The following is a 112925-nucleotide window of genomic DNA, read 5'->3' on the forward strand; positions in this document are numbered from 1 at the left end:
TTCTTGTAACCACCGAACGCGGCATGCGCTGGGTACAGGTGGTAGCAGTTGGTCCACACGCGGCCCGCCTTGATCGCCCGGCCCATGCGATAGGCACGGTTGATATCACGGGTCCATACGCCGGCACCCAGGCCGAACTCGGTGTCGTTGGCAATCGCCAGGGCTTCAGCTTCGTCCTTGAAGGTGGTGATGCTCACTACCGGGCCGAAGATTTCTTCTTGGAACACGCGCATTTCGTTGGTGCCCTTGAGCAGGGTCGGCTGGATGTAATAACCGCCAGCCATATCGCCTTCGAGCTTTTCGACCTTGCCGCCGGTGAGCAGTTGCGCGCCTTCGCCTTTGGCGATTTCCAGGTAGGACAGGATCTTATCGAACTGTTGCTCGGACGCCTGGGCGCCGACCATGGTGTCGGTGTCCAGCGGGTCGCCGCGTTTGATCGACTCGATCTTCTTCATCACCACTTTCATGAAGTCGTCGTAGATCGACTCTTCCACCAGGGCACGGGAAGGGCAGGTGCACACTTCGCCCTGGTTGAAGAACGCCAGCACCAGGCCTTCGGCAGCTTTCTCGATAAAGGTCGGTTCGGCCTTCATGATGTCGGCGAAGAAGATGTTCGGCGACTTGCCGCCCAACTCCACGGTGGACGGAATAATGTTCTCCGCCGCCGCGTGCATGATGTGCGAGCCCACTGGCGTCGAGCCGGTAAAGGCGATCTTGGCGATACGCTTGCTGGTGGCCAGCGCTTCGCCGGCTTCTTTGCCGAAACCTTGCACCACGTTCAGCACGCCCGGTGGCAACAGGTCGCCGATGACTTCCAGCAGCACGGTGATGCCCAGCGGCGTTTGTTCGGCGGGCTTCAGCACCACGCAGTTACCGGCGGCCAGGGCCGGTGCGAGTTTCCACGCAGCCATCAGAATCGGGAAGTTCCACGGAATGATCTGGCCGACCACACCCAGGGGTTCGTGGAAGTGATAGGACGCGGTGTGTTCGTTGATTTCGGCGCTGGTGCCTTCCTGGGCACGGATGCAGCCGGCGAAGTAGCGGAAGTGGTCGGCGGCCAGTGGGATGTCGGCGTTCAGGGTTTCACGCACGGCCTTGCCGTTGTCCCAGGTCTCGGTGATGGCCAGCAGTTCGAGGTTCTGTTCGATACGGTCGGCGATTTTCAGCAGGACCAGCGAGCGGTCCTGCGCCGAGGTCTTGCCCCAGGCGTCTGCGGCGGCGTGGGCGGCGTCCAGCGCCTTGTCGATGTCTTTGGCAGTGGAGCGCGGGAATTCGGCGATAGCCTTGCCGTTGACCGGCGAGGTGTTGGTGAAATAGTTGCCATCGACCGGCGCAACGAATTCGCCACCGATGTAGTTGCCGTATTTGGCCTTGAACGAAACGATGGCGCCTTCAGTACCGGGGTGTGCGTAACGCATGGTGGGTATCTCCTGGCTCTTATGTTTATTGGGAGTGCAGCGCGGCAAGCGCATATAAAGCGTAGAGCAAAGGTTGGGCCACTGCTTTGGGGCCCAGTGAAATCAAGGGGTTGGGCTTTGTTGCAAAGCGTTGCTGTGGCAGGTCTGACACAGGCGGTGTGACAGTTTGTGCCATAAACGAGACAGCCTGTGACCGGTGGGTCTGGCCGGGATTGCATCTGTCGGATGCCTGGGGGATGCTGGGGGTTCTCACGCAGGGAGAATAATAAGAAATGCACAACGATCATTTCAGTCGCCATGCCCAGCAGGTCCTCACTGTGGCTCATGGCCGCGACCCATCGAGTGACCCATCTATCGCCCGCTCCTGGCTGCGTTGCCTGGAGGACTACCACCTAGATCCTGCGCAAACCATTGCCCCCACCGTGCTCGAGCATGGTCGTCTGTTAGAAAGCCGCGAGCGCCTGCAACAAGTGCTGCACATCGCCGGCAGCGAAATGAACAGCCTGCACCAACAACTGTCCGGCGCAGGCCACGCGGTACTGCTCACCGATGCCCGTGGCGTGATCCTCAACTGTGTTACCGCGCCTTCCGAGCGCAAGATCTTCGAGCGCGCCGGGTTGTGGCTGGGCGCCGATTGGAGTGAGGCATGCGAGGGCACCAACGGCATCGGCACCTGCCTGGTGGAGCGCCAGTCCCTGACCATTCATCGCGATGAGCATTTTCGCGGGCGCCATACCGGGCTGACGTGTTCGGCGAGCCCGGTGTTCGACCCTCATGGCGACTTGCTGGCAGTGTTGGACGTGTCTTCGGCGCGCGAAGCGGTGTCGCGCCAGAGCCAGTTCCACACCATGGCGCTGGTGAACCTGTCGGCGAAGATGATAGAGAGTTGCTACTTCTTGCGTCACTTTGAAAACCACTGGCTGCTGCGTTTTCACCTGCAGGCAGAGTCGGTGGGCCTGTTCAGCGAAGGCCTGCTGGCGTTCGATGGCGAAGGGCGTATTTGTGCGGTGAACCAGAGCGCGCTGAACCTGTTGGGGCAAATGCGCGGCGGTTTGCTCGGGCAGCCGGTGGAGGCGTTTTTCGAATGCTCGCTGGACCAATTGCTCGGCCGCGCCAGCGCCAATGCCACTGCCAGTTGGCCGCTGCGCACCCGTGATGGCCGCCAGCTGTTCGCCGCCTTGCGGGGCCAGGCGCGTAGCGTTCCCGCCGCCATCGCCAAACCGGTTGCGGTGGAACGGCCGCGCCTGCCCGGCATCTGCTTGGGCGACCCGGCGCTGCAACAGGGGTTCAGCAAGGCGCTACGGGTATTCGAGCGCGATGTGCCGTTGCTGATCAACGGCGAAACCGGCTCCGGCAAAGAGGCGTTCGCCAAAGCCGTGCACCTGGCCAGCCAGCGCGCCGACAAGGCGTTCGTCGCGCTCAACTGCGCGGCCATCCCAGAGAGCTTGATTGAGAGTGAACTGTTCGGCTATCGCGGCGGCAGCTTCACCGGCGCCCGCAAGGAAGGCATGCAAGGCAAATTGCAGCAGGCCGACGGTGGCACCTTGTTCCTCGATGAAATCGGCGATATGCCCCTGGCCCTGCAAACCCGTCTATTAAGGGTGTTGGAGGATCGCTTGGTAGTGCCCATCGGCGGTGAGCCCCAGGCGGTCAACGTCAGAATTATCAGCGCTACCCACCGCAATTTGCTGGAACGCGTGCAGGACGGCAGCTTTCGCGAGGACCTGTACTACCGACTCAATGGCTTGGAAGTCGGGTTGCCGCCCTTGCGCGAGCGCAGTGATAAATCCCAATTGCTGGACTTTCTGCTGGCACAGGAGGCCAACGGCGAGACCGTCTCCCTTGATCCGGCGGCGCGTGGCGCACTGCTGGCATTTGCCTGGCCTGGGAATGTGCGCCAACTGCGCACGGTACTGCGCACGCTGGTGGCGTTGTGCGATGAAGGGCGTATAGCGTTGCACGATTTGCCCGCGCTGATCCGCCAGTCTCGGCCGGCAGCCAACAGTGACGCCAAACCGCCGGAGTCGCCGCTGGACGATGCCGAGCGTTTGGCTCTGCTTGCGGTGCTGGAGCAACAACGCTGGCATATGAGCCACACGGCGGAGCAGTTGGGCGTGAGCCGCAACACGCTGTATCGCAAGCTGCGCAGACACGGCATCGCACGTCACGCCTTCAGCTAAAGGGTGCGATTTTCGCCCCCCTGCGCTAACCTGCCTCGATGTTTTACGAGGTCGACTATGCACATTCATATTCTCGGTATTTGCGGCACGTTCATGGGCTCGATGGCGGTTTTGGCCAAAGAACTCGGTCACCATGTGACGGGCTCGGACGCCAACGTTTACCCGCCGATGAGCACGCAGCTCCAGGCTCAGGGCATTGAACTGACCCAGGGCTACGACCCGTCGCAGTTCGACCCGGTCCCGGACCTGGTGGTGATCGGCAATGCCATGGTGCGTGGTAACCCCGCGGTCGAATACGTACTCAACAAAGGTTTGCCTTATGTGTCTGGCCCGCAATGGCTGGCGGACCATGTGCTGCAAGGCCGCTGGGTGCTGGCGGTTGCTGGCACCCACGGCAAGACCACCACCAGCAGCATGCTGGCCTGGGTGCTGGAACATGCCGGCATGAGCCCGGGTTTCCTGATCGGCGGTGTGCCGCAGAACTTCTCGGTCTCAGCGCGTCTGGGCGATACGCCGTTCTTTGTGATCGAGGCGGATGAATACGACAGCGCCTTCTTCGACAAGCGTTCCAAGTTCGTTCACTACCGTCCGCGCACCGCGATCCTGAACAACCTTGAGTTCGATCACGCTGACATCTTCCCCGACTTGCCTGCCATTGAACGCCAGTTCCACCATTTGGTGCGCACCATTCCGAGCGAAGGCCTGGTCATTCACCCGACCACTGAGCCCGCCTTGCAACGCGTGATCGAGATGGGCTGCTGGACCCCGGTGCAAACCACCGGCACGGGTGGGCAGTGGCAGATCAAGTTGCTCAGCGAAGACGGTTCCAAATTTGAAGTGCTGTTTGAGGGCGAAGCCCAAGGCATCGTCGATTGGGACATGACCGGCCAGCACAACGTTGCCAATGCCTTGGTCACTCTGGCCGCCGCACGGCATGTGGGCGTGGTGCCGTCGATGGGCATTGCCGCGTTGAGCGCGTTCAAGAGTGTGAAGCGGCGCATGGAAAAGGTCGCCGATGTGAACGGGATTACCATCTACGACGACTTTGCCCACCACCCAACCGCGATTGCTACTACGTTGGATGGGTTGCGCAAGCGCGTGGGCGATGCGCCGATCATTGCGATTGTCGAGCCGCGTTCCAACTCCATGAAGCTCGGTGCCCATCGCGATGGCCTGCCGGAAAGTGTCAACGATGCCGATCAGGTGGTCTGGTATGCGCCGGCCAACCTGGGCTGGGACCTGCCTGGGATTGCGGCGTTGTGCACCATTCCGTCCAAGGTCTGCGACTCTATCGACGGCATCATCGAACACGTCAAGCAACAGGCCAAGCCTGGCACCCACGTAGTCGTGATGAGCAACGGCGGCTTCGGCGGCCTGCACGGCAAACTGGCCGAGGCGCTGAAATGAGCGGCCCGGAGCGCGTCACCCTGGCGATGACCGGCGCATCGGGCGCGCCTTATGGCCTGCGCCTGCTGGATTGCCTGGTGCGCGAAGAGCGCGAAGTGCACTTCCTGATTTCCAAGGCCGCGCAGTTGGTGATGGCCACCGAGACCGACGTGGCGCTGCCGGCCAAGGTGCAGATGATGCAGGCGTTCCTCACCGAGTACACCGGTGCGGCGGCGGGGCAGATCAAGGTTTACGGCAAAGAGGATTGGATGTCACCGGTCGCCTCGGGCTCGGGCGCGCCGGCGGCGATGGTGGTGGTGCCGTGTTCTACCGGCACGTTGTCGGCGATTGCTACCGGCGCCTGCAATAACCTGATCGAGCGTGCGGCCGACGTGACCTTGAAGGAGCGCCGCCAACTGATCCTGGTGCCGCGCGAAGCGCCGTATTCGAGCATTCACCTGGAGCACATGCTCAAGTTGTCGAACATGGGCGTGACGATCCTGCCGGCTTCGCCGGGGTTCTATCACCAGCCGCAGACCATCGATGACCTGGTGGACTTTGTGGTGGCGCGCATTCTCAACCTGCTCAATATCCCCCAGGACATGCTGCCGCGCTGGGGCGAGCACCATTTGAGCAGTGATGAATAAAGTCCTGTTGATGCTGCTGGCGCTGCAACTGGCAGGTTGTGCCACTGCGCGTACGCTGGATGCGGCGCAGCCGGGCGCGCCGGTGGTGTACGCGGGTACGCGGCTGGATTTGTATGCGATAAATGGTGGCTGCTGCGCCAAGGACCGTTTTGGCGCCGAGGCCCCGAGTTATCCCCATGTGGACCTGCCGGCCAGTGCATTGCTCGACACGCTGCTGTTGCCGTTGTCGGTGTTGACGGTGCTTGGGGTCGGGTTTAACGCGACGGGTGGGCTGTAGCGACGGTGTTGTCTGGGCTGGCCTCATCGCAGGCAAGCCAGCTCCCACATTTGATCGGGTTCACACAGGTCAAATGTGGGAGCCGGGCTTGCCCGCGATGGGGCCCTCTCGATCACTGAAAATCTATTTGCCGAGCTTACGCAACTCGTCCGATTCCACCACCCGCACCCCATCTTGCTCTTCCAGCGCCAGGCGCCACATGGCTCGGGCCAGTTCGCACACTTCAATGCCACGGTACTTGCCGGGAATCAGTTTCGACAGTGGCCCGGCCAGTTGTTCGGCGAGGCGCGGTTCAAGCCGTTCGCCGAGCAGCAGGGAAGGTCGAACGATGGTCAGTTGCGGCCAGTCCTGAGCCTTGAGCGCCTGTTCCATTTCGCCTTTGACGCGGTTGTAGAAGATCGAGGATTTCGGGTCGGCGCCAATCGCGCTGATCACGATCAGGTGGCGTGCGCCCATTTCCCGCGCGCGCTTGGCGAAGGCCACGACCATGTCCAGGTCGACGGCACGGAACGCCGCTTCCGAGCCCGCTTGTTTGATGGTGGTCCCGAGGCAGCAGAAGGCAATATCCACTCGCCCACTCAGTTGCGGCAGGAACACTGCCGGGTCCCCCACCGGGTTTTCCAGGTGCGGGTGTTCGGCCAATGGCTTGCGGCTAGGCGCCAGTACGCGAGTCACCGTTGGTTCGTTGAGCAGGCGGTCGAGCAGGTGTTCGCCGGTCAGGCCGGAGGCGCCAGCGAGCAGGATGTGCTGCGGTGTCAGGTACATGGTGTTTCCCCCTTGTTACACGTTACAGCTTAGTTGCCTTTGGCTTCCTTGCTATTCATTGAGACGCTTTCGAGCGCCTTTCGTGCCTGCTGCTTGCGTAATAATTGCCAATGGGCGATCACACCCTTAGGGGCCCAGATTTGCGGCTCGGAGGCTTCGAAGTTGTCCGCCTGTTCGCGTTCGGCCACGTGCAGTTGCGCCAGTTTGAAGGCTTGCTGCAGGTCGTCGGTCTGGTTGAAGGCTTGGGCGAAGAGGGCGTCGCCGAAGTAGGTAAAGTCAGCTTCCTCGGAGCAACCGAAGGACACACGGTCAGCGCGGGAAGCGGTCATGATCAGGGTGTGTTCGTCCTTGAGCGCCGGGATAAAACCGCCAGAGTAGCAGGCGGAAATCACGATGATCTTGTCGCGGTTTTTCAGCGGCGCTAGCACGGCAGCCAGTTCGTCGGCGGGCAGGTCGGCCAGCTCCATGCGCGGCTGGTCCAGCACCAGTTCGTGTTCGTGGGTGCCGTGGCTGGTCATATAAATGAACACCAGGTCTTGCGGCCCGGTGCGCTCGGCGAGGGTTTGCACGGCGCGGCGCAGGCTTTCGCGAGTGGCCAGGGGGCGGTCGGCGATATGGTCGCGATGGTTGACCAGGCGAATCTGTCCACGTGCGCCGAAGCGGGTGGCGAGCATGTTGCTGACGTAATCGGCTTCGCGCAGGAACACGCTTTGTTTGCCGTCGCCGGCCAATACCAGGGTGTACAGCTCCACGCCGGAAGTGGAGGGCGGCACTGCGGCGAGGGCGGCATCCAGCAAGCGGCCCTGTGCCAGTATCCCGATTTCCAGTGGGTCTGGCAGCAGCTTGCCATCGGCGTCACGCACGCGCATGCCATTGACCCAGGTGCCGGCCTGCACGGTGCCGTCGGTGAGCACCAACGTGCCACGGCCCTGATAGCTGTCGCTGTCGAACCCGCCTATATAGAAGCTGCCGTCGGTAAGGTTCAGGCGGCCTTCGCCGGTAAAGCGCCAGTCGCTGAACTGGCCGACGTAATGGCTGCCGTCCACACCGATCAACTCGCCTTTGCCGCTAAGGGCACCTTCCTTGAACTGGCCGATCCACACGTCGCCGTCGGCGTTTTCATAACGGCCTTTGCCGTTGAGTTGGTTCTGTTTGAACTGGCCGACATAGATGTCGCCGTCGGCACTGTTAAACGTGCCGTTGCCTTCCAGTTGCCCATCGACGAAATGGCCGCTGAACTGGTTGCCACTGTCGTCGTTGCGTTGGCCCTCGCCATTCGGCTTGCCGTGGGCGAATTGGCCCTGGTATTGACTACCATCGGCCAGTTCCAGGCGACCGAGGCCGGAATACTGGTCGTCCTTGAACTCTCCGCGATAGGTCATCTGCCCCTCTTTGAGGGTGCCTTCGCCGTTGCGCCGACCGTTCTTGAAACCGCCCACATAGTGGCTGCCCGCCGTGGTCAGGCTGCCTTGGCCATCGAACAGGCCCTGCTGGAACTGGCCTTTATAGACTTCGCCGTTGCTGCCATGCCATTCGCCCTGGCCGTGCCATTGGCCTTTGTCGAACTGGCCGGCGTACCAGCTGCCGTTGGGGTAGTCCACGCGACCCTGGCCTTGCAGCAAGCCATTGACCACATCGCCCCGGTAACGGCCACCGTCGGGCAGGCGCGCATCGGGCGGCAACAGCGATTCGCCGTCTCCGCAAGCGGTGAGCAACAGGGCAAGGGCAAGGGGAGCGAGTGGGCGCATAGCGGGATCCGGATAATTGAGCGCCGAGTATGCCGCAGCTGCGAGATTCATACATAAATTTACATACACTGTGGTGAGGTTTTAGCCCTCACCACAGGGAAGGCTTACACGAAGCAGAGTGACAACGACTCGGCAATGTAGGCGGGTTTTTCCTGACCGTCGATTTCCAGGGTACACACGGCTTTGAGCAGCCACTGCCCGGGTTTCTTCTCGGTGGCCTCGGTCAGGCTGACGTTCAGGCGTACCCTGGAGTCGACCTTCACCGGCTGGATAAAACGCACGCTGTCCAGGCCGTAGTTGACGGCCATCTTCAAGCCCTCGGGCATGATCAGGATGTCTTCAATCAGCTTGGGAATCAGTGACAGCGACAGAAACCCATGGGCGATGGTGCCGCCAAACGGGGTTTGCGCGGCCTTCACCGGGTCGACGTGGATGAACTGATGATCGCCAGTGGCTTCCGCGAACAGGTTGATGCGCGCCTGGTCGATGGTGAGCCAATCGGAACGTCCCAGTTCCTTGCCGACATAATCTTTGAGCTGCGCTACAGGTACATAGGGCATTGCGTCTCTCCTTGGTTCATCGGTTTGTCCCCTCTCTTGAAGGAGCGGTATTTTTGTGGGCTACAGAGAACCAATGTAGATCATCATGGGCAACGGGCTCGGTCAACCCACCATGCTTTTGGCGAATGCCGGTGCATAGGGCGGGCATGCTTATAATGCCGACACGCTTAAAGGGGGAGAGAACGGATGCTGTTACGCGGTCTGACATGGCTGGTGCTGTTCCAATTGATCGGCACGGCGATCAACCATTTGCTGCTGCCGATATTGCCGGGGCCGATTATCGGGCTGCTGCTGATGCTCGGTTTCTTGATATGGAATGGCGAAGTCGGCGAGCCTCTGAGCCTGGCGGCTAGCAGCCTGTTGCGTTACTTGCCTTTGCTGCTGGTACCGCCTGCGGTGGGCGTAATGGTGTACGCCAAGGACATCGCTGCAGACTTCTGGGCCATCGTCGGCGCGCTGGTGTTGTCGTTGGTGATTGCCATGGGCTTTGTCGGCGTGCTGATGCAGCAGATGGTCAAGCGCCAGGAGAAGGGTCAATGATCTTCGACTGGCACGGCGCGTGGACGGCAGTCATTCATCACCCATTGTTCGGTATCGGCATCACCCTCGGCGCTTATCAATTGGTGCTGGCGGGGTTCGAGAAAACCCGCTGGATTTTCCTGCAGCCGGTGCTGGTCTCCATGCTGCTGGTGATCGGCATTTTGCTCACCTGCGGCCTCAGTTACGCTGAGTACCGCAAGAGCACTGAAATCATGAGCATCCTGCTGGGGCCTGCGACGGTTGCTCTGGCGGTGCCGCTTTATCTGAACCTGCGCCGAATTCGCCAATTGTTTTGGCCGATTTTTACTACGCTGGTGATAGGCGGTGTATTGGCTACCGGCCTGTGCGTGCTGCTGGGCTGGTGGTTCGGCGCCGAACACATGATGCTGATGACCATGGCGCCCAAGTCGGTGACCTCGCCGATTGCCATGTTGGTGGCCGAGCAGATTGGTGGTGTTGCCGCGTTGGCGGCCGTGTTTGTACTGATCACCGGGGTGATCGGCGCGATGATCGGCCCGGCGTACTTGTCGCGTCTGGGCGTGCACAGCCCCGAGGCGCGCGGCATGGCGCTGGGCATGACGGCCCACGCCGTCGGCACTTCGGTGGCGCTGCAGGAAAGTGAAGAGTGCGGCGCCTTTGCGGCGCTGGCCATGAGTTTGATGGGCGTGGCCACGGCGGTGTTCCTGCCGCTGGCTGTGTCGGTGATCGTTTAAACCGGGTTTAAGGAAACCTCTATGAGTCTGGCGCTGTTCCCGCTCAACACCGTGCTGTTCCCAGGCTGCACCCTCGACTTGCAACTGTTTGAGGCGCGCTACCTGGACATGGTCGCCCGTTGCATGAAGAAAGGTGAAAGCTTCGGTGTCGTGTGCATCTTCGAAGGCCAGGAGGCGGGCACTGCGCCGGAAGGCTACGCATTGATCGGCTGTGAAGCGTTGATCCGCGACTTCAAGCAACAGGACAACGGCCTGCTGGGGATCCGCGTCGAAGGCGGGCGCAGATTCCGCGTGCGCGATGCGGGTGTGCAGAAGGACCAATTGCTGGTGGCGCAAGTGCAATGGCTCGAAGAAATGCCGGATCAGCCGCTCGAAGAAGAGGACGCCGACCTGCTGGCGCTGCTCCAGGCGCTGGCCGAACACCCCATGGTTGCGTCGTTGGACATGAACGCCCACGCCGACGGGCAGCAAGCCCTGGGCAATCAGCTGGCGTATCTGTTGCCCTTCACTGAGGCCGACAAGGTCGACCTGCTGCAACTCGACGATCCCCAACAGCGCCTGGATGCGATCCAGATGTTGCTCGATGAGCTGCAGGGCGAGTTGTTCACTTAATAGGCATACCGCAACAGGGCATGGGCGCTGCCGGTCAGCGCGATGAAACTGAGTACTGCCACCACAACGGGCAGCAACAGCCACCAGGTTTTTCGTGGCAGCGGTGGCAGTGGGCTGCGATGTTGGAAGGCTGTCAGGCTGAATGCGCATACCGTCATTGCCAGTAGCGTGCCGGCCAGGATGTCAGTGGGCCAGTGCGCGCCGAGGTACACCCGCGACAATGCAATAAACGCGGCGGGAATGCAGCCCAGCAGCAGCCAGGTCATGCGCAGGCGCGTGGGCTGACCGCAACCAGCCAGCACCGCCAGCGCCAGGAAGAATGCAAAAGAGCCTGAGGCATGACCACTGGGCATGCTGAAACTGGTCAGCGGGTCCGTAAGAATTTCCGGGCGGCCACGGGCGAAAAACAGCTTGGTCCCGGTGTTGATCACCGCCGCACCTGCCAGCGTGGCGCCGACAAACAGCGCGTGGCGCCATTGCCGCGCCAGCAACAGCAGGCCCGTGAATACGGCACTGGCAACGAACATTTTCTTGAACTCGCCCAGTTGGGTAATCCGCACCATCACTTCGTCCAGCCAAGGGCTGCGGTGCTCTTGCACCAGGGCGCTCAAGCCCTGATCAAAGTCATTGAGGTGCGGGTAGCCAATAAACAGTGCGATCAATAGCGTCAGGCTGGCGCAGCCTACCCATAACGTCGCACGACGATGGCCACGCAGGCTGCTGTTCAAACTCAGCCCCAGCAGCACGGCAATTGAGGCCGCGACAATCCCCGCCTCCGGCCAGAAACCTTCCGGCAGCGGCAGGCGGAACGCAGCGCCGGTCGCCCAGCCCGGTAGCAGATAAGCCACCGACCAACCGGCGGCAGCCAGGATGCTCACGGCGGCGAAGCGCGGGAAGGGCATGTCGCACATCCCGGCCACCATGGGCAGCATGGGGCGCAAAGGGCCGATGAAGCGTCCTACCAAAAGGCTGGCGATGCCGTACTTATGGAAGTAGGTTTCTGCGCCGTTCATCCATTCCGGGTGATGGCGCAGGCCTGGCAGGCGCCGGATGTTCTGGTGGAAGTGTCGGCCAAGGTAGTAGGAAACGCCGTCACCCAGTAGGCCGCCGAGAAAACCCAGCAGCAGGGTTTCGCTCAAGGACAGCGCGCCGCTGCCGGCCAGCGCGGCAATGGCAAACAGCAACACCGTGCCGGGCACGATCAACCCGGCAATGGCCAGGCATTCCACGCAGGCGACGATAAACACCGCTACCGCGAGCCATTGTGGGTTCAGGGTCAGCCAGCCGGTAATGCTATCGAGCCATTGGCCCATACACTCAACTCCATCTATAAAACATCTCCCTCCTACAGGGCAGGGAGCTGTTTCAAATCAAAAAATAGTCCCGGCCTTCGACTTGGCCCCGACGCAGCGGGTTCCGTGTGCAGTAAGGCGCGTAGCCGGCATCTACAAAGCGATACATCAAATGCCCGTCACGCCCGCTCGGGATGCCCAGGCGGGTGGTCTGGATAATCTGTGTGGGTGTCTGGCCGACATCCTCGACATAGAGCAATTCCTGATCAAAGCGTTTGGCATCCCACATCGGCACTTTCAAACCCAAGGCTTTGCACAGCAACGTCTGGCCTGCACACAGCTTTTGCGACGGGCGAGGGTGGCCATTGGCATCCGGGTTGTTCAGCAGCATCTGCGCCAGGCTGGCCGGGCCGGACAAATCATCGACCCAGGGATAGGCCGATTTGATCAGCACGGCGTTGCCCGGCCCCTGAGCACTGAAGTTCAGTGAGTCACCGCCACGGGCGTAGTACATGTAGATGTGGCCGCCATCCAGAAACAAAGCCTTACGCTTTTCTGTGTAGCCGAGTGAGGCGTGGCTGCCTTTTTCGGCCACGTAATAGGCTTCGGTTTCAATAATTCGCGCCGAAAGCCAGATTTCGCCGACACGATGGCGTATGACTTTTCCGAGTAATTCTCGCGCAAGAATTTGCGCATCGCGGTCGAAGAAGCTGTCGGGCAGGGCACTTGCGGGAGGTTGTGGCGCTGAACTTGGCATGGCGGTCAGGGGTTGATACGGCTAAATGTGACGGAATAATAACAACTCCCACCTTAATTACCGCTGAACCCCATGTTTTTACAGTTCATTTCGACCATCCGCCCCTCACCGCTGTCAGTCGAGCGGCGTCACAGCTATAATCTGCCGCTTTCCTCCCTGCCAAGACTCCCTGACCATGACTGAGTCCGTTCTTGACTACATGACCCGCCTGGGTCGCGCTGCCCGTCAGGCCTCGCGTTTGATCGCCCGTGCGAGCACCGCGCAGAAGAACCGTGCCCTGCTGGCGGCCGCCGACGCTCTGGATGCTTCGCGCTCCGAGCTCACCGCCGCCAACGAACTGGACCTGGCCAACGGCCGCGCCAATGGCCTGGAGCCGGCCCTGCTGGACCGCCTGGCGCTGACCCCGGCACGTATCGACGACATGATCGAAGGCCTGCGTCAGGTAGCCAAGCTGCCTGACCCCATCGGTGAAATCCGCGATATGCGCTACCTGCCGTCGGGCATCCAAGTCGGCAAGATGCGCGTGCCCCTGGGCGTGATCGGCATCATCTATGAGTCGCGCCCGAACGTGACCATCGACGCCGCGAGCCTGTGCCTCAAGTCCGGCAACGCCACCATCCTGCGTGGCGGTTCCGAGGCAATCAATTCCAACCGTGCCATTGCAGCCTGCATCCAGCAGGGCCTGGCCGTGGCCGAGTTGCCTGCCGAAGTGGTGCAAGTGGTGGAAACCACTGACCGCGCCGCCGTTGGCGCGCTGATCACCATGCCGGAGTTCGTCGACGTGATCGTGCCGCGCGGTGGCAAGAGCTTGATTGAACGCGTGAGCCGTGATGCCAAGGTGCCGGTGATCAAGCACCTGGACGGCGTTTGCCACGTGTACATCGACATCGCCGCCGACATCGACAAGGCGATCCGCATCGCCGACAACGCCAAGACCCACCGCTATGCCCCGTGCAACACCATGGAAACCCTGCTGGTGCACGCAGGCATTGCCGAGCGCGTGTTGCCGCCGCTGGCTGCCATCTACCGTGACAAAGGTGTGGAATTGCGTGGTTGCGAGCGTACCCGTGCGTTGCTGGGCGCGGACGTGATCGAAGCGACCGAGCTGGATTGGTACACCGAATACACGGCGCCGATCCTGTCGATCAAGATTGTCGACGACCTGGACGAGGCCATCGAGCACATCAACACCTACGGCTCCAAGCACACCGACGCCATTGTCTCCGAGCATTTCAGCGATGCACGGCGTTTCCTCAACGAAGTGGATTCCGCTTCGGTGATGATCAACGCCTCGACGCGCTTTGCCGATGGCTTCGAGTACGGCCTGGGGGCGGAGATCGGTATCTCCACCGACAAGCTGCACGCACGCGGCCCGGTTGGCCTGGAAGGCCTGACCAGCGAGAAGTACGTAGTGTTCGGCGACGGTCATGTGCGCACTTGATGGCTAAACGCATCGGGCTGCTCGGCGGTACCTTCGACCCCGTGCACATTGGCCATTTGCGCAGTGCCCTGGAAGTCGCGGATGCCCTCGCGCTGGATGAACTGCGCGTGATGCCCAACGCGCGGCCGCCTCATCGCGATACACCGCAGGTATCGGCGCAACAACGCCTGGAAATGGTGCGCTTGGCGGTGGAAGGCATAGCGCCGCTGGTGGTGGACGACCACGAACTCAAGCGTGATAAACCGTCCTACACTGTCGATACCCTGGAAGTGATGCGCGCTGAAATGGCCGCAGACGACCAGTTGTTTCTGCTTTTGGGCTGGGACGCATTTTGCGGCCTGCCCTCTTGGCATCGCTGGGAGGAACTCCTCCAGCATTGCCACATCCTGGTTTTGCAACGCCCGGATGCCGACAGCGAACCGCCGGATGCCTTGCGCAACCTGCTGGCCGCGCGGTCGGTAAGTGACCCCTTGGCCCTGACCGGACCGAGCGGGAATATTGCATTCGTCTGGCAGACCCCGCTTGCGGTGTCCGCCACCCAGATCCGTCAACTGCTGGCCAGCGGTAAGTCGGTACGTTTCCTGGTGCCTGACGCGGTCCTGGCCTACATCGATGCGCACGGACTTTACCGTGCGTCGAACTGAAAAGGCGCGCTTGAACGCACGAACAGTCGTGCAGCGAGCGCCCGAACATACGAGCAAAACGAGTTTTATATGACGAACAAAGACGTAAGCAAAGTTAAGCGCAAAGGCACCTTCAAAAGCGCCCCGCTGCCGGTAGAAGCACACGTTGGCCCTGAGCTGGCTGGCGAAGAGCTGGTAAAAGTCGCCGTGGCTGCCCTGGAAGACGTTAAAGCCCAGGACATCCAGGTGCTGGACGTGCGCGACAAGCAGAGCATCACCGACTACATGATCATCGCCACCGGTACTTCGAACCGCCAGATCGGCGCGATGCTGGACAAGGTCCGTGAAGCCGTCAAAGCCCAAGGCGTGAAGCCGCTGGGTGAAGAAGGCAAGGGCGACAGCGACTGGGTGCTGCTGGACATGGACGACGTGATCGTTCACATGATGACCTCCAACGCTCGCCAGTTCTACGACCTGGAGCGTCTGTGGAAAGGCGCCGAGCAGAGCCGTGCCGCTGACGGCAAGCACCACAGCCCGGAAGTGGGCCACGCGCACTTCGACAAGCTCAATAAAGACCAGGAATAAGGAACGGCTGTGCGCCTGCGTCTTATTGCTGTCGGTTCACGCATGCCTAAGTGGGTGGAAGAAGGCTGGCACGAGTATGCCAAGCGTCTGCCCGCTGAGTTGTCGCTGGAACTGGTAGAGATACCGCTCAACACCCGGGGCAAGAATGCCGATGTGGCGCGCTTTATCCGTCAGGAAGGCGAAGCCATGTTGGCCAAGGTCGGCCCCAACGAGCGCATCGTCACCCTTGAAGTGCACGGCAAACCCTGGAGCACCGAGCAATTGGCGGTGGAACTGGATCGCTGGCGCCTGGATTCGCGTACGGTCAACTTCATGGTTGGCGGCCCTGAAGGGCTGGCGCCGGAAGTCTGCGCGCGAGCCGATCAGCGCTGGTCGCTGTCGGCGCTGACGTTGCCGCACCCGTTGGTAAGGATCCTGATCGGTGAACAGCTGTATCGCGCCTGGACAGTTCTGTCCGGGCACCCTTACCACAAATAATCTGCGCCCCTCCCGATGACCCAGCCGATCCGCATCAAGGACCACGAGAAAGACGCACGTCTGGTACGCGCTCGTGTCGTGTTTGGTGCCGTTCTGGTGGTGGTCCTGCTCGGAGTGCTGATTGCCCGCCTGTATTTCCTGCAGGTGATCCAGTACGACTATCACTCCACATTGTCGGAAAACAACCGGGTGCACGTGCAGCCGATTCCACCGACCCGTGGGCTGATTTTCGACCGCAATGGCGTGGTGGTCGCGGACAACCGGCCCAGCTTCAGCCTGAGCATGACCCGCGAACGCTCTGGTGACTGGCAGCAGATCCTCGATGTGATCGTCGAGGTGCTGCAACTGACACCGGAAGATCGAGTGGTCTTCGAGAAACGCATGAAACAGGGGCGTCGGCCATTTGAGCCGGTGCCGATCCTGTTTGAGTTGACCGAAGAGCAGATCGCACGGATCGCAGTGAACCAGTTCCGGTTGCCGGGTGTGGAAGTGGTGGCGCAGCTGGTGCGGCACTACCCGCAAGGCCCGCACTTTGCCCACTCTGTCGGCTACATGGGGCGGATCAACGAGAAAGAGCTGAAAAGCCTCGACCCGGTGAACTACAGTGGCACGCACCACATCGGCAAGACCGGCGTGGAGCGTTTCTACGAGCCCGAACTGCATGGCCAGGTGGGTTACGAGGAGGTCGAGACCAACGCGCGCGGTCGTGTGTTGCGGGTGCTCAAGCGGACTGATCCGGTGCCGGGCAAGGACATCGTGCTGAGCCTGGACATCAAGTTGCAGGAAGCAGCCGAAATGGCCCTGGGTGGTCGGCGGGGCGCAGTGGTTGCGCTGGACCCGAACACCGGTGAAGTACTGGCCATGGTCAGCCAGCCAAGCTTCGACCCCAACCTGTTCGTCACCGGTATCAGCTTCAAGGCTTACGCCGAATTGCGCGATTCGATCGATCGGCCGCTGTTCAACCGCGTATTGCGCGGGCTGTATCCACCGGGCTCGACCATCAAGCCAGCGGTGGCAATTGCCGGCCTGGACGCGGGCGTGGTCACGGCCTCCAGCCGAGTGTTCGACCCGGGCTACTACATGCTGCCCAACTACGATCACAAATACCGTAACTGGAACCGCACCGGTGACGGCTATGTCGACTTGGACACCGCGATCATGCGCTCCAACGACACCTATTTTTACGACCTGGCGCACAAGCTGGGCATCGACCGGCTGTCTGCCTATATGGGCAAGTTCGGCCTTGGCCAGAAAGTCTCCCTGGACATGTTCGAGGAGTCTCCTGGCCTGATGCCATCGCGGGAATGGAAGCGTGCAACTCGCCGCCAGGCCTGGTTCCCGGGCGAAACCCTGATCCTCGGGATCGGCCAGGGCTATATGCAGGCCACTCCGTTGCAACTGGCCCAGGCCACCGCGTTGGTGGCCAATAAAGGCATCTGGAACCGTCCGCACCTGGCCAAGACCATCGAGGGCGAGAAGCCTTTGGATGAAAACCCGATCCCCGACATCGTGCTGCGCGACCCGTCCGACTGGACCAAGGTCAACCACGGCATGCAGCAAGTGATGCACGGTGCCCGGGGCACCGCACGCAAAGCGGCCATCGGCGCGCAATACCGGATTGCCGGCAAGAGCGGTACCGCCCAGGTCGTCGCGATCAAGCAGGGCGAAAAATACGACCGCACCAAGGTCCAGGAGCGCCACCGCGACCACGCCTTGTTTGTCGGCTTCGCGCCGGCGGATGACCCGAAAATCGTGGTGGCGGTAATGGTCGAGAACGGTGAGTCCGGTTCCGGCGTTGCTGCCCCTGTGGTGCGCCAGGTGATGGACGCCTGGTTGTTGGCCGACGACGGCAGGCTCAAGCCCGAATATGGCGGCCCCCCTTCAAGCACCGAGGTTACGGCCAGTGAAGAGTAATTTTGACCGCATCCTCTCCAGCGAGGATGTGATGCGTCGCCGTGCGACGTTGCTGCAGCGCATGCACATCGATGGCCCGCTGTTGATCCTGCTGCTGACCCTGGCAGCCGGCAGCCTGTTCGTCCTTTATTCCGCCAGCGGCAAGAACTGGGACCTGCTGATCAAGCAAGCTTCGTCGTTCGGCCTGGGCCTGTTGTCGATGGTGGTGATTGCCCAGTTGGAACCGCGCTTCATGGCGCGCTGGGTGCCGCTGGGGTATGTCGCCGGTGTGTTGCTGCTGGTGGTGGTGGACGTCATGGGCCACAACGCCATGGGCGCGACCCGTTGGATCAACATTCCGGGGGTGATTCGCTTCCAGCCGTCGGAATTCATGAAGATCCTGATGCCGGCGACGATTGCCTGGTACCTGTCCAAGCGCACTTTGCCGCCGCAGCTCAAGCACGTGGGGATCAGCCTGATCCTGATCGGCATACCGTTCATCCTTATCGTGCGCCAGCCGGACCTTGGCACCTCGTTGTTGATTCTCGCCGGCGGTGCGTTCGTGCTGTTCATGGGTGGCTTGCGCTGGCGCTGGATCCTCAGCGTGCTGGCCGCCGCCGTACCCGTGGCCGTGGCCATGTGGTTCTTCTTTATGCATGACTATCAGAAGCAGCGGATCCTCACGTTCCTTGACCCGGAAAGCGACCCGCTGGGCACCGGTTGGAACATTATCCAGTCCAAGGCGGCCATCGGTTCCGGCGGCGTATTTGGCAAGGGCTGGCTGCTGGGTACCCAGTCGCACCTGGACTTCCTGCCGGAAAGCCACACCGACTTCATTATTGCGGTGATGGGCGAAGAGTTCGGCCTGGTGGGCATTTGCGCGCTGCTGCTGATCTACCTGCTGTTGATTGGTCGGGGCCTGGTGATTACCGCCCAGGCGCAGACGCTGTTCGGCAAACTGCTGGCCGGCGCCTTGACCATGACTTTTTTTGTTTACGTTTTCGTCAACATCGGTATGGTCAGTGGCCTGCTGCCGGTGGTTGGGGTGCCGTTGCCATTCATTAGCTACGGCGGAACTTCGCTGGTGACATTGCTGTCAGCGTTTGGGGTTTTGATGTCGATTCATACGCATCGCAAATGGATCGCACAGGTTTGAATAAGGTGAAGATGTCAATGCAAGTAATGCGCGGCTGGGCGACTCGGCATGCGTCCTGGATGGGCCTGATTGGCCTGCTGGGCGCGACGCAAGAGGCGCAGGCCGGTGACTACGATGGTTCACCCCAGGTCGCCGAATTTGTCGGTGAAATGACCCGCGACTACGGTTTCGCCGGTGAACAACTGATGGGCGTGTTCCGCGAGGCCCAGCGCAAGCAGGCGATCCTCGATGCGATTTCCCGTCCGGCCGAGCGCGTGAAGCAGTGGAAGGAATATCGCCCGATGTTCCTCACCGACGCCCGCGTGGCGCGGGGTGTGGATTTCTGGCGCCAGCATGAGGCAGTGCTGGCCCGCGCCGAGCAGGAATACGGCGTACCGGCCCAGGTGATTGTCGCGATCATTGGCATCGAAACCTTCTACGGGCGCAATACCGGCAGCTATCGGGTGATCGACGCATTGTCGACCCTGGGCTTCGATTACCCGCCGCGCGCCGAATTCTTCCGCAAGGAGCTGCGCGAGTTCCTGTTGCTGGCCCGCGAAGAACAGGTCGATCCGCTGACCCTCAAGGGCTCCTACGCCGGTGCGATGGGCTTGCCGCAGTTCATGCCAAGCAGCTTTCGCGCCTACGCGGTGGACTTTGACGGTGACGGCCACATCAACATCTGGAGCAACCCGGATGATGCCATCGGCAGTGTGGCGAGTTACTTCAAGCGCCATGGCTGGGTCGCCGGCGAACCGGTGGTGGTTCGCGCCGATGTCAGCGGGGAGCGTGCCGATGAAGGCCTGACCCAGGGCATCGAGCCGGTCAAGACGGTCGGGGAGTTGCGGGCGCTGGGCTGGTCGGGTCAGAATGCGCCACGCGACGACATGCCGGTGACGGCGTTCCGTCTCGAAGGCGAAAACGGCCCGGAATACTGGATGGGCCTGAAGAATTTCTACGCAATCACGCGTTATAACCGCAGTGTGATGTACGCCATGGCCGTGCATCAGCTGTCAGACATGCTGGTCCAAGCACGGGGCACCAAGTAATGCGGGTATCGTCGATCAAAAATCCGCTCAAGCTGGTGGCGTTTGCCGCGTTGTCCCTGCTGGTCGTCAGTTGTTCCACCAGCCGTGGTCCGGCGCAGAAGGGCGGGACCGCTGTGCGTTCCCAACCGGGCCTGGACATCAACCGCGCCCACAAAGACGGCGCGCCGTGGTGGGATGTGGACGTCTCGAAAATTCCGGATGCCACCCCGACCCTGCACACCGGAGCCTACAAGGCCAACCCGTATACCGTGCTGGGCAAGACCTACTTCCCGCTGCAGGAATCCAAGACCTATGTCCAGTCGGGCACGGCGTCCTGGTACGGCACCAAGTTCCATGGCCAGAACACTGCCAACGGCGAAGTGTATGACCTCTACGGCATGAGCGCGGCGCACAAGACCCTGCCGCTGCCCAGCTATGTACGCGTGACCAACCTGGACAACAACCGCACCGTGATCCTGCGGGTCAACGACCGTGGGCCGTTCTACTCGGACCGCATCATCGACTTGTCCTACGCGGCGGCGAAGAAACTTGGCTACGCCGAAACCGGTACCGCGCGGGTCAAGGTCGAAGGCATCGACCCGGCGCAATACTGGGCCCAGCGTGGCAAACCGGCGCCGTTGATGCTCAACGAGCCGCAAACCCCGCAGCCGCAAGTGACGGCGTCGGCAGGCAAGATCGAACAGTGGACGCCGCCACCGGCACAGCACGCGCCGGATACGGTGGTGGTGCCCCATGCAGCACCGGGTGCTTCCATGGCCGGTGGGCAATACCTGCAGGTTGGCGCATTTGCCAACCCGGATGCGGCAGAGCTGCTAAGGTCGAAGCTCAGTGGCATGGTCAACGCGCCGGTGTTCATCAGTTCCATCGTGCGTAACCAGCAGACCCTGCACCGTGTACGCATGGGGCCGATTGGCTCACCAAGCGAAGTCGCACAAGTGCAGAACAGCGTGCGCCTGGCCAACCTGGGACAACCCAGTGTGGTCACCGCCGAATAACAAAAGATTGAAGGTTCAGGCCTGAACGTGGGCTTGAGCCGGGGTTGTTGGCTCGTTGAACAATAAAAACCCAGGGGCAAGGGGTGAGCGGGCAACCGAACACGCGACAGTCTGGAAGCGGGCTGTCTGAATAGTTTTGCCCGCGAGGGCAAGTTTCCATAAGCAATTTCGAGAGACGGATGAACATCACCACCTTAGCCAAACGCACGTGCCTGCTTCTTTCGCTGATCATCACCCCGGCCGCCTGGGCGGTTGAAATGGTGCCGGCTTCCCCGCAACTGGCTGCCAAGGCCTGGGTCCTCATGGATGCCGCCAGCGGCAACGTGCTGGTCGAGAACAACGGTGACCAGCGCCTGCCACCGGCCAGCTTGACCAAGCTGATGACCGCCTACATCGCGACCCTGGAAATTCGTCGCGGCCAGATCGGCGAGAACGACCCGGTTACCGTCAGCGAAAACGCCTGGCGTACCGGCGGTTCGCGGATGTTCATCAAGGTTGGCTCGCAGGTGACTGTCAGCGACCTGCTGCACGGCATCATCATCCAATCCGGCAACGACGCCAGCGTGGCGCTGTCCGAGCACATCGCCGGCAGCGAAGACGCGTTCGCCGACATGATGAACAAAACCGTGACTGACCTGGGCATGACCAACAGCCACTTCATGAACCCAACCGGTCTGCCAAACCCTGAGCACTATTCGTCGGCTCACGACATGGCGATCCTGGCGCGCGCGATCATTCGTGTTGACCCGGTGCACTACGCGATCTACTCCCAGAAGGAATTCTTCTGGAACAACATCAAGCAACCTAACCGCAACCTGCTGCTGTGGCGTGACAAGACCGTTGACGGTCTGAAAACCGGTCACACCGACGAAGCTGGCTACTGCATGGTGTCCTCGGCTGTACGTGATGGCCAGCGCCTGATCGCCGTGGTATTCGGCACCAATAGCGAGCAGGCCCGTGCGGCCGAGACGCAAAAACTGCTGACCTACGGTTTCCGTTTCTTCGAAACCCAGACCTTTTATCAGAAGGGTGCCGAGCTTGCGACCGCTCCGGTCTGGAAGGGCGCAACCTCTCAGGTCAAGGCTGGCCTGGCTGAAGACCTGACCCTGACCATGCCTAAAGGCCAGCTGAAAAAGCTCGCTGCCAGCATGACCATGAACCCGCACCTGGTTGCCCCAATCGCCAAGGGTGACGTGATCGGTAAGGTCGAAGTCAAGCTGGACGACAAGGTCGTGCACAGCGCTGACCTGATCGCTCTGGACGCCGTCGACGAAGGTGGTATCTTCCGCCGCGTCTGGGATAGCATCCGTCTATTCTTCTACAGCTTGTTCAACTGATAAGTGTGCACCTGCAAAGCCCCGTGTTGATCCGACACGGGGCTTTGCCCGTCGCCACGGCTTACGCTTACGAGGCCGTTACGCCATGACCGATAAAGAAGTAAAGGCGCCAAAGATCGAATTCCCAGTGACGGACTATCCCGTCAAAGTGATCAGCGATACCGGTGTGGGCAACAAAGACAAGATCCTCGAGATTGTGCGTAAACACGCGACGATCAACGACAACCGTGTGGACGAGCGCTCCAGCACCAACGGTAAGTACACGACGATCCAGTTGCACATCGTTGCGACCGGTCAAGAACAGCTCTACGACATCAACAGCGAACTGCGGGCCACCGGCTTCGTGCACATGGTGTTGTGATGTCACAGGTCCTGGGCTTTCGCGAGCTCGGCCAGATGGACTATGAGCCCGTCTGGCACGCCATGCAGCGGTTCACCAACGAGCGCGGCACGTCGGCCCCCGATGAAATCTGGCTGGTGGAACACCCGCCGGTATTCACTCAGGGTCAGGCCGGAAAGGCCGAGCACTTGTTGGTTCCGGGTGATATTCCGGTGGTGCAGGTCGACCGAGGTGGCCAAGTGACTTACCATGGCCCCGGACAACTTGTCGCATACCTATTGTTGGACGTGCGCAAGCTGGGTTTTGGCGTGCGCGATCTGGTCAGCCGTATGGAGGCTTGCCTGATCGAACTGTTGGCCAGTTACGGCGTGACCGCCGCGGCCAAACCCGATGCACCCGGTGTGTATGTGGATGGCGCGAAAATCGCCTCCCTGGGGCTGCGGATACGCCACGGATGTTCCTTTCATGGCCTGGCCTTGAACGTGGACATGGACCTGGCGCCGTTCCGGCGGATCAACCCGTGTGGTTATGCCGGGTTGGCGATGACCCAACTGAGCGAGCACGCCACACCGATTAAATTTGCCGAGGTAAGTGCCCGGCTGCGTGCGCAGCTCGTCAAACACCTCGACTATGCTGAGCAGACGACCCTTACGGGCGGAATCGACTGATTATGACTACTGATGCAGTGCAAACCATGATCCCGACGGTGGACGTTACCGACCGTCCGGCCCCGGCCCCGCGTGCCAAGGTGGAAGCCGGCGTCAAGCTGCGCGGCGCCGAGAAGGTTGCACGCATCCCGGTGAAGATCATTCCGACCACCGAACTGCCGAAGAAACCCGACTGGATCCGCGTGCGCATCCCGGTTTCGCCGGAAGTCGACCGTATCAAGGCGCTGCTACGCAAGCACAAGCTGCACAGCGTGTGCGAAGAAGCCTCCTGCCCGAACTTGGGCGAATGCTTCTCCGGTGGCACCGCCACCTTCATGATCATGGGTGACATCTGCACCCGTCGTTGCCCGTTCTGTGACGTTGGCCACGGCCGACCAAAACCTCTGGACGTCAACGAGCCGGAAAGCCTGGCCATCGCCATCGCCGACCTGCGCCTCAAGTACGTGGTGATCACCTCGGTAGACCGCGACGACCTGCGTGACGGCGGTGCCCAGCACTTTGCCGACTGCATCCGCGAAATCCGCAAGCTGTCGCCAAACGTGATGCTCGAAACCCTGGTCCCGGACTACCGTGGCCGTATGGACGTGGCGCTGGAAATTACCGCTGCCGAGCCGCCGGATGTGTTCAACCACAACCTGGAAACCGTGCCACGCCTGTACAAGGCTGCGCGTCCGGGTTCGGACTATCAGTGGTCGCTGACTCTGCTGCAGAAATTCAAGCAGATGATGCCGCACATCCCGACCAAATCCGGCCTGATGCTGGGCCTGGGTGAGACCGACGAAGAAGTGATCGAAGTCATGAAGCGCATGCGCGAACACGACATCGACATGCTGACCCTGGGCCAGTACCTGCAACCGTCCCGTAGCCACTTGCCGGTGCAGCGTTTTGTACACCCGGACACCTTTGCCTGGTTCGCCGAGGAAGGTTACAAGATGGGCTTCAAGAACGTTGCGTCGGGCCCGTTGGTACGTTCGTCGTACCACGCTGACGAGCAGGCCAAGCTGGTCAAGGCGAGCCTGGTTTCGTAAATACCGCTGCTCAAAGCTGGGAGCGGACTTGTGTGGGAGCTGGCTTGCCTGCGATAGCATCACCTCGGTGCAACTGATACACCGAGGTGCCTGCATCGCAGGCAAGCCAGCTCCCACATTTCGTTCTGCGTTATAGATAGGGAGTCCATGGATGAGCACTGAACCAGCAGTTGCCGTACCTGCATTGCGCCCCGAAGGCACCATCGCCCTGATCGCCCCCGCAGGCCCGGCCGAACTGGACGCCGAAAAAGCCGCACAATGGGTGCGTAATCGCGGCTACAACCTGCGTATTTTCCCGGGCGTGTTTGAGCGCGATGGCTATCTGGCCGGCAGCGACGACACCCGCCTCAACGACCTCCATGCCGCCTTCGCCGATCCCGACATCGATGCAATCTTCTGCCTGCGCGGCGGTTATGGCACACCACGCCTGCTCGACCGCTTGGACTTTGGCCTGCTACGCAAAAACCCCAAGCCATTCGTAGGCTATAGCGACCTTACCGCCGTGCACCTGGCTATCAGCCGGTACGCGGGCTTCGTGACGTTCCACGGGCCGATGTTCAAAGTCGACCTGCTGGGCGACAAGCAACAACCCACCGAGTCTTCACTGTTCAGCATGCTGCGCGGCCAACTGGGCGTTGGCAGCGTGCTGGCGCACCCGGTGGCCTACCCGTTGACCACTATTGCACCTGGCATTGCCTGTGGGCGTTTGCTGGGGGGCAACCTGTCGATGATCGCAGCGGTGATGGGAACCGCTTTTGAGATCGACGCCGCAGGCATCATCTTGCTGATCGAAGACGTCAACGAGCCGATCTACCGTATCGACCGCTTGCTGACGCACCTGCGCTTGGCAGGCAAGCTCGCTCAAGTGGCGGGCGTGCTGGTGGGGGATGTGGCCGGTGTGGACCAGGTTGCGTTGGAGCAGTTGCTCAAGCAGACCTTTGAACCGCTGTGCATTCCGGTGTTGGCGGGGTGGCGCAGTGGGCATTGTGACCCGAACCTGACGTTGCCGATGGGGGCGTTGGTGCGGTTGGATGCGGGGGAGCAGCGGGTGGTGTTGGAGCAGGATGTAGTGGTTAGGCCCTGAGGCCGGTGTTGTCTGGTCAATTGCCATCGCAGGCAAGCCAGCTCCCACAGGAGAATGCATTCCAATGTGGGAGCTGGCTTGCCTGCGATAGCGGCAGTCGCCATCTGCAGATTTAACGGTCCTGCAACGACTCCAAAAGCTTCACCGTCGGATACCCATCCGCCGGCCAGCCCAACGCCTGCTGCGCCGCACGAATCGCCTTACGCGTATTGGCACCGATAATCCCATCCGGGTTGCCCGCGTCATAACCCTTAGCGCTCAGCGCCGTCTGCAAATCAATGCGCTGGGAACGACTCAGCGGCCGCTCATCTTTTGGCCAATCGCCACGAATCACACCACCCCCCGCGAAGCGTTCCGACAACAGGCCAACCGCCAGTGCGTAGGACGACGAGTTGTTGTACTTGAGGATCGCGCGGAAGTTGTCCAGCACCAGGAACGCCGGGCCACGGTAGCCCGCCGGCAGCAACAGGGCAGCAGACAGTTGGTCGACGTTGGGCGGCATGCTCGCGCCCGGTGGCAGTTGGATACCCAGTTTCAGCCAGTCAGCGACCGTTTTGCGGATGCCGCCATCGGCCAGCGCGTAATCGAAGTTCGCCGGCAATTGCTGCACTTCAAACCCCCACGGCTGGCCTTTCTGCCAGCCGGAGCTTTGCAGGTAATGCGCGGTAGAGGCGAGGGCATCGGTCGGGCTGTTCCAGATGTCGCGGCGACCGTCACCATCGAAGTCGACGGCGTGGGTGTTGTAGGTGGTCGGGATGAATTGGGTCTGGCCCATGGCGCCGGCCCAGGAGCCTTTCATCTGATCGGCGGAGATGTCGCCGTGCTGGATGATCTGCAGCGCTGCCAGCAGTTGAGCCTGGGCGAACGCCGGGCGGCGGCCCTCGTAGGCCAAGGTCGCCAGGGAGCGGATCACCGAGTTATTGCCCTGGAACTGGCCGAAATTGCTTTCCATGCCCCATACCGAGACGAGTGCTTGGCGATCAACGCCGTAGCGGTCTTCGATTTTCTGCAGGATATCGGCGTATTTCACCAGCAACGCCTGGCCATTGCGCACGCGCAGTGGCGACAGGGCGCCGTCGAGGTATTCCCACACCGGGCGAGAGAATTCCGGCTGGCTGCGGTCGGCGCGGATCACCGCCATGTCAGGGGTGACATTGGCGAAGGCAGTGTCGAACACGGCAGCTGTGATGCCGGCCTTCAACGCTTGTTCGCGGAAACCGGCCTGCCATTCGGCAAAAGTCTGGGTCGGTTGAATATCTAGGTTGTCCACCGCCAAAGGAGCCACGACAGCGGGAGCCACGACCGGTGCGGTCTGGAGTGGCGGCAGGGGTTGAGCGTCGGCAGCGGTGGGTTTTTCCGCGCAGGCGACTAGCAGAATGAGGCTGGAGGCAGCGATCAATTGGCGAAGGTGCCAACGACGGGAAAGACAAGAGGGCATGCACAGGTCCAGGGGTTACAAATCAGGAACAGACCTTATCATGTCAGAGGGGGGCTTGCCTTCAGGCAGCCAGAAAGTAAGAAGCCTCCCAGCTATTAGACTGGAAGGCTTCGCGGCGGTAGCTGCCTTTGCCCTTGCCGGCGCGTTCCTGACGGCTGCGGAACAGTGGCTGGGCGATGATGGATTTGGCCTTGTTGGGGCCATGCTTGGATGGCTTTTTGCTCATGCTCGTTACTCTCTGGGTGGGTTGAAGCGGTGCAAATCATCTGCCGAAGTTTGAGCGCTGTAAAGCCCTGCAATAGGTAGGAAACTTCACAAGATCACCTGGAAGGCACTCAAGGTAGGAGCTGGAGGAGTTTATTCGGCGGGAAGAGTCAGGCGCTGACCAGCCATCAACAGCGACAACCGGCTCAGGCTCATCCACGGCGAACCGGCCGCCTGGCCCTTGATCTGCGCGTCAATGCGCTGCGCTTCCAGCAACAGTTGCGCCCAGCGTTGCGCCGAGTGCCGTTGCAGTGCCTTGCTCATCAGCGGTTTGCGTTTGTCCCACACCGGGGGGCGTGCCTGGCTGAAACATTTGTCCAGCGGCGTACCTTGGCTGTATTGCAGGGCAATATTGGCCAATACCCGTAGCTCCCGGGCCAAGGCCCAGAGAATCACCGGAGGTTCTACGCCCTCACCACGCAGGCCCTCGAGCATGCGCAGGGCGTGGGCGGGTTCGCCGTTGAGAATCGCATCCACCAAGCCGAACACGTCAAACCGCGCACTGTCCGCTACGGCGCCCTGCACGGTTTCGACGGTGATCTGCCCGTCTTCAGCCATCAACTTGAGCTTTTCGATCTCCTGGGCCGCGGCAAGCAAGTTGCCCTCGACCCGGGCGGCGATCAACTCCACCGCGTCCTGAGTCGCCGAGAGCCCCGATTGGGACAAGCGCTGGCGAATCCACTGCGGCAATTGATTGCTGTCTACCGGCCAGATCTGGATGAACTGGGTTTGCGCCCCTTCTACCAAGGCCTTGCCCCACTTGGTTTTCTGCGCGCTGCCATCAAGCTTGGGCAAGCTGATCAGCAGTACCGTGTCTTCGGCGGGGCGCGAGCAATACTCCATCAGCGCGGCTGCGCCTTTGTCGCCTGGCTTGCCCGACGGCAGACGCAGTTCCAGCAAGCGTTTTTCGGCGAACAGCGACATGCTCGCGCCGGCCTGCAGCAACGTACCCCAGTCGAAACTGGCGTCGGCGGCGAACACCTGGCGTTCATCGAAACCTTGCTGGCGCGCGGCGGTGCGAATGGCGTCGGCGGCTTCCTGGCACAGCAACGGGTCATCACCGCTGACGATGTAGACAGGCGCGAGGCCACCTTGCAGGTGTTTGGCGAGTTGGGCGGGGGCGAGTTTCATAGGCAGGGTAAACGGGGCGCTTGGGGCGCCCCGTTTGGCTTACTCGACAGGAACTTCAACAGGCGATTGTTTCGGCGTGTTGTCTTCGTACTCTTGCGCGGCTTTCAGCGCGTCGGCGTCAGCCTTGGCCTTGTTGTCAGCAGCTTGCTGCAAGGTCTCAAGTTGTTCCGGGGTCAGCATCGACAGGCGCTGGACCATACGTTGCACCAGTTCACGACGCATTTCTTTGCGTACCTGGATGACTTCGGAGTCCGAACCCACCAGGTTGTTGCCGTCATGGCTCACGATTTTCTGCACCTGGATCTTGTCACCCATTAGCGGCAGATGGTCGCGGCCCTGGATTTCGAAGTTGAGCGTGGTGCTCAGTTCGATATCAGACGCACGACCGGCGCTGGCGTAGCTCAGGTTACGCTGGGTTTCTTGTTCGTTGGCCAGGAACAGCTTGTAGGTCGCGCCGGTATAAACGTGCACACCGCTGTTTTCCAGAACCTGGCGCAGTTGGGTCACGGTTTGGCTGTAGGCGTCGCGGGCGCTGACGTCCAGTTCCTTGATCGACAGGTTATTGGTGCCGGTACCGCGCAGCTGGAAGCCGCAAGCGCTCAGCAGTACGGCAAGGCCCATAACCAGCAGATTGCGTTTGATCATTTTGTTGCTCCCCTTGAAACCATGTGGGCCTTATCGAGGCCCTGAAGGCTTTGTTCGGCGCAGGGTTTGAACCCTGCGCCCGATCCGATTAGCTAGCGACGATATTGACCAGTTTGCCAGGCACCACGATCACTTTGCGGATCGTCAGGCCTTCGGTGAAGCGCAGCACGTTCTCGTTGACGCGTGCGACGGCTTCGACTTCTTCGCGGGTGGCGCTGGCAGGCATGTCGATCTGGCCACGCAGCTTGCCGTTGACCTGAATCACCAGTTGCAGCGTGTCCTGAACCAGTGCGCTGTCATCTTGCACCGGCCAGCGGGCGTCGATGACGGCGTCGCTGTGACCCAGGCGGTTCCACAGGTCGTGGCTGATGTGCGGCGTGATTGGCGCCAGCAGCAGGGTGACCGTTTCCAGGCCTTCCTGTACCAGTGCGCGATCCTGTTCGGTGGCCTGCGGGGCTTTTTCCAGCACGTTCATCAGCGTCATCACCTGGGCGATGGCGGTGTTGAACTTGTGGTTCTGGCCCACATCCTGGCTGGCTTGCTTGATGGCCAGGTGGGTGCTGCGGCGAATGGCTTTCTGCTCGTCGCTCAGGGCGGCCACGTCCAGTTTGCCCGGCAAGCCTTGGCTGATATGGGCGTGAGCCAGGCGCCAGACGCGCTTGAGGAAGCGGTGCGAGCCTTCGACGCCGGAGTCGGACCATTCGGCGCTCATGTCAGGCGGCGAGGCGAACATCATAAACAGGCGGCAGGTGTCGGCGCCGAACTGATCGATCATCGACTGTGGGTCAACGCCGTTGTTCTTCGACTTGGCCATTTTCTCGGTGCCACCGATTTCTACCGGCAGGCCGTCGGCGATCAGCTTGGCGCTGATGACCTTGGCTTTGCTGTCACGCTCAAGCTCGACGTCGGCCGGGTTGAACCAGGTGTAGGCGCCGTTGGCTTCGCGACGATAGTAAGTCTCGGCGACCACCATGCCTTGGGTCAGCAGGTTCTTGAACGGCTCATCGGAGCTCACCAGGCCTTCGTCACGCATCAGCTTGTGGAAGAAGCGCGCGTACAGCAGGTGAAGGATGGCGTGCTCGATACCGCCGATATATTGGTCCACCGGCAGCCAATGGTCAGCTGCGGATTTCTCCACCAGGCCACCCTCGTAGTGCGGCGAGGCGTAGCGGGCGTAGTACCACGACGACTCGACGAAGGTGTCCATGGTGTCGGTTTCACGCTTGGCAGGCTGGCCGCATTTCGGGCAGCTGCACTCGTAGAACTCAGGCATGCGCGCCAGCGGCGAACCGGCGCCGTCCGGCACTACGTCTTCCGGCAGTACGACCGGCAGTTGGTCTTCCGGTACCGGCACGTCGCCACAGGTGGCGCAGTGGATGATCGGGATCGGGCAGCCCCAATAGCGTTGGCGGCTGATGCCCCAGTCGCGCAGGCGGAACTGGGTGCGCGAGGCGCCCAGGTTCTTCTTGATCAATGCAACTTCCATGGCGTCGAAGGCACCTTGGAAATCCAGGCCGTCGAACTCGCCAGAATTGATCAGGGTGCCGTGTTCGCCGTAGGCGTCTTGCCACGGAGCCGGGTTGGTTTCACCGGAACTGGTGCGCACCACCGACTTGATCGGCAGGTTGTATTTGGTGGCGAATTCAAAGTCGCGCTCGTCGTGGGCCGGCACTGCCATTACAGCGCCATCGCCGTAATGCATCAGCACGTAGTTGGCGACCCATACTGGCAGCTTCTCGCCAGTCAGCGGATGCTCGACGAACAGGCCAGTCGGCAGGCCCTTTTTCTCTTGGGTGGCAACGTCGGCTTCGGCCACGCTGCCGCCTTTGCATTCGGCGATGAAAGCCTGCAGCTCAGGGTTGTTCTGTGCAGCCTGGGTCGCCAGCGGGTGCTCAGCGGCCACGGCAACGTAGGTTGCGCCCATCAAGGTGTCTGGACGGGTAGTGAAGACTTTGAGTGCGCCCGCTGCGCCGATGGAATCGACGTTGTACGGGAACTGCACTTCCATGCCCTTGGACTTGCCGATCCAGTTGCGCTGCATGGTCTTGACCTGTTCAGGCCAGCCCGGCAAATCGTCGAGGCTCGACAAGAGTTCATCCGCGTAGGCGGTGATCTTGAAGTAGTACATCGGGATTTCGCGCTTTTCGATCAGCGCACCGGAGCGCCAGCCGCGACCGTCGATCACCTGCTCGTTGGCCAGTACGGTCTGGTCGAGCGGGTCCCAGTTCACGGTGCCGTTCTTGCGGTAGATCACGCCTTTTTCGAACAGGCGAGTGAACAGCCATTGTTCCCAGCGGTAGTAATCCGGCTTGCAGGTGGTCACTTCGCGGGACCAGTCCACGGCCAGGCCCAGGCTGCGCAGCTGGGTCTTCATGTAGGCGATGTTTTCGTAGGTCCACTTGGCGGGAGCCACGTTGTTTTTCATCGCGGCGTTTTCCGCCGGCATGCCGAAGGCGTCCCAACCCATGGGTTGCAGGACGTTCTTGCCTTGCATGCGCTGGTAGCGGGAAATCACGTCACCGATGGTGTAGTTGCGCACGTGCCCCATGTGTAGCTTGCCGCTGGGGTAAGGGAACATCGATAGGCAGTAGTAAGTCTCCTTGCCTGGCTGTTCACTGACTTCAAAGGACTTTTGCTCGTCCCAGAAAGTTTGGGCGGCGTTTTCTATTTCACGGGGCTGATATTGTTCGTGCATGGCTACTTTTGAACTGAATAGGGGTGGCCTAATCCTCTTCGGTGCAACATTCAGGTCCATCGACACCAAAAAGCGGCGCGTCCGTGCCCAAACCCTGCGGGAAGTGGAGTTACAGGAAGCGCCGTAGCATACATGACCCCACTCTATCGAGGGAAACCCTGATTGCGCGGCAGGGGCCGTCTGTCGCGGCGCCAGGCAGGTGCAGCCGTGGGGACTACGCTGTTTATTGGGGAATGAGTCATATCTTCAATGAGGTGAGGGGATGGTTGAATCGCAGCGAACTTTAACGAAACCGCAGTTGTATGAAGGGCTGATCGACCGTTTGGGTCGGGCATTGGATGCAGCAAGAACCGCAGGCCGATTGCGTGATGAGCGGCCTCAGGAGCTGGAGTTGCGAGGCTTGAGCCAGGCAGAGCTTGAACTGATCAAGGGCTACCTGGAATTGCATCACCACCACGCCTCTCCTGGGCAGGCCTCCCCGCCAGCCCAAGAGCCCTCGCGTTCGGCCAAGGTGATCTGGCTGAAGGACTTTTCCACAGGTCGCGGGCCGGAAAAACTTCGGGCCGTACGGTGGAAGTGAAAAACATTGTTTTCCATAAGCCTTCTCAAAATGTGCTGGTAAAGATTGTCGCTAAATCCCGTTGCATCTAGGCTTCGGGCATCTTTGGAGATGCCCGATGCCTTTTCGTTATTTCATCAAACAATTGTTGTTGCCCCCCGGCATTCTTTTGCTGCTGTTGGCGCTTGCCTGGTGGTTTCGCCGAAGCCGCCCGCGTCTGGCCGGGCTTTGTTTTGCCCTGGGTTTTGGCGGGATGTGGCTAATGAGCCTGCCGGTGATGGTGGAGTGGGGCGCGCGGGCGCTGGAGACCGAGCCGCCGCTGGCGCGTGAAGACTGGTCGACCCTGGCCCAGCGCGCAGACGCCATCGTGATATTGGGCTCGGGGCGCGAGCGCGGTGACCCGGCCTGGGGCTCCGACCAGCCCACCGGTATAGGCCTTGAGCGCCAGCGCTACGCGGCGCGACTGGCCAAGGCATCCGGGCTGCCGGTGCTGACCACTGGCGGCTTGCATTACGGCACGCCGCCCAGCGAGGCAGAATTGATGGCGGTGTCGATGCAGGATGACTTCGGCGTGACGGTGCGCTGGAAAGAAGAGCGCAGTCGGACCACCTGGGAAAATGCGCAGATGAGCGCCGAGATTCTATTGCCCGAGGGCATCAAGCGTGTAGTGGTGGTGACCCAGGCCTGGCATATGCCACGCTCAGTGTGGAGCTTTGAAAAGGCAGGTTTTACCGTGGTGCCCGCGCCGGTGGGTTTTCTCGGCGTGGACAATGCCCGACCGCTGGGTGGTTGGATGCCGGAGTTCGTGTCGGTGTGGCGCAGTGGGCAGTTGATCAATGAAGCGGTGGGGCAGGTGGGTTACCGATTGTTTTACCGATAACACCACATTGGTTTGGTGCTGCTCTTTAAACTGTCTTCGCCATCCGACCCGCCAGCAGCGCCCAACCAAACAACACCAGGCACACTATGATCAACGGCCATGAACGCCATTGCAGGTACGGCGTCAGGTTGTGCATCGGCACCACTTCACCATAAAGAATGCCGCGTTCGAACTGCGGGATCTGCGCGGTGATCTGCCCAAACGGGTTGATCAGGCCGGTCACGCCGTTGTTGGTGGCGCGGATCATCCAGCGGCCAGCCTCCAGCGCACGCATCTGCGCCATTTGCAGGTGTTGCAGCGGGCCGATGGAGCGGCCAAACCAAGTGTCGTTGCTGATGGTCAGCAGCAGGTCGCTCTGGGCCGACAGGCCGGCGGCGAACTCGGGGTACACCACTTCGTAGCAAATGAAGGGGGCGATTTGATAGCCCTTGGCCTGCAACATCGCCTGGTCGGCGGGGCCACGGGCGAAGTCGGACATGGGCAGGTCGAAGAAGGCGATCAGGCCGCGCAGCATGTCTTGCAGCGGTACATATTCACCAAAAGGCACCAGCTTCTGCTTGAGGTAGGTGCCATCACCTTCGCCGACCACGGTAATGCCGTTGAAGTAGCGCTTCTGGTGGTGCACTTCCTGGCGGATCGGTACGCCGGTGATGAGCGCGGTGTGCCGGTCTGCGGCGAACTTGCCCATCATGCCCAGGTAGCCCTCGACGGACTCCTTGAGTACCGGTACTGCGGTTTCCGGCCACACCAGCAGGTCAACCGGTTTGGAGCTGAAGCTCATGTCGCGGTACAGCGCCAACTGCGCATTGAGCTGTTCCGGGTCCCATTTCATGCTCTGCTCGACGTTGCCCTGGATAGCAGCCACGGTCAGTGGCGCGCCGGAAGGCGTGGTCCAGGCATGGTGCTTGAGGGCCAGGCCGATGGCCCAAGGTGCGACCAGCAGTACCAGGCCCGCGCCGATAAAGGCATTGCGCTTGCTGGCCAGCAGGCGTGGCAGGTTGCATAGCAGCGCTGCTGTGAGTGCCAGGGCAAACGAAATCAGCCACATCCCGCCTACCGGCGCCAGGCCGGTCAGGGGGCCGTCAAGCTGGCTATAGCCGGAATACAACCACGGGAAACCGGTAAGGAACCAGCCGCGAAATGCTTCCTGGCCAACCCACAGTGCTGCGAAAGTCAGCGCGTCGGCCAACGGTGCTTCATTGCGGCGTAACCAGCGCGCCCATAACCAAGCGGGCAGCGCGAAGAACCAGGCAATGGCGGCAGTGAACAACAGCATCAGGAAACCCGCCAGCAGCACCGAAGCGCCGCCGAAGTGGTGGATGCTGTAGTAGATCCAGCTGGTGCCGGCACCGAACAGACCGAAACCGAAGCACCAGCCACGACCCAAGGCCTGGCGTGGGCTCAGCTCCCGCAACCCGATATAGAACAATCCGACGGCCACCAGCGCAAACGGCCACAGATCGAATGGCGCCAGCGCCAGGGTAGTGATGGCGCCGGCCACCACGGCCAGCAAGTTACCGGGCCAGCCGGGTGCGATCAAACGGCGCATTTCAGTCCTTAACGGGCAATAGGTGTCAGGCGAATCAAGTGAATTCGACGGCTATCGGCATTCAGGATGCGGAAGCGATAAGCGCCGATCTCGGTGGTTTCGTTACGCTTTGGCAGGTGCCCAAACGCACTCATCACCAGGCCGCCCACGGTGTCGAACTCGTCGTCGGAGAATTCGCTGTCGAAGAACTCGTTGAAGTTCTCGATCGGTGTCAGCGCCTTGACCAGGAAGTCTCCGCTCGGCAGCGGCTTGATGTAGCTGTCTTCTTCGACGTCGTGCTCGTCTTCGATGTCGCCGACGATCTGTTCCAGCACGTCTTCGATGGTCACCAGGCCAGCAACGCCGCCGTATTCGTCGATCACGATGGCCATGTGATTGTGGTTGGCGCGGAACTCACGCAGCAACACATTCAGGCGCTTGGATTCGGGTACGAAGGTGGCCGGCCGCAGCAGGTCCTTGATGTTGAAGTTGTCGCCGTTCTCCTTGAGGATCAGCGGCAGCAGGTCCTTGGCCAGCAGGACGCCCATCACGTCGTCATGGCTTTCACCGATCACCGGGTAGCGCGAGTGCGCCGAGTCGATCACGGCCGGGAGGAATTCCCGCGGGGTCTGGGTCGCCTTGATGCTGATCATCTGCGAGCGCGGGACCATGATGTCCCGCACTTGCAGGTCAGCCACCTGGATGGCGCCTTCGACGATGGCCAGCGCTTCGCTGTCCAGCAACTTGTTCTGGTGGGCCTCGCGCAGCAGCTCCAGCAGCTCCTGGCGGTTTTTCGGCTCGTGGGCAAAAGCCTGGGTCAGTTTACCCAGCCATGACTTCTGCCCGTTGCTCGATCGGTCTTCGCTCATAGCGATTACTCTGAATCCTTTGTTGTTACAGTTAAGTGTTTTTAAGCTTCGTCGTCGGCATACGGGTCCGGATGACCCAATTCTGCAAGCAACGTTTGTTCCAGTGTTTCCATTTCCTCGGCTTCGTCATCGTCTATATGGTCGTAACCCAAGAGATGCAAGCAGCCGTGGATGACCAGGTGAGCCCAATGGGCTTCAAGGTCCTTGCCTTGTTCCTTCGCTTCGCGTTCTACCACCTCGACGCAGATAACCAGGTCGCCCAGCAGTGGGATATCCAGTAACTCATCCGGTATGTCGGCGGGGAAGGACAGCACGTTGGTCGCGTAGTCCTTTTGGCGCCAGGTGTGATTCAGTTCGCGGCCTTCGGGTTCGTCCACCAGACGAATGGTCAGTTCCGAGTCGGCGGTGCGCTGGCGCAGTGCCAGGGCGCACCATTGGCGGAACTGTTCTTCGCTGGGGGCGGGCGCTTCGGTGGCCAGCTGCAGGTCTAGCTCAAGCATCGCGGCGGGCGTCCTTGGACAAACCATCATCACGGTGTTCGAAGCGCTCGTAGGCCTCGACAATGCGCTGCACCAGCGGGTGGCGCACGACGTCCTTGGGCGAGAAGTGCGTGAAACTGATGCCTGGCACGTCCTTGAGCACTTCAATCACATGACCCAAGCCCGATTTGGTGCCCTTGGGTAGGTCGACCTGGGTTATGTCGCCGGTGATGATGGCCGTGGAGCCGAACCCGATGCGGGTCAGGAACATCTTCATCTGCTCGACCGTGGTGTTCTGGCTTTCGTCGAGGATGATGAAACTGTTGCTCAAGGTGCGGCCGCGCATGTAGGCCAGCGGGGCGATCTCGATCACCTGGCGCTCGATCAGCTTGGCCACGTATTCAAAGCCGAGCATTTCGTACAGCGCGTCGTAGAGCGGGCGCAGGTACGGGTCGATCTTCTGTGCGAGGTCGCCGGGCAGGAAGCCGAGCTTTTCGCCCGCTTCGACCGCCGGGCGCACCAGCAGGATGCGGCGCACTTGCTCGCGCTCAAGAGCATCCACTGCACAGGCCACGGCCAGGTAGGTCTTGCCGGTACCGGCGGGGCCGATGCCGAAATTGATGTCGTTGCCGAGGATCGCCTTTACGTACTTCTGCTGATTCAAGCCCTTTGGGCGGATCATGCCTTTTTTGGTACGCAAGGCCACGCTGGCTTCAGCGACAGGGTTGTTGGCCAAATCTTCCACAGCCGATTCCTGCAAATACAGGTGCACGGTTTCTGGCGACAGCTCGCTACCCTTGGTTTCGCGGTAGAGACGGCGCAGCAGGTTTTCTGCGGATTTAGTGGACTGGGTTTCACCAACGAGCTCGAACTGATTGCCGCGATTGCGGATCTCGATGCCCAGGCGTTGTTCGATCAGACGCAGGTGCTCGTCGAACTGTCCGCACAGGTTGGCGAAACGGCGAGCCTCAAATGGCTCGAGGAGAAAACGATGGGGTTCTGCTATGGGTGCGTTCAAGGTCGCTTTTAGCCGCCCTTTGGCTGTTGAGGTGAAAGAGAGAATAACGCCAGTGGCGCGGGTACGAAAGCACTTACGTCATTGGAATGTTGCGCAGTTCCAATGTGGGAGCGGGGTTGCTCGCGAAGGCGGTGGGCCAGTCAATACCTGTATCAACTGATCTGCCGCCTTCGCGAGCAAGCCCGCTCCCACATTTTGATCTCCATCAGTCAGACATATTGATGGGTTATTGGATCAGCGAGCCCCGCAACGAGTGCGGTTGCGCCGCATCGATGTGCACATCGGCAAACTGGCCGATCAAGGTCGGATTATCGCAGCGGAAGTTGACGATTCGGTTGTTCTCGGTGCGACCTTGCAATTCGCCCGGGTCTTTTTTCGAATAGTCGGTGACCAGGATGCGCTGGGTCGAGCCGACCATTTGTCGGCTGATCTCGAAACCTTGCTGGTTCAACCGATGCTGCAACGCGTTCAGGCGTTCTTTTTTCAGCGCTTCCGGGGTCTCGTCCGCCAGGTCGGCCGCCGGCGTGCCGGGGCGTTGGCTGTAGACGAACGAGTAGGAAAAGTCGAAACCGACGTCTTCGATCAGCTTCATGGTCTGCTCGAAGTCTTTCTCGGTCTCGCCGGGGAAACCGACGATAAAGTCCGAGCTGATGCAGATACCCGGTACCGCCGCACGCAGTTTGCGCAGTTTGGATTTGTACTCCAGGGCGGTGTGGTTGCGCTTCATCGCCGAGAGGATACGGTCCGAGCCCGATTGCACCGGCAAGTGCAGGTGTTTGACCAGTTCAGGCACTTCAGCGTGGGCCTGGATCAGGCTGTCGGAAAACTCCAGCGGGTGCGACGTGGTGTAGCGAATACGCTCGATGCCATCGACGGCGGCAACCACACGGATCAGCTCTGCCAGGTCGGCCAGGCGTCCGTCGTGAGTCAGCCCACGGTAGCCGTTGACGTTCTGGCCCAGCAGGGTCACTTCACGCACGCCGTTTTCGGCCAGGTGGATGATTTCCGAAAGCACATCGTCAAATGGACGGCTGACTTCTTCACCACGGGTGTAGGGCACCACGCAGAACGTGCAGTACTTGCTGCACCCTTCCATCACCGACACATAAGCGCTTGGCCCGTCGATGCGCGGCTCGGGCAAATGGTCGAATTTTTCGATTTCGGGGAACGACACGTCGACTTGCGGCAGCTTGCTGATACGCGCAGCGTCGATCATTTCTGGCAGACGGTGCAGGGTCTGCGGGCCGAAAACCACGTCGACATAGGGCGCGCGGTCGCGGATGGCGGCGCCTTCCTGGCTGGCCACGCAACCGCCGACGGCGATCACCATGTCCGGGTTGGCCAGTTTCAGTTCACGCCAGCGGCCCAGCTGGGAGTACACACGGTCCTGGGCCCGCTCGCGGATCGAGCAGGTATTGAGCAGGATCACGTCGGCATCTTCGGCGCGGGCAGTGACTTCCAGGGCCTGGTGTTCGCCCAGCAGATCGACCATGCGCGAGCTGTCGTACTCGTTCATCTGGCAACCGTGGGTTTCGATGTAAAGCTTCTTGGCCATGGGAATCGTCAACTGGTGGTAAAGAACCGCGCATTATAGGGGGCATGCCCATTGGTTCCTAGCGTTGTGCATCGGGTGCCATGCTATAGTTCGCGCCCTCTTTTATATCCCCGATGTGTTATTCGCCCACCATGACCAAACGTGAAGCTCCAATCTACAAGGTGATTTTCCTCAACCAGGGCCAGGTGTTCGAAATGTACGCCAAGCAGATCTATCAGAGCGATCTGTGGGGGTTCTTGGAAGTGGAAGAGTTCGTCTTTGGCGAGCGCACCCAGTTGGTCGTCGACCCGGGCGAAGAAAAACTCAAGGCTCAATTCGAAGGCGTGGTGCGCAGCTTTGTGCCGATGCATTCGATTGTGCGCATCGATGAAGTCGAGCGTTTGGGCACGCCGAAGATCAGTGAGGCTCGGGGCGTGAGCAATGTGATGCCGTTTCCGATGCCGATGCCTGAGAAGTAAGACTTTAGACCGCGTTGCACCCTTCGCGAGCAAGCCCGCTCCCACATTTAACTGCATTCCAAACTTGGAACTCGGTCCAATGTGTGAGCGGGCTTGCTCGCGAAAGGGCCTTTAAAAGCCCGGAAGATTTAAGGCAAGGGTGAGAAAGGCGAACGCCCATCCGCACTCTGCAATTCCTGCAAATAGTTACGGAAAATCTGCCCCAGTACCTGCGTTGCCACTTCCAGTTCATCGCGCTGCATATGCTCGGCCACTTCGTCGGCTGTATCCAGTGCATCCTCTGCACCGTTGACCGCCGCCATTTTCAGCACGATATACGCCTGGACGTTATTGGCTGGCACGCCTTCGCCATGGAAGAACATGGTGCCCAGCTGGAATTGCGCCTCGGCATGGCCCTGCAGCGAGGCTTTCTCGAAGTAGCTCAAGGCTTTATTGAGGTCGCGGGCGGGGTTCTTGCTGTCGTGGTAGTACGCGCCCAACTCGTATTGCGCCTGCGCATCCCCGGCATCGGCCTGTTTCTGGCACGCGCTCAGCGCTTCGGCCTGGCCGTCTGGCTGGGTATTGAGGGTGCAACGACCCATCGCTGGGATTAACAACGAGTTGCCGCCTGCTTGTGCATGTGCCAGCAGCGGCTGAAGGAGCAACAGGCAGCCCAGAACCAGGGTGCGGCCGGTGCGTTTCATGGGAATCGACTTACCTCTGACGGGGCACGCGGATCCTCAGGGGATCCAATAAGCGCGCATTATGAAATAAGCAGGCCTCTGCTTACAAAGTCTTTACTCGTTTTTCTGCTGGTTGGGCAAGTTATCTGCCGGATTGCAGGTGAATTCTCGAAAAAACTCGGAAATATCTGTCAGCAAAGTAGCAAATCAGACACCGCTCGGGCGGTGTCTGATTTTTTTGGCCATTTATTTCAAGGCAGCGAACGCGCGCTCGGCAGCGTCGAGGGTCAGTTTCAATTCGGCTTCGCCATGGGCGATCGAGGTGAAGCCGGCTTCGAACGCGCTCGGCGCCAGGTACACGCCGCCTTCCAGCATCAGGTGGAAGAAGCGCTTGAACAGATCGGCATCGCTGCCCATCACGTCGTCAAAGGTGACGATATCGTCGGCACCGCTGAAGTACAGGCCGAACATGCCACCCGCCTGGGTGGTCACAAACGGGATGCCGGCGGCGTCTGCGCGCTGTTGCAGGCCGTCCAGCAGGCGCGTGGTGTAGTCGGTCAGCTCGGCGTGGAAGCCCGGACGGCTGATCAGGCGCAGGGTCGTCAGGCCGGCGGCCATGGCCAATGGGTTACCGGACAAGGTGCCCGCCTGGTACACCGGGCCCAGTGGCGCGATGTGCTGCATGATCTCGCGTTTGCCGCCGAAGCAGCCCACTGGCATGCCGCCGCCGATGATCTTGCCGAAGGTGCTCAGGTCCGGCGTTACGCCGTAGTGAGCCTGGGCGCCGCCGAGGGCCACACGGAAACCGGTCATCACTTCGTCGAAGATCAGCACCACGCCGTGCTTGTCGCACTGCTCGCGCAGGCCTTCGAGGAAGCCCGGCGCCGGCGGTACGCAGTTCATGTTGCCGGCCACCGGCTCGACGATGATGCACGCTACGTCCTGGCCCACTTCATTGAGCATCTGCTCGACGGCGGCGATGTCGTTGAATGGCAGGGTCAGGGTGTGTTTGGCAAAGGCCGCAGGCACACCGGCCGAGCTCGGCACGCCCTGGGTCAGCAGGCCGGAACCGGCTTTCACCAGCAGGCTGTCGGAGTGGCCGTGGTAGCAGCCTTCGAACTTGATGATGCTGTCGCGGCCAGTGAAGCCACGGGCCAGGCGGATCGCGCTCATGGTTGCTTCGGTGCCGGAGCTGACCATGCGCACCATTTCCATCGACGGCACGATGGCACACACCAAGTCAGCCATTTCGGTTTCCATGGCCGTTGGTGCGCCGTAGGACAGGCCGTGTTCCAGCTGCTTGCGTACCGCGTCCAGTACGTCCGGATGGCTGTGGCCGAGGATCATCGGCCCCCAGGAACCCACGTAGTCAACGTAGCGCTTGTCATCTTCGTCGGTGACGTAGGCGCCTTCGGCATGCTTGAAGAACAACGGCGTGCCGCCCACGCTCTTGAACGCACGCACGGGGGAGTTCACACCGCCGGGGATGTGTTTCTGGGCATTGGCAAACAGCGTTTCGGAACGGGACATGGCAGGCTCTCTGAAATCAGGAATTAAGAAGGGCGTTGAAGGCGCGGGCGCGGCGCGTGACTTCCTGGGTGCTTTCGGCACCGAACAGGCCGTGGACCACTGCCAGCAGGTCGGCACCGTGGGCCACCAGGGGTTCGGCGTTCTCCAGGGTGATGCCGCCAATCACGCAGATCGGCAACTGCAGGCGCGCGCGGGCCTGGGCCAGCATTTCGACGGTGGCCGCTGGAGCGCCAGGCTTGGTGCTGGAATTGAAGAAGCGTCCGAAGGCGACGTAGCTGGCGCCTTCCTTCGCCGCCTGCTCGGCCAGTTCGATCTGGCTGTGGCAGGTGGCGCCGATGATCGCCTTGGAACCGAGCAGCGCACGCGCCGGGGTCAGCGGACCGTCGGTCTGACCCAGGTGCACGCCGACACCGAGGCGCGCGGCCAATTCGGCGTCGTCGTTGATGATCAACTGAGTCTTGTAGCGTGAGCACAACTCCCGCAGCTTTTGCGCTTCACGCAGGCGTCGGGCTTCGTCGCTGCTTTTGTCGCGGTACTGCAGCAGCGTCACGCCACCGTCCAACGCCGCTTCGACGTAGGCGAGGAATTTGCCGGCCAACAGTTGGCTGTCGGTTATGGCGTAAAGGCCACGTAGTTTCATCGAGCAGGCCTCTTTAGAGTCTTACGAACAAAAATCCAGCGGCAACCGGCGCGGTACAAACTGGCCTTGGCCGAGTTGTTCGGCGTCACGCAGGGTGCGCCAAGTGTAGTTGAGCGCCGATTGCACGGCGCTGACCAGGCCTTCGCCCTGAGCGATCCGACCGGCCAGCGCACTGGCCAACGTACAGCCGGAACCGTGGTAGCTGCCGGGCAGGCGCTGGCAGGTGAAGGTCTGCTGGGTGCCGTCGCGGCTATATAAACGGTTGTGCACTTCATGCTCATCGCCATGGCCGCCGGTGATCAGCAGATGCTTGATATACGGCAGTAACTTCGCAGCGCATTCGTCCGCCGTGCCCTCGGGCAGTTCGGCGAGGATGCGCGCTTCGGGCAGGTTCGGCGTGGCGATCAGCGACAGCGGCAACAGCCGCTCGCGCATCGCATAACCGACTTCATCCTTGCCCAGGCTGCCGCCGCCGCCGGCGCGCAATACCGGGTCACAGACCACCGGCAGGTGCGGATGCGCTTGCAGCAGTTCGACCACAGTGTCGACCATTGCGGTGGAGCCGAGCATGCCCAGCTTGACCGCCGCCACTTCGGAATCGCCGAGCACGGCATTGGCCTGGGCCAGTACCCACTCGCGGTCGAGCACGCGGAAATCGCTGACGTTGACGGTGTTTTGCACGGTCAAGGCGGTGACGGCCGGAGCCGCATGGCAACCCTGGGCGAGCAGGGCTTCGATATCTGCCTGCAAGCCGGCGCCACCACTGGGGTCGTGGCCGGAGAGACAGAGGACAACGGGGCGAGAGCTGTAGATATTCATGGTGCGCGAGCTTACCACCAAACGCTTTTGGCGTGGCCGTCCGGCGATGGCTGAATTTTGCTTGTGCAGCGACGATTTTTTGGCGCTTATACGATGCTTGAAATGCGCTGAAAGCCGCGTTCTAGAGCCTCTAGAAAAATTATTTCAATGGTGTCCAATAGCCTTTAATGGCTATGCTAGAGTGGATCCAAACTACTAACTGTATCGCCGGTATACGTCTTCTCAAAAGGAATGGGGGGCTTTTTGACATAACCGGACAGGTCACGCTGGGGCTCTATGCGCTATTTGCTGATTTTATTGTTGTGTGGGCTTCCGATGCTCGCCAGCGCCGTCGAGTTCGACCAGGACACGCGAAGCCTGCCGCTGGGCCGAGTCATGCAAGTGCTCGAAGACCCGAGTGCCGCCCTCACCATCGCCGAAGTCAGTTCCCCCGCCTACGCTGCGCAATTCAAGACCCATGACAAAGCCACACTCAATGCCGGTTACTCACGCTCGGTGTTCTGGCTCAAAATCGACCTGCACTACCTGGCCAAAGACCCTCGCGCCCCGCGCACCTGGTTCCTGGAACTGGCCTACCCGCCGCTGAACCACTTGGACCTTTACCAAGGCGATGGCGCCGGAGGTTATCGACTGACCACCCGCACTGGCAGCGCGCTGCCGTTTTCCAGCCGTGAAGTGCGCCAGAGCAATTACCTGTTCAAGCTCAACTTCGTGCCTGATCAGCAAGAAACCCTCTACCTGCGCCTGCAAAGCCAAGGATCGATCCAGGCGCCATTGACACTTTGGGCCGGCACCGCTTATCTGGAGCAGCAGCCACTGCGCCTTTACGTACTCGGAGCGATCTACGGTGTATTGCTGGGCATGTTGATCTACAACCTGTTCATCTACCTGAGCGTGCGCGACACCAGCTACCTCTACTACATCTTCTATATCGCCTCTTTCGGCCTTTACCAACTCTCGGTCAATGGCGTGGCCGTGGAGTACTTCTGGCCCAACAACCCCTGGTGGACCAATGCGGCGGTGCCGTTCCTGATTGGCTCGGCGGCGCTGTTTGGCAGCCTGTTCGCTCGCAGCTTCCTGCACACCGCGCAGCACAGCCGTTGGCTTGATCGCATTCTGCTAGGGCTGGCGGCCTGCGGCGCGGTAGTGATGGCATTGGCCCTGCTGACCAGCTACGCCGTGGCCCTGCGCCTGGCGACCGGGCTGGCGCTGGTGTTTACCGTGACCATCTTTGTTGCCGCGATCAAGGCGTGGTATTGCGGCCAGCGCATGGCCCGTTATTTCATCATCGCCTGGTCGGCGTTCTTGCTGGGTGGGGTCATCAATACGCTGATGGTGCTGGGCTACCTGCCCAACATGTTCCTGACCATGTACGCCAGCCAGATCGGCTCGGCCATTGAAGTCGCGCTGCTGTCCCTGGCCCTGGCAGATCGCATCAACAGCATGCGTGAGCAGCAGGCGCAGATTCTCTTCGATGCCAGCCAGAAACTCGAAGTGCTCAACCAGCAATTGGCCCGCAGCAACCGGCTAAAGGACGAATTCCTCGCCACCCTGACCCACGAACTGCGCACGCCCATGAACGGTGTGATTGGCTCCTTGGAGTTGATGCAGACCGTACCCCTGGACGCCGACCTGGCGCAGTACCAGCAAACCGCCGCCGGTTCGGCGCGGGACATGATGCGCATGGTCAACGGCATCCTCACCCTCACCGAGTTGCAAGCCGGGCGTTTGAGCGCCCAGCCCCAGATGTTCAGCCTGCGGGGTGTGCTCGACACGCTGCGCCAGCAGTTCGCCGCCAGTGCTCAAAGCAAGGGCCTGGCGTTTTCCATCGACGTGGCGGTTGAGCTGCCGGACCGTGTGGTCGGCGACTCGGACAAGTTACTGCAGTGCCTGGATTGCCTGTTGGACAACGCGTTCAAGTTCACTCACACAGGTTCCGTACGGCTGCGCGTCGTTGGCGTGCCTCACAGTGACGGCGGCCTGCGCCTGAGTTTTATTGTTACCGACACCGGTATCGGCTTTGCCTTCCTGGATGAGGCAACCCTTTACCAGCGCTTCTTCCAGCTCGATGGCTCCACCACCCGCGAATATGGCGGCCTGGGCATCGGCCTGGCCATCTGCCGGCAATTGATCGAGCTGCTGGGCGGGCGTCTCACCCATCACTCCGAGCCGCGCAAGGGCAGTCGCTTCCAGTTGGAAATGGAAGTCGCCGCAGTACCGCCGGAGCCAAGGCAGGTGCTCGATCAACATCGCGCCCCACAGGACTGCGCGGTGCTGCTCGTGGATGGCAATAGCGTCGGCCAGTTGGTCGTGCGCGGCATGCTGCTGAAACTGGGTTACCGCGTGAAAACCGCAGACAGCGGCCCAAGTGCACTGGCGACCTTGCAAGGCGAAACATTCGATGCCGTGTTGTTGGATATCCCCGAGGGCGGGTTCTCGTTGTGCTGCCAGATCCGTGCATTGCCGGGCTGCGGTGAATTGCCGGTGATTGCCTTGAGCGCGTCGCTGAGCGTGTCGGAGCGTGAACAATGCCATGGCATTGGCGTGACTGACCGCTTGGCCAAGCCGGTGCGTTTCGAAGCGCTCCAAGCGGTGTTGGAGCGTCGGTTGCTGTGTCCGCTTGAGGGCGAAAGCGCCGGACATTAGGCGGGTATGTCACTTTTTTAAGCCGGGTGGCGGTGCTTAACTGAGATTCGGGCCTCAACTCAATGTGGCCTTTTTCCAGGAGGCCCGTCATGAACCTGCATCAGTTCGCCGAAACCCACGACGTCACCAACCAGCCCCCATCCCTGGACGGCACCAACCTGTATCGCATCGACTTGCCCCTGCAAGAGTGGTCGCGACGCTTTGGCGCCGGTTGGGCAGAAGGGCGCATCGATGCCTACGGTGCACTGGCTGGCGGGCCGCTGATGGAGGCCGGGTTCCTGGCGAACCAGAACAAGCCGGTGTTCAGCAGTCACGACCGTTATGGCCATCGAATCGACTTGGTGGAGTTCCACCCGGCCTATCACGAGTTGATGCGAACCGCTGTCGAACATGGCCTGCCGTCGCTGCCGTGGGCTCACCCACAGTCCGGCGCGCATGTGGCCCGAGCCGCGATGACCTACCTGCACAGCCAGGCCGAAGCGGGCACCGGTTGCCCGTTGACCATGACCTTCGCCTGCGTGCCGGCCCTGCGCTTGCAGCCGGACTTGGCGGATATCTGGCTGCCGAAAATCCTTGGCACCCAATACGACCCGCGCAATGTCGGCATCGCCCACAAGGCGGGCGCCACCATTGGCATGGCCATGACCGAGAAACAGGGCGGCACCGACGTGCGCGCCAATACCACCCGCGCTTATCCGGTGGGTGCGGGTGGGCCGGGGCAGGCCTATGAACTGGTGGGGCACAAGTGGTTCTGTTCGGCGCCGATGTGCGACGCGTTCCTGACCTTGGCCCAGACCGACAAAGGACTCACCTGTTTCCTGCTGCCTCGGCATCGCCCGGATGACACACGCAACGAGTTCTACATCCAGCGCCTGAAAAACAAGCTTGGCAACTGCTCCAACGCCTCCAGCGAAGTGGAGTTCCGAGGTGCCTTGGCGTGGATGATCGGCGAAGAAGGCCGAGGCGTGCCGACCATTATCGAGATGGTTGCCATGACCCGCTTCGATTGCATGGTTGGTTCAAGCGCCTTGATGCGCCAGGCGTTGACCCAGGCCAGTCATCATTGCACCCATCGCTCCGTCGGTGGCCGCGTGCTCAGCGAGCAGCCGTTGATGCAAAACGTGTTGGCGGACCTGGCCCTGGAAAGCGAAGCCTCATTGGCCCTGAGCATGCGCATGGGCCGCGCCCTGGACCACTTGGGCGATGAACAGGAAGCCAAGTTCGCCCGCTTGGTGACGGCGGTGGGCAAGTACTGGATCTGCAAACGTGCCCCAGCAATGATCAACGAAGCGGCCGAATGCATGGGCGGTGCGGGGTATGTCGAGGACAGCATCCTGCCGCGCCTGTACCGTGAGGCACCGGTGAATTCGACGTGGGAAGGTTCTGGCAATGTGCAATGCCTGGACGTGCTGCGGGCACTGTCCAAGGAGGCCGGCGTACTGGAAGCGTTGTTTGTCGAACTGGGGGATGGGCTGGGAGATAAACACTTGGCGCGGCATATCGAACAGTTGAAGTCGGCGTTCATGGATACCCAGGACATCCAGTATCGAGCGCGGCAGCTGACTGAAGATATCGCGCTGGCGTTGCAGGCCAAGCTGTTGCTGGAAGCGGGCAATGCGGCGGTGAGTGATGGGTTTATTGCCAGCCGGTTGGGTGAGTCGTCTGGGCGGGTGTATGGAACCTTGCCGCGTGGTGTGGATGTGGCAACCATCGTCACCCGTTCTACCCCCGAATCCCTCTGACAGCATGCGGTCAAAATGTGGGAGCGGGCTTGCCTGCGATAACGGTCAATGAGTCAAATCATTGTTGACTGATCCACCGTTATCGCAGGCAAGCCAGCTCCCACATTAATTGCATTCCAACTCTGCTGTTTCAGTGGGGCTGGGATACAGGCAAGATAAAGGCCTGCATGTCAGAACACAGGATGCTTACCGTGACCGAAGCTTTTGTTGTCGTTCAATCCGCCGAAGAAGCCGTGGACCGGCTGGCGGCTCTGCATGAGCGTGCTACCGGCGCACTCAATCAAGCCCTCAAGCAATACCTCAAGGACCGCGTCGAACCCGATGCCGAACAGCGCGCGCTGTTTCGTTACCCGGAGCTGCGCCTGACCTACCACTGCCACGGCGAAGTCCCACAGACCACCCGCGCCTACGCCAAGGTCCAACTGCCGGGGACCTACAGCGTCACCGTCACCCATCCTGCAGCGTTCCGTAAATACCTGCTGGAGCAGTTGGTGCCGCTGATGCACGATTTCACCGTGACGGTGGAAGTCGGCGTCAGCCAACAGAATATTCCGTACCCGTACGTGGTGGAGCAGGGCGACGAACTGGCCGGCTCCGGTGTGACCGCCGCGACCCTGGCCCGTGTGTTCCCCAGCACCGACTTGTCGGCTGCCACCGATGGCATTGCCGATGGCCTCTACGACTGGGAAAACACCGATCCGCTGCCCCTGGCGCTGTTCGATGCGGCCCGCGTGGACTTTTCCCTGCGTCGCCTGGTGCACTACACCGGCAGTGACTGGCGCCATGTACAACCGTGGATCCTGCTGACCAACTACCACCGCTACGTTGACCAGTTCATCCTGCATGGCCTGGAACAACTGCGCAGTGACCCGCGCTTTGTGCGCATGGTGCTGCCGGGCAACGTGGTGATCGACAAGAGCATGGACCACGGTGAAGCGTCTGCCATTGCCGCTGGCGTGGTCTGGCACCGCTACCAGATGCCGGCCTACCACCTGCAAGCCAGTGATGGCCACGGCGTGACCTTGGTGAACATCGGCGTCGGCCCGTCCAACGCCAAGAACATCACCGATCACCTGGCCGTGCTGCGTCCGCATTGCTGGCTGATGATCGGCCACTGCGGCGGCCTGCGCCAATCCCAGACCATCGGCGACTACGTGCTGGCTCACGCCTATATGCGCCGCGACGGGATTCTCGATCGCGTGGTACCGCCGAACATCCCGATCCCGGCCCTGGCCGAAGTGCAGTTGGCCTTGCAACAGGCGGCCGCCAATGTCACCGGCGAAAAAGGCGAAGAACTGAAAAAACGCCTGCGTACCGGCACTGTGCTGACTTACGACGACCGCAACTGGGAGCTGCGCTGGGCCCAGGAACGGCCGCTGATCAACCTGTCCCGCGCCGTGGCCGTGGACATGGAAAGCGGCACCATCGCTGCCCAAGGCTATCGCTTGCGAGTGCCGTACGGCACGTTGTTGTGTGTATCGGACAAGCCGCTTCACAGCGAAATAAAGCTGCCGGGTTCGGCCAACGCGTTCTATGAGCGCGCGGTGAGCCAGCACTTGAAGATCGGCATCGAGGCAGTGGATCTGCTGCGCACCGAACTCAACTCGCTGCACTCGCGCAAACTGCGCAGCTTCGACGAGCCGCCGTTCCGCTAAGCGGTTGGGATGGTTATTTAACGGTCAGGCCACTAGCATTGTCGGTCCTGACCGTTAGATGTTCCTTTGCCATGTCCCGTCCCACTCGTCCTGATTCGCGCCGCCCTGGTGTGAAACCCCCGTATTCAGCTGCACGCCGCGTTGCGAAGGCGCCACCGGCCGAGCCGAAGCTGATCCTGTTCAATAAACCCTTCGACGTGCTGACCCAGTTCAGCGACGAAGGCGGGCGCGCGACGCTCAAGGACTTTATCGACATCCCCGGCATCTACCCGGCAGGCCGCCTGGACCGTGACAGCGAAGGCTTGCTGCTGCTGACCAACGATGGCCAGTTGCAGGCGCGCATCGCCGACCCCAAGCACAAGTTGGCGAAGACTTACTGGGTGCAGGTGGAAGGTGAACCCACTGAAGAACAACTGCAGCGCCTGCGCGATGGCGTGGAGCTGAACGACGGCATGACCTTGCCCGCCGAAGCCCGGCAGTTGGAAGAACCCACGTTATGGCCGCGCAACCCGCCCGTGCGTTTTCGCAAAAGCGTGCCCACCCATTGGTTGGAACTGGTGATTCGCGAAGGGCGCAACCGTCAGGTGCGGCGCATGACGGCGGCGGTGGGTTTGCCCACGTTGCGCCTGGTGCGAGTGCGCATTGGCGAATGGTCGATCGACGGCCTGGATCAAGGCCAATGGAAGGAAGTGCCGGCGCGCCTATAGGGCGCCGGACTCGATCAGGCCGATCACCACGCTCTTGATGATGAACGCGGCCACGCCCAGCCCCAGCACGAAGAACAGGATGAACGAGCCAAAGCGCCCGGCTTTGGACTTTTTCGCCAGGTCCCACACGATAAAGCCCATGAAGATGATCAGGATGGTGACCAGGCCGGTCATCATCCATTCTTCAAACAGGGCGGGGTCGATGTTGTTCATGGGGACATTTCCGACAAAGGCAGGCGGGAAGTATAAGGCAGCGTCGCAGGCGCAACATTGACCTAAGTCGGTCGCGGTCAATGTGGGAGCTGGCTTGCCTGCGATAGCATCACCTCGGTTTTGCTGACATACCGAGTTGCCTGCATCGCAGGCAAGCCAGCTCCCACATTTGTTTTGCGGCGGTCTTAGGTACGTAAGTGAGTCAGTGGCAACTCAGTGCTATTGAGCACCTGGTTCAGCACAAAACTCGACCGCACGCTGGTCACCCCTTCAATTCGGGTCAAATGCCCCAGTAGCAGTTTCTGGTAGTGGTCCATGTCCGGCACCACCACTTTCAACTGATAGTCGGCGTCCATCCCGGTCACCAGGCTGCATTCCAACACCTGGGGCAGGGTGCGGATGGCCGCTTCGAAGTTCTCGAAACGCTCCGGTGTATGTCGGTCCATGCCGATCAGCACGTAGGCGGTAAGGCTCAGGCCGAGCATCTTGCGGTCGAGCAAGGCGACCTGGCGGGCAATGTAGCCGTCGTCCTCCAACTGCTTGACCCGGCGCGAGCACGGCGAAGGCGACAAGCCGATGCGTTCGGCCAACTCCTGGTTGGAGATCCTCGCGTCGCGCTGCAATTCCGCCAAAATACTCAGGTCGTATCGGTCAAGCTTGCTCATTGGGTTGGCCTTTGTCGTAACTATTGCGGCGAATTATCTATGAAGGGTTAAAAATTGCGCAAGCACTGTTTATTGACGCAATCTTCGCAATCATCTGTCGGGCGCAGGCGGGTATCTTTATCAACAGAATCACCGCCTGGACAACAGTCCATCGCAGCTCGCCCAATCAGGCCTGCTGCGGCCGCCACCCCAGCAGGGTTGAGCCGGCCTCCAGGCTGCACACTGTCCACAAGACGGCGTGAGGTGAGCCAACGCCAAAAGCGTTGAGCCAGGACGAAGTTCTCAAGGGGTGGCCGACGGGTCACCCCTTTTCTTTTGCCTGTAAAAATACTTCTCGTGACTGATAACCTGTCTCAGAACCGGGTGAGGCTTTTCCAGTCTCATGTTATGAGGCCGGACACTCTAGGCCCTAATCCGCAGTGAGGAATAGCATGAAGCGCATCTGGCGTTTGGCAGGTGTAGGTTTGCTGATGGTTACCGTTGGCACGCAAGTGATGGCTGACGACCGTGATAACCCACCGCGCCCTGAGGGCGGCGGTCAGCATGAACGAGGGCAAGAGGGTGGTCGGCCAGGCAATAACCAGCCACGGCCGCAGAACAACCAGCCACGCCCGGAAAACAATCAACCGCGTCAGCAGCAGGCGCCGCGCGTCGAGAACGCGCAGCCGCGTCCGCAGAACCAGCATTTCGACCGCGCCGAGCAACAGCCGCATAACGGCGGGCAGTGGCAGGGCCGGCCACAAAACGCAGAACAGCCACGGCCCGCGCCGCAACCGGCGAACAACCTCCCGATCCAGGGGCGTCCAGACACCGTTCGGCAAACCCAAGAGCCGCGCCAGGGCAACTACCAGGACATCCCGCGTCGTAACGATGGCAACCCGCATTGGCAGGCCGGCAATGGGCCGGGGCCACGTCCTGGCGGCGGCTTCAACAATGGCCACCCGAACGACGTGCGCTGGGCAGGTCGCCCTGATGGGCACGGCAATGGTTGGGGCCCAGGCCCGCAATATCGCCCTGGTTATACCGTCGACCGCTTCCACGACCGCAACTACCGCGTGCCTTACCGTGGCCAGGATTACTTTTTCTCCGGCGGCTACTGGTACCGTCCGCAGGGCCCGCGTTATGTGGTGGTGACGCCGCCGTACGGCATCCGCGTGCAATACCTGCCGGACTACGCACGGGAAGTGTGGGTGGGCAGCGCGCTGTTCTTCCTCGCCGCCGGTGCGTATTACACCTACGAGAGCAGCACCCAGCAGTACGTGGTGGTGCAACCACCAACGCAGGTGCCCGCGCCACAGCCCGCGCCGCAAGGCAATGGCTATGATGTGGTTGCCTACCCCGCCAACGGCCAGACACCGGCCCAGGTGCAGCAAGACGGCTACGACTGTTATCGCTGGGCGGTGCAGCAAAGTGGTTTCGACCCGCAGCAAGTCACCTACGCCCCCGACCCTGCGGTGGTGCAAACCTACCGCCAGGCCCAGGGCAATTGCCTGACCAGCCGCGGCTACCAGGTGCAGTACTAGGCCTTGTTGCCCGTGACCACTTCCCGCGGGTCGGCGTGCACCAGCACTTCGGCACGCGGGTAGGCCTGGTGAATGGCGTCGGCGGCTTGGTCGCTGATGCCATGAGCGACTGACAGCGTCAATTCTCCCGGCAATTCCAGGTGCAACTGCACGAACCAGTGGTTGCCCGAGATGCGCGTGCGCAAGTCATGGGCACCCAGCACCCCCGGAACGCCACGAGCCAATTCCAACATGTGCTGGCTGACTTCCGGCGGCAGCTCTTCGTCCATCAGTACCGCAAAGCTTTCCCGGGCGATCTGGACCGCGCTCCATAAAATGTAGGCGGCGATGCCCAGGCCGAACCACGCATCCACTTGATGAAAGCCCATGCCCGCGAGCACCAGCGCCACCAGGATGCTGCCGTTGAGCATCAGGTCCGAGCGGTAATGCAGCGAGTCCGCCCGCACGGCGTTGGAGCCGGTTTCGCGGATTACCCGGTGTTGCAGCATCAGCAGCGCCACGGTCAGTACCAGCGAAAAGATGATCACGCCGATGCTCAACCACGGCGCGCCCACCGGTTCCGGGTGCTGTAAACGCTGGTAGGCCTGGAACGCGATCAACACCGCACTGCCGCCGATAAACAGCGCCTGGGCCATGCCCGACAACGATTCCGCCTTGCCATGCCCGTAACGGTGATCGTCATCTGCCGGGCGCAGCGCGTAATGCACTGCAAGCAAATTGAGCAGCGATGTCACGCCGTCCAGCAGCGAGTCGGTCAACCCGGCGAGCATGCTCACCGAGCCGCTGAGCCACCAGGCGATGGCCTTGGTGATAATCAGCGCACAAGCCACGCCCACCGAGGCGCGGGTGGCCAGGCGCAAAAGCCTGGCGTGTTCGGGACTGCTGGTCATAGACGGATCGAATCCTTAAGCGGCGGGTTGCAGGCCCAGGGAAGCCAGCTGTTGCACGCTGCCCTTGAACTGGATCATGCGTGGGTCGTCCAGCGGCAGGCTGCGGCCGGTTTCTTTCTGGATGATGGTTTGCAGCTTGCCGTTGTCGACTTTGCCGTCTGCGCCGATGGCTTCGTGGAGTTTTGCCGGGTCGACTTGGGCGGTCTTGCCCGGTTCGAAGTAGATGGCGCCGGTGGCGAAGTCGACGCCGAAGGCAATCAGGCCCGGGATCACGTAGAACAGCAGGCCGATGGCATCGAGCACCGCCACGGTGGGGTCGATCTTGCCGTCGATCTGGCCACGGCGGTCCGGGAAGAAGATCGAACCGCAGGCGGTCAGTTGGCTCAGCAGGGTAACGGTGAGGACACCGCCGATGATACGGGACGCGATACGCATGAAATTCTCCTGAACACAGTTGATAAGGGACTATATGACAATTGCGCTGAACGACGCCGCTCTAATGTGGGAGCTGGCTTGCCTGCGATAGCGGTGTATCAGAGCCACATTGGCAGGCTGACCCACCGCTATCGCAGGCAAGCCAGCTCCCACCATTGACCGCGTTGCCAAGCGAAGGGTGCGGTGCTTGTGAGACCACCGCCGGCATCCGGCAGTTCGCCGTTATACTCGCCGCTCTGCTTTGGAGCCAGTATGAATTCGTTGCCGATCGATGATGTTTTACCCGCCCTGCGTGACGCCTTGGCGACTCGCCATGAAGCCGTGCTGGAAGCGCCCCCCGGCGCCGGTAAAACCACCCGTGTACCCTTGGCGCTGTTGAACGAGCCATGGCTGGCCGGGCAGACCATCCTGATGCTCGAACCCCGCCGCCTGGCCGCCCGCGCCGCGGCGGAGCGACTGGCCAGCGAATTGGGCGAGAAGGTCGGCGAAACCGTGGGCTATCGCATTCGCCTCGACAGCAAAGTCGGCCCCAACACCCGTATCGAAGTGGTCACCGAAGGCATCCTCACCCGTCGCCTGCAAGACGACCCGGCGCTGGACGGCGTGGGCCTGCTGATCTTTGACGAGTTCCACGAGCGCAGTCTCGACGCCGACCTGGCGCTGGCCCTTAGCCTGAATGGCCGCGACCTGTTCCGCGATGAGCAGCCGCTGAAAATCCTGCTGATGTCCGCGACCCTCGAAGGCGAGCGCCTGGCGGGCTTGCTAGATAACGCGCCGATCCTGCGCAGCGAAGGGCGCATGTTCCCGGTGCAGATGCGCTGGGGGCGGCCGTACCAGGCGGGGGAGTTTATCGAGCCGCGTTTGGTACAGACCATCCTCGAAGCGCTGCATGACGAAACCGGCAGCGTGCTGGTGTTCCTACCCGGCCAGGCGGAAATTCGTCGGGTCAACCAGCAACTGGCCGACGCCCTCGGTGATCGCAGCGATGTGCTGCTGTGCCCCCTGCATGGCGAGCTGGACCTCAACGCTCAACGCGCCGCCATCGATCCGGCACCCCTCGGCAAACGCAAAGTAGTGCTGGCCACCAACATCGCCGAGACCAGCCTGACCATCAACGGCGTGCGTGTAGTGATCGATGCCGGGCTGGCGCGCGTGCCGCGTTTCGACCCTGGCAGCGGCATGACCCGCCTCGACACCCAGCGCATCTCTCGCGCCAGCGCCACCCAGCGTGCCGGTCGGGCAGGGCGGTTGGAGCCTGGGGTGTGTTATCGGTTGTGGTCCGAGGACCAACATGAAGGGTTGGCGGCCTACAGCAGCGCGGAAATCCTTGCCGCCGACCTTGCAGGTTTAGCCCTGCAGTTGGCTCGCTGGGGCGTCACCCCCAATCAACTGGTGTGGTTGGATGTGCCGCCGACCGCTGCGTATGCCCAGGCCCAGGACTTGTTGATGCGACTGGGCGCCTTGAACGACAACAAACTCACCGCTCACGGCCAAAAAATGGCTGAGCTGCCGGCTCATCCGCGTATCGGTCATTTGCTGTTACGCGGTCAGGAGCTGGGTTTGGCGGCAACCGCGTGTGATGTCGCGGCGCTGCTGGGGGAGCGCGATATCTTGCGCGGGGGCGGCGCGGATTTGCACAGCCGCCTGGCGTTGCTCTCCGGCGAAGAACGTGCACGCGGCGCCCAAGGCGGCGTGCAGCGGGCCAAGCAGCTGGCACGCCAGTATCGCGGCTACCTGAGAGGCCAGGCCACGCAACCCGTGACCGACCCTGATCACCCGCGCTGGCTCGGTGCCCTGTTGGCATTGGCCTACCCGGACCGCGTTGCCCAGCAACGTCGCCCCGGAGGCGCGGAATACCGCTTGGCCAACGGCCGTGCCGCGCTGTTTGCCGAAGCCGACAGCCTGATGAAACAGCCGTGGTTGGTGATCGCCGACCTCGGCAGCCGCCAGGGCCAGCGCGAAGAGCGTATCTATTTGGCGGCGGATTTTGACCCCGCACTGTTCGATTCGGTGCTGGCCGAGCAGGTGCGCACTGTCGATCAACTCGACTGGGATGAACGTGAAGGCGTACTGCGCGCTGAACGCCAGCGCAAAGTCGGTGAACTGGTGCTCAGCCGCGAGGCCCTTACGGGCCTCGACGAATCCGCTCGCAGCCAGGCGTTGGTTAACCTGGTACGCCGCAAGGGGCTGGAGTTATTGCCCTGGACTCCGGAACTGCGCCAATGGCAGGCCCGCGTCATGCTGCTGCGCCAACTGGATGCCGGTAAAACCAGCGAATGGCCCGATATCAGCGACAACGCCTTGCTCGCCGGGCTGGAGCACTGGCTGATGCCTTACCTGGGCAAAGTCTCGCGGCTGAGCCATTTCGCCAACCTGGATATCGCAAGCTTCCTGCACAACCTGCTGCCCTGGCCGCTGCCCCAGCGCCTCGACGAACTGGCGCCGCAACATGTGAAAGTGCCGTCGGGTTCGTCGGTGCCGTTGGACTACAGCGAACAGCCACCGATTCTGGCGGTGCGCCTGCAGGAATTGTTCGGGCTGGCAGACACCCCGCGCATTGCCGGCGGCCGTCAGGTGGTGAAGCTGCACCTGCTGTCCCCGGCGCGACGGCCGGTGCAGGTGACGCAGGATCTGGCGAACTTCTGGCGCAGTACCTACGCCGACGTGAAGAAGGATCTGAAGGGGCGGTACCCCAAGCACTACTGGCCGGATGACCCGTTGGTGGCCGAGCCCACTGCCAGGATCAAACCCCGAAAGTAGGCGCTGCGCAGATCAACTGTGGGAGCTGGCTTGCCTGCGATGGCATCGCCGCGGTGTACCTGAGAGGCCGCGTCGTCTGCATCGCAGGCAAGCCAGCTCCCACAGAGGGTTGTTATTGCGCAGCTGGCAACAGGAAGCGTGCAATCACCGGCAGATGGTTGGAGATACGCAACGTGTCGTCCTGGCGCACTCGGGCTTCCACCCGCTTGATGCGCGGGCTGTAGAACAGGTAATCAAGCGTGCGGTCCGGCCCATCGACACTCGGGTCATTGGGAAAGTGAGTCAGCCACTTTTCACGGTCGATGCCGCTGGATTGGCTGTTGCTCGGGATCATCGGGTATTTGTCCCACAGCAGGTGCAGCTCGCTGTCCGGTGAATACTGCCCGCGCTTGTCGGCGTCCAGGCGTAGGAATTGCCCCAGGGGCAGCAGGTTGAAATCCCCGCCGATCAACCAAGGCGTGCCCCGGCCTTCGAATTTATCCAGCAGTTTGACGGTGGCCTGGACCTGCTCCTGTACGGCGTTGCGTCCGGGCATGTCGCCATCCAGGCGGGTGTTGAGCACCGCCAGTTGGCCCCCGTCGCTCAGCGGCAGGTAGGTCAACAACAGGGCGGGCTTGGGTTGGAACTGACGGCTGATGAAGTTGGCCGGGGCCGCCGGCAATTGCAGGCGTTCGGCGTGTTCGATCTGGTAGCGGCTCAGCGTCGCCAGCTTGCGGCCTACACTGCCGAAGATATGCCAGTCGGGGACGAAGTCGGCTTTCCAGTCGAAGGCTTGGGCACTGCAGGGGTAGAGATCGACCAGGCGCTCTTGCAGCAGGGCGAGTTGGTCCTGGTAATGAGACGGCTTGGCGTTTTCATCGATCTCCTGCAGCAGCAGGAGGTCGGGTTGTTCGTCGCGAATCACCCGCGCCACTTCGTCGAGGCTGGCGGCCATGTCTTCCACGGTGGGGCGTTCATCTGGGCCACTGCCGTCGGCGGTGTCGTACCAGAACACGTAGTTCTTGCCGGCCAGGTATTGCACGTTCCAAGTCATGACCTTAAGCGCCTGCCCCGGCAGCAGTGTCGGCGCACGGGGGGCGACGCAGCTCACCGGCAGGGTTTCCTTCGCTTCGGGGCGCCAGGTCAGGCTGTAGATCAGGGCGGCGAGCAGGCCCGCAATGATCAACAGGCCCAACAGGGTTATGCGCAATAAACGGGTCATCGGCTCGGCTTATAGCGTTTTAGGAATGCCACGGAGCATATCACCGCGCGTCGGCATCGCCACCGATCAGCATGAATAAACGGAACAACACCACGCTGGTGAACAGTTGCAGGAAGCTGTGAGCGCTGTCGATCAACAGTCCCAGCAGCGGCGCCGGGGTTGGGTAGGCGGCCACGCTGGCGCCCTTGAGCAGCCACAACGGCGTCATCACGCATAGCAGGCACACCAGGATTCGCCAGAAATGCCCACGGGTCAGGCGGAAGCTTTCCTTCATCGCCTCCAGCGCTGGCATGCCGCGCAGCACCAGCAGGTATTCGGCGAATGCCAGCACCACCATCAGCCACAGGCCGGGCAGGAAATACAGCGACAGCCCCAGCAAGATCAGCAAGGTACTGATGGCCGTCAGCAGGGCGAAGCGCGGCCACAGGGTCAGCGCCATGGCCCACACGTCCTTGGTACGCGGCGACTCGCCACGGGTGCGGGCGTCAAGAAACAGGATCAGCGCGCCGGTGTACAGCGGGTACACCAGCAACCCCACGACCACGCTGTAGCCGGGGAAGGCATCCGGGCCGATTGCGTGGTTGAGCACCTGTTGCAGCAGGGCTTCGAGGATCACCAACGGCAGGCACAACTGGACGATGGCGCCCAGGTTGTGTTGGGTGAAACGCAAGGAGTCGCGGAGCACGTCTAACGGATTCATCAAGTTCATCGCTGGCCTGAAAGCAAGGGCAACACTTTAACCGATCATGGCTGGGCGTAAGCAAACGTAAACCTTGAGTAAAGACCATTGAAACAACTGGTAACAGCCCCATAACTAGTCCGTACCTTAGCCTGATCACAGGCGGGACCATGATTTTTACCGGCAATCTAACGAGGTCGCCATGAACAGCGAAGAGCAAACCCTGATCGATGGACTGTTTTCACGGTTGCAGCAAGCCGAAACGGACTCAGCCCCCCGCGACGCCCTGGCCGAAGCGCGGATCAAGGAGCACATGACTCGCCAACCGGCGGCCGGGTACTACATGACCCAGTCGATTCTGGTGCAGGAACACGCGCTCAAGAGCCTCGACGCGCAGAACAAGCAGCAAGCGCAGCAGATCCAACAGTTGCAGGATGAGTTGCAGCAGGCCAAATCCCAGGCTTCCCAACCGGCACCAAGCAGCGGCGGCTTCCTGTCGAGTATCTTTGGCGGCGGTTCCCGCGACCCACAGCCAGCGCCCAGTGCTCCGGCTTCCAACGGTGGCGGCTGGCGTGAACCGGCGCGGCCTTCGTTTGGCCAGCCTGCGCCGCAGCAAAACTACGGCGCGCCCCAGCAAAATTATCAACAGCCGCAGCAAGCGCCCGCCGCTCCTATTGGCAGCGGTTTCCTCGGTGGTGCGCTGAAAACCGCCGCCGGTGTGGCCGGTGGCGTGATGCTGGCTGAAGGCATCAGCAGCCTGTTCAACCACAACTCGCAACAACCGCAGGTCGTGGAAGAAATCATCCGCGAAGAGCCGGCGCCCGCCAGTGACAACGGCAACTGGGGCAACGATGACCAGCGTTTCGCCGGTAATGACAGCTGGGGCAGCAACAACTCGGACAGCTTTGCCGACAGCGATTATTCCGACGACTCCTCTTCCTTCGGCGACGACGATTCCTTCGTCTGACACACCCAGGCCCGGGGCGCTTCGTCGCCCCGGGCTGATTTTTTCCGGAAACTTTCACGCGGCTGGCATACTGGCACCCTTTCCGGGCCCTGGCGCCTGGCTGTCATGAGGAAGTGCGGTGAAGAAAATTGCAGTGTTCGCCGATGTGCAAAACCTCTACTACACCGTCCGCCAGGCCTATGGCTGCCACTTCAATTACGCCGCCCTGTGGGCTGACATCAGCTCGCGCGGGCAGATCGTCGAGGCGTACGCCTATGCCATCGACCGGGGCGACAGCAAGCAGCAGCAGTTCCAGCAGATCCTGCGCAACCTGGGCTTTACGGTAAAACTCAAGCCCTACATCCAGCGCAGCGACGGCTCGGCCAAGGGCGACTGGGACGTGGGCATCACCATCGACATCATGGACGCCGCCGACCACGTCGACGAAATCGTCCTGGCTTCCGGCGACGGTGACTTCGACATGTTGCTCGACCGGGTTATCCACAAGCATGGCGTGGAAGCTGTGGCCTATGGCGTGCCGGGGCTGACGGCGAACTCGTTGATCCGTGCGGCGAGTCGCTACGTGCCGATTGAAGGCGCGTTGTTGCTTAAATAAATTGATTAGACGGAGTTGGAACAGGTTTGGAACGTATAGCGGTCATCGACTTTGAAACCACCGGCATCACCCCGAGCAGCCACTGCCGCGCCACCGAAATCGCCGTGGTCATCCTCGAACGTGGCCAGATCGTGGACCGCTACCAGAGCCTGATGAATGCTGGTGTACGCGTGCCCGGTTTCATCGAGCAACTTACCGGCATCAGCAACGCGATGCTGCGCGCTGCGCCGCCAGCCGAGCGGGTGATGAACGAGGTCAATGAGTTCGTCGGCACCACGCCGCTGCTGGCGCACAACGCTGCGTTCGACCAGAAGTTCTGGGACTTCGAACTGGGCCTGATCCGCCGCACCCGCCTGCAAAAATTCGCTTGCTCGCTATTGCTGGCGCGTCGCCTTATGCCGACAGCACCGAACCACAAGCTCGGCACCTTGAATTCGTTTGCCCAACTGCCTCACACCGGCAAGGCTCACCGGGCGATGGCGGATGCGGAGATGGCTGCCAACTTGACCGCTCACCTGGCTCAGGAACTGCGCGGCACGCATGGTTTGCGTGAACTGTCCCACGACCTGCTGTGCACTTTGCAGAAAGTGCCGGCGGCGAAGATCACCGAGCACCTCAAGAAGCATCGCGGGTTCTGATCCCGCCACACTCCAAAAAACACCGAAGATCCAAATGTGGGAGCAAGCCCGCTCCCACATTAGGTCTTTGGCATTCTCAGGAGATGAGTGCCATCACTGACGCTGGCGATCCCGACCCACCTTCAAGCGCCAATACACCAATCACTAACGTCGCGCCTTTAGGCGGCAACTGGTCTAAGTGGGTCAAACACTCCAACACAATCCCGTTGCCCGCCAACACCGCACGGTTGGTCGCGAACGTACTGCTTTGCCCCGGATCAACCCCGTGGGTATCAATGCCGACACCGGCTACTTGGCGCTGGGACAGCAGAAATTGAATTGCCGCCTCGCCGATCCCCGGGAAATGCGAGCCTTGGGCATCCTGGCCAAAGAACGCCACCGGATCATCCCAAAGGTGCTGCCAGCCGGTGTACATCAACACCACGCAGCCCGGTTCGATGCGGCCGTGTTGGTTCTCCCAGTCTTGAATGTCCTGCACGCTGATTTCGTAATCCGGCGTGCATCCGGCCCGTACGTCGATGACCACCGCAGGCCGCACCAGGTCGTGGGGTTGATAGCCGTCGATGCCTATGCCATCAGCATAAAAGCTGTTCGGCGCGTTCATGTGGGTGGCGCTGTGTTCGCCCATGCTGAAACGGCGTAGGAAGTAGCCGTCTTTGCTCAACGACGCGAAATCTTCGAACACCACCGACGGGTCCCCCGGCCACAAAGGAATTCGCGGGCTGATCGGATGGCTGAGGCTGACGACCTTACCCACCATTTTTCACCTCCAGTTGCTCCAACGGCACCCGCCGCTCTATCGCACTCGACAAAATAATCGAAGTCTTGCTGAACCCAAACTTCGCCACCCGGTTGATCAAGTTCTCCAACTCCGGCATCGAGCCGACCGCCGCTTGCATAATCACGCACGGGTCACCCGTTACCCGATGGCATTCAGTCAGTTCGGGGATTTCTGCCAAGGCGTCATACACCTTCTGGCTTCCATGATTGGTCAGTCGCAACTCAATCACGCACTGAATCGGCAAGCCGACTTTGGACAGGTCCACCTTGGCTTGATACCCCGTGATCACCCCGCTGGCCTCAAGCTTGGCCACGCGTTCAGCCACGGCTGGAGCGGAGAGATTCACCGTGCGCGCTAATTGCGCATAGGACGCGCGGCCGTCTTCGAGCAGGGCGCTGAGGAGCATGCGGTCGTATTTGTCCATGATAAGGCTCCCGTTGCGCGTGGCTTTCGAAAGCACGGTTTATAGCCTTCATAACCATGCTTTGAAAAGTGTATGGGCGGTTTAAACAGGTTTTGTAACTTATGTTTAACGGGCTGCTTTTTTAGAATAAGCGTCCTTTCTCCTGCCATAGAGCCGCCCAATGCCTGGCCCCAGTCGCTTTCCCTTACCGTTGATCGCCGCCTTTTTTGCGCTGTATGTGATCTGGGGTTCCACCTACCTGGTGATCCGCATCGGCGTGGAGTACTGGCCGCCGCTGATGTTGGGCGGGATTCGCTTCTTGGCGGCGGGGGCGGTGATGTACGGTTTTCTGCGCTGGCGCGGGGTGCCAGCGCCGACCTGGGTGCAGTGGAAAGCGGCGGCCAAGATCGGCGTTTTGCTGCTGACCTTCGGCAATGGCGCGGTCAGCGTCGCGGAGCACACAGGTGTGTCGTCCGGCGTGGCCGCGCTGGCGGTGGCGACGGTGCCGCTGTTTACCTTGTTGTGTGGCTATTTTTGGGGCGCGCGCAATACAAAGCTGGAATGGGCGGGTGTGATTCTGGGCATGATCGGCATCGCCATGCTCAATATGGGCAGCACCTTGCAATCGAGCCCGATGGGCGCGGCTTTGTTGTTATTCGCCGCAGCGTCGTGGGCGTTCGGTTCGGTGTGGAGCCGGCGCTTGCCGCTGCCTCAAGGCGCCATGGCCAGTGCCGCAGAAATGCTGGTGGCGGGTGTCACGCTGTTGATCGGCAGTGCGCTGACCGGTGAGCGCCTGCACGCCATGCCGCCCGTAGAGGGCTGGTTGGCCCTGGCTTACCTGGCCGTGTTTGGTTCGATCATCGCCTTCAATGCCTACATGTACCTGCTCAAGCACGTGCGTCCGGCGGCGGCCACCAGTTATGCCTACGTCAACCCGGCGGTGGCGGTGTTGCTGGGGATCGTATTCGTGGGCGAGACCATCGGCCTGGAAGAAGCCTTGGCCATGTTGGTGATCATCAGCGCGGTGCTGTTGATCAGCCTGCCCCAGTGGCGCAAGCCCAAGCCGGAAATAAGGTAAACTGCGGCCCATTGCGTTCCTTGCGCTGAATTTTCCTACGGTAAACACATGACTTTCGCCACCCTTGGCCTGATCGAACCCTTGCTGCGCGCCCTTGAGACGCTTGGCTACCAGACCCCGACGCCGGTGCAGGCGCAAGCCATTCCGGCGGTGCTGGCCGGTCGCGACCTGATGGCTGCGGCCCAGACCGGTACCGGCAAGACCGCCGGTTTCGCCGTGCCGTTGCTGCAACTGCTGACCATGGAAGGGCCGAAAGTCGCTGCCAACTCGGCGCGTGCGTTGATCCTGTGCCCCACCCGCGAGTTGGCCGAGCAGGTTCACGCCAGTGTTGCCGAGTATGCGCAAAACCTGCCGCTGACCACTTATGCGGTGTACGGCGGCGTGAGCATCAACCCGCAGATGATGAAGCTGCGCAAGGGCGTCGACATTCTGGTCGCCACGCCTGGCCGCCTGATCGACCTGTTTCGCCAGAACGCGCTGAAACTCAACCAGCTGCAAACCCTGGTGCTGGACGAAGCCGACCGCATGCTCGACCTGGGCTTCTCCGAAGAGCTGGCGAACATCTACCGCATGTTGCCGAAGAAGCGCCAGACGTTGCTGTTCTCTGCCACTTTCTCCGATGACATCCGCCAGTTGGCCGGGCAGATGCTCAACGACCCGCTGAGTATCGAAGTCAGCCCGCGCAACGTGGCTGCCAACACGGTGAAGCAGTGGATCGTGCCGGTGGACAAGAAGCGCAAGCCGGAGCTGTTTGTGCACCTGATGCGTAAAGGCCGTTGGAAGCAGGTGCTGGTGTTCGCCAAGACCCGTAACGGTGTAGATGCGCTGGTGGACAAGTTGCAGGGCCTGGGCATCAATGCCGACGGTATCCATGGCGACAAACCGCAGGCCACGCGCCAACGTGCGCTGGACCGTTTCAAGAGCAGCGATGTGCAGATCCTGGTGGCCACCGATGTGGCGGCCCGTGGCCTGGACATCGAAGACCTGCCGCTGGTGGTCAACTTTGACCTGCCAATCGTTGCCGAGGATTACATCCACCGCATCGGCCGTACCGGTCGTGCGGGCAATACCGGCGAGGCGATTTCCCTGGTGTGTGCCGATGAAGTGAACATGCTTTCGGCCATCGAAATGCTGACCCGTCAGACCTTGGCTCGCCACATGGAGCAGGATTTCGAACCGGAGCACCGCGTGCCGGACACCGACGCCAGTGGGCAAGTGGTGAAGAAACCGAAAAAACCGAAGAAGCCTAAAACGTCCGGTGGTGGCGGCAAGCGCAACCTGGGCAAGTGGGTGGACAGCGGAGAAGTGGCGCCGGCGGAACCTTCGATCAAGCCGGTGCGCAAGGTGCCGGTGTTTAATACTGGGCCGCGTAAGAAGAAGTAATTTTTGGGTGAGGCTGATGGCCTCATCGCAGGCAAGCCAGCTCCCACATTTTTGATTTGTGAATACATTCAAAATGTGGGAGCTGGCTTGCCTGCGATGGCGGGCCTGAGCGCGCCAAAAATCTCAGCGCTTAAGCCACTCCAACATCCCCCGCCCAGCCGCCAGTCCACTGGCAAAACACCCGGTCAGTAAATACCCACCGGTCGGCGCCTCCCAGTCCAACATCTCTCCCGCACAAAACACCCCTGGCAATTGCTTGAGCATCAAGCGTTCATCCAGCGCCTCGAACGGCACGCCGCCTGCGGTGCTGATGGCTTCATCCATTGGCCGCGTTTTCACCAGGGTCAGTGGCAGCGCCTTGATATCCACCGCTAATTGCGCCGGATCATTGAAGTGTTCCACAGGCGCCAACTCGCGCAACAGCGCCGCTTTCACGCCATCCAACCCCAACTGACTGTGCAAGTGCTTGCTCATTGACCGCGAACCACGCGGCTTGGCCAACGCAGCTTGAATTTTGTCCACAGGCTTGCTTGGCAACAGGTCGATATGCACCGTGGCCGACCCCTCGCGGTTGATCGCTTCCCGAATCGGTGCCGACAGCGCGTAGATCAGGCTGCCCTCGATGCCGGTCGCGGTGACCACACATTCGCCCAGCCGAGGTTTGTCGTCACCCAGTCCGATGGCGACGTTTTTCAGCGGTGCGCCGGCGAATTTGCTGACCATCAATTCGCTCCAGGCCGACACCTCGAAACCACAGTTGCTTGGCTGTAGCGGGGCGTAGTGCACGCCCTTGTCTGCCAGCAGTTTGAGCCAAGCCCCGTCGGAACCCAGACGCGACCAACTCCCCCCGCCGAGGGCCAGCAGCACCGCATCGCTTTGGATGGTTTTTTCGCCTTCGGGGCTGTGGATAAGTAAATCACCGTCGGCATTCCAGCCGGTCCAGCGGTGTCGGGTGTGGATAACCACGCCTTGATCCCGCAGGCGCTTGAGCCAGGCACGCAGCAGGGGCGCAGCTTTCATGTCGGTAGGAAATACACGGCCCGATGTGCCGACAAAGGTCTCGATCCCCAACCCGTGTATCCATTCACATAAGGCTTCGGCGCCAAACGCACGCAGCAGCGGCGCCATGTGCGGTGCACGTTCGGCGTAACGCGACAGGAACGCCGGGTAGTCTTCGGAGTGGGTGATGTTCATGCCGCCCACGCCGGCCAGCAGGAATTTTCGCCCCACCGATGGCATGCCGTCGTACAGGTCGACGCGCAGCCCTGCCTGGCTCAAGACTTCGGCGGCCATCAGCCCGGCGGGGCCGCCGCCGATGAGGGTGACGTGTTGAGGTGGGGTCTGGGGCATGGCGAGGGCTACGGTCGAATAAACAGGCCGAGCATTCTACCCGACGATCGCGCAAACGCCTGATCAAAAAACGTACAGCTTTGTGCAGCCCATGCAGACAGTGGCTCTTGGACGCTTACGCTCAAGTTATCCACAGGCCGTTCCACAGGCATTGTGGGTAAAGCCCACAGTTCAATGACAGCCTGATGACGTCCACACCCGTTGTGCGCTGTGGTGCAGGATGCCGTGGCGGCGGGCCAGGGCAGGGCGGTCCTTGCTGTAGCCGCCGCCGATCACGCCCATCACGGGAATGTCGCGGCCCAGGCAATGGCGCATCACGCTTTCATCGCGGGCGGCCACGCCTTGGTCTGTCAGCTTGAGGTAACCGAGGGCGTCGTCCTTGTGCACATCGACCCCGGCGTCGTACAGCACCAGGTCCGGCTGGTACAGCGGCAGCAGGTAGTTGAGGGCATCGTCCACCACCTTGAGGTAGTCGACGTCGCCCATGCCCATGGGCAGCGGGATGTCCCAGTCGCTTTGGGCCTTGCGTGCGGGGAAGTTCTTTTCGCAGTGCAGCGACACGGTGATGGCGTCTGGTGTGTCATGAAGGATGCGCGCGGTGCCATCGCCTTGGTGCACGTCGCAATCGAAGATCAGCACACGGTTGACCCGGCCGCTGGCCAGCAGGTAATGACTGATCACTGCCAGGTCATTGAAGATGCAAAAGCCTGCGGGGTAATCGTAGTGGGCGTGATGGGTGCCCCCCGCCAAATGACAGGCCAGGCCGTGTTCCAAGGCTTTTTCTGCGGCCAGGATCGAACCGCCCACTGCCCGCACGGTGCGTCGGGCCAGGGCTTCGTTCCAGGGGAGGCCGAGACGGCGCTGGTCTTCGCGGGACAGTTCGCCACCCATGTAGCGTTCGATGTAGCCGGGGTCATGGGCCAGGGCCAGGATCTCGGGTGGGCAGAGTTGTGGGCGCAGCAGTTGGCTGTCCTCAGTCAGTCCACTGGACACCAAGTGGTCACGCAACAGGCGGAACTTGTCCATGGGGAAGCGATGGTCCGCCGGGAACTCGGGGCTGTAGTCGTCGTGGTAGATCAGTGGCAGGGGCATGGGATTTTCTGACGGGAACCTGCGACGCATCTTACCCGCGTTGTACACTCACGCACATGGCAAGGGAGGGGACCCATGGAGCCGATACTCGAACTGGAAAGTGCACGCTTGGTGTTGCGCCAATGGCGCGACAGTGACCTGGCGGAATTTGCACGGATGTGCGCCGACCCGCAGGTGATGCGCTATTTCCCGGCCAAACTGAGTCACCTGGAAAGCGCCGCGTTGATCGGCCGGATTCGCGGCCACTTCGCCGAATACGGTTTTGGCCCATGGGCCTTGCAGCGTAAAGACACCGGCGAATTCATCGGCCTTACCGGCTTGCAGCATGTCAACTTCGACGCCGCATTTACCCCCGCAGTGGAAATCGGCTGGCGCCTGGCCCGTGAGCATTGGGGCCTGGGTTACGCTAGCGAGGCGGCCTGGACGGCGCTGCGGTGTGGTTTCGACCGGTTGCAGTTGGACGAGATCGTCGCCTTCACCACCGAAGCCAATCTGCCATCACAAAAAGTCATGCAGGCCATCGGTATGCATTACGATCCCCAGGCAGATTTTGAACACCCCAAGGTCGCAGCCGATGACCCGCTGCGCCATCATGTGTTGTATCGCATCACCCGCGCCCAATGGTTGGACACGCTGCACGGATAAGCAGCCCGGAATGCCCCATAGATTGTAGGAGTTGCTCTATGAGCCAAGTATTGGAAGATCTGGTAGACCTGCTGACCCTGGAGCCGATCGAGGAAAACCTCTTTCGCGGCCGCAGTCAGGACCTGGGTTTTCGCCAACTGTTCGGCGGCCAGGTGCTTGGCCAGTCGCTGTCGGCCGCCAGCCAGACCGTAGAAGAAGCGCGGCACGTGCACTCCCTGCATGGTTATTTCCTGCGCCCCGGCGATGCGGCCTTGCCGGTGGTGTATTCGGTGGACCGCGTGCGTGACGGCGGCAGCTTCAGCACCCGTCGCGTCACGGCGATCCAGAAAGGCCACCCGATCTTCACGTGCACCACGTCGTTTCAGTACGACGAGCAAGGCTTTGACCACCAGACCACCATGCCCGTGGTGGTCGGCCCGGAGAACCTGCCGTCGGAACTGGAATTGACCCAGCAGCGCGCCCACCTGATCCCCGAGCACATGCGCGACAAGCTGCTGTGCCCCAAGCCGATTGAAGTGCGCCCGGTCACCGAAAAAGACCCGTTCAACCCGCAGCCGTCAGACCCGGTCAAGTACGTGTGGTTTCGTGCCGACGGTGCTTTGGCCGATACGCCGGCGCTGCATAAGTACTTGCTGGCCTACGCCTCGGATTTCGGCCTGCTGACCACCTCGCTGCTGCCCCATGGCAAGACCGTGTGGCAGAAAGACATGCAGGTCGCCAGCCTCGACCATGCGCTGTGGTTCCACGCTGACCTGCGTGCGGACGACTGGTTGCTGTACGCCATGGACAGCCCATGGGCCGGTAACTCCCGTGGGTTCTCCCGTGGCAGTGTGTACAACCGCGCCGGGCAGTTGGTGGCATCGGTGACCCAGGAAGGCTTGATCCGCCATCGCAAGGATTGGGCATGAGCCTGTCAGACGTTAAGCACTGGGTGTTCGACATGGACGGCACCCTGACGGTGGCCGTGCATGATTTTGCGGCGATTCGTGAGGCCCTGGACATTCCGCCAGAGGACGACATCTTGACTTACCTCGCTGCGTTGCCGGTGGATGTGGCGGCGGCCAAGCATGCGTGGTTGCTGGAGCACGAACGCGAGCTGGCGTTGGGTTCGGTCGCAGCCGAAGGCGCGGTAGAGCTAGTGCGTGAGCTGGCTGGGCGGGGCTATCGCCTGGGCATTCTGACCCGCAATGCGCGGGAGCTGGCGCACATCACCCTTGAGGCGATTGGCCTGGCGGACTGCTTTGCCGTCGAGGATGTGTTGGGGCGTGATGATGCGCAGCCGAAGCCGGATCCGGATGGGTTGTTGAAACTGGCGGCGGCCTGGGAGGTAGCGCCAGGCGAGATGGTGATGGTCGGGGACTATCGCTTTGACCTGGATTGCGGCCGGGCGGCGGGGACGCGGACGGTGTTGGTCAACTTGCCGGAAAACCCGTGGCCGGAGCTGGCGGATTGGCATGCCGAGGACTGCTCGGCCTTGCGCCGGATGATCCAGCCCAGCCAATAGAGATCAAGTGTGGGAGCTGGCTTGCCTGCGATGGCATCCCCCTGGTTTGACTGACAGACCGAGGTGCCTGCATCGCAGGCAAGCCAGCTCCCACACAAGCTGGCTCCCACATTTCTGATTGAGTTTCTTCAGGGATTACTCTGAGAACAACACCTTCTGCCCCTGCGGCGACGTAAACATCCCATCCCCGTTATGCCCCACCCCTGGTACTTCCACCAACTTATGCCCCAACTGCGGGTGCCGCTGCTTGAGGTAGTCAAAATAGTTGTGCCCGCGAATCAGCCGATACGCGCCTTGGGTTTCGGCCTCGCAGCTTTTATCCAAGGCTGGGTGGTTTGGGTCGGTGTCTTGCTGGCCCAGCAGGTAGGTGATGTTGCGTGACACATACACCTGCTCAAGCTGCTCGGCGCTTTGGCCTTTGGCATAGGCCGGCAGGTTTTGCAGGCCGTATTTCCAGTCGTTGAAGCCAGGGCAACTGGCGGTGTCGAATTTCACCGGGCGTTGTGGGGTGAAGTAGGCGTAGGACGATGGGTTGGCCACCACATACCGCAGGCTGATGCCCTCGGTTTGCAGCATCGGGTGATCGTGGCCGGTGAGGGCGAAACGCTGCACCACTTGGCCGCCACCGGAATGCCCGGCGACTACGATTTCCTTGAGTGCCGGGAACAGCTTGCGGTTGCCCAGGTGCTTGATGATCTGGTCGAGGGCGCCGTAGGAGCTGATTTGGCCCGGACCGGTGGAAGGCTCGCCGGCCATCCAGTCATTGCCATTCCAGCGCAGTACCTGGTTGTCCAGGTGGTTGCGCTTGATGTCCGATTCATTCAGGAACTGCGGCGCGATCACCAGGGTGCTCCCGCCAACTGCGGCATGCTCGGCGGCGTCGATGCCACTTTGCAGGTAGGTTTGTGCGTTGCGCAGTCGCCCATGCACGATGATCAATGCGCGGGTAACGGTGGGCAGCGGTTTGCTCCAGTCCTGGCTCAAGCCGAGGCTGAGGTCGCCGGCCTCCAGGTGGAAACGATCAGGACTGACTTCCTTGACGCCATGCTCGGCGGCCCAGGTTGAACACGTGACTAACAAGCCCAGCAGTAATCCCAATCGTTTTTTCATTTAGAGACTCTTGGCGGAAAAGGTGTCGCATTGAGTGATCTGGCCCTGGGCGAAGCCGGTCTTGAACCAGCGCACGCGCTGCGCCGAGGTGCCGTGGGTAAACGAGTCTGGCACCACGCGGCCCTGACCCTGTTGCTGCAAACGGTCATCGCCAATGGCGTTGGCCGCGTTCAGTGCTTCTTCGATATCACCGGGTTCCAGCCAGTTCAGGCGCTTCTGCGCGCGATTGGCCCACACGCCGGCGAAGCAGTCGGCTTGCAGCTCCTGGCGAACCAGCAGGCCGCCGTCGCCTTGCATCTGCCGGCCTTGCTGGCGCGCGGCCTGGATCTTGGCCGAGATGCCCAGCAACGTCTGCACGTGATGCCCGACTTCGTGGGCGATCACATAGGCCTGGGCGAAGTCGCCAGCGGCTTGGAAGCGTTGCGACATTTCGCGGAAGAAATCCAGGTCCAGGTACACCTGCTGGTCAGCCGGGCAATAGAACGGGCCGCTCGCCGAGGTGGCGCCACCGCAGGCGGAATTCACACGGCCACGGAACAGGATCAGTTTCGGGTTCTTGTAGGTCAGGCCGTTTTCCTTGAACACCTGGGCCCAGGTGTCTTCGGTGTCGCCGAGCACTGCGCGTACAAAATCAGCTTGTTCGTCATTGGCTGGCGGGGCTTGGCGTTGCTGAGTGCTCACCGAGGGAGCCTGGTCCATCTGGCCGGTCAACTGGCCGAGAATCTGCAGCGGGTCCTGGCCGGTCAGCCAGCCGATGCCGACGATCAGCACAATCGCCGTCAGGCTCAGGCCCTTGCCGCCGCCAAAGCGCATGCCACCACCACCGCCGCCACTGTCATCGCGGGCATCCACTACGTTGTCGCTGCGTCGGCCTTTTTTCCATAGCATGGGGCAATCCTCTCGGTGAACGGTCCTACAAACAAGTGGGATGATTATGGACGTTATTGGCGGCAGTAGCCTTCACCGGTGTCCACGATCAGGCAGTCCTTCTTGTCCGCCAGCCATTTCAGGCCGGTGGCTTCGCCGTCGCCGGCGGTCAATTGCTGCGGGCCGTCTGGGCGCGTGAAGGCGATGCCGTCTTCGTTGGCTTCACCTTTGAAGGTGCCCGAGTCATCGGCATCAAGGCCGTATTGCATGGTGAGGATGTAATGCCCACGGCCAATGCTGTCGTCTTTGGCGATGGTGAGGTTGAGGCCTTCGACGCCAATCCACTTGCCTACCCATTTGTCGGTGGGCGGCGTTTCTGGCACCAGGGTGGCTTGTACGGATGCTGGCGCAGGTTTTGGGGTTTCCTTCGGCTCTTTATTGCAGGCAGTGAGCAGGGCAAGGGCAGAAAGAACAAAAAGCGTTTTTTTCATAGCGGCAAGGCCTTGGTTAAAAAGTAAGCAACACGGCGGTCAACGTGCAGCGTTGGACTCGAATCCCGTGATTTAGTGCGCTGTTCGCACGGTGTTTGGTTATGCTCTTGGGGCAGACGCAGGCCCGGCTGCTAGATTACCGGGTTGAGCAGCCCGCGTTCAGCCCGTCATGCAAGAGAAGCCAATGACTGTCAGCACACCCCTCTCCGGCGTCAACCATCCCTTCAAAGGCATTTTGCTGATTGTACTGGCGACTTTCCTGTTCTCCAGCCACGACGCCTTGTCCAAATACCTGGCCGGGTTCTACCCGATCGTGATGGTGGTGTGGGCGCGCTACCTGGTGCACACCCTGCTGATGGCCGGGATTTTCCTGCCGCAATCGGGCTTGCGCGTGCTGCGCAGCAAACGGCCAGGGATGCAGGTGGTGCGGGCCTTGTGCCTGTTGGGCACGAGCCTGTTTTTTACGGCGGCGCTGCACTATATCCCGCTGGCGGAAGCCACGGCGGTGAACTTCCTGGCGCCGATCCTGGTGACGGCGCTTTCGGTACCGCTGCTCGGTGAGCACGTCACCCGTGGCCAGTGGCTGGCGGTGATCTGTGGGTTTGTCGGCGTGCTGATCATCATCCACCCCGGCGGCGAGCTGTTCACCCCGGCGGTACTGCTGCCGCTGTGCTCGGCGCTGTTCTTCTGCTTCTACCAACTGCTCACGCGCATCCTCAGCCAATACGACACTCCCACCACCAGCAACTTCTTTGCCGGGCTGTGCAACACCTTGGTGATGAGTGCGCTGGTGCCGTTCTTCTGGCAGATCCCGACGCTGTGGCATGGTGCGTTGATGCTGGCGCTGGGCACCTGCGGGATGACCGCGCACTTGATGTTGACCCAGGCATTCCGCTTTGCGGCGCCGGCCTTGCTGGCACCGTTCGGCTATTGCCAGATCGTGTTTGCGGGGTTGTTGGGCTGGTTGGTGTTCAGTCATACCCCCGACGTGACCACGGTGGTCGGCATCGGGGTGATCTGCATGAGCGGGTTGGCCGCTGCCTGGCAGCAGCGGCGCCGATAGCTCGGACTGTGGCTTAGACGTCTACGGTAGGGATCTTGCGCGGTGCCATGAAGTACATCCAGGTCAGTGCCAGGAAGTACATCGCCGGGATCAGCGTGAACAACACGGTGTAGTTGTTGTTGGTCACGGTGAGGATGTGGCCGACGATCTGGGTCATGAACATGCCGCCGATGGCCGCGCACATGCCGCCGAAGCCGAACACCGTGCTCATCATGTGCTTGGGCGTGTAGTCCATCACCAGGCTCCAGATGTTGGCGGTCCAGGCCTGGTGTGCACCGATGGCCAGGGAGATGGCGAACACCGCGACCCACAGTTGGCTGGAACCGGCCGCCATGATCACGCCGACGATGCAGCAGGCAAACAGCAGCATCGACAGCAACCGCGCCTTGATCGAGTTCATCCCACGGCCGATCAGGAACGACGACAGAATCCCCCCACCCACGCTGCCGAAGTCTGCGGTCAGGTAAATGATGATCAGCGGGATACCCATCTGGGTCACGTTGATGCCCAGGTTGTATTGCTGGTTCAGGAACGGAGGCAGCCAGTACAGATAGAACCAGAACACCGGTGCGGTCAGGGCGTAGGCGATGGCGAAAGCCCAGGTGCCGCGCATGCGCAGGATGCGGCTGAACGGTACGCCGGGTTGTTCCGGTTCGACTTGCTGTTGCACGTAGTCCAGTTCGGATTGTTTAACCGTCGGATGGTCTTCCGGGTTGTAGTACTTCAACCCCCAGAACACCAACCAGATTACGCCCAGTGCCGCCATGCATAGGAACGCCGCCTGCCAGCCCCACACATGCAGGATCAACGGCAGCAGCATTGGCGTCATCATCGCGCCGACGTTGGTGCCAGCGTTGAAGATACCGGTGGCCACCGCGCGCTCACCGGCGGGGAACCACAGCCGAGTGGTCTTGACGCAAGCCGGGTAGTTGGCGGCTTCGGTCAGCCCGAGGATAAAGCGGCAGACCATAAAACCTACCGCCGACGTGGCCAGGCCGTGGGCACCGGTGGCCAGGCTCCACAGCAGCACGGCGCAGAAGAACACGCGCTTCACGCCCACCCGGTCGATCAAGCGGCCCTGCAGCACAAAGCCGATGGCATAACCGACCTGGAACCAGAAGTTGATGTTGGCGTAGTCCATCGCCGTCCAGCTCATTTCCTTGGCGAGGATCGGCTGCATCACGCCCAGGGCGGCGCGGTCGATGTAGTTCAGGGTGGTAGCGAAGAACACCAGGGCCAGCATGCCCCAGCGAGTTTTACCCACGGCCAGGGCGCCGCGGATCTTGTCGCCGATGCCGGCGTGCGGGGTGCCCGGGCGCTCGGCCAGGACGGAGTTTTGCGAAGGCATGAGGTCGTACCCGTTTTTGAAATTTTTATGGTGTGTTTTGGGTCTTCTTTGCGTGGTCGATGGTGCGCAGCGGTTAAAAAATCGTCAATTCGCCAAAGGGGCATAGTGTTCGATAATCGCACCAAAAACTAACCGGTTCGTACATTTTAATTGCTGCGGGTAGGCTGGGGGCGAATAATTTGCCATAAACAACAATTGCCGGGAGTCGTCCATGCAACGTTCCATTGCCACTGTTTCCTTGAGCGGCACCCTGCCGGAAAAGCTCGAAGCCATTGCCGCCGCCGGGTTTGACGGTGTGGAAATCTTCGAAAACGACTTGTTGTATTACGACGGCAGCCCCCGGGAAGTTAGGCAGATGTGTGCCGACCTCGGCATTGCTATCACTTTGTTCCAGCCGTTTCGCGACTTTGAAGGTTGCCGCCGCGACCGCCTGGCGCGCAATTTGGAACGCGCCGAGCGCAAGTTCGACTTGATGCAGGAACTGGGCACCGACCTGGTGCTGGTGTGCAGCAACGCCTCGGCGGATTCGGTGGGTGATGAACGCATCCTGCTGGACGATCTCGGCCTGCTGGCCGAACACGCCGGTCGCCGTGGTTTGCGTATCGGCTATGAGGCGCTGGCCTGGGGCAAACATGTGAACACCTGGCAACAGGTGTGGAACCTGGTGCGTCAGGTCGATCACCCGGCCCTGGGTGTACTGCTCGACAGTTTCCACACCCTGTCCCTCAAGGGCGACCCAAGCGCCATCGCCGAGATCCCGGGCGATAAGATCTTCTTTGTGCAAATGGCCGACGCGCCGATCCTGGCCATGGACGTGCTGGAATGGAGTCGGCATTTCCGCTGCTTCCCCGGCCAAGGCGAATTCGACTTGGCGGGGTTCCTGGCGCCGATCATCAAGAGTGGCTACACCGGGCCCTTGTCCCTGGAAATTTTCAACGACGGTTTCCGCGCCGCACCCACCCGTGCGAATGCGGCGGATGGCCTGCGCTCGTTGCTGTACCTGGAAGAGAAAACCCGCGAGCGTTTGAAACAGGAAGCACCGGCGCAACCGGTGGAGATCCTGTTTGATACCCCAGCCGCGAGTGAATACGACGGCATCGAGTTCCTGGAATTCGCCGTGGATGAAAGCCTCGGCGCCAAACTCACGCACTGGCTGGAGCGCCTGGGCTTCGTCAAGGCCGGGCAACACCGCTCCAAGAGCGTGAGCCTGCTGCGCCAGGGTGATATCAACCTGATCCTCAACTGCGAACCCTATTCCTTTGCCCATAACTTCTTCGAAGCCCACGGGCCGTCGTTGTGCGCCACGGCGGTGCGGGTCAAGGACAGCGCCAAGGCCCTGGAGCGGGCGGTGGCTTACAAGGGCCAGCCGTATCGCGGCCTGGTCGGGCCGAACGAGCTGGAGTTGGCCGCCGTGCGCGCGCCGGATGGCAGCCTGATCTATCTGGTGGACCAGAATGAAGGCGGCCTGTACGACACCGACTTCAACCTGCAACCGGCCAACACGTCCAGCGGTGGCTTGCTGCGCATCGACCACATGGCCATGGCGTTGCCGGCCGACAGCCTCGACAGCTGGGTGCTGTTCTACAAGAGCCTGCTGGATTTCGAAGCCGACGACGAAGTGGTGCTGCCCGACCCGTATGGCCTGGTGAAAAGCCGCGCATTGCGCAGCCGCTGCAGCTCGATCCGCCTGCCGCTGAATATTTCCGAAAACCGCAACACTGCCATTTCCCACGCGTTGTCGAGCTATCGCGGCTCAGGCGTGCACCACATTGCCTTCGACTGTGCGGATATTTTCGCCGAAGTACGCCGGGCCAAAGAGGCGGGTGTACCGCTGCTGGATATTCCGCTCAACTACTATGACGACCTGGCGGCGCGGTTTGATTTTGACGACGAGTTCCTCAGCGAGCTGGCGTACTACAACGTGCTGTACGACCGCGACGCGCAGGGCGGTGAGTTGTTTCACGTGTACACCGAGCCGTTCGAAGGGCGGTTTTTCTTTGAGATCATCCAGCGCAAGAACGGTTATGCCGGCTATGGCGCGGCCAACGTGGCAGTGCGCTTGGCGGCAATGGCAAAATCGCGCAGCGGCGCGGTACGACAGGCCCGTTTATAAGGGCCGGCCAGGTGCTTCCTTCGGGAAGCATCGCAGCCCATAATCACCGCCTGCATAACACTGGCCGTGAGCGCAACATGACTTCCGAAGCACCGCGCAAGAGTCGCAAGAACAACCCGGAAAAGACCCGCGAAAACATCCTTCAGGAAGCGGTCGTCGAGTTCGTCCAGCAGGGCCTGTCCGGCGCTCGCGTGGACGCCATCGCCGAGCGCATCCACACCTCCAAGCGCATGATCTATTACTACTTCGGCAGCAAGGAGCAGTTGTACGTCGAGGTACTGGAAAAGCTCTACGGCGACATCCGCAACACCGAAACCCGCATGAACCTCACCGCCCTGGAGCCGCGCGAAGCGATCCGGCGGCTGGTGGAGTTCACCTTTGATCACCACGACCAGAACGTGGACTTCGTGCGTATCGTCAGCATCGAAAACATCCACAACGCCGAATACGTGAAGCGTTCGGATTCGATCAAGGCAATGAACAGCAACATCCTTGAAGCACTGGGCGCGACCCTGCGACGTGGTGCCGAGATGGGATTGTTTCGCGAGGGGCTGGAGCCGCTGGATGTGCATTTGCTGATCAACTCATTCAGCTTCTACCGGGTGTCCAACCGGCATACGTTCAGTGAGATTTTTCAGATCGAGCTGTCGGATGAAGCGATCAAGCAGCGGCATCGGGAGATGATTTGTGAGTCGGTGATGCGGTACTTGCAGGCGTGAAGATCTCGGCTTGAAATGCATTCAATGTGGGAGCTGGCTTGCCTGCGATAGCGATCTGTCAGTCACATCATTGCTGACTGAGCCACCGCAATCGCAGGCAAGCCAGCTCCCACATTTTTGATTGGCTTCACATGCCTAGCCATTCATGCTCTGGAAATGCGCCAGCATCCGCTGCGCATCCGGCGCTTCGCCACTGAACAACTCAAACGCTTTCACCGCCTGGAACACCGCCATATTGCCGCCATCCAGCGTACGGCAACCCAAGGCACGGGCGTCGCGCAGCAGTTCGGTTTCCAGCGGGAAATACACAATTTCGGCCACCCATAGCTCAGTCCGCAACAGGGCTGCCGGAACCGGTGTGCCCGGCAATTTGGCCATGCCCATCGGCGTGGTGTTTACCAACCCATCCGCCTCGGCCATGGCATTTTCCAGGTGCTTGCCGACCTGGGCGCGCCCGGGGCCAAAACGTTGGGCGAGGTTGTCTACCAAGTCGTGGGCGCGGGTGGTGTCCACGTCAAAAATACTCAACTGCTCCACACCTTCTGCCAACAGTGCATGGGCCACGGCTGCGCCTGCGCCACCCGCGCCCATTTGCACCACGCGTTGGCGCGCCACGTCATTCAGGTTGCGCCGAAAACCTTCGGCAAAGCCCAGGCAGTCGGTGTTGTGGCCGATGCGTTTGCCGTCCTTGAACACCACGGTATTGACCGCGCCAATGCCTCGGGCCTCGTCGGATAAATCGTCAAGCAACGCCAGAACCGCCTGCTTGCACGGGTAGGTAATGTTCAGCCCGGTGAAGTGCATCAACTCGGCGGCGTCCAGCAGGTCGGGCAGGGCGTTGACGTCCAGTTGCAGCGGCTCAAGGTCGATCAGGCGGTACAGGTAACGCAGGCCTTGGGCGTCTCCTTCCTGTTCATGCAGGGCCGGGGTGCGGGAAGCCTGGATGCCGGCGCCGATCAGGCCGGCGAGGATGCGCGGCTTCATCGGGTTGACCCTTTCAACAGCTGGCTGAAATGCTCCAGCGCCAGGTGGTAACCATGGCTGCCAAAACCGGCCAGCACGGCCTTGGCGATGGGCGACACGAACGAGTGATGCCGGAACGCCTCACGGGCATGCACGTTGGACAAATGCACTTCGATCACCGGCACCTCGCTGGCTACCAGTGCGTCGCGGATGGCCACCGAGGTGTGGGTCCAGGCTGCCGGGTTGATCACGATACCGGCACAGCGGGTGCGGGCGCCGTGAATCCAGTCCAGCAGCTCGCCTTCGTGGTTGGTCTGGCGGAATTCGATTTTCAGGCCGAGTTGTTCGGCACTGCGGCCACACAGGGCGGCGACGTCGGCCAGGGTTTCGTGGCCGTAGGTGGCGGGCTCGCGGGTGCCGAGCAGGTTGAGGTTGGGGCCGTTGAGCACCAGCACGATAGGCAGCATAGAGGGGTCTCCATTGTTCTTGTAGGTTGTGGAGATAAAATGTACTGGTTAGTTAATTTGGTCAATTGATGGCAGCGGATGTGTTCGATTACCGAACTGTTAATCGGACCTTTCGTACGTGGAATCAGATTAGATATCAATTGAAAATCATTCTCGACAACGCTTAAGATGCCCGCCTGTTTCCTTTACATTCCAGGGAGTCGGTTTGTCGGACGTGGATCTCAGAGGCCTGTTTCTCAAGCATGCCGATACCCTGCGCGGGTATCTGGCGCGCAAGGTACGGGACCCGCAGTTGGCCGCAGACCTGGTGCAGGAGAGCTTCCTGCGCCTGGCCGAAAAACCGGCCGGCGAGCGCATCGACAACTCCCAGGGCTATCTCTATCGAACGGCGAGCAATCTGCTGATCGACCATATTCGCCAGGAAGCGCGGCGCAAGACAGACTCCGTGCCCCACGAGGCGCTGGCCGAGATTGAAGATGAAGTGGCCGGGTTGGAGGCTCAGGCAATGGCGCAGCAACAGCGACAGGCATTGAAGCAGGCACTGGCGGAGTTGCCGGAACGCACCCAGCAGATCTTCCGTCTGAACCGCATCGAAGGCATGACCCACGCCCAGGTCGCCCGGCACCTGGACATTTCCGACAGCTCCGTGCAAAAGCATCTGGCCAAGGCCCTGGCCTACGTAATGCAGCGCCTGCAGGAAGGCGAGGTGGCACCATCCGACGAATGAATTACCGAAAAACGCCAGGTCAGACGTCACAGCGTTATATAACGAAAAATTCGAGATTCACACGTGAATAGCCAGGGTCCGCAACAGCACAGCATTACCGAGGCGGCCGCCGAATGGGCGGTGCGCTTGCACGCCGGTGCCCTGACCGAACAGGAACAGGCCGAACTGCGGCATTGGATCGCCTGCGACAGCCGCCACGAAGCGGCATTGCGGTTTGCCGAGCAGACCTGGGCGGCCTTGGGCGACGTGCATAAAGACGAGCCGGTGCATCGCCAGCGTCCGGCCACGGCAGCGATGCCTCTACGCCGTTCCAAGCGCCGAAGGCCGTGGCAACGTGCGGCCGCCGTGGCGTTGGTCGTGGTGGTGGCGGGCGTGGGCTGGGTGCGTGGGCCGGATGTTCTGCTGCGTATGCAGGCTGACTACATCACCGACAAGGGCGAAGTGCGTACCGTGCACCTGGCCGATGGCAGCACGGTGGAGTTGGATTCCGCCAGTGCTATTCGCCTGGAATACGACGGTGTGCAGCGGCGTATCAGCCTGATCCAGGGCTCGGCGATTTTTGATGTGGCGCCCATGGTGGGCGAGGAAACCCGACCATTCGTGGTGCAGAGCGCTGGCGGGCAGACCCGCGCGCTGGGCACGCGATTCGTGGTGGAGCGCGAGGCGGATCGCCAGGCCTGGGTGGGTGTGTTGCAACACAGTGTCGCGGTCACTTTGCAGGCCTCACCCCAGAAGGGCTCGACGGACAGGCTGCTCAAGGAGGGCCAGGCGGCACGTTACAGCGCGCAGGAAGGCATCGTGCCCCTCGATCAATTCGATGTGGAACGCGCCACCAGTTGGCGGCGTGGCGTGCTGATCTTTGACCGGCAACCGCTGGCCAAGGTCATCGAGCAGCTCAACCAGTACCGCCCTGGGCGCGTGCTGCTGGCAGACTCGGACCTGGGTGAGCGAGAGGTCAGCGGTGTGTTCCGCCTCGACATGCTCGACACGGCGCTGGCTACCTTGACCCAGGAACTTCAAGTGCAACGCTTGGACCTGGCAGGCCTCAGCCTGATCTATTGATAAGCCCGGTGGGAGGCCTTCTCCCACTTGTTCAAAACCCCCGCCACAAAAAACTTTCAAAAAAACCTTACTGACTTCCTGCGCGTCGTACGTCTTGCTAGGTGAGAAGCATTCGCATAAACAAAAAACGCTTAGCGCAGGGAAACCAGAAATGTCAGCACTCACCAAGGGGCGTATCACCGGTAGCCGGTTGGCCCTGGCCATCCACTTGGGGCTGTTCGCCGCTGTGGCGCCCGCGTATGCCGCACAGCCGCAAGTAAAGGCCGCCCAACCTGCTGTGCTGATGATCGATATCCCTGCGCAATCCCTGGGCAGTGCCGTGCTGACTTTTGCCGACCAGGCAGGCTTGCAAGTGCTGTTCGACAGCCAGCGTCTGGAAGGTTTGCAGAGCACGGCGGTGAAGGGGCAGTACGGCGTGCAGGAAGGGTTGGCGCGCTTGCTGGGTAATGCGCCGGTGGAATATCGCTTCACCGGCGAGCGCCAAGTTACCCTCACCCGTGTCGAGCAGGGCAATGCCGCCTTGGCTTTGGCGACCACCACGATTACCGGCCTGCACCCCAACGACTGGGTGTATTCATCGCCACATTCGGTCAGCGTTGTGGGGCGTGAGCAACTCGACCGCAACCCGCCGCGCCATGCCGCCGAGATGCTTGAAGAAGCACCGGGCGTCTACTCGGCCGTCAGCCAGCAGGACCCCGGCCTGTCGGTGAATATTCGCGGTATCCAGGATTATGGCCGGGTCAACATGTCGGTCGACGGCATGCGCCAGAACTATCAACAGAGCGGTCACCAGCAACGCAACGGCACGCTCTACGTCGACTCGGAGCTGCTGTCCGAAGTCGTCATCGAAAAGGGCGCGACTTCCACCATGGGCGGTGCGGGTGTGATCGGCGGCGTGGCCAACTTTCGCACCATCGAGGCGGCCGACCTGCTCAAGGGCGGCAAGGAAATCGGCGGGCGTATCCGTGTGACCACGGGGCTGGGTGGGCGCAGCAACGGCACGCACTTTATCGGCAGTTCGGCGTTTGCCGTGGGCACCGATGTGTGGGACATGCTGGTAGCGGCCAGTGAGCGGCACCTTGGCGATTACAACCCCGGCACCAAGGGCAGCATCGGCGATCTGCGTACCGGCAGTTCTTTCCTGCCGGCCAGCCAGGATCGGATCAAGAACTCTACCGTCGAATACACCGGCTCGGTGATGCGCTCGCGCTTGCTCAAGCTCGGCATCAACCTGCCTGTCGACCAGCGTCTGCAACTGAGCTACCTGACCACTGAAGTCGGCTACGACGACGTCAACATGATGGCCGCCGAAAAAGCCCAGTTATGGGAAAAGCTCGGTAGCAGCAATGTCACGGCACAGAACTTCGCGCTGGACTACAGCTACACGCCAGACAACCCGCTGATCGACTTCAAGGCCAAGCTTTATTACGTCGATACCCGCAATGACCAGACCACACTGACCCGTGGCAGCACCAAGGGCTACGAGGTCACGTATCAAACCAATACCTACGGTTTCCAGGCACAAAACACCTCGACCTTTGGCTTGAGCGAGCTGTCCGTGATCAAGGCCAACTACGGGCTGGAATTTTTCTACGACAAGGTCCGCCCGGACTCCAACCAGGCGGTGGCCGCCGACTCTGCGGTGGAGGCCTCGGCAGCGGAAAGCATCACCCCAGAGGGCGACCGGGCGCTCGGCAGCCTGTTCGCACGTTTGGATTACGACTACGACAACTGGCTGAACCTCAATGCCGGCTTGCGCTACGACCGCTATCGGCTGCGCGGCGAAACCGGTTTGAACACCCGTACATTCATCATCGGTACCACGCGGCAAGTCGGCTTGCCCATGACCTATGACGTGGATCGGGAGGAGGGGCATTTCTCGCCCACCTTCGGCTTGTCGATCAAGCCCGGCGTGGATTGGCTGCAACTCTTTGCCACCTACGGCAAGGGCTGGCGCCCGCCGGCAGTCACCGAGTCGTTGGTCAGCGGCCGGCCCCATGGCGGGGGCTCGGAGTCGCTGTTCCCCAACCCCTACTTGAAGCCTGAAACGTCCACGGCCTGGGAGGTCGGCTTCAACGTGCTGAAGGAAGACTTGCTGTTCTCCGAAGACCGGGTGGGCATGAAGGTGTCCTACTTCAACACTCGGGTGGATGACTTCTCCTATATGGCGCTGGGGGTGCAGCCGCCTGGTTATGGCATCGCCAATATCGGCAACGCGGCGTATGTGAACAACCTGGAAACCACCCGTTTTCGTGGCCTTGAATACCAGCTCGATTACGACGCCGGGTTTGCCTACGGCCAGTTCAACTACACGCGCATGCTTGGCAGTAATAAGTTCTGCAGCAAGACCGCGTGGCTGGGCGGGGTGACCAAAATTCAGAAAAGGCCGGGTAGCCGTGCGCCGGTAGACGCGATGGTGCCGGACGATGTGGCCAATGCGGGACAAAGCTGCAGTGCGATCCTGGGCTCCTCGGAACACATGCCGATGGACCGTGGCACCGCGACGCTAGGTGCGCGCTTCTTCGAACGCAAGTTGGACCTGGGCGTTCGCGCCCGCTACAGCGGCGGTTACTACGTGAAAGGCGGCGTCGGGGTGACCACTTCGCAAACCGGCGTCTACCCGGCCGACTGGAAGCCGTACACCGTCTACGACCTCTATAGCAGCTACCGCGCTACCGACCAATTGACGTTGCGCCTGGCGATGGAAAACGTCACCGACCGCGCGTACCTGGTGCCGCTGGGCGACGTGCTGGCCTTCACCCTGGGCCGTGGCCGCACCGTGCAGGGCACTGTTGAATATCAGTTCTGACCGATTTTGCCCAGTGACGGGCAAAACCACAGCAGGCACTGGCTTGCTGCGGAGATACCACCCCATGACTTGGAGTTTTGCATGAGCATTTCTATTTCATACAGCACGACCTACGCCGCGAACACCGTTGCCGAATACCTGAGCGACTGGTCGGCTTACTTTGGTGACCTGAACCACCGTGAAGGTTCGGTCAAAGAAGGTTCGAACACCGGTGGTTTCAATCCTGGCCCGTTTGATGGCACCCAATACGGCGTGTCGAGCACCGTCAGCAATGCGGCAGTGGTCGCTAACGGTGACCTGCATTACACCTTGTTCAACCCACCGTCGCACACCTTGTGGGGTTCGATCGACTCCCTGAACCTGGGCACAATCCTGTCCGGCGGCGCGAGCAGCGGTGGCTACACCCTCACCGAGCAGGAAGTCAGCTTTACCAACCTCGGCCTGTCGAGCCTGCAGTCCGAAGGCCGCGATGGCCAGGTGCACCAGATCATTTACGGTCTGATGAGCGGCGACAGCTCGGCACTGACCTCGGCTATCGATTCCCTGCTCAAGGACATCGACCCTAGCCTGTCGGTCAACTCGACGTTCGATCAACTGGCCGCTGCCGGTGTGGCTCATGTGGACTCGGCTTCGTTCGCCGCCTCCGATGTGGCCTTGGTGGGCGTGCAAGACGTGCCTCAGGACTTCGCCCTGGCTGCCTGACGGCATGAAAAAAGCGAATGGAAGATCGCTCTCCCATTCGCTGCATGACACCGCCGTCGCCCAAGCCTTCTAACTCTTCAGGCGACGGGGGTACCAAATTCTGCGCAGCGTCGTATCGCCTGTCAACGCGGCGACGCTGCCCGCTAAACCTTCGAGAATCCCCAGATGCGCCACGCCGGCAACGAAACCCTGGCCGCCCTCACGGCCTATAAAAGTGGCTTCTTCAACATCGGCCTGTTCTCGGCGGTGATCAACCTGCTGATGCTGGCCCCGGCGCTCTACATGTTGCAGGTGTATGACCGGGTGCTGGCTTCTGGCAATCAGATGACCCTGTTGATGCTGACGCTGATGATCCTCGGCCTGTTCGGCTTGATGGGCGCGTTGGAGTGGGTGCGCAGCCAGGTGGTGATCCGCCTCGGCACGCAGATGGACATGCGCTTGAACCAGCGAGTGTACGACGCCGCGTTCGAAGCGCAACTCAAGGGTGGCACCCAGGCGGCGGGCCAGGCGCTGCACGACCTGACTACGTTGCGCCAATTCGCTACCGGCCAGGCGCTGTTCGCGTTTTTCGATGCGCCGTGGTTTCCGGTGTACCTGCTGGTGATCTTTATGTTCCACCCGTGGCTTGGCCTGTTGGCGTTGGGCGGCGCGGTGATGCTTATCGCGTTGGCCTGGATCAACCATCACGTGAGCCAGGCACCCATGGCCCTGGCCAGTCAGCTGTCGATCAGCGCCAGCCAGCAGGCCACCACCAACCTGCGCAATGCCGACACCATCGAAGCCATGGGCATGCTCGCCACGTTGCGCGCGCGTTGGTTCCGCCAGCACCAGGCGTTCCTGGCCCAGCAGAACCTGGCCAGCGAAAAGACGGCCACCGTCACCGCGTGGTCCAAGGGCGTGCGCCTGGCGTTGCAGTCGCTGGTGTTGGGCTTGGGCGCCTTGTTGGCGGTGCAGGGGGACATCACGCCGGGGATGATGATTGCCGGCTCGATCCTGATGGGCCGGGTGCTGAGCCCTATCGACCAACTGATCGGCGTTTGGAAGCAATGGGGGTCGGCGCGCCTGGCGTTCGAACGGTTGTCGCAACTGTTGGAAGCCAACCCGGCACGGCCCGTGCGCATGAGTTTGCCGGTGCCCAAGGGCCAATTGACGGTTGAGCACATCAGCGCCTGCGCCCCCGGTAGCCGCCGACCGGCGCTGGCGAATTTGGGCTTCACGCTACCGGCGGGTGACGTGCTGGGCGTGATCGGGCCATCGGGCTGTGGCAAATCCACCTTGGCCCGAATCGTCGTGGGCGCCTGGGCACCACTGTCCGGCAAGGTGCGGCTGGACGGCGCCGACCTGGCCCAGTGGGACAAGCAGCAACTCGGCCCGCACATCGGCTACTTGCCCCAAGACATCCAACTGTTCGCCGGCAGCATCGCCGACAACATCGCACGGTTTGCCGAGGCCGATGCCGACAAAATCCTGGCTGCCGCGCAAATGGCCGGCGTGCATGAACTGATCCTGCAGCTGCCTCAGGGCTACGACACGCTGTTGGGGGAGGGCGGTGCCGGCTTGTCTGGCGGCCAGAAGCAGCGCGTGGCGCTGGCCCGGGCGCTATATGGTTTACCCGCATTGATTGTGCTGGATGAGCCGAACGCCAACCTCGACGAAGTGGGGGAGCAGGCGTTGCTTCAAGCCATCGCCCAGCTCAAGCAGCAGCGTCGTACCGTGATCCTGATCACCCACAAACCCAACGTACTGAGCCTGACGGATCAACTGCTGATCCTCAAGGACGGCCAGTTGCAGGCCTTCGGGCCGACGGCGCGGGTGTTGGAGGCGCGGCAGAAACCCGCCGTCGCCAAGCCGGTGACAAGCATGAACATGAGCTACCGCGTCGGTGAAGGAAAACAGGCATGAGCATGAGCAAACCGATGTTGGTGAGCGACACCCCCCATAACGTGCTGGCGCTGGACGACAAAAAATATTCGCGACTGGGCTGGTGGCTGGTGCTGGGCGGCTTTGTCGGGTTTATCGGCTGGGCCGCGCTGGCCCCGCTGGACAAGGGCGTGGCGGTGTCGGGCAAGGTCATGGTGTCGGGGCATCGCAAAACGGTGCAACACCCTGCCGGTGGCATCGTCGAGCATATCGAGGTGCGCGACGGTGATGTGGTCAGCGCAGGCCAGGTGTTGCTGCGCTTGAAGGAAACCCCGTTGCGTGGGCAGATGCAGTCCCTGCGCAGCCAGTACCTCGCGTCCCTCGCCAGCGAGGCACGGCTGAGTGCGGAAAGTGAAGGTTTGCCCGCAATCACCTTCGGCCCTGAGCTGCTCAACGATCCAGAGGCGGCGGGAACGTTGAACCTGCAACGGCAACTGTTCAGCAGTCGCGCCCAGGCGTTGGCCACTGAGCAGCAGGGCCTGCGCGAAACCATCGCCGGTGCTGAAGCGCAGTTGCGTGGCACACGGGACTCCCAGGCCAGCAAAGTCCAGCAACGAGCGGCCTTGAATGAGCAGTTGCAGGGCCTGCGGGAGTTGGCGCGTGACGGTTATATCCCGCGCAATCGCTTGCTCGACAGCGAGCGCCTGTACTCACAGATCGACGGTGCGATTGCCGAGGACTACGGCCGTATCGGCCTGTTGCAACGCCAGGTGCTGGAACTGCGCCTGCGTATCCGCCAGCTCGGCGAAGACTTTCAGAAAGACCTGCGCGGCCAACTGGCCGAGACTCGCACCCGCAGCGACGACCTGCGCAACCGCTTGGCCTCGGCTGAATTTGAACTGGCCAATAGCCTGGTGCGTGCGCCCGCGTCTGGGGTCGTCGTCGGCCTGGAGGTGTACACCGAAGGCGGGGTGATCAAGCCCGGCCAGCCGCTGATGGACATCGTGCCCCAAGGCGAGCCGTTGCTGGTGGAAGCGCGGGTGCCGGTGCAGATGGTCGACAAGGTGCACCCCGGCTTGCCGGTGGAGCTGATGTTCTCGGCGTTCAACCAGGCCACCACGCCACGGGTGGCCGGCGAGGTAACGCTGGTGTCCGCCGACCGCCAGGTGGATGAACGCACCGACGAGCCTTACTACACGGTGCGCGCCCAGGTCAGTGCGGCCGGCATGCAACAACTGGACGGCGTGCAGATCCGTCCGGGCATGCCGGTGGAAACCTTCGTCAAGACCGGCGAGCGCTCGATGCTCAACTACTTGTTCAAACCCCTGCTGGATCGCACTCACATGGCCTTGGTGGAAGAATGAAGGCGTTGCTGTTTACCCTGTGTCTGAGTTGCATACCGGCGGCGCACGCCATGGGTTTGCTGGATGCCTACGACTTGGCCCTGCGCAACGATCCGACCTTTCAGGCGGCGATCCAGGAGCGTGAGGCGGGCGAAGAAAATCGCGTGATCGGTCGGTCGGGGTTGCTGCCGAACCTGTCCTGGAGCTACAACAATTCGCGTAACGAATCCGAGGTGACGGCGGGCAATACCACCAGCGATCGCGATTACCGCAGCTATGCGTCGAGCCTGACCTTGCAGCAACCGCTGCTGGATTACGAAGCCTACGCACGCTTTCGCCAGGGCACGGCCCAGGCGCTGATGGCCGATGAACGCTTTCGCGGCAAGAGCCAGGAACTGGCGGTGCGGGTGCTCAGTGCCTACAGCCAAGCGTTGCTGGCCCAGGAGCGTATCGAACTGAGCCGTGCGCAGAAACGCGCGTTTGCCGAACGCCTGCAACTCAATGACCGCTTGCTCAAAGGCGGTGAAGGTACGCGCACCGATGTGCTGGAAACCCAAGCGCGCTTGAGCCTGGCCCAGGCTGAAGAAATCGAATCGCTGGACGCGCAGGACAGCGCCCTGCGCGAATTGGAAGCCATCGTCGGCCAACCTTTGCAGATCGAAGAGCTGGCGCCCCTGACCCGCCAGTTCAACATCCCGCCCCTGGAACCCAATCGTTTCGAAACCTGGCGCGAATTGGCCATGACCAACAACCCCGAGCTTAAATCCCAGCACCATGCCTTGGACGTGGCTTCTTATGAGGTCGAACGCAAACGCGCCGGCCATATGCCCAAGGTCAGTCTGTACGCCACCAGCCGCCAGACCAGTTCCGATTCGGAAAGCAGCTACAACCAAAAGTACGACACCAACAGTGTCGGCATTCAGGTCAGCTTGCCGCTGTTCGCTGGCGGCTCGGTGTCGGCGTCCACGCGCCAGGCCGCGAACCAGCTGTCCCAGGCCCAGTACGAGTTGGACGCACACACCTCGGCCACGCTGGTGGAGTTGCGCAAGCAGTTCAACCTCAACACCAGCGGCGCGGCGAAAGTGCGCGCCTATGAGATGGCTGTCAGCTCGGCCACTGCGCTGGTCACAGCGACCAAAAAAAGTGTCACGGGGGGCGAGCGGGTCAACCTCGACGTGCTCGACGCCGAGCAACAACTGTTCACCGCCCGTCGCGACCTGGCGAATGCGCGGCATGCATATCTGCTGGCGAGGATTCAGTTGAAGTATTACGCGGGGTTGCTGAGCGAGCAGGACTTGCGAGCCTTGGCGGGGTATTTCCAGCCCTCGGCATGAGTGGTTACAACCCGGCATTCGCCGGGTTTTTTGTGCTGACTAGTCTGTGAAACAGCTCCAGGGAAAGGGAGCCGGTTGTCGGGTGGCAAGGCAAAATTGTTACCTGGCGGAAAATAACCTAACGGATGGGTTACGATGCGAGTAGGCGCTTACAAGGGATATGTAATTTCGGTATTTATCAGGGATGAACATTGCCCGCCCCATGTGCATGTGAGGGGAAAGGAGTGGGATGCGCGTTTTCGTTTCAGTTTTCTGGATGCAGATGTGGAGTTGTGGGATGTAGACCCAGAACGGAGACGGCCACCCGCTGCGTTGCTGGTGGGAATATGCGAGGCGATAGCCCAGCAGCACTACTTGGCGCGAGCACGCAGGATCTGGTGGGAAAAACTGCAAACGGTTTGCCTGGAGAATCATTCCTGGGATTGGGAAGCCCGAGAGGTATTGCCTGGGTTGATCATTCGGCGTGGTGTTTATGTGATCGCACGTGCCCGGCACGATGTTGTAAGGCAAAAAACAATTTTGAACCTGGTCAGGGCGCCGGGTTTTGTGGAGATTGATTTATGAAGCAAATCGTAAAGGCCAAAGTTGTACCCAATAAGGCGATCACTGAAGCCGACATAGACAAGGCAATTGCCCGAGGGCGCGAGACACGGCACCTTTATGCCCGTGCCAGCTCTGTGCGTTATGAAGACAACTGCATTTCCATCGGCTTCAGCGACGGCAGTCGCGTTATGTTGCCTGTGGCGGGGCTCCCGGAGTTCGAAGGGTTCACCCCGCAGGATTTTCAACAGTTGGAAGTCGGCTTTGGCGGAAAGGCGCTGTGTTGTGAGGCTCAAGACCTGGACGTTTCGATCACGGGCCTGATCGCCACTAGCAAACCCCTGATGGACCTGGCCACCAGCCTGGTGGCCTCGCACAACGGTCGCAAGAGCAGCGCTGCCAAGGCCGCCGCTGCCCGAGCCAATGGCAAAAAGGGCGGGCGGCCGCGCAAGGAAGTCTTGGATAACGAGGAACCAACGGATGTATGAAATTCCAGTGTGGGAGCAGGCAAGCCAGCTCCCACAGTAGATTGGTGTTGCCTGGCAGATTCAGCGCCGGGTCAGCAGCACCCCAGATTCCATATGATGCGTCCACGGAAACTGGTCAAACATCGCACACTGGGTAATGCGGTGCGTGTCATGCAGTTGCGCGATGTTCGCCGCCAACGTCTCCGGGTTGCAGGAGATGTACAGGATGTTGTCGAAACGGCGGGTCAGCTCGCAGGTGTCCGGGTCCATGCCGGCGCGCGGCGGGTCGACGAAGACGCTGCCGAATTCGTAGCTTTTCAGGTCGATGCCGTGCAGGCGACGGAACGGGCGCACTTCGTTCAGCGCTTCGGTGAGTTCTTCGGCGGAGAGGCGCACCAGGGTGACGTTATCCACCGCGTTTTCATCCAGGTTGCTCAACGCTGCGTTGACCGAGGTCTTGCTGATCTCGGTGGCCAGCACTTTGCGCACACGGGTCGCCAGTGGCAGGGTGAAGTTGCCGTTGCCGCAGTACAACTCCAGCAGGTCGTCCGGACGATCGCCCAAGGCTTCGTACGCCCAGTTGAGCATCTTCTGGTTCACCGTGCCGTTGGGCTGGGTGAACGCGCCTTCGGGTTGGCGATAGCTGAAGGTGCGACCGCCGACGTCGAGTTTTTCCACCACATAGTCATGGCCGATCACATCGCGCTTGCCCTTGGAGCGGCCGATGATGCTCACGTTCAAGTCCGCAGCCAGTTTGTTCGCGGCGGTGTGCCAATGCTCGTCCAGCGGCCGGTGATAGCACAGGGTGATCATCGCATCGCCGGCCAGCGTGGTGAGGAACTCCACTTGGAACAGCTTGTGGCTCAGGGCGGCGCTGGCTTGCCAGGCGGCCTTGAGTTGCGGCATCAACTGGTTGATGCGCAGGCTGGCGATCGGGAACGCTTCGATCAGGATCGGCGTGCGTTTGTCATCCTGGGAGAACATCGCGTAGTGGCGCTCACCGCCTTCGCGCCACAGGCGGAACTCCGCCCGCAGGCGGAAGTTCTGCAGCGGCGAGTCGAATACCTGCGGCTCTGGTGCATCGAACGGAGCCAGCAGGTCACGCAGGCGCGTGACCTTGTCTTGCAGTTGAGCGGTGTAGCTTGCGGCGTCAAAAGTCATGCGTTAAACCAGCCCAGCTTGATCACAAACAGAATCGACAGAATCACCAGCGCCGGGTTCAGCTCACGGTAGCGGCCCGAAAGCAGCTTGATGGCGGTCCAGGCGATGAAACCGAAGGCGATGCCGTTGGCAATGGAGTAAGTGAAGGGCATCGCCAGGGCGGTGATCACCACCGGCGCTGCAACGGTGATGTCATCCCAATCGATTTCCGCCAGGCCCTGGGTCATCAGCACGGCCACGAACAGCAACGCAGGTGCGGTAGCGAAGGCGGGGACGCTGGCGGCCAATGGCGAGAAGAACAACGCCAGCAGGAACAGAATTGCCACTACGATGGCGGTCAAACCGGTACGGCCGCCGGCGCTCACGCCCGCAGCGGATTCGATATAGCTGGTGGTGGTAGAGGTGCCCAGCAGGGAGCCGGCCATGGCGGCGGTACTGTCGGCGATCAGCGCGCGGCCCATCTTTGGCATATGGCCGTCCTTGCCCATCAGGCCGGCGCGCTTGGCCACACCGATCAGGGTGCCGGAGTTGTCAAACAGGTCGACGAACAGGAAGGCGAAGATCACGCTGACCAGGCCGATATCCAGTGCACCTTTGATATCCAGTTGCAGGAAGGTTGGCGCCAGGGACGGTGGCATCGAGGTCACGCCGCCGAACGGGGTAACGTTCAAGGCGATGGATACGATGGTCACTGCCAGGATGCCGATCAGCACCGCGCCACGCACGGCCAAGGCTTCCAGCGCGACGATCAGTACGAAACCAAAAGTGGCCAGGATGGGCGCGGCTTTTGTCAGGTCACCCAGGCCAACCAGCGTGGCCGGGTTCGCCACCACGATCTCGGCGTTATGCAGGGCGATCAGCGCGAGGAACAGACCGATACCGGCCGCAATCGCAGAGCGCAGCGGCAGCGGGATGGCGTTGATGATCCACTCGCGAATGCGAAAGATCGACAGCAGGAAGAACAGCACCGCCGAGATGAACACCGCACCCAGCGCAACTTGCCAGGTATGGCCCATGTGCAGGACCACGGTGTAGGTAAAGAAGGCGTTGAGGCCCATGCCCGGCGCGAGGGCGATCGGGTAGTTGGCGATCAGGCCCATCACGGTGGAACCGATGGCGGCGGCCAGGCAGGTCGCGACGAAGATCGCGCCCTTGTCCATGCCGGTTTCGCCCAGGATGCTTGGGTTCACGAACAGAATGTAGGCCATGGCCAGGAATGTCGTGATCCCCGCGAGAATCTCGGTGCGCACATTGGTGTTGTGGGCTTTGAGTTGAAACAGCTTTTCCAGCATGCCGGCTCCCTGTGACGCTATTTTGCGTCGTGATTTGTTGACCTCTAAGTCAAAGCACAAACTGCGCCAAGCGCCTGTGGTTTCAGAGAGGATCGGAAAAAGCGGCGCATCATACCAGCAGCCGAGGCCGTGTGGGGCGCGGGCTCAGTCTTGTGAATCATCGCTCTGGATCATGGCCTTGAGGCATACTGCGCCGACGTTCAAACCGGGGTCATCGACAGCATGAAAAAAGCCAACGCGTGGAGTCTAGCTCTGATCCCCTGTATCGGCCTGTGGCTCGCTGCAGCACCGGCGTGGGGCGCGACTGCACCGCCCTTGAGCGAGGTACGCGTGTTCAAGGTCCAATCGGCGGGTTGCACCGAAACCATTCCCGAGCGGGCGCAGGGCACGCAAATGTGCACCCATCGCGGGCCTACCAAGGTCTCGGTGATGGAAGTCGGCCTGGGCAACAACCCCATGGGCCGTTTCGATGGCGCCGAGTTGAACGGGCAACGCACCCCGGTGTGCCAGGTCGGCAACATCAGCCAGGTGTGCAATGGGGCGGGCACGGTGATGGGCTATATCTACGTGTTTGAGGTGAATGTCGAAGCCCCAGGCTGGTTTGAATACACCAACTCGTCGATCAACGGCCCACAGAACACCTTGAAGACGCTACTCAATATCCGCTGATCAATCCCCTTGAACGCTCAAAACCCCGGGCAGTCGTACCCCTGAGACGGCGACTTTCCTGAACGCCGCGGACGTACACCAACCCGTGAGGTGTTTATGAGCGCAACTCCCAATGGCGAGGCGGTCCAACCGTTCGTCAGCCACCCGATTCGCCTGCGCCTCAACGGCCAGGACCGCCAACTGGACGTGTTGCCCTGGACCACATTGCTCGACCTGTTGCGCGAGCAACTTGACCTGGTCGGTAGCAAAAAGGGCTGCGACCATGGCCAGTGCGGCGCCTGTACCGTGTTGCGCGATGGCAAGCGGGTGAATGCCTGTTTAACCCTGGCAGTGATGTGCGACGGTGCCGAATTGACCACCATCGAGGGGCTGGCCGACGGTGACGTGCTGCACCCGATGCAGCAGGCATTTATCACACACGATGCTTTCCAGTGTGGTTACTGCACCCCCGGTCAGATTTGTTCGGCCGTAGGCTTGGCCAATGAAGGTCGCGCGCGCGATTCGGCGCAGATCCAGGAATTGATGAGTGGCAACCTGTGCCGCTGCGGCGCCTACAGCAATATTCGCGACGCGATTGAAGATGCCCTGGGAGGTGAACGATGAATCCCTTCCATTACAGCAAACCGGCTAATGTGCACGAGGCCGTACATCTAAGCAGTGCCGCATCACGCTTTATTGCTGGCGGCACCAACCTGCTGGACCTGATGAAAGAAAACATCAGTCGGCCCGAACACCTCATCGATATCACCGGCCTGCCGCTGCATGACATCCAGCAAACCGCTCAGGGTGGCCTGATGATCGGCGCCCTGGTGAGCAATGCCGACGTGGCCTGGCATCCGCTGATCGAGCAACGTTACCCCTTGCTTTCCCAGGCGATCCTGGCCGGCGCCTCGCCACAATTGCGCAATATGGCCAGTACCGGCGGCAACCTTTTGCAGCGCACCCGTTGTTACTACTTCTATGACGCCGACGTGCCCTGCAATAAACGCGAGCCCGGCAGCGGCTGCCCCGCGCGCACGGGCCTGAACCGCATCCATGCGATCCTTGGCGCCAGCGATCAATGCGTCGCGACTCACCCCTCAGACATGTGCGTAGCCCTCGCAGCATTGGAGGCACGTGTGCATGTGGAGGGGCGCGGTGGCGCGCGAATCATCGAATTTGCCGACTTTCATCGCCTACCCGGTGACGCACCGCAACGCGACAATCAACTGGCTGATGATGAACTGATTACCGCCATCGAATTACCGGCCGATCGCCTGGCGAGCCATAGCCACTACCTGAAAATCCGTGACCGTGCGTCCTATGCCTTTGCCCTGGTTTCCGTCGCCGCCGCCCTTGAGCTCGACGGTCACACCATCGTCGATGCGCGCCTGGCCCTCGGCGGAGTTGCCCACAAACCCTGGCGTGACCGGGCAGTGGAAACCGCGCTGATCGGCCAAGCCGTCAGCCGTGAAACCTTCACTGCCGCCGCCGACGCCTTGTTGCAAGATGCCGAGCCGCTGGCGCACAACGGCTTCAAGATCAAGCTGGCTCGGCGTGGGATCATTCGCGCCTTGAGCGACGCTGCTGTGGCAGGAGTTCAACCATGACCGTTATCGGCAAACCGTTGGACCGGGTTGACGGTCTGCTCAAGGTTACTGGCCAGGCGCGCTATGCCGGTGAGTTTCCCGAAAAGGGCCTGCTTCACGGCAGCGTGGTTTCCAGCCGTATCGCCAGAGGCCGCGTCGTACGCATCGACGCATCCAAAGCCATGGCTTTGCCCGGTGTGGTCATGGTGCTCGATCACCTCAACCGCCCGGCAATCGCCAGCTACGACGAGGCCTTCGCCGATGCCGATGCGGCGGACGGTTCGCCGTTTCGCCCGCTTTACAATGACCGCGTGCTGTACAGCGGCCAGCCCTTGGCCTTGGTCATCGCTGACAACCTGGAGTTGGCGAGGTATGCCGGGTCCCTGGTGGAAATCGAGTACGAAATCGAGGCGTTCGACACCGACTTGGTGGCCCAACAGGCGCATGCGCACCCATCGCCCCAGACGCCGCCCGCACCACGTGGCAACTTCCAGGCCGAATGGAGTACGGCCGCTATCCGCCTGGACGTGCACTACAGCACCCCGATCGAACACCACAACCCCATGGAACCCCACGCCAGCACCGTGCTGTATCAGCCGGATGGCACCTTGCATATTCATGACAAAACCCAGGGGCCCCAGAACTGCCAGGCTTATGTGCAGAAAATCTTCGGGCTGGATAAAAGCCAGGTGCGGATCTTTGCCGCCTTTGTTGGCGGCGCGTTCGGTTCCGGCCTGCGCCCGCAGTATCAGTTGCCGCTGGCAGTGATGGCGTCCCTGGCGCTCAAACGCTCGGTGCGCGTGACCTTGACCCGCCAGCAGATGTTCACCTTCGGCTACCGCCCGCGTACGTTGCAGCGCTTGCAGATCGGTGCCGCCGCCAACGGCAAGTTAATGGCACTTGGGCATACCGCCGTTGGCCAAACGTCACGCTTCGAGGATTTCAGCGAGCACGTGGTGGAGTGGAGCGGCATGCTCTACCACTGCGACAACGTGCAGTTGACCTACAACCTGGTGCCGCTGGATGTGTTCACGCCGTTGGACATGCGCGCTCCGGGCGCCGCCCTCGGGGTGATCGGCCTGGAGTGCGCCATGGATGAACTGGCCTGTGCCCTGGGCATGGACCCCGTAAAACTGCGGCTGATCAACTACGCCGAGCGCAACCAGAACGAAAACAAGCCCTGGTCCAGCAAGGCGTTGCGCGAATGCTACCGTGACGGCGCCGAGCGCTTTGGCTGGTCGCAGCGCAACCCGGAGCCTCGCAGCATGCGCGACGGTCGCCAGTTGATTGGCTGGGGCATGGCCGGTGGCGTGTGGGAGGCGATGCAGATGAAGGCCAGTGCAAAGGCGCGAATGGATGCTGCAGGCAAGCTGACAGTCAGCAGTGCCACTACCGATATCGGTACCGGCACTTATACGGTGATGACCCAAATTGCGGCGCAGGCCAGCGGCGTTGTGGTGGACGATGTGGTGTTCCTGCTCGGCGATTCGTCGCTGCCAACGGCCCCCCTGCAAGGCGGCTCGTTTACCGTGTCGTCGGTGGGCACCGCCGTGCAGCAAGCTTGCGAAGCGTTGACCGGCAAACTACTGGGCATCGCCCGGCGGACGTACCCGGTATTCAAGGACGCTGAATCCGTGCGCTTTGAAGGGGGTCAGTTGCATGCCGGCGCCGTGAGTGTGTCGTTGGCGCAGTTGGTCAAGGACAGTGGTGAAGAGGCATTGGAGGTTCAGGTCGACAGCGAGCCCGATAAAAAACGCGAAGGCTATGCGACCGCCACCCATTCGGCGGTTTTTGTCGAGGTGCGGGTCGATGATGACCTGGGCACAATCAAGGTCAGCCGTGTGGTCAGCGCAATTGCGGCGGGGCGGGTGGTCAATCCCAAAATGGCCCGCAGCCAGATCCTCGGCGGGGTGGTGTGGGGTATCGGTATGGCACTGCATGAAGAGACACAGATTGACCATCAACTGGGCCGTTATATGAATCACAGCCTGGCCGAATACCATATCCCGGTAAACGCCGATATTGGCGAGATTGATGTGGTGTTTGTCGAAGAGCACGACGAGATCGTCAACGCCCTCGGGTCCAAGGGCGTTGGTGAGATCGGTATTGTCGGGGTGGCGGCAGCGGTGGCGAATGCGATTTATCACGCCACCGGCAAGCGGGTGCGGGAATTTCCCATCACCCTGGACAAAGTGCTCTAGGCCTTCGCGGCCTCTTCCACTGGCACATGCATGCGGTCCCGATTCGCAAGGGTCGGGAACAGCTTGATCCACACGCCGGTCACCACCAACGTACCGATCCCGCCCATGACCACGGCGGGCACCGTGCCGAACCAGTGGGCGGTAATCCCGGACTCGAATTCACCCAATTGATTCGACGCTCCGATAAACAGCCCGTTGACTGCACTGACCCGCCCGCGCATTTCATCCGGCGTTTCCAACTGCACGAACGACGCACGGATCACCATGCTGATCATGTCTGCTGCGCCCAGCACCACCAGCACGCCTAAGGAAAACCAGATCGAGGTGGACAGGCCGAAGGCAATCGTGGCCACGCCGAACACGCCGACGGCGGTAAACATCACCCGGCCCACGTGGCGATCCACCGAGAAGCGTGCCAACCACAGCGACATCAACAATGCCCCTACCGCCGGCGCCGACCGCAGCAGGCCAAGGCCCCAGGCCCCCGTCAGCAGGATGTCCTTGGCGAACACCGGCAGTAACGCAGTGGCGCCGCCGAGCAACACGGCGAACAGGTCGAGTGAGATCGCGCCAAGAATGTCCGGGCGGCTGCGGATAAAGCGGATGCCAGCCAGCAACGAGTCCAGGGTGGCCTTGCCCTTGTTGAGCGGGGTCTGGCGAGCGGGCAGGTTAAGGGTCAGCATGCAGGCGATGAGGTACAGCACCACGGTGGGGCCGTACACCCACACGCTGCCGAAGGCATAAAGCAAACCGCCCAAGGCCGGGGCGACGATGGTGGCCAACTGCTGGGCCGATTGTGACGAGGCCACTGCGCGCGGGAACAATGCCGTGGGCACGATGCTTGGCAGCAGCGCCTGGGTAGTGGGCATTTCGAAGGAGCGTGCGGCGCCCAGCAGGAAGGCGAGGATAAAGATCATCTCGCGGGTCACGTTGCCGGTCAGGCCGCCGATGGCCAGGGACAACGCAATCAGCGCCTGCACGGTCTGGCAGATGGCGGCCACTTTGCGCCGCTCATAGCGGTCGGCCACGTGTCCGGTGTGCAGCATGAACAACACGCGCGGTACGAACTCAACCAAACCCACCAGACCCAGGTCCAGCACGTTGCCGGTCAGTTGGTAGAGGTTCCAGCCAATGGCCACGGTGAGCATCTGGAACCCGCTGGCGGTGAAGATGCGCGCCAACCAAAACGCGATGAAAGGGCGGTGGTGACGCAACAGCAACGCGGGTTTACTAGGCATCGGGAGTTCAGGTCAGGGCGGGAGGGAGCGCCGAGATTATCATTAAGTTGTAACAGATGGTTGCAACAACTGAGCTGAGGCAGTCTGTCACGCGGCAAAAGACCACGCCGTCCTACAGCCAAATCCGGACTACTCTTTCAGCAATGCTTGATCCAGATCAAAACCTCCCCAGGGATTGCTCTGGCGGCCTTAGGGCCAGAATCCCTGCGTGGTTGGTTAAAAAAAGAAACGAATTGAAATTCGCCAGACTCCATATCCGTGGGGGCAGTGGGTGCAGGCTCCCGCCAGCAGCCGGTATTACCTGACAGAGGAAGACTTATGTTCGGTTTGGAGGCGCTAGATCTCGCCCGAATTCAATTTGCATTCACCATCTCGTTCCACATCCTGTTCCCGGCGATCACCATCGGCCTGGCCAGTTACCTTGCGGTGCTGGAAGGCTTGTGGCTCAAGACCCATAACGATACCTACCGTGACCTCTACCATTTCTGGTCGAAGATCTTTGCCGTCAACTTCGGCATGGGCGTGGTCTCCGGCCTGGTCATGGCCTACCAGTTCGGCACCAACTGGAGTCGATTCTCGGACTTCGCGGGCGCCGTCACCGGGCCGCTGCTGACGTACGAGGTACTCACGGCGTTCTTCCTTGAGGCCGGTTTCCTTGGGGTCATGCTGTTCGGTTGGAACAAAGTGGGGCGCAAACTGCACTTCTTCTCCACCGTGATGGTGGCTGTCGGTACGTTGATTTCCACGTTCTGGATTCTCTCGTCCAACAGCTGGATGCAAACGCCGCAAGGTTTTGAAATCGTCGACGGCCGTGTGATTCCCACCGATTGGTTCGCTGTGGTGTTCAACCCGTCGTTCCCGTACCGCCTGGCGCATATGGCCACGGCAGCATTCGTGGCCACCGCATTCTTTGTCGGTTCCTCGGCGGCCTGGCACTTGCTGCGCGGCAAGGACAACCCGGCGATCCGCACCATGCTCTCGATGGCGATGTGGATGGCCCTGATTGTTGCGCCTATCCAGGCGGTGATCGGCGACTTCCACGGCCTCAATACCTTGAAGCACCAACCGGCGAAAATCGCCGCGATTGAAGGCCACTGGGAAAATATCGGCAACGAACCGACTCCGTTGATCCTGTTCGGCTGGCCGGACATGAAAGCGGAAAAAACCAAGTATGCCGTGGAGATCCCGTACCTCGGCAGCCTGATCCTCACCCACTCCCTAGACAAGCAGGTGCCGGCGCTCAAGGAGTTCCCGCCTGAGGACCGTCCCAATTCCACCATCGTGTTCTGGTCGTTCCGGGTCATGGTTGGCCTGGGCTTCCTGATGATTTTCACCGGCCTGTTCAGCCTTTGGCTGCGCCGGGGCGACAAGATGTACACGTCCAAGCCGTTCCTGTACCTGGCGCTGTGGATGGGGCCATCCGGCCTGATCGCGATTCTTGCTGGTTGGTTCACCACCGAGATCGGCCGCCAGCCGTGGGTGGTCTATGGCTTGATGCGCACGGCGGATGCTTCATCCGGGCATAGCCTGGCGCAGATGACCATCACCCTTGTGTTGTTCGTGGTGGTGTACTTTGCGCTGTTTGGCGCCGGTTTGGGCTACATGATGCGCCTGGTGCGCAAAGGTCCAGTGACCCACGAAAGCACCGAGCCAACCCACGGCGGCCCTGGCCAGAAACGCACACCGGCCCGTCCGTTGTCCGCCGCCGATGATGGCAGCGACGACGACCACGTCGACATCCAGCACAAGGGGCATTGAGATGGGTATTGATCTTCCGCTGATCTGGGCCGTGATCATCATCTTCGGCATCATGATGTACGTGGTCATGGACGGTTTCGACCTGGGCATCGGCATTCTTTTTCCGTTCATCCCCGGCAAAGTCGACCGTGACGTGATGATGAACACCGTCGCGCCGGTCTGGGACGGCAACGAAACCTGGCTGGTACTCGGTGGTGCGGCGTTGTTCGGTGCGTTCCCGCTGGCCTATTCCGTGGTGCTGTCGGCGTTGTACCTGCCGTTGATCTTGATGCTGATCGGGTTGATCTTTCGCGGCGTGGCCTTCGAGTTCCGCTTCAAGGCCAAGGACCACAAGCGTCACCTGTGGGACAAGGCGTTCATCGGTGGTTCCATTGCGGCCACCTTCTTCCAGGGCGTGGCGCTGGGGGCGTTTATCGATGGCATTCCGGTGGTCGATCGCCAGTTTGCCGGCGGCTCGCTGGATTGGCTCACGCCGTTCACGATGTTCTGCGGTGTGGCCTTGGTAGTCGCCTACGCCTTGCTCGGTTGCACCTGGCTGATCATGAAGACCGAAGGCAAGTTGCAGGAGCAGATGCACAACCTGGCGCGGCCATTGGCCTTTGTGGTGTTGGCGGTGATTGGCATCGTCAGCCTGTGGACGCCGCTGGCGCACCCGGAAATCGCTTCGCGCTGGTTCACCCTGCCGAACCTGTTCTGGTTCCTGCCGGTGCCGATCCTGGTATTGGTGACCATGTACGGGCTGATCCGTGCGGTGGCGCGTAATGCGCACTACACGCCGTTCCTGCTGACGCTGGTGCTGATCTTCCTCGGCTACAGCGGCCTGGGTATCAGCTTGTGGCCAAACATCATCCCGCCGTCCGTGTCGATCTGGGACGCGGCGGCACCACCGCAGAGCCAGGGCTTCATGCTGGTGGGGACGTTATTCATCATCCCGTTCATCCTGGGCTACACCTTCTGGAGCTACTACGTGTTCCGCGGCAAGGTCACCCACGAAGACGGCTATCACTAGGAGGGTCGTTCCATGTCCGGCAAACCTTCGTTGCACGAGATTGAACAGGCCGAGAAACAGCCGTTGTGGCGGCGCTTGGGGTGGCTGGCGATGATCTGGACCGGCAGCGTGCTGGCCCTGTTTGTCGTGGCCAGCCTGATGCGCATGTTCATGAATGCGGCGGGCCTGACCACCCACTGACATCCCGATCCGGGCTTCGCGGCCCGGCTTTCAACCCTGCCTCTCGCAAGAGTGGCAGGGTTTTTTTATTTGCGCGCCTTGAGGATCACGAACTTGGGCGTGGCCGCCACTTGCTCGACACCCCGGAACAGTCGCGCCAATTTGCTGTGATAGCCCAGGTGACGGTTGCCGACTATATAGAGCGCGCCACCTACCACCAGCGCTTCACGCGCCTGCTGGAACATGCGCCAGGCGAGGAAGTCGCCGACGACCTGCTGCTGGTGGAACGGTGGGTTGCACAGTACTACGTCGAGCGAATCCGGCTCCTGGCCGGCCAGGCCATCGGCGGCGCGCACGGTCACGTCGCGGTCGCCGAGGGCGGCTTGCCAGTTTTCGGCAGCCGATTGCACGGCCATGTACGACTCGTCCAGCAAGGTGTACTGCGCATCGGGGTTTTGCAGTGCGCTGGCAATTGCCAATACGCCGTTGCCACAACCCAGGTCGGCCACACGGGCGTTGCCCAGGTTTTTTGGCAGGTGTGGCAGGAACGCGCGAGTGCCGATATCCAGGCTTTCACGGCAGAACACGTTGGCGTGGTTGAGCAGCTCGATGGCAGGCGTGTCCAGCGTGTAGCGGGTCGGGTAGGGCGACACTGCGACTGGGCGATCCGCGACGGTGGCAATCAACAGCCGCGCCTTCTTCACTGCCAGCGACGCATGCATGGGGCCGATATACCGCTCCAGCATTTCCCCGGCTGCCCGTGGCAGGTGTTTGACCATCGCCCCGGCGATCACTTCTGCGCCTGGGGCCAGTTGGCCCTGCAGGCGAATCAGCTGTTCTTCCAATAACGCCAGGGTCTTGGGCACACGGATCAGCACTCGGTCGAACGGCCCGTTGGGTACTTGGCTGGCGGGAATGAATGCCACCGCATCAAAGGCCTTGCCATTGCGCACCAGGTTCTTCTCCAGGCCTTGGGCTGCCAGGAACGAGTCGCCGCTGGAGGTCACCTGCACCTGGCCATCAAGGCTGGCGGCCAGGGCGCCAAAACTGTCGTTGAGTACCAGCACACGGGTGGCAGCAACAGGTTGCTGTTCTGCCAGGTAGCTGAGCAGGTACTCGTCGGCGGCATCGAAGGCTTGCAGCGGATCATTGTGTTGCTCTGGCTGGCGGATCAGATCGAGCTGGGCGAAGGGGCTTTCGAGCAGGGGCATGGCGGGGGAGGCTCTGGGTCATCGATGGGAGTTCGACAGTTACCTGCGAACCCTCTGAGTGAACTTCGACGTGGGCCCCATGGGCTGCGTCAACACTCAGAATTGGGCGTAAATGTTACTTTTTTTCCAGAGGGATTACATGCGGTGTTTCCACTCGATTAAAAGCAGCCCATTTTGGAGGCCCTGAGTACTGCTGCGATCTTGTTATTAAACCCCAGCTTCTTGAAGCAACTGCTGATATGGAACCCCACCGTACGCTCCGACAAGCAGAGGATGGCGGCAATGTCCGCAGCGGTCTTGCCCATGGCTGACCATTTGAGTATTTCCGTTTCTCGTGGGGTCAGTTTGCTGGGCGGTTTGACGCCAGGTTCGTCGGCAAATTTCTGCGCTACTACCGCATGCATGGCATGACACAGCCACAGCACCTGGCCGGCTTTTTCGTACAGTTCTTCCGGGCTGACTTCGCCTTTGGTACGACCCAGGGTCAGCATGCTGAAGACCCCATGGAAATCATGCACTGACTGCGTCCAGCCCAAGTGCACACCATGCACTTGGGCCAATTCCCACAGGTTCGGCGCGGCGCTAAATGCCTTCTTCTCCCACACTATTGGCAGTACGCTGCGTTTGCAGTGGGCGACAACAGGGTCTATTTCGAAGAAGTGTCCTTGTTTGTAGGCAGTGTTCCACTCACTTGGGTAATTATTTTTATAAACAGTTTTTGTGTCGTTTTCAGGTATTTGAGAACTCATCGTAAATGAACAGAATTGGAAGCCGAGCTCTAAGGTGTGATTGAGGGCCATTTCAAAAACACTGGTTATCTGGTTCTCGCCTTCCAGTTTGGGGAGTCTTGTGTTGCGCCAGCTAATCATTGGTCACTCTCCATGGGATTTTACGTACTGTGGGTACGTCCTCACCCCACAGTTGCACGAAACTGAGTGTAGGATATTGCCTATATAATTTAATCGGGAAAATGCTGAAAGCTGTTGTGTTGTTAGGCGGGCGATCTTGTACATGTTGCAAGTGTTTGTGCAGGTTGTTTGGATGTTTATTTTTTCTAATTGGAATTAGCGAGTTAGCAGTGCTGCCAAATTGATGGCTGTTAACAACACTGCATCATCTGATAAGCGATTTAGACTGTGTTAATAGCCAAATGATTAGTCGCGTGGTCGTCGGCTAACTGTTTCTCCAACTTTACGCACGCTCACTCACCGCAGCCATTGGGGGACGTGAAAGGCGCAAATGCCGTACAAATCAACGGTGTTTGCGCTCGCCACTTTGAGGGACACTAGGGCACCTGTAGAACGGAGCCCCCCATGACGGCCAGCGCTGAGAAATTTACCCGCCAGACCTTGCTAGACGTGCAGTCGCTGACTCCCAGCCTGTTTACCCTGCGCACTACCCGTGACGCGGGCTTTCGTTTCACCGCAGGCCAGTTTGTGCGCCTGGGGGTGACCAAGGCGGATGGCAGCACGGTGTGGCGCGCTTATTCATTGGTGTCGTCGCCGTTCGATGAGCACCTCGATTTCTTTTCCATCGTCGTTCCCGGCGGAGAGTTCACCAGCGAACTGAGCCGTCTGCGGGTAGGCGATACCTTGATGGTGGAGCGCCAGGCTACAGGGTTTCTAACGCTGAACCGATTTGTCGATGGCCGCGATTTGTGGATGCTGGGCACCGGCACCGGGGTGGCGCCGTTCCTGTCGATCCTGCAGGACTTCGAGGTTTGGGAAAAATTCGAGCGCATCATCCTGGTCTATAGCGCCCGCGAGGCCAAGGAGCTGGCGTATCAGACGCTGATCAAATCTTTAGGCGAGCGTGAATACCTGGCTGAGCATGCGCACAAACTCGTCTACCTCCCAATTGTCACCCGCGAGCAACACCCTGGCGCATTGAACGGGCGCATTACCACGCTGATTGAAAACGGCGAGTTGGAGCGCGCCGCGGGTGTTGAACTGACGCCTGAACACTCCCGCGTCCTGATCTGCGGCAACCCGCAAATGGTTGATGACACGCGGCAGTTACTCAAGCAGCGCGATATGCAACTGAGCCTGAGTCGACGCCCCGGCCAAGTGGCGGTGGAAAACTACTGGTAACAAAAAGGCGCCCCTTGGGGCGCCTCGTTTTACTGGCAGACGACGCTCAAGGCTTGTCGTTCTGCGCCTTGAGCAGATCGCGGATCTCGCCCAGCAACACTTCTTCCTTGGTCGGCGTCGGCGGCAGGCTTGGTGCCACGGCCTCTTCACGCTTCAGGCGGTTGATCGCCTTCACGCCCATGAAGATCGCAAACGCGACGATCACAAAGTCGATCACGCTCTGGATGAACTTGCCGTACGCCAGCACCACCGCAGGTACATCGCCTTGCGCGGCCTTTAGCGTTATCGCCAAGTCGCCGAAGTCTACGCCACCGATCAACAGACCGATGGGAGGCATCACTACGTCGCCTACAAACGAGGAAACAATCTTGCCGAAGGCGGCGCCGATGATGATACCGACGGCCATATCGACCACATTACCTTTGACCGCGAAGGCCTTGAACTCACTGATCACGCCCATAGGTTATTCCTTGTTACAGATGAGAAGGGTGGAACTCAGTGTAAGTCAGTCGTAGAGCCCTTGCGCGACACAACTGTTAACACTGTTAGGTTTTATCGACACATTAAATCGCAAATAGTTTGCAAAATGCCACCAGTCGCGCGCGAAATACTCGTGATTTCAGTGGGTTACCACACTATTTTCTTTATCGGCTTGGTACTACTTTTCTATTTATCTTCTGCGTCCCAGGTCACTAGCCTCTGGCAAGCACAACAGAATGTGCACTAAAAAAACCAGAGGAAACCTCGATGAATAACTCAATGAGCCGCGGGCCCGTTTCAGCGCGATCAGCGCTGATACTGGTAACCGCCAGCTTGCTTTCCCTGTCGGTGCAAGCCGCCAACCTGACCCGCGATAACGGTGCAGCCGTCGGCGATAACCAGAACTCGCAAACCGCCGGCGCCAATGGCCCGGTGTTGCTGCAAGACGTGCAACTTATCCAGAAGCTGCAGCGCTTCGACCGTGAACGCATCCCTGAGCGCGTAGTACACGCCCGTGGTACCGGCGCCCACGGCACGTTCACCGTCACCGATAACCTCAGCGACCTGACCAAGGCCAAGGTGTTTGCCGCCGGCGAAACCACACCGGTGTTCGTGCGCTTCTCGGCCGTGGTGCATGGCAACCACTCTCCGGAAACCTTGCGTGACCCACGCGGTTTCGCCACCAAGTTCTACACCGCCGACGGCAACTGGGACCTGGTGGGCAACAACTTCCCGACCTTTTTCATCCGCGATGCCATCAAGTTCCCGGACATGGTCCACGCCTTCAAGCCAGACCCGCGCACCAACCTGGATGACGACTCTCGTCGCTTCGATTTCTTCTCCCACGTACCCGAAGCCACCCGTACGTTGACCGAGCTGTACTCCGACTCCGGCACCCCGGCGAGCTACCGGGAAATGGACGGCAATGGCGTGCATGCCTACAAGCTGATCAACGCCAAGGGCGAGGTGCATTACGTCAAGTTCCACTGGAAGAGCCTGCAAGGCATCAAGAACCTTGATCCCAAGCAAGTCACCGAGGTGCAGGGTCGCGATTACAGCCACATGACCCACGACCTGGTCACGCATATCAACAAGGGCGACTTCCCCAAGTGGGACCTGTACGTGCAGGTGCTCAAGCCTGAGGACTTGGCCAAGTTCGATTTCGACCCACTGGACGCCACCAAGATCTGGCCAAACGTGCCGGAGCGCAAAGTCGGGCAGATGGTGCTGAACCGCAACCCAGCCAATGTGTTCCAGGAGACCGAGCAAGTGGCAATGGCCCCGGCCAACCTGGTGCCGGGTATCGAACCGTCGGAAGATCGCCTGTTGCAAGGCCGGGTGTTCTCCTACGCCGATACCCAAATGTATCGCCTGGGCCCGAATGCCCTGCAACTGCCGATCAACGCGCCACGGGTGACCGTCAACAACGGCAACCAGGACGGCGCGATGAACGTCGGCAAGACCAGCAGCGGCGTGAACTACCAGCCGAGCCGCCTGGAGCCACGGGAAGAACCGCAGGCCGCACGCTATAGCCAATCGGCGCTGTCGGGCAGCACGCAGCAGGCGAAGATCCAGCGCGAGCAGAACTTCAAGCAAGCCGGTGACTTGTACCGCTCCTACAGCAAGAAAGAGCGCCAGGACTTGATCGACAACTTCGGCGGCTCCCTGGCCACCACCGACGACGAGAGCAAGCACATCATTCTGTCGTTCCTCTACAAGGCTGACCCGGAGTACGGCACTGGCGTGGCCAAGGTTGCCAAGGGTGATCTGGCGCGCGTGAAGGCGCTGGCGGAAAAGCTGACTGACTAACGTTGGTTCCGGTCGGCGCCCTCAAGCGGGGCGTCGGCCTTTGGCAGGAGAAAACCCATGCGTATTGCTATCGGTCTGTTAATGGTCATGCTGGCCTTTGTTGTCCGTGCAGAGCCGCCCGAGCCTGTGGCGCTCAAGGCCCAGTTGCAGGACTACTATTTCGATGCCGCCCGCCGTGGCGACCTCGACATGCTCAACACCTTTATCGACTCCGGCTACAGCCTCAACACCCAGGACGACAAGGGCTACACCGCGCTAATTTTGGCGGCCTACCACGGCCAGGGCGCGTTCGTGGAGCGCCTGCTCAACGCCGGTGCAGACGCCTGCGTACAGGACAAGCGCGGTAACACTGCACTGATGGGGGCGATCTTCAAAGGCGAGCTGAAAATCGCCCAACGCTTGCTGGCCACCGACTGCAACCCCGACCAGCGCAACGGTGCCGGGCAGACAGCCGCCATGTACGCCGGGCTGTTCAAACGTGTCGAGTTGCTGGATGAGTTGAAGGCCAAGGGCGCTGACCTCAACGCCGAAGACCCTATCGGCAACAGCGCATCACGATTGGCCAGTGGTGAAATCCGGACCCCGGCGCCGCGCTGAGCTATCATCGCGGTTTTTCGGTTGGAGGTTCTCAAATGGCAAAGGCCAAGCGCATGTACGGCTGCACGGAGTGCGGCGCGACCTTTCCCAAGTGGGCCGGCCAGTGCACCGAATGCGGTGCGTGGAACACGCTGACTGAAACCATGATTGAAAGCGGTGGCGCCGCAGCCCCCACTGGTCGGGCTGGCTGGACCGGGCAGCAAGCGCAGATCAAGACGCTGGCTGAGGTCAGCGTCGAAGAAATCCCACGGTTTTCCACCGCCTCCGGTGAGTTGGACCGTGTGCTCGGTGGCGGCCTGGTGGACGGCTCGGTGGTGTTGATCGGCGGTGACCCCGGCATCGGTAAGTCGACGATCCTGTTGCAAACCCTATGCAGCATTGCCAGCCGCATGCCGGCGCTGTATGTCACGGGCGAAGAATCCCAGCAGCAGGTGGCCATGCGCGCCCGACGCCTGGGGTTGCCTCAGGACCAGCTGCGGGTCATGACTGAGACCTGCATCGAAAGCATCATCGCCACGGCGCGTATCGAAAAGCCCAAGGTTATGGTGATCGACTCGATTCAGACGATCTTCACCGAGCAACTGCAGTCGGCGCCGGGCGGTGTCTCCCAGGTGCGGGAGAGTGCGGCGTTGTTGGTGCGTTATGCCAAGCAGAGCGGCACGGCGATCTTCCTGGTGGGCCATGTGACCAAAGAGGGCGCGCTGGCCGGGCCGCGAGTGCTGGAGCATATGGTCGACACCGTGTTGTATTTCGAGGGCGAGTCCGACGGGCGCCTGCGTTTGTTGCGGGCGGTGAAGAACCGTTTCGGCGCAGTCAATGAGTTGGGCGTATTCGCCATGACTGACCGGGGGCTGAAAGAAGTCTCCAACCCGTCAGCGATTTTCCTCACCCGTGCCCAGGAAGAAGTCCCAGGCAGTGTGGTGATGGCGACGTGGGAAGGCACTCGGCCGATGCTGGTGGAAGTGCAAGCGCTGGTGGATGACAGCCATTTGGCCAACCCGCGGCGTGTCACCTTGGGCCTGGATCAGAACCGCCTGGCGATGTTGCTGGCGGTATTGCACCGTCATGGCGGCATTCCGACCCACGACCAGGACGTGTTCCTCAACGTGGTGGGCGGGGTTAAGGTGCTGGAGACAGCGTCGGACCTGGCGTTAATGGCGGCGGTGATGTCCAGCTTGCGTAACCGGCCATTGCCGCATGACTTGCTGGTGTTTGGTGAGGTGGGGCTGTCGGGTGAAGTGCGTCCGGTGCCGAGTGGCCAGGAGCGGCTGAAGGAAGCCGCGAAGCACGGCTTCAAGCGCGCCATCGTGCCTAAAGGCAATGCGCCGAAGGAGTCGCCGCCAGGCATTCAGATTATCGGGGTGACGCGCTTGGAACAGGCGTTGGATGCGCTGTTCGAGTAATCCTCATTCCGACAGGCAGTATTGTTTGATGTGGGAGCCGGGCTTGCCCGCGATGGGGGAGGGTCAGCTAAGGATGTATATGCTGACACTGCGCTTTCGCAGGCAAGCCAGCTCCCACACTTGATCCGACTTGGCTGTTAGATCTCCAGCAATGCCGCCAACTCGCGATGCAATTCCTCCTCATCCCCAAGATTCAACTCGACAAAGCGCCGCAAATAACTGATCGAGTCCAGGTCGATATGCTGGCACACAAACCCCAACTGCCCATGATCCTCATGAGTCAGCCGCACTTGCATCTTGATATGGGCCTTAGCGTCCAGGCGTATGTCCACATCAAACGGCAACGCCTTATTACCCTTCCAGTCTTCAGGCCGTTGCACCAACAACCCTTTTAGCGACAAATCCACCAATTGCACGGGCCATTCGCGACCGTTTTGCCGAAGTTCGGTCTTGGCGTCAAAGGCGATCCTGCGGAAACGGCGGCGGTCAGATGGTTGTTCGGTCATGGTGGAACCCTCTGTGGATAAGGGAATTGTAGCGCCGAGCCATCATTGGGCCTTTATTTCTGCTTTTTTTGCCCGCAGAAGGCTCTAGACCAACGTAGGGGGGTGGCCTTTGAGGCCAACAGCGCTAAACTCGGAACGGCTGTCCTTTCTGTCCACCCTGGCTGGAATATAAAAATGAAAAATAATAATAGCCTGCTACGCCACCTACCCTGGCTGGTGCTGGCAATCGTAGGAGCGTGCGCCCTTGGCGTAGTGGCCTTGCGCCGCGGCGAGGCGATCAACGCCTTGTGGATTGTGGTCGCTGCTGTGGCCATCTACCTGGTTGCTTACCGCTACTACAGCCTGTTCATCGCTAATAATGTGATGCAACTCGATCCACGGCGGGCCACCCCCGCAGTGATCAACAACGACGGTCTGGACTATGTGCCGACCAACAAACACATCCTTTTCGGTCACCACTTTGCGGCGATTGCCGGTGCAGGCCCCTTGGTTGGCCCGGTACTGGCGGCGCAAATGGGCTATCTGCCCGGCACGCTCTGGCTGATTGCCGGCGTGGTGCTTGCCGGTGCGGTGCAGGACTTCATGGTCCTGTTCCTGTCCACGCGTCGTAACGGCCGTTCCCTGGGGGATATGGTCCGTGAAGAGATGGGCCGCATTCCGGGGACCATCGCGCTGTTCGGCTGCTTCCTGATCATGATCATCATCCTCGCGGTGCTGGCGCTGATCGTGGTCAAGGCCCTGGCCGAGAGCCCGTGGGGCATTTTCACGGTGATGGCGACTATCCCGATCGCGATGTTCATGGGCATCTACATGCGCTACATCCGCCCGGGCCGCATCGGTGAAATCTCGATCATCGGCGTGCTGTTGCTGCTGGGTTCGATCTGGCTGGGCGGGCAGATTGCCGCTGACCCGGTGTGGGCCAAGGCCTTTACCTTCACCGGCATTCAAATCACCTGGATGCTGATCGGCTACGGTTTTGTCGCAGCGGTACTGCCGGTGTGGCTGATCCTCGCGCCACGTGACTACCTGTCTACCTTCCTGAAAATCGGCACCATCATTGCCCTGGCCATCGGCATCCTGGTCACCATGCCAGAGCTGAAAATGCCGGCACTGACCCAGTTCATCGACGGCACTGGCCCGGTCTGGAAGGGCGGTCTGTTCCCGTTCCTGTTCATCACCATCGCCTGTGGCGCGGTGTCGGGTTTCCATGCGCTGATCTCGTCGGGCACCACGCCCAAGCTGCTGGATAACGAAACCAACGCTCGCTACATCGGTTACGGCGGCATGTTGATGGAGTCGTTCGTGGCCATCATGGCGATGGTTGCCGCTTCGGTCATCGAGCCTGGCGTGTACTTCGCCATGAACAGCCCGGCCGCCGTTGTGGGTGGTGATGTGGTGGCTGTAGCGCAAACTGTCAGCAGTTGGGGTTTTGCGATTACGCCAGAGGCGCTGCAAGCCGTGGCCCATGACATTGGTGAAACCACCATCCTGGCCCGTGCCGGCGGTGCACCGACCTTGGCGGTGGGTATCGCGCAGATCCTGCACAGTGTGCTGCCGGGTGAAAACACCATGGCGTTCTGGTACCACTTTGCGATCCTGTTCGAAGCGCTGTTCATCCTGACGGCGGTTGACGCCGGTACCCGTGCCGGTCGCTTCATGCTGCAAGACCTGCTCGGCTCCTTCGTGCCATCGCTCAAACGCACTGAGTCGTGGACCGCCAACCTGATCGCGACCGCCGGCTGCGTGGCCATGTGGGGTTACCTGCTGTACCAAGGCGTGATCGACCCTCTGGGTGGCATCAACACCTTGTGGCCGCTGTTCGGTATCTCCAACCAGATGCTGGCAGGTATCGCGCTGATGTTGGCCACCGTTGTGCTGATCAAAATGAAGCGCCAGCGCTACATCTGGGTGACCATGCTGCCAGCGGTTTGGCTGCTGATCTGCACCACCACTGCGGGCTTCATCAAGCTGTTCGACGCCAACCCGGCGGTCGGCTTCCTGTCCCTGGCCAAGAAGTACAGCGATGCCCTGGCCAACGGCCAGATCCTGGCCCCGGCCAAGAACATCGATCAGATGCAGCACGTGATCTACAACGCCTACACCAACGCAACGCTGACGGCGCTGTTCCTGTTCGTGGTATTCAGCATCCTGTTCTATGCGCTCAAGGTCGGCGTCGCCGCCTGGGGCAACAAAGAGCGTACGGATAAAGAAGCTCCGTTCCAGGCCGTACCTGACGCTTGATCGAGGATTGCAGCCATGTTCAATGACATCAGTCGCCTCGGTAAATACCTCGGTCAGGCCGCGCGCCTGATGGTCGGCATGCCCGACTACGACACCTACGTCGAGCATATGCAAACCAAACACCCGGACAAGCCGATGATGGACTACAAGGCGTTCTTCCGGGAACGCCAGGAAGCCCGTTACGGTGGCAAGGGTGGGCCTAAGTGCTGTTGAATTAACGCAATAGCCCTGTGGGAGCGGGTTTGCGTGGGAGCTGGCTTGCCTGCGATAGCATCACTGCGGTGTAACTGATACACCGAGGTGTCTGCATCGCGGGCAAGCCCGGCTCCCACACAAGCCCGCTCCCACATTTGTTTTTGTATTCCTTCAGGAGAATTTCTTTTGTCCTCTCCCATTCCCGTCACCATCCTCAGCGGCTTCCTCGGCGCCGGCAAAACCACCTTGCTGCGCCACTTGCTCAAGGCCGAGCACGGCCTGAAAATCGCCGTGATCGAAAACGAATTCAGCGACGCCGGTATCGATACCCAACTGTTGGGCGATGAGCCGGTGCAAGTCATGACCCTGTCCAACGGCTGCGTGTGCTGCACCATCCACACCGACCTGACCAAAGCCCTGTACCTGCTGCTCGAGCGCCTGGACAGCGGCGAAATCGCCTTCGACCGCCTGGTGATCGAAACCACCGGCCTGGCCGACCCGGCACCGGTGGCGCAGACCTTTTTCATCGACGAGGAACTGCGTGAGCGCTACATCCTCGACGGCATCATCACCCTGGTGGACGCGGCTCACGCCGAGCATCACCTGACCCAGACCATCGCCCAGGCCCAGATCGGCTTTGCCGACCGCTTGCTGGTAAGCAAGCGTGACCTGGTGGATGACGCCAGCTTCGACGCCCTCAGCGAGCGGCTGACGCGTATCAACCGTCGCGCGCCGATTCGAGTAGTCGATCACGGCACTATCGACCTGGCTGAACTGCTCGATGTGCGCGGCTTTAACCTCAATGCCGGTATGAGCCTGCGCCCGGTGAGTGCAGCGCCGTCTATCGACCGCATCTCCAGCCTGGTGCTGCGCACCGACCAGCCGCTGGATATCGACCGACTCAGCGAGTTCATGAACGAGTTGCTGGAAGATCATGGCAAGCAACTGCTGCGCTACAAAGGCGTGCTGAATATTGCCGGGGAAGATCGGCGCATGGTGTTTCAGGGTGTGCTGAAGCTCTACGGTTTCGATTGGGATACGGAGTGGGCCGAGGGCGAGGCGCGGGAGAGTGTGATTGTGTTTATTGCCGATGAGTTGCCGGAAGACAAGATTCGCGAGGGCTTTGCCAAGGTTTACCAATCCTGACTTGAAATCCGATCCACTGTGGGAGCTGGCTTGCCTGCGATAGCGGACTGTCAGTTAGCCCATCAGCGGCTGATACACCGCTATCGCAGGCAAGCCAGCTCCCACAAGTGACCGTGTTTCAAGTTGAGACCGGGCACAAAAAAGCCCGGCTCAAGAGCCGGGCTTTTCATTCAAGCAACTGCAATCAAGCGCCGTACACCGGCAGCTTTTTGCAGATGGCCTTGACCTTCTCACGTACCGCGTCGATCACGGCTTCGTTGTTCAGGTCTGCCAGGATGTCGCAGATCCAGCCAGCCAGTTCCTTGCACTCTGCTTCCTTGAAGCCACGAGTGGTCACAGCCGGGGTGCCGAAGCGCAGGCCCGAGGTGACGAACGGCGAACGTGGGTCGTTCGGCACGGAGTTTTTGTTCACGGTGATGAAGGCTTTGCCCAGGGCAGCGTCAGCATCTTTACCGGAAATGTCCTGCTTGATCAGCGACAGCAGGAACAGGTGGTTTTCAGTACCGCCGGACACCACGTCAAAGCCGCGCTCGATGAACACGCTGGCCATGGTCTGGGCGTTCTTGACCACTTGTTGCTGGTAAGTCTTGAACTCAGGCTGCAGCGCTTCCTTGAAGCAGATCGCTTTAGCGGCAATCACGTGCTCCAGCGGGCCACCTTGGGCGCCTGGGAATACGGCAGAGTTCAGCTTCTTCTCGATGTCGGCATTGGCGCGAGCCAGGATCAGGCCGCCACGTGGACCGCGCAGGGTCTTGTGGGTGGTGGTGGTCACCACGTCAGCGAAAGGCACCGGGTTCGGGTAGACGCCCGCAGCGACCAGACCGGCTACGTGAGCCATGTCGACGAACAGGTAGGCGCCAACCTTGTCGGCGATAGCGCGGAAACGTGGGAAATCCAGGATCTGCGAATAGGCAGAGAAACCGGCCACGATCATTTTTGGCTTGTGTTCAACCGCCAGGCGCTCGACTTCGTCGTAGTCGATCAGGCCGTTGGCATCGATACCGTATTGAACGGCGTTGTACAGCTTGCCGGAGGAGGAAACGCTGGCGCCGTGGGTCAGGTGACCGCCGTGGGCCAGGCTCATGCCCAGGATGGTGTCGCCGCCTTGCAGCAGGGCCAGGTACACAGCGCTGTTGGCTTGGGAGCCGGCGTGCGGCTGGACGTTGGCGTAATCGGCGCCGAACAGTTCTTTTGCACGGTCGATGGCCAGTTGCTCAACCACGTCGACGTACTCGCAACCGCCGTAGTAGCGCTTGCCTGGGTAGCCTTCGGCGTACTTGTTGGTCAGAACCGAACCTTGAGCCTCCATGACGGCTGGGCTGGTGTAGTTTTCCGAAGCGATCAGTTCAATGTGCTCTTCCTGGCGCACGGCTTCTTGCTGCATGGCAGCGAAGAGATCGGCGTCGTACTTGGCAATAGTCAAATCACGGCTGAACATGGCGGTCCTCAAGGATCGGGGGCAGAAAAGGAGGGCATTCTAACCCAATGGGTTTTAGATGGCATATGAAAGGACATCATGTCGCGGACAAGTGGGATTCACTTAGGGATGAATGGTGCCTGTGATGGCCATATCGCGGGCAAGCCCGGCTCCCACATTTTGATCTGTGAACCCATTCGAATGTGGGAGCTGGCTTGCCTGCGATGAGGCCGTCAGCCCCACAGCTGAAACTCAGTCGAACATGAACAGCGCATCATTGCTGAACTGCGCCTCAAACCGGTTCGCCGGCATCGGCCGCCCAAACAGGTAGCCCTGCACCTCGTCGCAGCCATGCTCGCGCAGAAAGTCCAACTGCTCATGGGTTTCCACGCCTTCGGCGATTACCGCCAGGTTCAGGCTGTGGGCCATGGCGATAATGGCGCGGGCGATCTGTGCGTCCTGCTCGCCGGACGGTAGGCCGTCGACGAAGGTGCGGTCGATCTTCAATACGTCGATGG

General features: G+C 61.0%; 108 protein-coding genes (2 of these 108 running past the window's edge). 63 read left to right on the forward strand and 45 right to left on the reverse strand.

The features are described from left to right. Positions 1-1418: the 5' portion of an acetaldehyde dehydrogenase ExaC gene (exaC, locus tag CFE47_RS07860; protein WP_286836185.1), read on the reverse strand. The gene continues 103 nt to the left of window position 1, outside the view; the window shows 1418 of its 1521 coding nt (coding positions 1-1418); its start codon is at positions 1416-1418; the stop codon falls past the left edge of the window. 272 nt (positions 1419-1690) lie between these two features. On the opposite strand from exaC, the gene CFE47_RS07865 reads away from it, so the two are divergent. The 4 genes from CFE47_RS07865 to CFE47_RS07880 are packed head-to-tail and all read left to right on the forward strand — an operon-like array spanning position 1691 to position 5908. Next, positions 1691-3598, forward strand: a complete 1908-nt coding sequence (locus CFE47_RS07865; protein WP_286836186.1) for a sigma-54-dependent Fis family transcriptional regulator — start codon at positions 1691-1693, stop codon at positions 3596-3598. A gap of 57 nt (positions 3599-3655) precedes the next feature. Continuing rightward, positions 3656-5005, forward strand: a complete 1350-nt coding sequence (gene mpl, locus CFE47_RS07870) for a UDP-N-acetylmuramate:L-alanyl-gamma-D-glutamyl-meso-diaminopimelate ligase (RefSeq protein WP_286836187.1) — start codon at positions 3656-3658, stop codon at positions 5003-5005. Beyond that, a complete protein-coding gene (ubiX, locus tag CFE47_RS07875) occupies positions 5002-5631 on the forward strand; it encodes a flavin prenyltransferase UbiX (protein WP_185708623.1) in 630 nt (209 codons plus the stop codon). Before mpl ends, ubiX begins: the two co-directional genes overlap by 4 nt. Further along, the gene (locus tag CFE47_RS07880; RefSeq protein WP_286836188.1) at positions 5624-5908 is read left to right on the forward strand and encodes a YceK/YidQ family lipoprotein; all 285 of its coding nucleotides are present in this window, start codon (positions 5624-5626) and stop codon (positions 5906-5908) included. The genes ubiX and CFE47_RS07880 overlap by 8 nt, the downstream gene beginning before the upstream one ends. A gap of 123 nt (positions 5909-6031) precedes the next feature. Here the strand turns inward: CFE47_RS07880 and CFE47_RS07885 are convergent, their stop codons facing one another. From CFE47_RS07885 to CFE47_RS07895, 3 genes are all read right to left on the reverse strand, one after another. After that, the gene (locus CFE47_RS07885) at positions 6032-6673 is read right to left on the reverse strand and encodes an oxidoreductase (RefSeq protein ID WP_176998542.1); all 642 of its coding nucleotides are present in this window, start codon (positions 6671-6673) and stop codon (positions 6032-6034) included. A 29-nt stretch (positions 6674-6702) separates the two neighbouring features. After that, complete coding sequence (locus tag CFE47_RS07890; RefSeq protein ID WP_286836189.1) at positions 6703-8421, reverse strand: C13 family peptidase; 1719 nt, start codon at positions 8419-8421, stop codon at positions 6703-6705. A gap of 104 nt (positions 8422-8525) precedes the next feature. Continuing rightward, positions 8526-8981: a MaoC family dehydratase gene (locus CFE47_RS07895; protein WP_286836190.1), complete on the reverse strand. Its 456-nt coding sequence runs from the start codon at positions 8979-8981 to the stop codon at positions 8526-8528. Between the two features lie 186 nt (positions 8982-9167). Here CFE47_RS07895 and CFE47_RS07900 point away from each other — a divergent pair, with 186 nt between their 5' ends. From CFE47_RS07900 to CFE47_RS07910, 3 genes are read left to right on the forward strand one after another with little or no spacing between them, the layout of a single operon-like run. Further along, positions 9168-9521 carry a CidA/LrgA family protein gene (locus CFE47_RS07900; RefSeq protein ID WP_286836191.1) on the forward strand — a complete coding sequence of 118 codons (354 nt, stop codon included), beginning with the start codon at positions 9168-9170 and terminating at the stop codon, positions 9519-9521. Next, complete coding sequence (locus tag CFE47_RS07905; RefSeq protein ID WP_286836192.1) at positions 9518-10234, forward strand: LrgB family protein; 717 nt, start codon at positions 9518-9520, stop codon at positions 10232-10234. The genes CFE47_RS07900 and CFE47_RS07905 overlap by 4 nt, the downstream gene beginning before the upstream one ends. A gap of 21 nt (positions 10235-10255) precedes the next feature. Beyond that, entirely contained in the window at positions 10256-10846 is a 591-nt protein-coding gene (locus tag CFE47_RS07910; protein WP_286836193.1) for an LON peptidase substrate-binding domain-containing protein, read from the forward strand. Here CFE47_RS07910 and CFE47_RS07915 read toward each other — a convergent pair. Both CFE47_RS07915 and CFE47_RS07920 read right to left on the reverse strand, forming a co-directional pair. After that, positions 10843-12159 (reverse strand): bifunctional DedA family/phosphatase PAP2 family protein, encoded by a 1317-nt coding sequence (locus CFE47_RS07915; RefSeq protein ID WP_286836194.1) that lies wholly within the window; start codon positions 12157-12159, stop codon positions 10843-10845. The two genes, CFE47_RS07910 and CFE47_RS07915, sit on opposite strands and share 4 nt — an antisense overlap. Before the next feature lie 52 nt (positions 12160-12211). Beyond that, on the reverse strand, positions 12212-12895 hold the full coding sequence (locus tag CFE47_RS07920) for a DNA-3-methyladenine glycosylase (protein WP_286836195.1): 684 nt from the start codon (positions 12893-12895) through the stop codon (positions 12212-12214). Between the two features lie 175 nt (positions 12896-13070). Here CFE47_RS07920 and CFE47_RS07925 point away from each other — a divergent pair, with 175 nt between their 5' ends. The 13 genes from CFE47_RS07925 to CFE47_RS07985 all read left to right on the forward strand — a co-directional run bounded on the left by CFE47_RS07925 (position 13071) and on the right by CFE47_RS07985 (position 25550). Next, on the forward strand, positions 13071-14336 hold the full coding sequence (locus CFE47_RS07925) for a glutamate-5-semialdehyde dehydrogenase (protein ID WP_185708614.1): 1266 nt from the start codon (positions 13071-13073) through the stop codon (positions 14334-14336). Then, positions 14336-14980: a nicotinate-nucleotide adenylyltransferase gene (nadD, locus tag CFE47_RS07930; RefSeq protein ID WP_286836196.1), complete on the forward strand. Its 645-nt coding sequence runs from the start codon at positions 14336-14338 to the stop codon at positions 14978-14980. The genes CFE47_RS07925 and nadD overlap by 1 nt, the downstream gene beginning before the upstream one ends. A 69-nt stretch (positions 14981-15049) precedes the next feature. After that, positions 15050-15544 (forward strand): ribosome silencing factor, encoded by a 495-nt coding sequence (rsfS, locus tag CFE47_RS07935; protein ID WP_003237041.1) that lies wholly within the window; start codon positions 15050-15052, stop codon positions 15542-15544. Positions 15545-15553: 9 nt separating this feature from the next. Further along, positions 15554-16021 (forward strand): 23S rRNA (pseudouridine(1915)-N(3))-methyltransferase RlmH, encoded by a 468-nt coding sequence (gene rlmH / locus CFE47_RS07940; RefSeq protein WP_003176297.1) that lies wholly within the window; start codon positions 15554-15556, stop codon positions 16019-16021. A 15-nt stretch (positions 16022-16036) separates the two neighbouring features. Further along, positions 16037-17935, forward strand: a complete 1899-nt coding sequence (gene mrdA, locus CFE47_RS07945) for a penicillin-binding protein 2 (protein WP_286836197.1) — start codon at positions 16037-16039, stop codon at positions 17933-17935. 31 nt (positions 17936-17966) lie between these two features. After that, a complete protein-coding gene (rodA, locus tag CFE47_RS07950; protein ID WP_174244894.1) occupies positions 17967-19070 on the forward strand; it encodes a rod shape-determining protein RodA in 1104 nt (367 codons plus the stop codon). A 17-nt stretch (positions 19071-19087) separates the two neighbouring features. Beyond that, positions 19088-20098: a lytic murein transglycosylase B gene (gene mltB / locus CFE47_RS07955; protein ID WP_286836198.1), complete on the forward strand. Its 1011-nt coding sequence runs from the start codon at positions 19088-19090 to the stop codon at positions 20096-20098. Further along, positions 20098-21093, forward strand: a complete 996-nt coding sequence (locus tag CFE47_RS07960; protein ID WP_185708610.1) for a septal ring lytic transglycosylase RlpA family protein — start codon at positions 20098-20100, stop codon at positions 21091-21093. The genes mltB and CFE47_RS07960 overlap by 1 nt, the downstream gene beginning before the upstream one ends. Positions 21094-21272: 179 nt before the next feature. Next, the gene (locus tag CFE47_RS07965; RefSeq protein WP_185708609.1) at positions 21273-22430 is read left to right on the forward strand and encodes a D-alanyl-D-alanine carboxypeptidase family protein; all 1158 of its coding nucleotides are present in this window, start codon (positions 21273-21275) and stop codon (positions 22428-22430) included. Between the two features lie 85 nt (positions 22431-22515). Further along, positions 22516-22791, forward strand: coding sequence for a DUF493 domain-containing protein (locus CFE47_RS07970; RefSeq protein ID WP_185708608.1), 276 nt, complete (start codon positions 22516-22518; stop codon positions 22789-22791). After that, positions 22791-23438 (forward strand): lipoyl(octanoyl) transferase LipB, encoded by a 648-nt coding sequence (lipB, locus tag CFE47_RS07975; protein WP_286836199.1) that lies wholly within the window; start codon positions 22791-22793, stop codon positions 23436-23438. Before CFE47_RS07970 ends, lipB begins: the two co-directional genes overlap by 1 nt. A gap of 26 nt (positions 23439-23464) precedes the next feature. After that, positions 23465-24466, forward strand: a complete 1002-nt coding sequence (gene lipA, locus CFE47_RS07980; protein WP_017735632.1) for a lipoyl synthase — start codon at positions 23465-23467, stop codon at positions 24464-24466. Between the two features lie 151 nt (positions 24467-24617). Next, positions 24618-25550: a S66 peptidase family protein gene (locus CFE47_RS07985; RefSeq protein ID WP_286836200.1), complete on the forward strand. Its 933-nt coding sequence runs from the start codon at positions 24618-24620 to the stop codon at positions 25548-25550. Between the two features lie 112 nt (positions 25551-25662). Here CFE47_RS07985 and CFE47_RS07990 read toward each other — a convergent pair whose 3' ends face one another. From CFE47_RS07990 to leuS, 5 genes are all read right to left on the reverse strand, one after another. Then, positions 25663-26988 carry a lytic murein transglycosylase gene (locus CFE47_RS07990; RefSeq protein ID WP_286836201.1) on the reverse strand — a complete coding sequence of 442 codons (1326 nt, stop codon included), beginning with the start codon at positions 26986-26988 and terminating at the stop codon, positions 25663-25665. 61 nt (positions 26989-27049) lie between these two features. Continuing rightward, on the reverse strand, positions 27050-27214 hold the full coding sequence (gene arfA, locus CFE47_RS07995; RefSeq protein ID WP_003176285.1) for an alternative ribosome rescue factor ArfA: 165 nt from the start codon (positions 27212-27214) through the stop codon (positions 27050-27052). 131 nt (positions 27215-27345) lie between these two features. Beyond that, positions 27346-28383: a DNA polymerase III subunit delta gene (gene holA / locus CFE47_RS08000; RefSeq protein WP_286836202.1), complete on the reverse strand. Its 1038-nt coding sequence runs from the start codon at positions 28381-28383 to the stop codon at positions 27346-27348. Positions 28384-28422: 39 nt separating this feature from the next. After that, the gene (locus tag CFE47_RS08005) at positions 28423-29028 is read right to left on the reverse strand and encodes an LPS-assembly lipoprotein LptE (protein ID WP_286836203.1); all 606 of its coding nucleotides are present in this window, start codon (positions 29026-29028) and stop codon (positions 28423-28425) included. A gap of 88 nt (positions 29029-29116) precedes the next feature. Then, positions 29117-31723, reverse strand: a complete 2607-nt coding sequence (gene leuS, locus CFE47_RS08010; protein ID WP_185708602.1) for a leucine--tRNA ligase — start codon at positions 31721-31723, stop codon at positions 29117-29119. 262 nt (positions 31724-31985) lie between these two features. Here leuS and CFE47_RS08015 point away from each other — a divergent pair, with 262 nt between their 5' ends. Next, positions 31986-32303, forward strand: coding sequence for a hypothetical protein (locus tag CFE47_RS08015; RefSeq protein ID WP_286836204.1), 318 nt, complete (start codon positions 31986-31988; stop codon positions 32301-32303). A gap of 97 nt (positions 32304-32400) precedes the next feature. Next, the gene (locus tag CFE47_RS08020) at positions 32401-33162 is read left to right on the forward strand and encodes a YdcF family protein (protein ID WP_286836205.1); all 762 of its coding nucleotides are present in this window, start codon (positions 32401-32403) and stop codon (positions 33160-33162) included. Positions 33163-33187: 25 nt separating this feature from the next. Here CFE47_RS08020 and lnt read toward each other — a convergent pair whose 3' ends face one another. The 5 genes from lnt to miaB form a co-directional block, all read right to left on the reverse strand. Then, positions 33188-34711 (reverse strand): apolipoprotein N-acyltransferase, encoded by a 1524-nt coding sequence (lnt, locus tag CFE47_RS08025; RefSeq protein ID WP_286836206.1) that lies wholly within the window; start codon positions 34709-34711, stop codon positions 33188-33190. An 8-nt stretch (positions 34712-34719) separates the two neighbouring features. Then, positions 34720-35559, reverse strand: coding sequence for a CorC family transporter (locus CFE47_RS08030; RefSeq protein ID WP_015373027.1), 840 nt, complete (start codon positions 35557-35559; stop codon positions 34720-34722). Positions 35560-35600: 41 nt separating this feature from the next. Further along, positions 35601-36059, reverse strand: coding sequence for an rRNA maturation RNase YbeY (gene ybeY / locus CFE47_RS08035; RefSeq protein WP_286836207.1), 459 nt, complete (start codon positions 36057-36059; stop codon positions 35601-35603). Beyond that, positions 36052-37056, reverse strand: a complete 1005-nt coding sequence (locus CFE47_RS08040) for a PhoH family protein (protein WP_286836208.1) — start codon at positions 37054-37056, stop codon at positions 36052-36054. Before CFE47_RS08040 ends, ybeY begins: the two co-directional genes overlap by 8 nt. A gap of 226 nt (positions 37057-37282) precedes the next feature. After that, positions 37283-38611, reverse strand: a complete 1329-nt coding sequence (gene miaB, locus CFE47_RS08045) for a tRNA (N6-isopentenyl adenosine(37)-C2)-methylthiotransferase MiaB (protein ID WP_286836209.1) — start codon at positions 38609-38611, stop codon at positions 37283-37285. 131 nt (positions 38612-38742) lie between these two features. Between miaB and CFE47_RS08050 the strand changes: the two genes are divergently transcribed. After that, positions 38743-39069, forward strand: coding sequence for a DUF1820 family protein (locus tag CFE47_RS08050; protein WP_003236992.1), 327 nt, complete (start codon positions 38743-38745; stop codon positions 39067-39069). Positions 39070-39197: 128 nt separating this feature from the next. Here CFE47_RS08050 and CFE47_RS08055 read toward each other — a convergent pair whose 3' ends face one another. The 4 genes from CFE47_RS08055 to CFE47_RS08070 form a co-directional block, all read right to left on the reverse strand. Further along, complete coding sequence (locus CFE47_RS08055; protein WP_185708595.1) at positions 39198-39752, reverse strand: tetratricopeptide repeat protein; 555 nt, start codon at positions 39750-39752, stop codon at positions 39198-39200. A gap of 225 nt (positions 39753-39977) precedes the next feature. Then, on the reverse strand, positions 39978-41261 hold the full coding sequence (gene hemL, locus CFE47_RS08060; protein ID WP_049711390.1) for a glutamate-1-semialdehyde 2,1-aminomutase: 1284 nt from the start codon (positions 41259-41261) through the stop codon (positions 39978-39980). A 16-nt stretch (positions 41262-41277) separates the two neighbouring features. Then, positions 41278-41901, reverse strand: a complete 624-nt coding sequence (gene thiE, locus CFE47_RS08065; RefSeq protein WP_286836210.1) for a thiamine phosphate synthase — start codon at positions 41899-41901, stop codon at positions 41278-41280. Positions 41902-41922: 21 nt separating this feature from the next. Further along, positions 41923-42720 (reverse strand): hydroxymethylpyrimidine/phosphomethylpyrimidine kinase, encoded by a 798-nt coding sequence (locus CFE47_RS08070; protein ID WP_286836211.1) that lies wholly within the window; start codon positions 42718-42720, stop codon positions 41923-41925. A gap of 276 nt (positions 42721-42996) precedes the next feature. Between CFE47_RS08070 and CFE47_RS08075 the strand changes: the two genes are divergently transcribed. From CFE47_RS08075 to CFE47_RS08090, 4 genes are all read left to right on the forward strand, one after another. After that, positions 42997-45366, forward strand: coding sequence for a hybrid sensor histidine kinase/response regulator (locus CFE47_RS08075; RefSeq protein WP_286836212.1), 2370 nt, complete (start codon positions 42997-42999; stop codon positions 45364-45366). Between the two features lie 89 nt (positions 45367-45455). Continuing rightward, positions 45456-47108, forward strand: coding sequence for an acyl-CoA dehydrogenase family protein (locus CFE47_RS08080; protein ID WP_286836213.1), 1653 nt, complete (start codon positions 45456-45458; stop codon positions 47106-47108). Between the two features lie 182 nt (positions 47109-47290). Then, entirely contained in the window at positions 47291-48763 is a 1473-nt protein-coding gene (gene amn / locus CFE47_RS08085; RefSeq protein ID WP_286836214.1) for an AMP nucleosidase, read from the forward strand. A 71-nt stretch (positions 48764-48834) separates the two neighbouring features. Further along, a complete protein-coding gene (locus CFE47_RS08090) occupies positions 48835-49470 on the forward strand; it encodes a pseudouridine synthase (RefSeq protein WP_286836215.1) in 636 nt (211 codons plus the stop codon). Here CFE47_RS08090 and CFE47_RS08095 read toward each other — a convergent pair. Both CFE47_RS08095 and CFE47_RS08100 read right to left on the reverse strand, forming a co-directional pair. Continuing rightward, positions 49465-49674, reverse strand: a complete 210-nt coding sequence (locus CFE47_RS08095) for a DUF2788 domain-containing protein (protein WP_025999909.1) — start codon at positions 49672-49674, stop codon at positions 49465-49467. The two genes, CFE47_RS08090 and CFE47_RS08095, sit on opposite strands and share 6 nt — an antisense overlap. Before the next feature lie 194 nt (positions 49675-49868). Further along, positions 49869-50348 (reverse strand): Lrp/AsnC family transcriptional regulator, encoded by a 480-nt coding sequence (locus tag CFE47_RS08100; RefSeq protein WP_003194418.1) that lies wholly within the window; start codon positions 50346-50348, stop codon positions 49869-49871. 431 nt (positions 50349-50779) lie between these two features. Between CFE47_RS08100 and CFE47_RS08105 the strand changes: the two genes are divergently transcribed. Continuing rightward, on the forward strand, positions 50780-51871 hold the full coding sequence (locus tag CFE47_RS08105) for a DUF6515 family protein (protein WP_286836216.1): 1092 nt from the start codon (positions 50780-50782) through the stop codon (positions 51869-51871). On the opposite strand, the gene CFE47_RS08110 is transcribed toward CFE47_RS08105, so the two are convergent. Both CFE47_RS08110 and pmcY read right to left on the reverse strand, forming a co-directional pair. Continuing rightward, positions 51868-52761 carry a cation diffusion facilitator family transporter gene (locus CFE47_RS08110; RefSeq protein ID WP_185708589.1) on the reverse strand — a complete coding sequence of 298 codons (894 nt, stop codon included), beginning with the start codon at positions 52759-52761 and terminating at the stop codon, positions 51868-51870. The genes CFE47_RS08105 and CFE47_RS08110 overlap by 4 nt on opposite strands. A gap of 15 nt (positions 52762-52776) precedes the next feature. Further along, entirely contained in the window at positions 52777-53196 is a 420-nt protein-coding gene (gene pmcY, locus CFE47_RS08115) for a periplasmic Zn2+ metallochaperone PmcY (RefSeq protein ID WP_286836217.1), read from the reverse strand. A gap of 252 nt (positions 53197-53448) precedes the next feature. Between pmcY and hrpB the strand changes: the two genes are divergently transcribed. After that, positions 53449-55956: an ATP-dependent helicase HrpB gene (hrpB, locus tag CFE47_RS08120; RefSeq protein WP_286836218.1), complete on the forward strand. Its 2508-nt coding sequence runs from the start codon at positions 53449-53451 to the stop codon at positions 55954-55956. A gap of 112 nt (positions 55957-56068) precedes the next feature. Here the strand turns inward: hrpB and CFE47_RS08125 are convergent, their stop codons facing one another. Then, positions 56069-57157, reverse strand: a complete 1089-nt coding sequence (locus CFE47_RS08125; RefSeq protein ID WP_286836219.1) for an endonuclease/exonuclease/phosphatase family protein — start codon at positions 57155-57157, stop codon at positions 56069-56071. Positions 57158-57197: 40 nt separating this feature from the next. Next, positions 57198-57857: a YciC family protein gene (locus tag CFE47_RS08130; RefSeq protein WP_185708585.1), complete on the reverse strand. Its 660-nt coding sequence runs from the start codon at positions 57855-57857 to the stop codon at positions 57198-57200. A 181-nt stretch (positions 57858-58038) separates the two neighbouring features. Between CFE47_RS08130 and CFE47_RS08135 the strand changes: the two genes are divergently transcribed. The 3 genes from CFE47_RS08135 (at position 58039) to CFE47_RS08145 (ending at position 60036) form a co-directional block, all read left to right on the forward strand. Continuing rightward, positions 58039-58803, forward strand: coding sequence for a DUF2076 domain-containing protein (locus CFE47_RS08135; RefSeq protein ID WP_286836220.1), 765 nt, complete (start codon positions 58039-58041; stop codon positions 58801-58803). A 118-nt stretch (positions 58804-58921) separates the two neighbouring features. Beyond that, positions 58922-59398: a LabA-like NYN domain-containing protein gene (locus CFE47_RS08140; RefSeq protein ID WP_033896500.1), complete on the forward strand. Its 477-nt coding sequence runs from the start codon at positions 58922-58924 to the stop codon at positions 59396-59398. 26 nt (positions 59399-59424) lie between these two features. Next, entirely contained in the window at positions 59425-60036 is a 612-nt protein-coding gene (locus tag CFE47_RS08145; RefSeq protein WP_286836221.1) for a 3'-5' exonuclease, read from the forward strand. A gap of 76 nt (positions 60037-60112) precedes the next feature. Here CFE47_RS08145 and CFE47_RS08150 read toward each other — a convergent pair whose 3' ends face one another. After that, positions 60113-60796: a cyclase family protein gene (locus CFE47_RS08150; protein WP_286836222.1), complete on the reverse strand. Its 684-nt coding sequence runs from the start codon at positions 60794-60796 to the stop codon at positions 60113-60115. Continuing rightward, complete coding sequence (locus CFE47_RS08155; RefSeq protein ID WP_286836223.1) at positions 60786-61241, reverse strand: Lrp/AsnC family transcriptional regulator; 456 nt, start codon at positions 61239-61241, stop codon at positions 60786-60788. Before CFE47_RS08155 ends, CFE47_RS08150 begins: the two co-directional genes overlap by 11 nt. Positions 61242-61401: 160 nt before the next feature. On the opposite strand from CFE47_RS08155, the gene yedA reads away from it, so the two are divergent. Both yedA and rhlE1 read left to right on the forward strand, forming a co-directional pair. Then, positions 61402-62298, forward strand: coding sequence for a drug/metabolite exporter YedA (gene yedA, locus CFE47_RS08160; protein ID WP_286836224.1), 897 nt, complete (start codon positions 61402-61404; stop codon positions 62296-62298). Between the two features lie 48 nt (positions 62299-62346). Further along, positions 62347-63681 carry an RNA helicase RhlE1 gene (gene rhlE1 / locus CFE47_RS08165; RefSeq protein WP_286836225.1) on the forward strand — a complete coding sequence of 445 codons (1335 nt, stop codon included), beginning with the start codon at positions 62347-62349 and terminating at the stop codon, positions 63679-63681. Positions 63682-63804: 123 nt separating this feature from the next. On the opposite strand, the gene CFE47_RS08170 is transcribed toward rhlE1, so the two are convergent. Both CFE47_RS08170 and CFE47_RS08175 read right to left on the reverse strand, forming a co-directional pair. Further along, entirely contained in the window at positions 63805-65031 is a 1227-nt protein-coding gene (locus CFE47_RS08170) for a TIGR03862 family flavoprotein (protein WP_286836226.1), read from the reverse strand. Between the two features lie 171 nt (positions 65032-65202). Beyond that, positions 65203-66123 (reverse strand): histone deacetylase family protein, encoded by a 921-nt coding sequence (locus CFE47_RS08175; protein ID WP_185708578.1) that lies wholly within the window; start codon positions 66121-66123, stop codon positions 65203-65205. A gap of 75 nt (positions 66124-66198) precedes the next feature. Here CFE47_RS08175 and CFE47_RS08180 point away from each other — a divergent pair, with 75 nt between their 5' ends. Genes CFE47_RS08180 through CFE47_RS08190 form a run of 3 tightly spaced genes read left to right on the forward strand, consistent with a single transcriptional unit; the run spans position 66199 to position 68272 of the window. After that, positions 66199-66768 (forward strand): GNAT family N-acetyltransferase, encoded by a 570-nt coding sequence (locus tag CFE47_RS08180; RefSeq protein WP_286836227.1) that lies wholly within the window; start codon positions 66199-66201, stop codon positions 66766-66768. A 38-nt stretch (positions 66769-66806) separates the two neighbouring features. Further along, complete coding sequence (tesB, locus tag CFE47_RS08185; protein ID WP_122486136.1) at positions 66807-67676, forward strand: acyl-CoA thioesterase II; 870 nt, start codon at positions 66807-66809, stop codon at positions 67674-67676. Then, positions 67673-68272, forward strand: a complete 600-nt coding sequence (locus CFE47_RS08190) for an HAD family hydrolase (RefSeq protein ID WP_286836228.1) — start codon at positions 67673-67675, stop codon at positions 68270-68272. The genes tesB and CFE47_RS08190 overlap by 4 nt, the downstream gene beginning before the upstream one ends. Before the next feature lie 135 nt (positions 68273-68407). Here the strand turns inward: CFE47_RS08190 and CFE47_RS08195 are convergent, their stop codons facing one another. The 3 genes from CFE47_RS08195 to CFE47_RS08205 are packed head-to-tail and all read right to left on the reverse strand — an operon-like array spanning position 68408 to position 70740. Continuing rightward, positions 68408-69382 (reverse strand): alpha/beta hydrolase, encoded by a 975-nt coding sequence (locus CFE47_RS08195; RefSeq protein ID WP_286836229.1) that lies wholly within the window; start codon positions 69380-69382, stop codon positions 68408-68410. After that, the gene (ypfJ, locus tag CFE47_RS08200) at positions 69383-70270 is read right to left on the reverse strand and encodes a KPN_02809 family neutral zinc metallopeptidase (protein ID WP_286836230.1); all 888 of its coding nucleotides are present in this window, start codon (positions 70268-70270) and stop codon (positions 69383-69385) included. A 53-nt stretch (positions 70271-70323) separates the two neighbouring features. After that, complete coding sequence (locus CFE47_RS08205; protein WP_286836231.1) at positions 70324-70740, reverse strand: membrane lipoprotein lipid attachment site-containing protein; 417 nt, start codon at positions 70738-70740, stop codon at positions 70324-70326. Between the two features lie 184 nt (positions 70741-70924). On the opposite strand from CFE47_RS08205, the gene CFE47_RS08210 reads away from it, so the two are divergent. Next, positions 70925-71803, forward strand: a complete 879-nt coding sequence (locus CFE47_RS08210; protein WP_185708572.1) for a DMT family transporter — start codon at positions 70925-70927, stop codon at positions 71801-71803. A gap of 13 nt (positions 71804-71816) precedes the next feature. Here CFE47_RS08210 and CFE47_RS08215 read toward each other — a convergent pair whose 3' ends face one another. Then, on the reverse strand, positions 71817-73151 hold the full coding sequence (locus CFE47_RS08215) for an MFS transporter (RefSeq protein ID WP_185708571.1): 1335 nt from the start codon (positions 73149-73151) through the stop codon (positions 71817-71819). 211 nt (positions 73152-73362) lie between these two features. On the opposite strand from CFE47_RS08215, the gene quiC reads away from it, so the two are divergent. Beyond that, positions 73363-75264 carry a 3-dehydroshikimate dehydratase QuiC gene (gene quiC, locus CFE47_RS08220; RefSeq protein WP_286836232.1) on the forward strand — a complete coding sequence of 634 codons (1902 nt, stop codon included), beginning with the start codon at positions 73363-73365 and terminating at the stop codon, positions 75262-75264. Positions 75265-75341: 77 nt separating this feature from the next. Continuing rightward, a complete protein-coding gene (locus CFE47_RS08225) occupies positions 75342-75983 on the forward strand; it encodes a TetR/AcrR family transcriptional regulator (protein WP_185708569.1) in 642 nt (213 codons plus the stop codon). Positions 75984-76118: 135 nt separating this feature from the next. Here CFE47_RS08225 and CFE47_RS08230 read toward each other — a convergent pair whose 3' ends face one another. Then, positions 76119-76967 (reverse strand): shikimate dehydrogenase, encoded by an 849-nt coding sequence (locus CFE47_RS08230; protein WP_286836233.1) that lies wholly within the window; start codon positions 76965-76967, stop codon positions 76119-76121. Next, positions 76964-77413 carry a type II 3-dehydroquinate dehydratase gene (gene aroQ / locus CFE47_RS08235; RefSeq protein WP_286836234.1) on the reverse strand — a complete coding sequence of 150 codons (450 nt, stop codon included), beginning with the start codon at positions 77411-77413 and terminating at the stop codon, positions 76964-76966. The genes CFE47_RS08230 and aroQ overlap by 4 nt, the downstream gene beginning before the upstream one ends. Before the next feature lie 205 nt (positions 77414-77618). Here aroQ and CFE47_RS08240 point away from each other — a divergent pair, with 205 nt between their 5' ends. From CFE47_RS08240 to CFE47_RS08280, 9 genes are all read left to right on the forward strand, one after another. After that, the gene (locus CFE47_RS08240; RefSeq protein ID WP_185708566.1) at positions 77619-78140 is read left to right on the forward strand and encodes an RNA polymerase sigma factor; all 522 of its coding nucleotides are present in this window, start codon (positions 77619-77621) and stop codon (positions 78138-78140) included. A 63-nt stretch (positions 78141-78203) separates the two neighbouring features. Further along, complete coding sequence (locus CFE47_RS08245) at positions 78204-79202, forward strand: FecR family protein (RefSeq protein ID WP_286836235.1); 999 nt, start codon at positions 78204-78206, stop codon at positions 79200-79202. A gap of 151 nt (positions 79203-79353) precedes the next feature. After that, positions 79354-82011 (forward strand): TonB-dependent receptor, encoded by a 2658-nt coding sequence (locus CFE47_RS08250; protein WP_185708564.1) that lies wholly within the window; start codon positions 79354-79356, stop codon positions 82009-82011. A gap of 81 nt (positions 82012-82092) precedes the next feature. Beyond that, the gene (locus tag CFE47_RS08255; RefSeq protein WP_185708563.1) at positions 82093-82713 is read left to right on the forward strand and encodes a heme acquisition protein HasA; all 621 of its coding nucleotides are present in this window, start codon (positions 82093-82095) and stop codon (positions 82711-82713) included. A gap of 165 nt (positions 82714-82878) precedes the next feature. Then, positions 82879-84615, forward strand: a complete 1737-nt coding sequence (locus tag CFE47_RS08260; protein WP_286836236.1) for a type I secretion system permease/ATPase — start codon at positions 82879-82881, stop codon at positions 84613-84615. Continuing rightward, positions 84612-85937 carry an HlyD family type I secretion periplasmic adaptor subunit gene (locus CFE47_RS08265; protein WP_286836237.1) on the forward strand — a complete coding sequence of 442 codons (1326 nt, stop codon included), beginning with the start codon at positions 84612-84614 and terminating at the stop codon, positions 85935-85937. Before CFE47_RS08260 ends, CFE47_RS08265 begins: the two co-directional genes overlap by 4 nt. After that, the gene (locus CFE47_RS08270) at positions 85934-87250 is read left to right on the forward strand and encodes a TolC family outer membrane protein (RefSeq protein WP_286836238.1); all 1317 of its coding nucleotides are present in this window, start codon (positions 85934-85936) and stop codon (positions 87248-87250) included. Before CFE47_RS08265 ends, CFE47_RS08270 begins: the two co-directional genes overlap by 4 nt. Positions 87251-87385: 135 nt before the next feature. After that, the gene (locus CFE47_RS08275; RefSeq protein ID WP_286836239.1) at positions 87386-87814 is read left to right on the forward strand and encodes a DUF4160 domain-containing protein; all 429 of its coding nucleotides are present in this window, start codon (positions 87386-87388) and stop codon (positions 87812-87814) included. Then, a complete protein-coding gene (locus tag CFE47_RS08280) occupies positions 87811-88278 on the forward strand; it encodes a DUF2442 domain-containing protein (RefSeq protein WP_286836240.1) in 468 nt (155 codons plus the stop codon). Before CFE47_RS08275 ends, CFE47_RS08280 begins: the two co-directional genes overlap by 4 nt. A 60-nt stretch (positions 88279-88338) precedes the next feature. On the opposite strand, the gene trmA is transcribed toward CFE47_RS08280, so the two are convergent. Further along, positions 88339-89418: a tRNA (uridine(54)-C5)-methyltransferase TrmA gene (gene trmA, locus CFE47_RS08285; RefSeq protein ID WP_185708557.1), complete on the reverse strand. Its 1080-nt coding sequence runs from the start codon at positions 89416-89418 to the stop codon at positions 88339-88341. Beyond that, positions 89415-90710 carry an NCS2 family permease gene (locus CFE47_RS08290; RefSeq protein WP_105698997.1) on the reverse strand — a complete coding sequence of 432 codons (1296 nt, stop codon included), beginning with the start codon at positions 90708-90710 and terminating at the stop codon, positions 89415-89417. The genes trmA and CFE47_RS08290 overlap by 4 nt, the downstream gene beginning before the upstream one ends. Positions 90711-90932: 222 nt before the next feature. On the opposite strand from CFE47_RS08290, the gene CFE47_RS08295 reads away from it, so the two are divergent. From CFE47_RS08295 to CFE47_RS08310, 4 genes are all read left to right on the forward strand, one after another. Next, positions 90933-91379: a DUF4879 domain-containing protein gene (locus CFE47_RS08295; protein WP_185708556.1), complete on the forward strand. Its 447-nt coding sequence runs from the start codon at positions 90933-90935 to the stop codon at positions 91377-91379. Positions 91380-91475: 96 nt separating this feature from the next. Next, on the forward strand, positions 91476-91982 hold the full coding sequence (locus CFE47_RS08300; RefSeq protein WP_286836241.1) for a (2Fe-2S)-binding protein: 507 nt from the start codon (positions 91476-91478) through the stop codon (positions 91980-91982). Continuing rightward, positions 91979-92968, forward strand: coding sequence for an FAD binding domain-containing protein (locus CFE47_RS08305; protein WP_286836242.1), 990 nt, complete (start codon positions 91979-91981; stop codon positions 92966-92968). The genes CFE47_RS08300 and CFE47_RS08305 overlap by 4 nt, the downstream gene beginning before the upstream one ends. Continuing rightward, a complete protein-coding gene (locus tag CFE47_RS08310; RefSeq protein WP_286836243.1) occupies positions 92965-95148 on the forward strand; it encodes a xanthine dehydrogenase family protein molybdopterin-binding subunit in 2184 nt (727 codons plus the stop codon). The genes CFE47_RS08305 and CFE47_RS08310 overlap by 4 nt, the downstream gene beginning before the upstream one ends. Here the strand turns inward: CFE47_RS08310 and CFE47_RS08315 are convergent. After that, on the reverse strand, positions 95145-96386 hold the full coding sequence (locus CFE47_RS08315) for an MFS transporter (protein WP_286836244.1): 1242 nt from the start codon (positions 96384-96386) through the stop codon (positions 95145-95147). The genes CFE47_RS08310 and CFE47_RS08315 overlap by 4 nt on opposite strands. Positions 96387-96704: 318 nt before the next feature. Between CFE47_RS08315 and CFE47_RS08320 the strand changes: the two genes are divergently transcribed. The 3 genes from CFE47_RS08320 to CFE47_RS08330 are packed head-to-tail and all read left to right on the forward strand — an operon-like array spanning position 96705 to position 99333. Beyond that, positions 96705-98144 (forward strand): cytochrome ubiquinol oxidase subunit I, encoded by a 1440-nt coding sequence (locus tag CFE47_RS08320; protein WP_185708551.1) that lies wholly within the window; start codon positions 96705-96707, stop codon positions 98142-98144. Between the two features lies 1 nt (position 98145). Next, positions 98146-99153 (forward strand): cytochrome d ubiquinol oxidase subunit II, encoded by a 1008-nt coding sequence (cydB, locus tag CFE47_RS08325; RefSeq protein ID WP_016973854.1) that lies wholly within the window; start codon positions 98146-98148, stop codon positions 99151-99153. A gap of 12 nt (positions 99154-99165) precedes the next feature. Continuing rightward, on the forward strand, positions 99166-99333 hold the full coding sequence (locus CFE47_RS08330) for a DUF2474 domain-containing protein (protein ID WP_010206690.1): 168 nt from the start codon (positions 99166-99168) through the stop codon (positions 99331-99333). A gap of 65 nt (positions 99334-99398) precedes the next feature. Here the strand turns inward: CFE47_RS08330 and CFE47_RS08335 are convergent, their stop codons facing one another. Together CFE47_RS08335 and CFE47_RS08340 are read right to left on the reverse strand one after the other, a co-directional pair. Further along, on the reverse strand, positions 99399-100523 hold the full coding sequence (locus CFE47_RS08335; RefSeq protein WP_286836245.1) for a methyltransferase: 1125 nt from the start codon (positions 100521-100523) through the stop codon (positions 99399-99401). 158 nt (positions 100524-100681) lie between these two features. Then, positions 100682-101392: a helix-turn-helix transcriptional regulator gene (locus CFE47_RS08340; RefSeq protein WP_286836246.1), complete on the reverse strand. Its 711-nt coding sequence runs from the start codon at positions 101390-101392 to the stop codon at positions 100682-100684. 444 nt (positions 101393-101836) lie between these two features. Between CFE47_RS08340 and CFE47_RS08345 the strand changes: the two genes are divergently transcribed. After that, a complete protein-coding gene (locus tag CFE47_RS08345; RefSeq protein WP_286836247.1) occupies positions 101837-102613 on the forward strand; it encodes a ferredoxin--NADP reductase in 777 nt (258 codons plus the stop codon). Between the two features lie 46 nt (positions 102614-102659). Here CFE47_RS08345 and mscL read toward each other — a convergent pair whose 3' ends face one another. Further along, positions 102660-103073 (reverse strand): large-conductance mechanosensitive channel protein MscL, encoded by a 414-nt coding sequence (gene mscL, locus CFE47_RS08350; protein WP_185708547.1) that lies wholly within the window; start codon positions 103071-103073, stop codon positions 102660-102662. Positions 103074-103360: 287 nt separating this feature from the next. Between mscL and katB the strand changes: the two genes are divergently transcribed. Genes katB through radA form a run of 3 tightly spaced genes read left to right on the forward strand, consistent with a single transcriptional unit; the run spans position 103361 to position 106902 of the window. Beyond that, on the forward strand, positions 103361-104902 hold the full coding sequence (gene katB, locus CFE47_RS08355; protein WP_286836248.1) for a catalase KatB: 1542 nt from the start codon (positions 103361-103363) through the stop codon (positions 104900-104902). Positions 104903-104959: 57 nt separating this feature from the next. Next, positions 104960-105499, forward strand: a complete 540-nt coding sequence (locus CFE47_RS08360) for an ankyrin repeat domain-containing protein (protein ID WP_286836249.1) — start codon at positions 104960-104962, stop codon at positions 105497-105499. A gap of 35 nt (positions 105500-105534) precedes the next feature. Continuing rightward, positions 105535-106902: a DNA repair protein RadA gene (gene radA / locus CFE47_RS08365; RefSeq protein WP_003235145.1), complete on the forward strand. Its 1368-nt coding sequence runs from the start codon at positions 105535-105537 to the stop codon at positions 106900-106902. Between the two features lie 137 nt (positions 106903-107039). On the opposite strand, the gene CFE47_RS08370 is transcribed toward radA, so the two are convergent. Further along, the gene (locus CFE47_RS08370; RefSeq protein WP_286836250.1) at positions 107040-107408 is read right to left on the reverse strand and encodes a PilZ domain-containing protein; all 369 of its coding nucleotides are present in this window, start codon (positions 107406-107408) and stop codon (positions 107040-107042) included. A 174-nt stretch (positions 107409-107582) separates the two neighbouring features. On the opposite strand from CFE47_RS08370, the gene CFE47_RS08375 reads away from it, so the two are divergent. From CFE47_RS08375 to yjiA, 3 genes are all read left to right on the forward strand, one after another. Then, positions 107583-109649, forward strand: coding sequence for a carbon starvation CstA family protein (locus CFE47_RS08375; protein WP_286836251.1), 2067 nt, complete (start codon positions 107583-107585; stop codon positions 109647-109649). Positions 109650-109664: 15 nt separating this feature from the next. Beyond that, positions 109665-109862, forward strand: coding sequence for a YbdD/YjiX family protein (locus tag CFE47_RS08380; RefSeq protein ID WP_003176208.1), 198 nt, complete (start codon positions 109665-109667; stop codon positions 109860-109862). A 168-nt stretch (positions 109863-110030) separates the two neighbouring features. Beyond that, positions 110031-110990: a GTPase gene (gene yjiA / locus CFE47_RS08385; protein ID WP_286836252.1), complete on the forward strand. Its 960-nt coding sequence runs from the start codon at positions 110031-110033 to the stop codon at positions 110988-110990. 184 nt (positions 110991-111174) lie between these two features. Here the strand turns inward: yjiA and glyA are convergent, their stop codons facing one another. Next, positions 111175-112428 (reverse strand): serine hydroxymethyltransferase, encoded by a 1254-nt coding sequence (glyA, locus tag CFE47_RS08390; protein WP_105523351.1) that lies wholly within the window; start codon positions 112426-112428, stop codon positions 111175-111177. 231 nt (positions 112429-112659) lie between these two features. Next, positions 112660-112925, reverse strand: the final stretch of a protein-coding gene (locus CFE47_RS08395) for a sensor domain-containing protein (RefSeq protein WP_286836253.1). Its footprint extends 3586 nt past the window's final position; only the last 266 of its 3852 coding nucleotides appear in the window; its start codon lies beyond the right edge, outside the window; its stop codon occupies positions 112660-112662.

Origin of the sequence: Pseudomonas sp. PGPPP1 (assembly GCF_002255865.1) — a bacterium.
Classification (GTDB): domain Bacteria; phylum Pseudomonadota; class Gammaproteobacteria; order Pseudomonadales; family Pseudomonadaceae; genus Aquipseudomonas; species Aquipseudomonas cremoris.

Bases quoted from the DNA above. Each gene is read 5' to 3' on its own strand.
- CFE47_RS08280 (WP_286836240.1), top strand. From the start codon at position 87,811: ATGAAGCAAATCGTAAAGGCCAAAGTTGTACCCAATAAGGCGATCACT.
- CFE47_RS08265 (WP_286836237.1), top strand. From the start codon at position 84,612: ATGAGCATGAGCAAACCGATGTTGGTGAGCGACACCCCCCATAACGTG.
- lnt (WP_286836206.1), bottom strand. From the start codon at position 34,711: ATGCGCCGTTTGATCGCACCCGGCTGGCCCGGTAACTTGCTGGCCGTG.
- CFE47_RS08055 (WP_185708595.1), bottom strand. From the start codon at position 39,752: ATGAAACGCACCGGCCGCACCCTGGTTCTGGGCTGCCTGTTGCTCCTT.
- CFE47_RS08050 (WP_003236992.1), top strand. From the start codon at position 38,743: ATGACCAAACGTGAAGCTCCAATCTACAAGGTGATTTTCCTCAACCAG.
- lipA (WP_017735632.1), top strand. From the start codon at position 23,465: ATGATCCCGACGGTGGACGTTACCGACCGTCCGGCCCCGGCCCCGCGT.
- CFE47_RS08020 (WP_286836205.1), top strand. From the start codon at position 32,401: ATGCCTTTTCGTTATTTCATCAAACAATTGTTGTTGCCCCCCGGCATT.
- CFE47_RS07990 (WP_286836201.1), bottom strand. From the start codon at position 26,988: ATGCCCTCTTGTCTTTCCCGTCGTTGGCACCTTCGCCAATTGATCGCT.
- miaB (WP_286836209.1), bottom strand. From the start codon at position 38,611: ATGGCCAAGAAGCTTTACATCGAAACCCACGGTTGCCAGATGAACGAG.
- arfA (WP_003176285.1), bottom strand. From the start codon at position 27,214: ATGAGCAAAAAGCCATCCAAGCATGGCCCCAACAAGGCCAAATCCATC.
- tesB (WP_122486136.1), top strand. From the start codon at position 66,807: ATGAGCCAAGTATTGGAAGATCTGGTAGACCTGCTGACCCTGGAGCCG.
- rhlE1 (WP_286836225.1), top strand. From the start codon at position 62,347: ATGACTTTCGCCACCCTTGGCCTGATCGAACCCTTGCTGCGCGCCCTT.
- CFE47_RS08255 (WP_185708563.1), top strand. From the start codon at position 82,093: ATGAGCATTTCTATTTCATACAGCACGACCTACGCCGCGAACACCGTT.
- aroQ (WP_286836234.1), bottom strand. From the start codon at position 77,413: ATGCTGCCTATCGTGCTGGTGCTCAACGGCCCCAACCTCAACCTGCTC.
- CFE47_RS07920 (WP_286836195.1), bottom strand. From the start codon at position 12,895: ATGCCAAGTTCAGCGCCACAACCTCCCGCAAGTGCCCTGCCCGACAGC.
- CFE47_RS08225 (WP_185708569.1), top strand. From the start codon at position 75,342: ATGACTTCCGAAGCACCGCGCAAGAGTCGCAAGAACAACCCGGAAAAG.
- ubiX (WP_185708623.1), top strand. From the start codon at position 5,002: ATGAGCGGCCCGGAGCGCGTCACCCTGGCGATGACCGGCGCATCGGGC.
- CFE47_RS08180 (WP_286836227.1), top strand. From the start codon at position 66,199: ATGGAGCCGATACTCGAACTGGAAAGTGCACGCTTGGTGTTGCGCCAA.
- CFE47_RS08075 (WP_286836212.1), top strand. From the start codon at position 42,997: ATGCGCTATTTGCTGATTTTATTGTTGTGTGGGCTTCCGATGCTCGCC.
- CFE47_RS08250 (WP_185708564.1), top strand. From the start codon at position 79,354: ATGTCAGCACTCACCAAGGGGCGTATCACCGGTAGCCGGTTGGCCCTG.
- CFE47_RS08005 (WP_286836203.1), bottom strand. From the start codon at position 29,028: ATGATCAAACGCAATCTGCTGGTTATGGGCCTTGCCGTACTGCTGAGC.
- CFE47_RS08150 (WP_286836222.1), bottom strand. From the start codon at position 60,796: ATGGTGGGTAAGGTCGTCAGCCTCAGCCATCCGATCAGCCCGCGAATT.
- rodA (WP_174244894.1), top strand. From the start codon at position 17,967: ATGCGTCGCCGTGCGACGTTGCTGCAGCGCATGCACATCGATGGCCCG.
- holA (WP_286836202.1), bottom strand. From the start codon at position 28,383: ATGAAACTCGCCCCCGCCCAACTCGCCAAACACCTGCAAGGTGGCCTC.
- CFE47_RS08080 (WP_286836213.1), top strand. From the start codon at position 45,456: ATGAACCTGCATCAGTTCGCCGAAACCCACGACGTCACCAACCAGCCC.
- hrpB (WP_286836218.1), top strand. From the start codon at position 53,449: ATGAATTCGTTGCCGATCGATGATGTTTTACCCGCCCTGCGTGACGCC.
- CFE47_RS08130 (WP_185708585.1), bottom strand. From the start codon at position 57,857: ATGAATCCGTTAGACGTGCTCCGCGACTCCTTGCGTTTCACCCAACAC.
- CFE47_RS08380 (WP_003176208.1), top strand. From the start codon at position 109,665: ATGTTCAATGACATCAGTCGCCTCGGTAAATACCTCGGTCAGGCCGCG.
- CFE47_RS08270 (WP_286836238.1), top strand. From the start codon at position 85,934: ATGAAGGCGTTGCTGTTTACCCTGTGTCTGAGTTGCATACCGGCGGCG.
- CFE47_RS08030 (WP_015373027.1), bottom strand. From the start codon at position 35,559: ATGAGCGAAGACCGATCGAGCAACGGGCAGAAGTCATGGCTGGGTAAA.
- pmcY (WP_286836217.1), bottom strand. From the start codon at position 53,196: ATGCGTATCGCGTCCCGTATCATCGGCGGTGTCCTCACCGTTACCCTG.
- quiC (WP_286836232.1), top strand. From the start codon at position 73,363: ATGCAACGTTCCATTGCCACTGTTTCCTTGAGCGGCACCCTGCCGGAA.
- CFE47_RS08320 (WP_185708551.1), top strand. From the start codon at position 96,705: ATGTTCGGTTTGGAGGCGCTAGATCTCGCCCGAATTCAATTTGCATTC.
- CFE47_RS08340 (WP_286836246.1), bottom strand. From the start codon at position 101,392: ATGATTAGCTGGCGCAACACAAGACTCCCCAAACTGGAAGGCGAGAAC.
- CFE47_RS08290 (WP_105698997.1), bottom strand. From the start codon at position 90,710: ATGCTGGAAAAGCTGTTTCAACTCAAAGCCCACAACACCAATGTGCGC.
- CFE47_RS08015 (WP_286836204.1), top strand. From the start codon at position 31,986: ATGGTTGAATCGCAGCGAACTTTAACGAAACCGCAGTTGTATGAAGGG.
- CFE47_RS08310 (WP_286836243.1), top strand. From the start codon at position 92,965: ATGACCGTTATCGGCAAACCGTTGGACCGGGTTGACGGTCTGCTCAAG.
- nadD (WP_286836196.1), top strand. From the start codon at position 14,336: ATGGCTAAACGCATCGGGCTGCTCGGCGGTACCTTCGACCCCGTGCAC.
- CFE47_RS08370 (WP_286836250.1), bottom strand. From the start codon at position 107,408: ATGACCGAACAACCATCTGACCGCCGCCGTTTCCGCAGGATCGCCTTT.
- CFE47_RS07865 (WP_286836186.1), top strand. From the start codon at position 1,691: ATGCACAACGATCATTTCAGTCGCCATGCCCAGCAGGTCCTCACTGTG.
- CFE47_RS07970 (WP_185708608.1), top strand. From the start codon at position 22,516: ATGACCGATAAAGAAGTAAAGGCGCCAAAGATCGAATTCCCAGTGACG.
- CFE47_RS08335 (WP_286836245.1), bottom strand. From the start codon at position 100,523: ATGCCCCTGCTCGAAAGCCCCTTCGCCCAGCTCGATCTGATCCGCCAG.
- CFE47_RS08215 (WP_185708571.1), bottom strand. From the start codon at position 73,151: ATGCCTTCGCAAAACTCCGTCCTGGCCGAGCGCCCGGGCACCCCGCAC.
- CFE47_RS08125 (WP_286836219.1), bottom strand. From the start codon at position 57,157: ATGACCCGTTTATTGCGCATAACCCTGTTGGGCCTGTTGATCATTGCG.
- CFE47_RS08135 (WP_286836220.1), top strand. From the start codon at position 58,039: ATGAACAGCGAAGAGCAAACCCTGATCGATGGACTGTTTTCACGGTTG.
- CFE47_RS08155 (WP_286836223.1), bottom strand. From the start codon at position 61,241: ATGGACAAATACGACCGCATGCTCCTCAGCGCCCTGCTCGAAGACGGC.
- CFE47_RS08070 (WP_286836211.1), bottom strand. From the start codon at position 42,720: ATGAATATCTACAGCTCTCGCCCCGTTGTCCTCTGTCTCTCCGGCCAC.
- CFE47_RS08315 (WP_286836244.1), bottom strand. From the start codon at position 96,386: ATGCCTAGTAAACCCGCGTTGCTGTTGCGTCACCACCGCCCTTTCATC.
- CFE47_RS08205 (WP_286836231.1), bottom strand. From the start codon at position 70,740: ATGAAAAAAACGCTTTTTGTTCTTTCTGCCCTTGCCCTGCTCACTGCC.
- CFE47_RS08210 (WP_185708572.1), top strand. From the start codon at position 70,925: ATGACTGTCAGCACACCCCTCTCCGGCGTCAACCATCCCTTCAAAGGC.
- CFE47_RS07905 (WP_286836192.1), top strand. From the start codon at position 9,518: ATGATCTTCGACTGGCACGGCGCGTGGACGGCAGTCATTCATCACCCA.
- CFE47_RS07915 (WP_286836194.1), bottom strand. From the start codon at position 12,159: ATGGGCCAATGGCTCGATAGCATTACCGGCTGGCTGACCCTGAACCCA.
- CFE47_RS08345 (WP_286836247.1), top strand. From the start codon at position 101,837: ATGACGGCCAGCGCTGAGAAATTTACCCGCCAGACCTTGCTAGACGTG.
- CFE47_RS07925 (WP_185708614.1), top strand. From the start codon at position 13,071: ATGACTGAGTCCGTTCTTGACTACATGACCCGCCTGGGTCGCGCTGCC.
- CFE47_RS07910 (WP_286836193.1), top strand. From the start codon at position 10,256: ATGAGTCTGGCGCTGTTCCCGCTCAACACCGTGCTGTTCCCAGGCTGC.
- CFE47_RS07890 (WP_286836189.1), bottom strand. From the start codon at position 8,421: ATGCGCCCACTCGCTCCCCTTGCCCTTGCCCTGTTGCTCACCGCTTGC.
- CFE47_RS07895 (WP_286836190.1), bottom strand. From the start codon at position 8,981: ATGCCCTATGTACCTGTAGCGCAGCTCAAAGATTATGTCGGCAAGGAA.
- glyA (WP_105523351.1), bottom strand. From the start codon at position 112,428: ATGTTCAGCCGTGATTTGACTATTGCCAAGTACGACGCCGATCTCTTC.
- CFE47_RS08110 (WP_185708589.1), bottom strand. From the start codon at position 52,761: ATGACCAGCAGTCCCGAACACGCCAGGCTTTTGCGCCTGGCCACCCGC.
- katB (WP_286836248.1), top strand. From the start codon at position 103,361: ATGAATAACTCAATGAGCCGCGGGCCCGTTTCAGCGCGATCAGCGCTG.
- radA (WP_003235145.1), top strand. From the start codon at position 105,535: ATGGCAAAGGCCAAGCGCATGTACGGCTGCACGGAGTGCGGCGCGACC.
- CFE47_RS08230 (WP_286836233.1), bottom strand. From the start codon at position 76,967: ATGAAGCCGCGCATCCTCGCCGGCCTGATCGGCGCCGGCATCCAGGCT.
- CFE47_RS08375 (WP_286836251.1), top strand. From the start codon at position 107,583: ATGAAAAATAATAATAGCCTGCTACGCCACCTACCCTGGCTGGTGCTG.
- CFE47_RS07900 (WP_286836191.1), top strand. From the start codon at position 9,168: ATGCTGTTACGCGGTCTGACATGGCTGGTGCTGTTCCAATTGATCGGC.
- CFE47_RS08295 (WP_185708556.1), top strand. From the start codon at position 90,933: ATGAAAAAAGCCAACGCGTGGAGTCTAGCTCTGATCCCCTGTATCGGC.
- yedA (WP_286836224.1), top strand. From the start codon at position 61,402: ATGCCTGGCCCCAGTCGCTTTCCCTTACCGTTGATCGCCGCCTTTTTT.
- thiE (WP_286836210.1), bottom strand. From the start codon at position 41,901: ATGAAACTACGTGGCCTTTACGCCATAACCGACAGCCAACTGTTGGCC.
- rsfS (WP_003237041.1), top strand. From the start codon at position 15,050: ATGACGAACAAAGACGTAAGCAAAGTTAAGCGCAAAGGCACCTTCAAA.
- CFE47_RS08190 (WP_286836228.1), top strand. From the start codon at position 67,673: ATGAGCCTGTCAGACGTTAAGCACTGGGTGTTCGACATGGACGGCACC.
- CFE47_RS08275 (WP_286836239.1), top strand. From the start codon at position 87,386: ATGCGAGTAGGCGCTTACAAGGGATATGTAATTTCGGTATTTATCAGG.
- mscL (WP_185708547.1), bottom strand. From the start codon at position 103,073: ATGGGCGTGATCAGTGAGTTCAAGGCCTTCGCGGTCAAAGGTAATGTG.
- CFE47_RS07965 (WP_185708609.1), top strand. From the start codon at position 21,273: ATGAACATCACCACCTTAGCCAAACGCACGTGCCTGCTTCTTTCGCTG.
- CFE47_RS07985 (WP_286836200.1), top strand. From the start codon at position 24,618: ATGAGCACTGAACCAGCAGTTGCCGTACCTGCATTGCGCCCCGAAGGC.
- ybeY (WP_286836207.1), bottom strand. From the start codon at position 36,059: ATGCTTGAGCTAGACCTGCAGCTGGCCACCGAAGCGCCCGCCCCCAGC.
- lipB (WP_286836199.1), top strand. From the start codon at position 22,791: ATGTCACAGGTCCTGGGCTTTCGCGAGCTCGGCCAGATGGACTATGAG.
- amn (WP_286836214.1), top strand. From the start codon at position 47,291: ATGCTTACCGTGACCGAAGCTTTTGTTGTCGTTCAATCCGCCGAAGAA.
- CFE47_RS08175 (WP_185708578.1), bottom strand. From the start codon at position 66,123: ATGCCCCTGCCACTGATCTACCACGACGACTACAGCCCCGAGTTCCCG.
- CFE47_RS08330 (WP_010206690.1), top strand. From the start codon at position 99,166: ATGTCCGGCAAACCTTCGTTGCACGAGATTGAACAGGCCGAGAAACAG.
- CFE47_RS08300 (WP_286836241.1), top strand. From the start codon at position 91,476: ATGAGCGCAACTCCCAATGGCGAGGCGGTCCAACCGTTCGTCAGCCAC.
- trmA (WP_185708557.1), bottom strand. From the start codon at position 89,418: ATGACTTTTGACGCCGCAAGCTACACCGCTCAACTGCAAGACAAGGTC.
- CFE47_RS08305 (WP_286836242.1), top strand. From the start codon at position 91,979: ATGAATCCCTTCCATTACAGCAAACCGGCTAATGTGCACGAGGCCGTA.
- CFE47_RS08360 (WP_286836249.1), top strand. From the start codon at position 104,960: ATGCGTATTGCTATCGGTCTGTTAATGGTCATGCTGGCCTTTGTTGTC.
- mrdA (WP_286836197.1), top strand. From the start codon at position 16,037: ATGACCCAGCCGATCCGCATCAAGGACCACGAGAAAGACGCACGTCTG.
- CFE47_RS07960 (WP_185708610.1), top strand. From the start codon at position 20,098: ATGCGGGTATCGTCGATCAAAAATCCGCTCAAGCTGGTGGCGTTTGCC.
- mpl (WP_286836187.1), top strand. From the start codon at position 3,656: ATGCACATTCATATTCTCGGTATTTGCGGCACGTTCATGGGCTCGATG.
- CFE47_RS08170 (WP_286836226.1), bottom strand. From the start codon at position 65,031: ATGCCCCAGACCCCACCTCAACACGTCACCCTCATCGGCGGCGGCCCC.
- CFE47_RS07885 (WP_176998542.1), bottom strand. From the start codon at position 6,673: ATGTACCTGACACCGCAGCACATCCTGCTCGCTGGCGCCTCCGGCCTG.
- leuS (WP_185708602.1), bottom strand. From the start codon at position 31,723: ATGCACGAACAATATCAGCCCCGTGAAATAGAAAACGCCGCCCAAACT.
- hemL (WP_049711390.1), bottom strand. From the start codon at position 41,261: ATGTCCCGTTCCGAAACGCTGTTTGCCAATGCCCAGAAACACATCCCC.
- cydB (WP_016973854.1), top strand. From the start codon at position 98,146: ATGGGTATTGATCTTCCGCTGATCTGGGCCGTGATCATCATCTTCGGC.
- CFE47_RS08260 (WP_286836236.1), top strand. From the start codon at position 82,879: ATGCGCCACGCCGGCAACGAAACCCTGGCCGCCCTCACGGCCTATAAA.
- CFE47_RS08090 (WP_286836215.1), top strand. From the start codon at position 48,835: ATGTCCCGTCCCACTCGTCCTGATTCGCGCCGCCCTGGTGTGAAACCC.
- CFE47_RS08195 (WP_286836229.1), bottom strand. From the start codon at position 69,382: ATGAAAAAACGATTGGGATTACTGCTGGGCTTGTTAGTCACGTGTTCA.
- mltB (WP_286836198.1), top strand. From the start codon at position 19,088: ATGCAAGTAATGCGCGGCTGGGCGACTCGGCATGCGTCCTGGATGGGC.
- CFE47_RS08105 (WP_286836216.1), top strand. From the start codon at position 50,780: ATGAAGCGCATCTGGCGTTTGGCAGGTGTAGGTTTGCTGATGGTTACC.
- CFE47_RS08100 (WP_003194418.1), bottom strand. From the start codon at position 50,348: ATGAGCAAGCTTGACCGATACGACCTGAGTATTTTGGCGGAATTGCAG.
- ypfJ (WP_286836230.1), bottom strand. From the start codon at position 70,270: ATGCTATGGAAAAAAGGCCGACGCAGCGACAACGTAGTGGATGCCCGC.
- CFE47_RS07880 (WP_286836188.1), top strand. From the start codon at position 5,624: ATGAATAAAGTCCTGTTGATGCTGCTGGCGCTGCAACTGGCAGGTTGT.